The sequence below is a fragment of the Rhodoferax sp. genome (assembly GCF_044236835.1).
Classification (GTDB): Bacteria; Pseudomonadota; Gammaproteobacteria; order Burkholderiales; family Burkholderiaceae_C; genus Allorhodoferax.
This window is the reverse complement of sequence record NZ_JBIIGC010000002.1, coordinates 167,325-281,163: the sequence shown is the minus strand read 5'-3', so window position 1 is coordinate 281,163 and position 113,839 is coordinate 167,325. Positions and strand designations below refer to the sequence as shown.

105 protein-coding genes and 1 other RNA gene (2 of these 106 only partly in view) are annotated in these 113,839 nt (G+C 62.5%); 63 read left to right on the top strand and 43 right to left on the bottom strand.

From position 1 onward, the window contains the following. Together ACILRC_RS02925 and lgt are read right to left on the bottom strand one after the other, a co-directional pair. Positions 1–782, bottom strand: the 5' portion of a protein-coding gene (locus tag ACILRC_RS02925) for a Bug family tripartite tricarboxylate transporter substrate binding protein (protein WP_395667843.1). Its footprint begins 247 nt before the window's first position; only the first 782 of its 1,029 coding nucleotides appear in the window; the start codon lies at positions 780–782; its stop codon lies beyond the left edge, outside the window. A 51-nt stretch (positions 783–833) separates the two neighbouring features. Beyond that, entirely contained in the window at positions 834–1,640 is an 807-nt protein-coding gene (lgt, locus tag ACILRC_RS02920; RefSeq protein ID WP_395667842.1) for a prolipoprotein diacylglyceryl transferase, read from the bottom strand. Positions 1,641–1,759: 119 nt separating this feature from the next. Here lgt and ilvD point away from each other — a divergent pair, with 119 nt between their 5' ends. Together ilvD and ACILRC_RS02910 are read left to right on the top strand one after the other, a co-directional pair. After that, on the top strand, positions 1,760–3,454 hold the full coding sequence (ilvD, locus tag ACILRC_RS02915; protein ID WP_395667841.1) for a dihydroxy-acid dehydratase: 1,695 nt from the start codon (positions 1,760–1,762) through the stop codon (positions 3,452–3,454). Between the two features lie 30 nt (positions 3,455–3,484). Then, positions 3,485–3,796 carry a c-type cytochrome gene (locus ACILRC_RS02910; protein WP_395667840.1) on the top strand — a complete coding sequence of 104 codons (312 nt, stop codon included), beginning with the start codon at positions 3,485–3,487 and terminating at the stop codon, positions 3,794–3,796. A 66-nt stretch (positions 3,797–3,862) separates the two neighbouring features. Here the strand turns inward: ACILRC_RS02910 and acs are convergent, their stop codons facing one another. Then, a complete protein-coding gene (gene acs, locus ACILRC_RS02905) occupies positions 3,863–5,764 on the bottom strand; it encodes an acetate--CoA ligase (RefSeq protein WP_395667863.1) in 1,902 nt (633 codons plus the stop codon). A 237-nt stretch (positions 5,765–6,001) separates the two neighbouring features. Between acs and ACILRC_RS02900 the strand changes: the two genes are divergently transcribed. Then, complete coding sequence (locus ACILRC_RS02900) at positions 6,002–7,555, top strand: fumarate hydratase (RefSeq protein ID WP_395667839.1); 1,554 nt, start codon at positions 6,002–6,004, stop codon at positions 7,553–7,555. 4 nt (positions 7,556–7,559) lie between these two features. Beyond that, positions 7,560–8,459 (top strand): glutamate racemase, encoded by a 900-nt coding sequence (murI, locus tag ACILRC_RS02895; RefSeq protein WP_395667838.1) that lies wholly within the window; start codon positions 7,560–7,562, stop codon positions 8,457–8,459. A gap of 552 nt (positions 8,460–9,011) precedes the next feature. Here the strand turns inward: murI and ACILRC_RS02890 are convergent. The 4 genes from ACILRC_RS02890 to ACILRC_RS02875 all read right to left on the bottom strand — a co-directional run bounded on the left by ACILRC_RS02890 (position 9,012) and on the right by ACILRC_RS02875 (position 11,694). Beyond that, positions 9,012–9,320, bottom strand: a complete 309-nt coding sequence (locus ACILRC_RS02890; protein ID WP_395667837.1) for a hypothetical protein — start codon at positions 9,318–9,320, stop codon at positions 9,012–9,014. Positions 9,321–9,441: 121 nt separating this feature from the next. Beyond that, positions 9,442–10,119, bottom strand: coding sequence for a hypothetical protein (locus ACILRC_RS02885; RefSeq protein ID WP_395667836.1), 678 nt, complete (start codon positions 10,117–10,119; stop codon positions 9,442–9,444). A gap of 786 nt (positions 10,120–10,905) precedes the next feature. Next, positions 10,906–11,202 carry a hypothetical protein gene (locus tag ACILRC_RS02880; protein ID WP_395667835.1) on the bottom strand — a complete coding sequence of 99 codons (297 nt, stop codon included), beginning with the start codon at positions 11,200–11,202 and terminating at the stop codon, positions 10,906–10,908. Positions 11,203–11,301: 99 nt separating this feature from the next. Then, complete coding sequence (locus tag ACILRC_RS02875; RefSeq protein WP_395667834.1) at positions 11,302–11,694, bottom strand: tautomerase family protein; 393 nt, start codon at positions 11,692–11,694, stop codon at positions 11,302–11,304. A 902-nt stretch (positions 11,695–12,596) separates the two neighbouring features. On the opposite strand from ACILRC_RS02875, the gene ACILRC_RS02870 reads away from it, so the two are divergent. Then, positions 12,597–12,803 carry a hypothetical protein gene (locus ACILRC_RS02870; protein WP_395667833.1) on the top strand — a complete coding sequence of 69 codons (207 nt, stop codon included), beginning with the start codon at positions 12,597–12,599 and terminating at the stop codon, positions 12,801–12,803. A gap of 220 nt (positions 12,804–13,023) precedes the next feature. Here ACILRC_RS02870 and ssrA read toward each other — a convergent pair. The 4 genes from ssrA to ompA form a co-directional block, all read right to left on the bottom strand. Further along, positions 13,024–13,412, bottom strand: a transfer-messenger RNA (tmRNA) gene (ssrA, locus tag ACILRC_RS02865). Positions 13,413–13,424: 12 nt separating this feature from the next. Next, positions 13,425–14,096: a phosphoglycolate phosphatase gene (gene gph, locus ACILRC_RS02860; RefSeq protein WP_395667832.1), complete on the bottom strand. Its 672-nt coding sequence runs from the start codon at positions 14,094–14,096 to the stop codon at positions 13,425–13,427. A 1-nt stretch (position 14,097) separates the two neighbouring features. Next, complete coding sequence (ubiG, locus tag ACILRC_RS02855) at positions 14,098–14,811, bottom strand: bifunctional 2-polyprenyl-6-hydroxyphenol methylase/3-demethylubiquinol 3-O-methyltransferase UbiG (protein WP_395667831.1); 714 nt, start codon at positions 14,809–14,811, stop codon at positions 14,098–14,100. 70 nt (positions 14,812–14,881) lie between these two features. Then, a complete protein-coding gene (gene ompA / locus ACILRC_RS02850) occupies positions 14,882–15,550 on the bottom strand; it encodes an outer membrane protein OmpA (protein WP_395667830.1) in 669 nt (222 codons plus the stop codon). Between the two features lie 231 nt (positions 15,551–15,781). Here ompA and gyrA point away from each other — a divergent pair, with 231 nt between their 5' ends. The 15 genes from gyrA to ACILRC_RS02775 all read left to right on the top strand — a co-directional run bounded on the left by gyrA (position 15,782) and on the right by ACILRC_RS02775 (position 32,572). Beyond that, complete coding sequence (gene gyrA / locus ACILRC_RS02845; protein ID WP_395667829.1) at positions 15,782–18,430, top strand: DNA gyrase subunit A; 2,649 nt, start codon at positions 15,782–15,784, stop codon at positions 18,428–18,430. A gap of 10 nt (positions 18,431–18,440) precedes the next feature. Next, positions 18,441–19,562, top strand: coding sequence for a 3-phosphoserine/phosphohydroxythreonine transaminase (gene serC / locus ACILRC_RS02840; protein WP_395667828.1), 1,122 nt, complete (start codon positions 18,441–18,443; stop codon positions 19,560–19,562). A gap of 29 nt (positions 19,563–19,591) precedes the next feature. Next, the gene (pheA, locus tag ACILRC_RS02835) at positions 19,592–20,674 is read left to right on the top strand and encodes a prephenate dehydratase (RefSeq protein WP_395667827.1); all 1,083 of its coding nucleotides are present in this window, start codon (positions 19,592–19,594) and stop codon (positions 20,672–20,674) included. 18 nt (positions 20,675–20,692) lie between these two features. Beyond that, positions 20,693–21,571, top strand: coding sequence for a prephenate dehydrogenase (locus ACILRC_RS02830; protein ID WP_395667826.1), 879 nt, complete (start codon positions 20,693–20,695; stop codon positions 21,569–21,571). Further along, positions 21,568–23,574: a bifunctional 3-phosphoshikimate 1-carboxyvinyltransferase/cytidylate kinase gene (locus ACILRC_RS02825; RefSeq protein WP_395667825.1), complete on the top strand. Its 2,007-nt coding sequence runs from the start codon at positions 21,568–21,570 to the stop codon at positions 23,572–23,574. Before ACILRC_RS02830 ends, ACILRC_RS02825 begins: the two co-directional genes overlap by 4 nt. Before the next feature lie 180 nt (positions 23,575–23,754). Then, positions 23,755–25,434, top strand: coding sequence for a 30S ribosomal protein S1 (gene rpsA, locus ACILRC_RS02820; RefSeq protein WP_395667824.1), 1,680 nt, complete (start codon positions 23,755–23,757; stop codon positions 25,432–25,434). Positions 25,435–25,525: 91 nt separating this feature from the next. Then, positions 25,526–25,855, top strand: a complete 330-nt coding sequence (locus ACILRC_RS02815; RefSeq protein WP_395667823.1) for an integration host factor subunit beta — start codon at positions 25,526–25,528, stop codon at positions 25,853–25,855. A 25-nt stretch (positions 25,856–25,880) separates the two neighbouring features. Then, on the top strand, positions 25,881–26,192 hold the full coding sequence (locus tag ACILRC_RS02810) for a lipopolysaccharide assembly LapA domain-containing protein (protein ID WP_395667822.1): 312 nt from the start codon (positions 25,881–25,883) through the stop codon (positions 26,190–26,192). Continuing rightward, the gene (lapB, locus tag ACILRC_RS02805; RefSeq protein ID WP_395667821.1) at positions 26,182–27,339 is read left to right on the top strand and encodes a lipopolysaccharide assembly protein LapB; all 1,158 of its coding nucleotides are present in this window, start codon (positions 26,182–26,184) and stop codon (positions 27,337–27,339) included. The genes ACILRC_RS02810 and lapB overlap by 11 nt, the downstream gene beginning before the upstream one ends. A gap of 20 nt (positions 27,340–27,359) precedes the next feature. Continuing rightward, the gene (rfaE1, locus tag ACILRC_RS02800) at positions 27,360–28,289 is read left to right on the top strand and encodes a D-glycero-beta-D-manno-heptose-7-phosphate kinase (RefSeq protein ID WP_395667820.1); all 930 of its coding nucleotides are present in this window, start codon (positions 27,360–27,362) and stop codon (positions 28,287–28,289) included. Then, positions 28,286–29,305, top strand: a complete 1,020-nt coding sequence (gene rfaD / locus ACILRC_RS02795; RefSeq protein ID WP_395667819.1) for an ADP-glyceromanno-heptose 6-epimerase — start codon at positions 28,286–28,288, stop codon at positions 29,303–29,305. The genes rfaE1 and rfaD overlap by 4 nt, the downstream gene beginning before the upstream one ends. A gap of 4 nt (positions 29,306–29,309) precedes the next feature. Beyond that, positions 29,310–29,639 (top strand): ComEA family DNA-binding protein, encoded by a 330-nt coding sequence (locus tag ACILRC_RS02790; RefSeq protein ID WP_395667818.1) that lies wholly within the window; start codon positions 29,310–29,312, stop codon positions 29,637–29,639. Then, positions 29,639–30,037, top strand: coding sequence for a fluoride efflux transporter CrcB (gene crcB / locus ACILRC_RS02785; protein ID WP_395667817.1), 399 nt, complete (start codon positions 29,639–29,641; stop codon positions 30,035–30,037). The genes ACILRC_RS02790 and crcB overlap by 1 nt, the downstream gene beginning before the upstream one ends. A gap of 115 nt (positions 30,038–30,152) precedes the next feature. Beyond that, a complete protein-coding gene (locus ACILRC_RS02780) occupies positions 30,153–30,755 on the top strand; it encodes a TRAP transporter small permease subunit (RefSeq protein WP_395667816.1) in 603 nt (200 codons plus the stop codon). Then, positions 30,755–32,572, top strand: a complete 1,818-nt coding sequence (locus tag ACILRC_RS02775; RefSeq protein WP_395667815.1) for a TRAP transporter large permease subunit — start codon at positions 30,755–30,757, stop codon at positions 32,570–32,572. Before ACILRC_RS02780 ends, ACILRC_RS02775 begins: the two co-directional genes overlap by 1 nt. A gap of 106 nt (positions 32,573–32,678) precedes the next feature. On the opposite strand, the gene ACILRC_RS02770 is transcribed toward ACILRC_RS02775, so the two are convergent. Both ACILRC_RS02770 and ACILRC_RS02765 read right to left on the bottom strand, forming a co-directional pair. Further along, on the bottom strand, positions 32,679–33,761 hold the full coding sequence (locus ACILRC_RS02770) for a TRAP transporter substrate-binding protein (RefSeq protein ID WP_395667814.1): 1,083 nt from the start codon (positions 33,759–33,761) through the stop codon (positions 32,679–32,681). Positions 33,762–34,019: 258 nt separating this feature from the next. Further along, positions 34,020–35,426 carry a PLP-dependent aminotransferase family protein gene (locus ACILRC_RS02765; RefSeq protein WP_395667813.1) on the bottom strand — a complete coding sequence of 469 codons (1,407 nt, stop codon included), beginning with the start codon at positions 35,424–35,426 and terminating at the stop codon, positions 34,020–34,022. 112 nt (positions 35,427–35,538) lie between these two features. Between ACILRC_RS02765 and ACILRC_RS02760 the strand changes: the two genes are divergently transcribed. From ACILRC_RS02760 to ACILRC_RS02715, 10 genes are all read left to right on the top strand, one after another. Next, a complete protein-coding gene (locus tag ACILRC_RS02760) occupies positions 35,539–37,161 on the top strand; it encodes a GMC family oxidoreductase (RefSeq protein WP_395667812.1) in 1,623 nt (540 codons plus the stop codon). Between the two features lie 349 nt (positions 37,162–37,510). After that, positions 37,511–38,434 carry an NAD(P)-dependent oxidoreductase gene (locus ACILRC_RS02755; protein WP_395667811.1) on the top strand — a complete coding sequence of 308 codons (924 nt, stop codon included), beginning with the start codon at positions 37,511–37,513 and terminating at the stop codon, positions 38,432–38,434. Positions 38,435–38,536: 102 nt separating this feature from the next. Next, on the top strand, positions 38,537–39,958 hold the full coding sequence (locus tag ACILRC_RS02750; protein WP_395667810.1) for an aldehyde dehydrogenase family protein: 1,422 nt from the start codon (positions 38,537–38,539) through the stop codon (positions 39,956–39,958). Between the two features lie 116 nt (positions 39,959–40,074). Beyond that, positions 40,075–41,265 (top strand): mandelate racemase/muconate lactonizing enzyme family protein, encoded by a 1,191-nt coding sequence (locus tag ACILRC_RS02745; protein ID WP_395667809.1) that lies wholly within the window; start codon positions 40,075–40,077, stop codon positions 41,263–41,265. 94 nt (positions 41,266–41,359) lie between these two features. After that, entirely contained in the window at positions 41,360–43,369 is a 2,010-nt protein-coding gene (locus tag ACILRC_RS02740; protein WP_395667808.1) for a CocE/NonD family hydrolase, read from the top strand. Positions 43,370–43,742: 373 nt separating this feature from the next. Further along, positions 43,743–45,311 (top strand): ABC transporter substrate-binding protein, encoded by a 1,569-nt coding sequence (locus tag ACILRC_RS02735; protein WP_395667807.1) that lies wholly within the window; start codon positions 43,743–43,745, stop codon positions 45,309–45,311. Positions 45,312–45,455: 144 nt separating this feature from the next. Then, positions 45,456–46,403, top strand: coding sequence for an ABC transporter permease (locus ACILRC_RS02730; RefSeq protein ID WP_395667806.1), 948 nt, complete (start codon positions 45,456–45,458; stop codon positions 46,401–46,403). A 16-nt stretch (positions 46,404–46,419) separates the two neighbouring features. After that, positions 46,420–47,253: an ABC transporter permease gene (locus ACILRC_RS02725; RefSeq protein ID WP_395667805.1), complete on the top strand. Its 834-nt coding sequence runs from the start codon at positions 46,420–46,422 to the stop codon at positions 47,251–47,253. A gap of 15 nt (positions 47,254–47,268) precedes the next feature. Continuing rightward, positions 47,269–48,882, top strand: coding sequence for an ABC transporter ATP-binding protein (locus ACILRC_RS02720; protein ID WP_395667804.1), 1,614 nt, complete (start codon positions 47,269–47,271; stop codon positions 48,880–48,882). A 94-nt stretch (positions 48,883–48,976) separates the two neighbouring features. Further along, complete coding sequence (locus ACILRC_RS02715) at positions 48,977–49,879, top strand: DMT family transporter (RefSeq protein ID WP_395667803.1); 903 nt, start codon at positions 48,977–48,979, stop codon at positions 49,877–49,879. Here ACILRC_RS02715 and ACILRC_RS02710 read toward each other — a convergent pair. The 5 genes from ACILRC_RS02710 to hda are packed head-to-tail and all read right to left on the bottom strand — an operon-like array spanning position 49,809 to position 54,356. Continuing rightward, positions 49,809–50,729 carry a LysR substrate-binding domain-containing protein gene (locus ACILRC_RS02710; protein ID WP_395667802.1) on the bottom strand — a complete coding sequence of 307 codons (921 nt, stop codon included), beginning with the start codon at positions 50,727–50,729 and terminating at the stop codon, positions 49,809–49,811. The two genes, ACILRC_RS02715 and ACILRC_RS02710, sit on opposite strands and share 71 nt — an antisense overlap. A 7-nt stretch (positions 50,730–50,736) precedes the next feature. Further along, positions 50,737–51,219, bottom strand: coding sequence for a 2-amino-4-hydroxy-6-hydroxymethyldihydropteridine diphosphokinase (folK, locus tag ACILRC_RS02705; RefSeq protein ID WP_395667801.1), 483 nt, complete (start codon positions 51,217–51,219; stop codon positions 50,737–50,739). Positions 51,220–51,223: 4 nt separating this feature from the next. Then, positions 51,224–52,915 (bottom strand): polynucleotide adenylyltransferase PcnB, encoded by a 1,692-nt coding sequence (gene pcnB, locus ACILRC_RS02700; RefSeq protein ID WP_395667800.1) that lies wholly within the window; start codon positions 52,913–52,915, stop codon positions 51,224–51,226. A 50-nt stretch (positions 52,916–52,965) separates the two neighbouring features. After that, positions 52,966–53,670, bottom strand: a complete 705-nt coding sequence (locus ACILRC_RS02695; protein ID WP_395667799.1) for an HAD family hydrolase — start codon at positions 53,668–53,670, stop codon at positions 52,966–52,968. Beyond that, a complete protein-coding gene (hda, locus tag ACILRC_RS02690; RefSeq protein ID WP_395667798.1) occupies positions 53,670–54,356 on the bottom strand; it encodes a DnaA regulatory inactivator Hda in 687 nt (228 codons plus the stop codon). Before hda ends, ACILRC_RS02695 begins: the two co-directional genes overlap by 1 nt. A 206-nt stretch (positions 54,357–54,562) precedes the next feature. Here hda and purM point away from each other — a divergent pair, with 206 nt between their 5' ends. Next, complete coding sequence (gene purM, locus ACILRC_RS02685; RefSeq protein ID WP_395667797.1) at positions 54,563–55,633, top strand: phosphoribosylformylglycinamidine cyclo-ligase; 1,071 nt, start codon at positions 54,563–54,565, stop codon at positions 55,631–55,633. A 40-nt stretch (positions 55,634–55,673) separates the two neighbouring features. Here purM and ACILRC_RS02680 read toward each other — a convergent pair whose 3' ends face one another. Together ACILRC_RS02680 and murJ are read right to left on the bottom strand one after the other, a co-directional pair. Then, the gene (locus tag ACILRC_RS02680) at positions 55,674–56,519 is read right to left on the bottom strand and encodes a SirB1 family protein (protein ID WP_395667796.1); all 846 of its coding nucleotides are present in this window, start codon (positions 56,517–56,519) and stop codon (positions 55,674–55,676) included. 18 nt (positions 56,520–56,537) lie between these two features. Then, the gene (gene murJ, locus ACILRC_RS02675) at positions 56,538–58,103 is read right to left on the bottom strand and encodes a murein biosynthesis integral membrane protein MurJ (RefSeq protein WP_395667795.1); all 1,566 of its coding nucleotides are present in this window, start codon (positions 58,101–58,103) and stop codon (positions 56,538–56,540) included. 127 nt (positions 58,104–58,230) lie between these two features. Between murJ and rpsT the strand changes: the two genes are divergently transcribed. Both rpsT and ACILRC_RS02665 read left to right on the top strand, forming a co-directional pair. Continuing rightward, the gene (rpsT, locus tag ACILRC_RS02670) at positions 58,231–58,530 is read left to right on the top strand and encodes a 30S ribosomal protein S20 (protein ID WP_395667794.1); all 300 of its coding nucleotides are present in this window, start codon (positions 58,231–58,233) and stop codon (positions 58,528–58,530) included. Positions 58,531–58,716: 186 nt separating this feature from the next. Then, positions 58,717–59,190, top strand: a complete 474-nt coding sequence (locus ACILRC_RS02665) for a pyridoxamine 5'-phosphate oxidase family protein (protein WP_395667793.1) — start codon at positions 58,717–58,719, stop codon at positions 59,188–59,190. Between the two features lie 66 nt (positions 59,191–59,256). Here ACILRC_RS02665 and ACILRC_RS02660 read toward each other — a convergent pair whose 3' ends face one another. Next, on the bottom strand, positions 59,257–59,568 hold the full coding sequence (locus ACILRC_RS02660; protein ID WP_395667792.1) for a DUF3579 domain-containing protein: 312 nt from the start codon (positions 59,566–59,568) through the stop codon (positions 59,257–59,259). Positions 59,569–59,810: 242 nt separating this feature from the next. Between ACILRC_RS02660 and ACILRC_RS02655 the strand changes: the two genes are divergently transcribed. From ACILRC_RS02655 to ACILRC_RS02630, 6 genes are all read left to right on the top strand, one after another. Further along, positions 59,811–61,031 (top strand): aspartate aminotransferase family protein, encoded by a 1,221-nt coding sequence (locus ACILRC_RS02655; RefSeq protein ID WP_395667791.1) that lies wholly within the window; start codon positions 59,811–59,813, stop codon positions 61,029–61,031. Further along, entirely contained in the window at positions 61,028–61,999 is a 972-nt protein-coding gene (gene argF, locus ACILRC_RS02650) for an ornithine carbamoyltransferase (protein WP_395667790.1), read from the top strand. The genes ACILRC_RS02655 and argF overlap by 4 nt, the downstream gene beginning before the upstream one ends. Before the next feature lie 7 nt (positions 62,000–62,006). Beyond that, entirely contained in the window at positions 62,007–62,312 is a 306-nt protein-coding gene (locus ACILRC_RS02645) for a YkgJ family cysteine cluster protein (RefSeq protein WP_395667789.1), read from the top strand. A 43-nt stretch (positions 62,313–62,355) separates the two neighbouring features. Continuing rightward, entirely contained in the window at positions 62,356–63,729 is a 1,374-nt protein-coding gene (locus tag ACILRC_RS02640; protein WP_395667788.1) for an FAD-dependent oxidoreductase, read from the top strand. Positions 63,730–63,834: 105 nt separating this feature from the next. Continuing rightward, a complete protein-coding gene (gene kynU, locus ACILRC_RS02635) occupies positions 63,835–65,187 on the top strand; it encodes a kynureninase (protein ID WP_395667787.1) in 1,353 nt (450 codons plus the stop codon). A 91-nt stretch (positions 65,188–65,278) separates the two neighbouring features. Further along, entirely contained in the window at positions 65,279–66,325 is a 1,047-nt protein-coding gene (locus tag ACILRC_RS02630; protein ID WP_395667786.1) for an NAD(P)H-binding protein, read from the top strand. On the opposite strand, the gene ACILRC_RS02625 is transcribed toward ACILRC_RS02630, so the two are convergent. The 7 genes from ACILRC_RS02625 to hutU all read right to left on the bottom strand — a co-directional run bounded on the left by ACILRC_RS02625 (position 66,322) and on the right by hutU (position 75,497). Then, the gene (locus tag ACILRC_RS02625) at positions 66,322–68,709 is read right to left on the bottom strand and encodes a fimbria/pilus outer membrane usher protein (RefSeq protein ID WP_395667785.1); all 2,388 of its coding nucleotides are present in this window, start codon (positions 68,707–68,709) and stop codon (positions 66,322–66,324) included. The two genes, ACILRC_RS02630 and ACILRC_RS02625, sit on opposite strands and share 4 nt — an antisense overlap. After that, positions 68,687–69,430 carry a molecular chaperone gene (locus ACILRC_RS02620; protein ID WP_395667784.1) on the bottom strand — a complete coding sequence of 248 codons (744 nt, stop codon included), beginning with the start codon at positions 69,428–69,430 and terminating at the stop codon, positions 68,687–68,689. Before ACILRC_RS02620 ends, ACILRC_RS02625 begins: the two co-directional genes overlap by 23 nt. Then, positions 69,411–69,935 carry a spore coat U domain-containing protein gene (locus ACILRC_RS02615; protein WP_395667783.1) on the bottom strand — a complete coding sequence of 175 codons (525 nt, stop codon included), beginning with the start codon at positions 69,933–69,935 and terminating at the stop codon, positions 69,411–69,413. Before ACILRC_RS02615 ends, ACILRC_RS02620 begins: the two co-directional genes overlap by 20 nt. 238 nt (positions 69,936–70,173) lie before the next feature. Next, on the bottom strand, positions 70,174–71,280 hold the full coding sequence (locus tag ACILRC_RS02610; RefSeq protein WP_395667782.1) for an SGNH/GDSL hydrolase family protein: 1,107 nt from the start codon (positions 71,278–71,280) through the stop codon (positions 70,174–70,176). A 79-nt stretch (positions 71,281–71,359) separates the two neighbouring features. Next, entirely contained in the window at positions 71,360–72,181 is an 822-nt protein-coding gene (locus tag ACILRC_RS02605; protein WP_395667781.1) for a phytanoyl-CoA dioxygenase family protein, read from the bottom strand. Positions 72,182–72,215: 34 nt separating this feature from the next. Beyond that, the gene (hutH, locus tag ACILRC_RS02600) at positions 72,216–73,781 is read right to left on the bottom strand and encodes a histidine ammonia-lyase (RefSeq protein ID WP_395667862.1); all 1,566 of its coding nucleotides are present in this window, start codon (positions 73,779–73,781) and stop codon (positions 72,216–72,218) included. 12 nt (positions 73,782–73,793) lie between these two features. After that, the gene (gene hutU / locus ACILRC_RS02595) at positions 73,794–75,497 is read right to left on the bottom strand and encodes a urocanate hydratase (RefSeq protein ID WP_395667780.1); all 1,704 of its coding nucleotides are present in this window, start codon (positions 75,495–75,497) and stop codon (positions 73,794–73,796) included. 97 nt (positions 75,498–75,594) lie between these two features. On the opposite strand from hutU, the gene hutC reads away from it, so the two are divergent. The 6 genes from hutC to ACILRC_RS02565 are packed head-to-tail and all read left to right on the top strand — an operon-like array spanning position 75,595 to position 81,048. Continuing rightward, a complete protein-coding gene (gene hutC, locus ACILRC_RS02590) occupies positions 75,595–76,353 on the top strand; it encodes a histidine utilization repressor (protein WP_395667779.1) in 759 nt (252 codons plus the stop codon). Continuing rightward, positions 76,350–76,970, top strand: a complete 621-nt coding sequence (locus ACILRC_RS02585) for a HutD family protein (RefSeq protein ID WP_395667778.1) — start codon at positions 76,350–76,352, stop codon at positions 76,968–76,970. Before hutC ends, ACILRC_RS02585 begins: the two co-directional genes overlap by 4 nt. After that, the gene (hutI, locus tag ACILRC_RS02580) at positions 76,967–78,187 is read left to right on the top strand and encodes an imidazolonepropionase (RefSeq protein WP_395667777.1); all 1,221 of its coding nucleotides are present in this window, start codon (positions 76,967–76,969) and stop codon (positions 78,185–78,187) included. The genes ACILRC_RS02585 and hutI overlap by 4 nt, the downstream gene beginning before the upstream one ends. After that, positions 78,180–78,974, top strand: a complete 795-nt coding sequence (gene hutG, locus ACILRC_RS02575; protein ID WP_395667776.1) for an N-formylglutamate deformylase — start codon at positions 78,180–78,182, stop codon at positions 78,972–78,974. The genes hutI and hutG overlap by 8 nt, the downstream gene beginning before the upstream one ends. After that, positions 78,974–80,428 (top strand): formimidoylglutamate deiminase, encoded by a 1,455-nt coding sequence (locus ACILRC_RS02570; protein WP_395667775.1) that lies wholly within the window; start codon positions 78,974–78,976, stop codon positions 80,426–80,428. The genes hutG and ACILRC_RS02570 overlap by 1 nt, the downstream gene beginning before the upstream one ends. Then, positions 80,425–81,048 carry a YitT family protein gene (locus ACILRC_RS02565; RefSeq protein ID WP_395667774.1) on the top strand — a complete coding sequence of 208 codons (624 nt, stop codon included), beginning with the start codon at positions 80,425–80,427 and terminating at the stop codon, positions 81,046–81,048. The genes ACILRC_RS02570 and ACILRC_RS02565 overlap by 4 nt, the downstream gene beginning before the upstream one ends. Positions 81,049–81,089: 41 nt before the next feature. Here ACILRC_RS02565 and ACILRC_RS02560 read toward each other — a convergent pair whose 3' ends face one another. The 4 genes from ACILRC_RS02560 to ACILRC_RS02545 all read right to left on the bottom strand — a co-directional run bounded on the left by ACILRC_RS02560 (position 81,090) and on the right by ACILRC_RS02545 (position 87,264). Continuing rightward, on the bottom strand, positions 81,090–81,566 hold the full coding sequence (locus ACILRC_RS02560; RefSeq protein ID WP_395667773.1) for a tetratricopeptide repeat protein: 477 nt from the start codon (positions 81,564–81,566) through the stop codon (positions 81,090–81,092). Between the two features lie 49 nt (positions 81,567–81,615). Beyond that, entirely contained in the window at positions 81,616–82,794 is a 1,179-nt protein-coding gene (locus ACILRC_RS02555) for an FAD-dependent monooxygenase (RefSeq protein WP_395667772.1), read from the bottom strand. 8 nt (positions 82,795–82,802) lie between these two features. Beyond that, complete coding sequence (gene parC, locus ACILRC_RS02550) at positions 82,803–85,178, bottom strand: DNA topoisomerase IV subunit A (protein WP_395667771.1); 2,376 nt, start codon at positions 85,176–85,178, stop codon at positions 82,803–82,805. A 106-nt stretch (positions 85,179–85,284) separates the two neighbouring features. Continuing rightward, on the bottom strand, positions 85,285–87,264 hold the full coding sequence (locus tag ACILRC_RS02545; RefSeq protein ID WP_395667770.1) for a DNA topoisomerase IV subunit B: 1,980 nt from the start codon (positions 87,262–87,264) through the stop codon (positions 85,285–85,287). Between the two features lie 120 nt (positions 87,265–87,384). Between ACILRC_RS02545 and ACILRC_RS02540 the strand changes: the two genes are divergently transcribed. From ACILRC_RS02540 to bamC, 5 genes are read left to right on the top strand one after another with little or no spacing between them, the layout of a single operon-like run. Then, complete coding sequence (locus ACILRC_RS02540; protein ID WP_395667769.1) at positions 87,385–88,620, top strand: MFS transporter; 1,236 nt, start codon at positions 87,385–87,387, stop codon at positions 88,618–88,620. 4 nt (positions 88,621–88,624) lie between these two features. Continuing rightward, on the top strand, positions 88,625–88,765 hold the full coding sequence (locus ACILRC_RS02535; protein ID WP_395667768.1) for a hypothetical protein: 141 nt from the start codon (positions 88,625–88,627) through the stop codon (positions 88,763–88,765). Positions 88,766–88,817: 52 nt separating this feature from the next. Beyond that, positions 88,818–89,393, top strand: coding sequence for a class I SAM-dependent methyltransferase (locus ACILRC_RS02530; RefSeq protein ID WP_395667767.1), 576 nt, complete (start codon positions 88,818–88,820; stop codon positions 89,391–89,393). A 25-nt stretch (positions 89,394–89,418) separates the two neighbouring features. After that, positions 89,419–90,312 carry a 4-hydroxy-tetrahydrodipicolinate synthase gene (dapA, locus tag ACILRC_RS02525; protein ID WP_395667766.1) on the top strand — a complete coding sequence of 298 codons (894 nt, stop codon included), beginning with the start codon at positions 89,419–89,421 and terminating at the stop codon, positions 90,310–90,312. Between the two features lie 25 nt (positions 90,313–90,337). After that, positions 90,338–91,417: an outer membrane protein assembly factor BamC gene (bamC, locus tag ACILRC_RS02520; RefSeq protein ID WP_395667765.1), complete on the top strand. Its 1,080-nt coding sequence runs from the start codon at positions 90,338–90,340 to the stop codon at positions 91,415–91,417. Between the two features lie 96 nt (positions 91,418–91,513). Here bamC and ACILRC_RS02515 read toward each other — a convergent pair whose 3' ends face one another. From ACILRC_RS02515 to ACILRC_RS02505, 3 genes are all read right to left on the bottom strand, one after another. Beyond that, entirely contained in the window at positions 91,514–91,693 is a 180-nt protein-coding gene (locus ACILRC_RS02515; protein WP_395667764.1) for a hypothetical protein, read from the bottom strand. 156 nt (positions 91,694–91,849) lie between these two features. Beyond that, on the bottom strand, positions 91,850–92,359 hold the full coding sequence (locus ACILRC_RS02510; protein WP_395667763.1) for a hypothetical protein: 510 nt from the start codon (positions 92,357–92,359) through the stop codon (positions 91,850–91,852). Beyond that, on the bottom strand, positions 92,346–93,464 hold the full coding sequence (locus ACILRC_RS02505) for a JmjC domain-containing protein (protein WP_395667861.1): 1,119 nt from the start codon (positions 93,462–93,464) through the stop codon (positions 92,346–92,348). Before ACILRC_RS02505 ends, ACILRC_RS02510 begins: the two co-directional genes overlap by 14 nt. Positions 93,465–93,477: 13 nt before the next feature. On the opposite strand from ACILRC_RS02505, the gene ACILRC_RS02500 reads away from it, so the two are divergent. Then, positions 93,478–93,984, top strand: coding sequence for a peptidylprolyl isomerase (locus ACILRC_RS02500; protein WP_395667762.1), 507 nt, complete (start codon positions 93,478–93,480; stop codon positions 93,982–93,984). A 241-nt stretch (positions 93,985–94,225) separates the two neighbouring features. Beyond that, a complete protein-coding gene (locus tag ACILRC_RS02495) occupies positions 94,226–95,032 on the top strand; it encodes an HDOD domain-containing protein (protein ID WP_395667761.1) in 807 nt (268 codons plus the stop codon). Between the two features lie 60 nt (positions 95,033–95,092). On the opposite strand, the gene dut is transcribed toward ACILRC_RS02495, so the two are convergent. Further along, a complete protein-coding gene (gene dut, locus ACILRC_RS02490) occupies positions 95,093–95,539 on the bottom strand; it encodes a dUTP diphosphatase (protein ID WP_395667760.1) in 447 nt (148 codons plus the stop codon). A gap of 9 nt (positions 95,540–95,548) precedes the next feature. After that, positions 95,549–96,769, bottom strand: coding sequence for a bifunctional phosphopantothenoylcysteine decarboxylase/phosphopantothenate--cysteine ligase CoaBC (gene coaBC / locus ACILRC_RS02485; protein WP_395667759.1), 1,221 nt, complete (start codon positions 96,767–96,769; stop codon positions 95,549–95,551). A gap of 138 nt (positions 96,770–96,907) precedes the next feature. On the opposite strand from coaBC, the gene ACILRC_RS02480 reads away from it, so the two are divergent. The 6 genes from ACILRC_RS02480 to ACILRC_RS02455 all read left to right on the top strand — a co-directional run bounded on the left by ACILRC_RS02480 (position 96,908) and on the right by ACILRC_RS02455 (position 103,429). Further along, positions 96,908–98,575 carry a CTP synthase gene (locus tag ACILRC_RS02480; protein WP_395667758.1) on the top strand — a complete coding sequence of 556 codons (1,668 nt, stop codon included), beginning with the start codon at positions 96,908–96,910 and terminating at the stop codon, positions 98,573–98,575. Between the two features lies 1 nt (position 98,576). Further along, positions 98,577–99,431 (top strand): 3-deoxy-8-phosphooctulonate synthase, encoded by an 855-nt coding sequence (gene kdsA / locus ACILRC_RS02475; RefSeq protein WP_395667757.1) that lies wholly within the window; start codon positions 98,577–98,579, stop codon positions 99,429–99,431. Between the two features lie 88 nt (positions 99,432–99,519). Further along, positions 99,520–101,085 (top strand): class I SAM-dependent methyltransferase, encoded by a 1,566-nt coding sequence (locus ACILRC_RS02470; protein ID WP_395667756.1) that lies wholly within the window; start codon positions 99,520–99,522, stop codon positions 101,083–101,085. A gap of 114 nt (positions 101,086–101,199) precedes the next feature. Further along, complete coding sequence (gene eno, locus ACILRC_RS02465; RefSeq protein WP_395667755.1) at positions 101,200–102,483, top strand: phosphopyruvate hydratase; 1,284 nt, start codon at positions 101,200–101,202, stop codon at positions 102,481–102,483. 15 nt (positions 102,484–102,498) lie between these two features. After that, complete coding sequence (locus ACILRC_RS02460) at positions 102,499–102,774, top strand: septum formation initiator family protein (RefSeq protein ID WP_395667754.1); 276 nt, start codon at positions 102,499–102,501, stop codon at positions 102,772–102,774. Between the two features lie 22 nt (positions 102,775–102,796). Continuing rightward, positions 102,797–103,429 (top strand): AAA family ATPase, encoded by a 633-nt coding sequence (locus tag ACILRC_RS02455; RefSeq protein ID WP_395667753.1) that lies wholly within the window; start codon positions 102,797–102,799, stop codon positions 103,427–103,429. A gap of 24 nt (positions 103,430–103,453) precedes the next feature. On the opposite strand, the gene ACILRC_RS02450 is transcribed toward ACILRC_RS02455, so the two are convergent. Next, positions 103,454–104,443 (bottom strand): Hsp33 family molecular chaperone HslO, encoded by a 990-nt coding sequence (locus tag ACILRC_RS02450; RefSeq protein ID WP_395667752.1) that lies wholly within the window; start codon positions 104,441–104,443, stop codon positions 103,454–103,456. A gap of 1 nt (position 104,444) precedes the next feature. Continuing rightward, entirely contained in the window at positions 104,445–104,972 is a 528-nt protein-coding gene (locus tag ACILRC_RS02445; RefSeq protein ID WP_395667751.1) for a gamma carbonic anhydrase family protein, read from the bottom strand. A gap of 153 nt (positions 104,973–105,125) precedes the next feature. On the opposite strand from ACILRC_RS02445, the gene ACILRC_RS02440 reads away from it, so the two are divergent. Next, positions 105,126–106,382, top strand: a complete 1,257-nt coding sequence (locus ACILRC_RS02440; RefSeq protein WP_395667750.1) for an EAL and HDOD domain-containing protein — start codon at positions 105,126–105,128, stop codon at positions 106,380–106,382. Between the two features lie 46 nt (positions 106,383–106,428). On the opposite strand, the gene xerD is transcribed toward ACILRC_RS02440, so the two are convergent. Further along, positions 106,429–107,343, bottom strand: a complete 915-nt coding sequence (gene xerD / locus ACILRC_RS02435; protein WP_395667749.1) for a site-specific tyrosine recombinase XerD — start codon at positions 107,341–107,343, stop codon at positions 106,429–106,431. Positions 107,344–107,461: 118 nt separating this feature from the next. On the opposite strand from xerD, the gene ACILRC_RS02430 reads away from it, so the two are divergent. Then, positions 107,462–108,373, top strand: coding sequence for an AEC family transporter (locus ACILRC_RS02430; RefSeq protein WP_395667748.1), 912 nt, complete (start codon positions 107,462–107,464; stop codon positions 108,371–108,373). Here the strand turns inward: ACILRC_RS02430 and ACILRC_RS02425 are convergent. Both ACILRC_RS02425 and queG read right to left on the bottom strand, forming a co-directional pair. After that, positions 108,359–109,165: a cysteine hydrolase gene (locus ACILRC_RS02425; RefSeq protein WP_395667747.1), complete on the bottom strand. Its 807-nt coding sequence runs from the start codon at positions 109,163–109,165 to the stop codon at positions 108,359–108,361. The genes ACILRC_RS02430 and ACILRC_RS02425 overlap by 15 nt on opposite strands. A 16-nt stretch (positions 109,166–109,181) precedes the next feature. Next, on the bottom strand, positions 109,182–110,285 hold the full coding sequence (gene queG, locus ACILRC_RS02420) for a tRNA epoxyqueuosine(34) reductase QueG (RefSeq protein ID WP_395667746.1): 1,104 nt from the start codon (positions 110,283–110,285) through the stop codon (positions 109,182–109,184). On the opposite strand from queG, the gene tsaE reads away from it, so the two are divergent. Together tsaE and ACILRC_RS02410 are read left to right on the top strand one after the other, a co-directional pair. Beyond that, positions 110,274–110,816 carry a tRNA (adenosine(37)-N6)-threonylcarbamoyltransferase complex ATPase subunit type 1 TsaE gene (tsaE, locus tag ACILRC_RS02415; protein WP_395667745.1) on the top strand — a complete coding sequence of 181 codons (543 nt, stop codon included), beginning with the start codon at positions 110,274–110,276 and terminating at the stop codon, positions 110,814–110,816. The genes queG and tsaE overlap by 12 nt on opposite strands. Next, positions 110,813–112,351: an N-acetylmuramoyl-L-alanine amidase gene (locus tag ACILRC_RS02410; protein ID WP_395667744.1), complete on the top strand. Its 1,539-nt coding sequence runs from the start codon at positions 110,813–110,815 to the stop codon at positions 112,349–112,351. The genes tsaE and ACILRC_RS02410 overlap by 4 nt, the downstream gene beginning before the upstream one ends. A gap of 58 nt (positions 112,352–112,409) precedes the next feature. On the opposite strand, the gene ACILRC_RS02405 is transcribed toward ACILRC_RS02410, so the two are convergent. After that, positions 112,410–113,057: a VTT domain-containing protein gene (locus ACILRC_RS02405; RefSeq protein ID WP_395667743.1), complete on the bottom strand. Its 648-nt coding sequence runs from the start codon at positions 113,055–113,057 to the stop codon at positions 112,410–112,412. Between the two features lie 173 nt (positions 113,058–113,230). Between ACILRC_RS02405 and mutL the strand changes: the two genes are divergently transcribed. Continuing rightward, positions 113,231–113,839, top strand: the 5' portion of a protein-coding gene (gene mutL, locus ACILRC_RS02400) for a DNA mismatch repair endonuclease MutL (RefSeq protein ID WP_395667742.1). Its footprint extends 1,491 nt past the window's final position; 609 of the gene's 2,100 nt are visible here — the first part of the coding sequence; its start codon is at positions 113,231–113,233; its stop codon lies off the right edge, out of view.

The window sequence follows — 113,839 nt, the reverse complement described above, 5'->3', positions numbered from 1 at the left end:
CCCAACTCTGCGGCGCACGGCACGTCCGGGAAGGCCGGGTTGCGCTTGGCGCCCGAGACCATCAAGGCCTTGATGCGACCGCCCTTGATGTGGGCGGCCGAGGAACCCAAACCATCAAACATCATGTCGATCTGGCCACCCACCAAGTCGCGCAGCGCCGGTCCAGCCCCTGTGTAAGGGATGTGGGTGATAAAGGTTTTGGTTTGCAACTTGAACAACTCGCCAGCCAAATGGTGTGAGGTGCCCGTGCCCGCCGATCCGTAGTTGAGCCGGCCCGGGTTGGCCCTGACCTGTGCCAAAAAGGCCTTGTAGTCACCCGGCACGTTCTTGGGGTTGACCACCAGCACCTGCGGCACATTGGCCAACAAGGCTAACGGGATGAAATCCTTCTCGATGTCGTAGTCCAGCTTGGGGTACATGCTGGGTGCGATAGCGTGGTGCACCGCGCCCATAAAGAAGTTGTACCCGTCAGGCGCAGCGCGCGCGGCCAGGCCCGCACCCAAAGTTCCTCCAGCGCCGCCCTTGTTATCAATTACCAGCTGGGTGCCAGTGGCTTTGGAGAAGTACGCCGACCACGGACGGGCAAACGCGTCGGTACCGCCTCCCGCCGGGAAGGGCACCACCAAGTTGACGGGTTTGGCGGGCCAGCGGGCCAGCGCCTGCGCCTGCGCCTGCGCACGCCACGGCGCTGCCGCCAAAGCCACCCCGGCAGCCACTGCGCTCAGCACCTGGCGACGACGCAACGCGGTCACACCAGATCCAAAACTTGTCTCTTCTTGCATATCTGTCTCCTACTTTATTGCTATACAAAAACCACTGACACATCGCACCAACTACCCACTGCGACGGCCTGCCCAGAGCCAGACCGCCAGACCCAATGCCACCATCGGCACACATAACCACTGACCCATGCTCAGGCCCAGTGAGAGCAAACCGAGGTAGGCATCGGGCTCACGAAAATACTCAGCGATAAACCGCAGTACACCGTAGCCCACCAAAAACGCAGCGGCCACCTGCCCCCGTTTCGGTCCGGTGCGAGCATAGAGCCACAGCACTAGAAACAACAAAATCCCTTCAAGGAGGAATTGGTACACCTGCGACGGGTGGCGCGGCATGGGCCCGGCTGCCGCAAACACCATGCCCCACGGCAGCGTGGGGTCCGCAACCCGTCCCCACAACTCGCCGTTAATGAAGTTACCCACCCGCCCCGAGGCCAGTCCAGTGGGAACACAGGGCGCAACAAAATCCGCAACTTGCAAAAACGGCTTCTTGCGCGAGTAGGCAAACCACAGCATCGCCACCACCACGCCGAGCAGTCCGCCGTGAAAACTCATGCCACCCTGCCAGACCGCAAAAATCTCCAGGGGGTGCGCCGCGTAGTACGCCGGCTTGTAAAAGAGGCAGTAGCCTAGGCGGCCACCCAGCACCACGCCAAGCACCCCGAGAAAGAGAATGTCTTCAACGTCTTTGAAGCGCCAGGCAGCAGCACCAGAGAGTCCTGCGTAGGGAGCATGCCGCAAACGGCGGTATCCCAAATACATGAACAAGCCAAACGCAACCAGGTAGGTCAGTCCGTACCAATGCACGGTCAGTGGACCCAATTGAATGGCTACGGGATCGATGTGCGGGTGTATCAGCATGCCAGGCATTGTGCCCGCAAGCAGCCAAGTCCCAAGCCTGTCCGGGGCGATGCGGGTCATGTAAAAATAGCCTGCACCCGGTGGCACCAGCCCCCATAGACATACCAAGAGACAACACCATGGACACCAAGCCTGTCATCCTCAACCCCCGCAGCAAAAACATCACCGAGGGAAAGTCCCGCGCACCGAACCGGTCCATGTACTACGGCATGGGCTACGCAGAGAGCGACTTCAAAAAACCCATGGTGGGCGTTGCCAATGGCCACAGCACGATCACACCGTGCAACAGCGGCTTGCAGCGGCTGGCAGATGCGGCGATTGAAGGTATCAAGGAAGCCGGTGGCAATGCGCAGGTTTTTGGAACACCCACAATTTCCGATGGCATGGCCATGGGCACCGAAGGCATGAAGTACTCCTTGGTCAGCCGCGAGGTGATATCGGACTGCATCGAAACCTGCGTGCAAGGCCAGTGGATGGACGGCGTGCTGGTGGTGGGCGGCTGCGACAAGAACATGCCAGGCGGCCTGATGGGCATGCTGCGCGCCAACGTGCCGGCTATCTATGTATATGGCGGCACCATCTTGCCGGGCCACTACAAGGGCAAAGACCTCAACATCGTCAGCGTGTTCGAGGCCGTGGGCGAAAACGCCGCCGGACGCTTGAGCGACGAAGACCTGCACCAGATCGAACTGCGCGCCATTCCCGGCACCGGCTCCTGCGGCGGCATGTACACCGCCAACACCATGAGCTCTGCCTTCGAGGCGCTGGGCATTTCGCTGATGTACTCCAGCACGATGGCGAATCCGCACGACGAGAAGATGAACTCCGCCAAGGAGTCGGCCAAGGTGCTGATCGAAGCCATCAAAAAAGACATCAAGCCGCGCGACATCGTGACCCGCAAGTCGATTGAAAACGCAGTGGCCGTCATCATGGCCACCGGCGGCTCGACCAATGCGGTGCTCCACTTTTTGGCCATCGCCCATACGGCAGGGGTGGAATGGTCCATCGACGACTTCGAGCGCGTACGCAAGAAAACGCCGGTACTGTGCGACCTCAAACCCAGTGGCAAGTACCTAGCCGTAGATCTGCACCGCGCCGGCGGCATTCCGCAAGTGATGAAGACCCTGCTTGCCGCTGGCTTGCTGCATGGCGACTGCCTGACCATCACTGGCCAGACGGTTGCCGAGGTGCTCAAAGACATTCCGGAGGTGCCCCGCGCCGACCAGGATGTGATCCGGCCGATCAACAACCCGATGTACGCCCAGGGCCACTTGGCCATCCTCAAGGGCAACCTGTCGCCTGAGGGCGCGGTGGCCAAGATTACCGGCCTGAAGAACCCCGTCATGACTGGTCCGGCGCGCGTGTTTGATGACGAGCAGTCCGCACTGGCTGCGATCCTTGACGGCAAAATCGTCGCTGGCGATGTGATGGTGCTGCGCTACCTGGGCCCCAAGGGTGGGCCTGGCATGCCGGAAATGCTGGCACCTACCGGCGCCTTGATTGGCGCTGGCCTGGGCGAAAGCGTGGGGCTGATTACCGATGGCCGCTTTTCGGGTGGCACCTGGGGCATGGTGGTGGGCCACGTGGCGCCAGAGGCAGCTGCGGGCGGCACCATAGCGTTCGTGCAAGACGGCGACCGCATCACCATTGATTCGCGCGCCCTGCTGCTGGAGCTGCACGTGTCAGACTCCGAGATCGCTGCACGCCGCGCCGCCTGGACCGCACCCAAGCCGCGCTACACCCGCGGCGTGCAGGCCAAGTTTGCCTTCAATGCGTCCACCGCCAGCAAAGGCGCGGTGCTGGACAACTTCTAAACGTTGGGTCGAGCGATGGGAGAGATAAACATGCAATCCAAGTGGCTGACTACCTTGTCGCTTTGCGCTCTGATGTTTGTTGCCCTGCCAGCTCGCGCAGACCGCGCGCTGGCCACTGCAAAAAACTGCATGAGCTGCCATGCAATGGAGCGCAAGTTGGTGGGACCCGCGTTCAAGGACGTCGCGGCCAAGTACCGCGGAGACAAGGCAGCCTCCGACCGCTTGACCCAAAAAATCATGGAAGGCGGCGTCGGCGCCTGGGGCAAAGTACCCATGCCCTCCAACCCCCAAGTGAGCGAGGCGGAAGCCAAACGCTTGGCGGCATGGGTGCTGAGCCAGTAGCCTACGCCGCTTGGCTGCGGCGCCCCAGACCATTTTGGCCAGGGTCGCAGCCTCAGAGTAGCAGCCTTAGTAGGCCTGGCCAAGCTGGCTGAGAATGGCTGGGTTCTCCAAGGTGGAGGTGTCTTGGGTGATGCTTTCGCCCTTCGCAATCGAGCGCAGAAGGCGGCGCATGATCTTGCCGGAACGGGTTTTTGGCAGGTTCTCGCCAAAGCGGATGTCTTTGGGCTTGGCGATCGGTCCAATCTCTTTGCCCACATGGTCGCGCAACTGCTTGGCAATGGCCTTGGCTTCATCGCCCACCGGTAGCGGGCGCTTGAGCACCACGAAGGCACACACAGCCTCGCCGGTGGTGTCGTCCGGGCGTCCCACTACGGCGGCCTCGGCCACCAACTCGGTGCAGCTCACCAAGGCCGACTCAATCTCCATGGTCCCCATGCGGTGGCCCGACACGTTGAGCACGTCGTCGATGCGGCCGGTGATGGTGAAGTAGCCGGTCTTGGCGTCGCGGATCGCACCGTCGCCTGCCAGGTAGTACTTGCCCTTGAAGTCGTCGGGGTAGTAGCTTTTCTTGAACCGCTCCGGGTCGCCCCAGATGGTGCGGATCATGGACGGCCAAGGCTTCTTGACCACCAAAATGCCGCCCTGCCCGTTGGGCACGTCTTTGCCGGTTTCGTCCACGATCGCTGCCTGGATGCCGGGGAAGGGCAGCGTGCAGGAACCCGGCACCATGGGCGTGGCACCCGGCAGCGGCGTGATCATGTGGCCGCCGGTTTCGGTTTGCCAGAAGGTGTCCACGATGGGGCACTTGCTGCCGCCCACATGCTTGTAGTACCACTCCCAGGCGGCAGGGTTGATGGGCTCGCCCACCGAACCGAGCAGGCGCAAACTGGAGAGGTTGTAGCTCTTGGGGTGCACAGCGTCGTTGGCTTCGGCTGCTTTGATCAGCGAGCGAATAGCGGTGGGCGCGGTGTAGAACACGGTGCACTTGTGGTCTTGGATCATCTTCCAAAAGCGCCCTGCGTCCGGGTAGGTGGGCACGCCCTCGAACACGATTTCGGTGCCGCCCAAGGCCAAGGGGCCGTAGGCAATGTAGGTGTGGCCAGTGACCCAGCCGATGTCGGCAGTGCACCAAAACACATCGTCGGCTTTGAGGTCAAAGGTCCACTTTGTGGTGAGCGCCGCGTGCAGCAAGTAGCCACCGGTGGAATGTTGCACGCCCTTGGGCTTGCCGGTGGAGCCCGAGGTGTAGAGCAAAAACAGCGGGTGCTCGGCCTCAACCCATTCGGGTTCACACACGCTGGACTGACCAGCCACCAGATCGTCCATCCATATGTCGCGCCCGGCAGTCATGGCAATGGCGGCGCCACTGCGCTTGACCACCACCACGTTCTTGATGGAGTCGCAGCCACCCAGACCCAGGGCCTCGTCCACGATGGACTTGAGCGGCAACTGCTTGCCGCCGCGCACCTGGTGGTCGGCAGTGATCACTGCCACCGCGCCGGTGTCTTCAATGCGGTCGCGCAGGCTTTGGGCTGAGAAGCCACCGAACACCACCGAGTGGGTTGCGCCAATGCGGGCGCACGCCTGCATGGCGGCCACGCCGTCGATGGACATGGAGATGTAGATCACCACGCGGTCACCTTTTTTGACGCCGATGGAGCGCAGGCCGTTGGCGATTTGGCTGGTCCGTGCCAGCAGGTCTTGGTAATTGATCTTGGTAACTTCGCCGCCGTCAGCCTCGAAAATGATGGCGGTCTTTTGGCCTAGGCCTTTTTCGACGTTGCGGTCCAGGCAGTTGTAGGAAACGTTGAGCTTGCCGTCCGCAAACCACTTGAAGAACGGCGCATTGCTCTCGTCCAGAACCTGGGTGAAAGGCACCTTCCAGGTAACAAACTCCTTGGCCAAGCGGCCCCAAAAGCCTTGGTAATCGGCATCGGCTTCTTCGCACAACGCTTGGTAGGCGGCCATGCTGGGGATGGCCGCATTCTTGGCAAACTCAGCACTGGGAAGATAGACCACGCTGTCGGTGTCGCCTGTTGTATTCATAGGGTGTCTCCTCGGTTAATTCAAACTGGGCGCATGGTGGTGCCACCCACTTACAACTCACTGACTTGAGAGCCGCAGCGGACCGTCAGCGCGCAGTTGGGCAGATTGGCTAAACTCGTGTGAATGCCCCTAGACATCCTACCGCCAAGACACTGACCCATGACAATATCCATTCGACAAGTAGACCTGATTGAGTCCATTGCAGCGGCCTTGCAATACATCAGCTACTACCACCCCGCCGACTACATCGCGCACTTGGCGCGCGCTTACGAGCGCGAGCAAAGCCCGGCAGCCAAAGATGCCATCGCGCAGATCTTGACCAACAGCAAGATGAGCGCCACCGGCCACCGCCCGATCTGCCAAGACACCGGCATCGTCAATGTGTTTTTGAAAGTGGGCATGGATGTGCGCTGGGAAGGCTTTACCGGCAGCCTGGACGACGCCGTCAACGAAGGCGTGCGCCGCGGCTACAACCACCCCGACAACACTTTGCGCGCCAGCGTGGTGGCCGACCCCGAGTTCTTGCGCAAGAACACCAAGGACAACACGCCCGCGGTCATCTTCACCGAGATCGTGCCAGGCAACACGGTGGAGGTGACGGTTGCTGCCAAGGGCGGCGGCTCGGAGAACAAAAGCAAGATGATCATGCTCAACCCCGGCGACTCGGTGGTTGACTGGGTGCTCAAAACCGTGCCCACCATGGGCGCGGGCTGGTGCCCGCCGGGCATGCTGGGCATCGGTATTGGCGGCACCGCAGAGAAGGCGGTGCTGATGGCCAAGGAAAGCCTGATGGACGACATCGACATGTACGCGCTGCAGCACAAGTCCAGCAGCGGTGCCGCCCTCAGTCCAGTAGAGAACATGCGGCTGGAGTTGTACGAGAAGGTCAACGCCCTGGGCATCGGCGCCCAAGGCCTGGGCGGCCTGACCACGGTGCTTGATGTCAAGATCAAGATGTACCCCACCCACGCCGCCAGCAAGCCGGTGGCCATGATCCCCAACTGCGCAGCCACCCGCCACGCCCACTTTGTGATGGATGGCAGCGGCCCGGTGTACCTAGACCCACCTTCGCTGGACCTGTGGCCCGACGTGCATTGGGCGCCCGACTACCAAAAAAGCAAGCGGGTAGACCTCAACACCCTGACCAAAGACGAAGTAGCCAGCTGGAAGCCTGGCCAAACCCTGCTGCTCAACGGCAAGATGCTGACCGGCCGCGACGCCGCCCACAAGCGCATCCAACAAATGCTGGCCAAGGGCGAAAAGTTGCCAGTGGACTTCACCAACCGCGTCATCTACTACGTGGGCCCGGTGGACCCGGTCGCAGGCGAAGCGGTTGGCCCCGCCGGCCCCACCACCGCCACCCGCATGGACGGCTTCACTGAAATGATGCTGGCGCAAACCGGCCTGATCTCCATGGTGGGCAAGGCCGAGCGCGGACCGGTGGCTATCGAAGCCATCAAGAAGCACAAGAGCGCCTACCTGATGGCCGTGGGCGGCGCGGCCTACCTGGTCAGCAAGGCCATCAAGCACGCCGAGGTGGTGGGCTTTGCCGACCTGGGCATGGAAGCCATTTACGAGTTTGATGTGGTGGACATGCCCGTCACTGTGGCGGTAGATGCCGGCGGCACCAGCGCCCACACGACCGGCCCGGCAGAGTGGCAAAAGAAGATTGCCACCGGCGAATTCAAAAACATCAACATCCAGTCGGTCTGATCCCTTGGCCGCTCGCGAAGTAGAGCACCGCCCCATCGGCGTGTTTGACAGCGGCGTGGGCGGCCTGAGCGTGCTGCAGGCGCTGCAAGCCGAGCTGCCGCATGAACGCTTTGTGTATGTGGGCGACCAAGGGCACGCACCCTACGGCGAGCGCGACGATGCGCACGTCTTGGCGCGCTCCCGCGCCATCACCGATTACCTGCTGCTACACCACAGCATCAAGGCCTTGGTAGTGGCCTGCAACACCGCTACCGCCGCCGCCATTTGGCACCTGCGCGCGGCCTACCCCACCTTGCCCATGGTGGGCGTGGAGCCGGCACTCAAACCCGCAGCAACGCAAACCCGCACTGGCGTGGTGGCCGTCATGGCCACGCGCGGCACGCTGCAAAGCGACAAGTTCAAAGGCCTTTTGTCCGGACTAGCGGGTACGACGCAATTCCGGCTGCAGGCATGTGACGGTTTGGCCGACGCCATCGAGCGCAACGACGTCGAGCGCATCCAGGCGCTGTGCGTCACCTACACCCAGGCATTGGGCCCGTTTGGCACCGCAGACGGCCAGGCCGACGTACTGGTGCTGGGCTGCACCCACTACCCCTGGATAGACCCGCTGCTGGAGTCGCTGGTGGGCGCGGCCATCCCCCGCATCGACGCGGGCGCACCCGTGGCCAAACAAACCCGCCGGGTGCTGCAGGACCATGGGCTGTCGGCAAGCACCGACACACACGCTAGCCCGTTGTTCACCCCCTTAGCGAGCAAGTCTGTCGGCGTGCACGATGCAAGTCCTGCCACCATGACGACCTGCGCGTCGACGCTGTTCTGCTCCACTGGCGACCCATCAGCGCTGCAAAACGCTGTAAAGCGCTGGCTTCACTGCAATGTGGAAGTGACACCGATCAGCGTTTGAGCGGCGCGGTAGGAAGATAGGCTGGGCGCGGGGCACCGCTTGGACAGTTCATGGATGTGCGGAGCAATCGATGCACAAGGTAGTTCCTCAACGTCCGCGCCAATTGTTCCCCACTGATTCCCCCACTTTGCGCCAGCGCAGGTCAGCAGGCCCGCAGCAACCACAAAAAGGCGGCGTGTGCGTTGGCCAATAAACTGGCGCGCATTTGCTACGCCACGCTCAGGGACAAGAAGCCGTTTGGCGAGCAGACAGTGCGCCTGAGCAAGAAGATCAACAGGGAGAGTTTGAGACCATCATGGCCGACCGGGTTCGCCCCATACCGACAGACGCCAATAACTCTTGTGGCAGCTTGCCTGCCGTTTGTAACGACTGGCGCATCGGTAACGCAGATTCCATGTCGGCACGGACCACACCAGAGTCCACTTTAGATGCCGGATATACGACTGCAGGCGCATCCCCAACAGCCAAACTATCGGTCAGTTTCTTGCGCTTGTGGGGGAGTCCATATATGAAAGGTTAGGCCTCAGCGATTGGCAGACCCTTGAGAATGCTTCAAGGGAGTTGCCAAAGTGCTTGATAGTTAATGATCGGCCTCTCGAACTCAGCGCCGAGTGCGATGAACTCTTTGGCGAGTTCTCCCATCTCCGGCAAGGTTGCCATAGCTTGTGCATGTTCAAGCGTATCCCAGACGCTGACATTGATCATGGTCAACGATGACTCGTCGGTGGCAGCGTAGTAGTTCAAACAACCAGGGAGTCTCTTGATTGCAGGAATGAGTGTCCTTCCTGCATCAGCCATTCGCTTTGTGAATTCATCGTGTGACACGGCCGGGTAACTTCCTTTGGAGATGCGAACGTACATTTGGGTATTCCTTCTTGGCGTAACGGCTCGAAAAGGCGTGAATCTTGAGGCCTAACGTAGAAGTCACCGGCGCTGCGCGGCTTTATCGCGCAGCGTCCGTGTGGACTGCCGGGTTGGGCACTTAGCGCGGATAGAGACGTTTTTCAATTTCGACCTCAAACCACTCAACGAAGCGCTCTGCCTCAGCCAGTGCCACCAACAACTTTTCAGCGGTAACGTGCAGCGTAGGTGGCATGAGCCATGACTTTTCACATTCGTCGGAATCTGCGAGCAGAACAGCTTCCCGTTCATCAACAAAGAATGGGTGATGGATTTTTTCAAGGTCTGCATCAGCGTACTGGGCGCGACGACTAATTATTGAGGCCGGATGCTCGATACGGTTTCGCGCTAGAACAACCTCGCTAAGCATTTGAAGATTGGCTGGCACGACATCGAAGTCGATGGACAGGCGACTGGAAAAATGAACTATGTAGCCTCTTAGCCAGCCGTTTTTCTTGAATTCCGACTTCTTGAGTGACTCGTCGACAGGGTGGCCACTTTCCCGTTCCCAAGCTTTCAAATAGAGGTGTAGGGATGCAGCAAGCATCGAGATGCACGAATACGCGAGTACATGTAAAGACTCATCGGCTTCCAGCCATTCCTCGAGAAAGGGAGGCTCGCCATCTTCACTGTATGGCGACATAAAGGGATCTTCGCCAGTCTCAATTTTCTGTTTGCGCTCAACGTATGGTGCCGAAGCAACCGCATATAGCTGGCGAATGAACGCGATTCGCTGGGTCAAGAAAAAACGCACGTCCACTCGCCCGCTCCTGATGGGCTTCTAGCGCCTGCGAATACAAACGCCGTCAATAGCACCGCGGTCTTTCAAACACTTCGACCCCGGACCGCAATCGGTGTCAAACGAGCATGTATTTCCGTATGTGCGGTTTGGATCAAGGGGAGCGGAAACAGGCTCCCGGTCGTTCTTGTTGCCAGGGGAAATTCCTCCGGCGCAGATACCATAAATATCCCCACGGCCTTTGAGGCACTTACTGCCGGGGCTGCAGTCCGTATCAAATGAGCAAGCAAGTGAGATTGCAGGTGCAAAAAATACAACTGTGAAAAGTGCCTTGATGAGTTTCATGCTGCCTCCTCATAAAGTGCCCAACGTGAAGGTGAGCTGACGCCGTAGGCGGTCCGCTCGAATGACATGTTATGCAGAGCCGCAACGGATGCGACCGTTTGGTGCATAGCGAGCTCGTTCACCATCCGATCTCTCCGTCGCTCACCTCGTGACCAGCTTCCACAACCGGCAAGCCTCCACCGCCGTCAGGCGCTGGCTCGACCTTCGACGTTAGAAACACCTCAGTAATTCGCCGACGGCTGAACGAATGCGAGAGATGGTCCCCCCAGATTTGCGCGCTGGCCTCCGTTGTCGCAACCACCACGAAGCACGCGGGCCATTCAAAGTCCTGGTCTTCAGGTAACGCACAGGTATCGCGGAACCAAGCGGTGTAGAGATAGCGAGCAGTTTCAGAGCGCTGCATAACGTTTGAATTCAGCCGACCAGCCAGCGAAGCTGGCGCAGGTCGGCTGCAATGAGAGGTTATGCCGCTTGACGCAGCCAGTCATTGAACCACTCCGTGGGGATCAGCACTTGCTCGAAGTCTCCGGCCCGCAGTTCATCAATTGAATATGTGTTGGCCAAGTAGAGGTCCCACTGAGTTTCAACATCAGTGAGGATTGGAAGCAACTTCTCAATTTCAGGTTCGGGGTCAATTTCAAGATATTGACACCAGAACCTGTCGCACCACTCTGCGATTGCCTTGTGAGAGTACGGAGATGACTCAGGTACCGCCCCCCACTTGAGCATCTGAATCGCAGCTTCGCGGGTGAAAGGCATGTCCGCTGGCTTACTCAACTGCACTTCGCGCTCCTCCTACTCATGCGGCATAACGTCGCCGCTCAGCCGACGCCGAAGGCGGTCGGATGGAGCGGCCTGTTAGGCTTTTGAGTGATAGTCAGCATAAGCAACTCCATGACCGAGCGACCAATCCATGCGTGAATTTTCAACCAGTGCAACCATGATGTCGTCTGCTCGAAAGCCAGCTTGCACTGCTCTGTCAGCAATGTGACGGAATAGTGCTCGTTTCTGATCATCTGTGCGCCCGGTCAAAAAAACTATTTCAGCGATGCAAGCATCGTTGGAGCGGTTTACACCTCCGAAATGAGGGTCAAGAACAATTTCTTCGGCTTCAAAGCGAGAAATTAGTTGAAAAAGATCGTTCGGCGGAACATTGCAAGTCTTCACTAGCCCATCTTGAACCGCCTCGGCAAGGGCTTTTACCTTGCTTATTGAGAGGTGCTTTGGGGCTGATATTTTGGTGAGTGGCATATAGACAGTGAATTTAACCCTTCTGCGACAGCAATGTCACGCCGAGCGAATGGAGCCCGGGCATCGGCTCATCTTCAAGGTTGTAGGCAAGGCTCAAGAAAGAAAACCATCACCGAATCTACTTGACGAAAGGGGAAGTCCCACTAGAGGGGTTAGGCGTCACTTCATGACTCGTCCCAAAGTGGCTCAGTCGCACTTCAATGCCTGTAGAAATGGCTCGGCAGCGAAGCCACCATAAACGGTCAGCACTTCCGTCGAGTGATTGTCAGCCAAGAGACCGCTGCTTTCGATTTGCCTAACCACTTCCGCGTATTCATGAGACGCTTCGGCTGCGAGTATTGCCTCCTCCGACATCCAAGCGGTAATGGTCACACACTGGGTATCTGTCCTTGTAAACATGACGCCGACACATCCGGGGCGAGCTCGCAACATTGACAGTGATTTCGTGTTGGCGAAGACCTCAAGTTCTTGGCCTTTCCCAGGGGTAAGGCCAACTGTCCATATTCGAATGAGCATGATTGAACGTCAGTAGTAAAGGGGGTTGTTTAGGTCGAGCTGGTGGTGCGGTCGCGTTTGTGAAGCCTAACTTTGATATATCCCGCAATTTTGCGGGATAACAAGGGAGGCAGTCAGATAACGTGGTTCGTTGTTCATCAAAAAACCTCTTGTTTTCATGGACTTACAGCACTATACTGTATTTAAGTACAGTTATATTGAATCCGACAAAGTCGCCGCTCCCGTTGTGCGCTCAGTTCGGGTGCTTGACCAACTTAGAGAGCGCATTCGGTACCTTCACTATAGCCTTCAAATCGAAAAAGCCTACTTGTACTGGGCACGGTTTTTCATCTGTTGGCACGGACGCAACGGCTCCATGCGCCACCCATCGACAGGCCCTCAAATGGATGAATTCCATTGGCCGTCCGCCAGAGCGCAAGCGTGTGCCTGTCGTACTCACGGTGCCACAGGTGCAATCGGTGTTGGGCTTGATGGACGGGGTTGAAGGCACCCTGGCCAAGCTTCTGTATGGCACAGTAATGCGCTTGGCTGTCATGCCGCATGCTTTGGAAGCCAAGTACCCGCGGGCCGGACAGTCGTGGGCTTGGCATTGAGCGATTCTCCGCTTTGGGTCCTGTCTAGCTTGAGGGAAGCACATGCTGACTTGAGCCGAGGGCTAGGGGGTGAACACCATCCGACTGGTCAGCGATTCCCGGAATAGGTGGTCAAGCAAACCGGAATACGCACGACAGACTGCCTTGTTTCGTAAGTTATTGATTCACATAAGAAAAATGCCGCTTGTTGGACAACAACAAGCGGCATTGGACAAGCGTTTGGTGGAGCTGGGGGGATTTGAACCCCCGTCCGCAAACCTTCTTCGAGCAGTTCTACATGTGTAGCCGTCTGGTTTGGATCTCGCTCTTCACATCGCGCAGCGGCACGCTATGCAAATTACCAGCAACCTATTGTCTCGGTCCGCCCTAAGTTACCCAAGGCGGGCCCAGCCGAATGAAATTACCCCACAGCCTGGACGACCTGACCTTGCGGTCTGACCACCCTTGCCCAGCCTATCGGCTTGCTGTTGTGAGGCTCACGCGCAATTAAGCGGCGAGTGCGAAACGTTCGTCGTTTGCAGTTAGTTTGTTTGAATCTGTTTTACGAGCGCACTCAGCTCGACATGCCCTGCTGCGCGTCCGAATCCACGTCGAAACCAGTGCAGCCCCAAGCGGCCTATTTTAGGCCGGGGCCAGCCATTGCAACAGGCCCAGTGGAGATTTAATCTCGGCGTGCGCGCCCCAGCTGCGGGTGTCTGCGTTGCTCCCCAAATACCCGTAGGTGGCCGCAACCGAACCCATGCCAGCGGCCAAGCCCGCCACCATGTCGCGCTCGTCGTCGCCTACGTACAGGCATTGCGCAGGCGTCAGGTCCAGGCGGCGCGCAGCTTCGAACAAGGGCTCGGGGTGGGGTTTGGAAAATGCGGTGGTGTCGCCACAGACCAAGGCCGCACAGGAAGAAAACAGTGCCATTTGCTGCGTCAGCGGCACGGCGAACCGCTCCGACTTGTTGGTAACCACGCCCCAGCGCAATCCGCGCTGCTGCAACTGCGCCAGAAGCTCGGCCACCTCAGGGAATGGCCGCGTTTGCTGGGTCATGCACGCTGCGTAGTTGCAGAAAAACTCCTCGCGGTACGCGGGAAACTGCGGGTCGTCCGGGCCCATGCCAAAGGCCACCGCCATCATGCCGCGCGCACCCGCTCCCGTCATCGGGCGGTACTGCTCAAACGGTAAGGAGGGCATACCACGGGCCACCCGCATCTGGTCGGCTGCAGCGGCCAGATCGGGCGCGCTGTCGATCAAGGTGCCGTCCAAATCGAACAGCACCGCGCGAACACCGGTGAATGCGCTCACCTTATTGCGCCGCCTTCTGTGTGGCCAGCAGGTAATTCACGCTGGTGTCCGCGCTGAGCCAATAGCGCTGGGTCAAGGGGTTGTATTCCATGCCCTTGGACTCGCGCAAGTCCAGCCCGCTGCGCCGGCAATGGGACAGCAGTTCCGATGGGCGAATGAACTTGGCGTATTCATGGGTGCCGCGGGGCAGGAGCTTGAGTACGTACTCGGCGCCCACAATGGCGAACAAAAAGGACTTGGGATTGCGATTGAGCGTGGAGAAAAACACCCAGCCGCCCGGCTTAACCAGCGTGGCGCAGGCCTGCACCACGGAGCCGGGGTCAGGAACGTGCTCTAGCATTTCCATGCAGGTGACCACATCAAACTGGCCCGGCATTTCGGCGGCCAAGGCCTCGGCGCTTACCTCGCGGTAGGTGGTGTTGGGGGTCGCAGCCTCCAGCGCATGCAACTGTGCCACCTTGAGCGCCTTGGTGGACAGGTCGATCCCGGTAGCGATGGCCCCTTTGCGGGCCATGGCGTCGGTCAAAATCCCCCCGCCACAACCCACATCGAGCACCCGCAGGCCGGACACCGGGCACAACTGGTCGATCCAGTCGAGCCGCAAGGGGTTGATTTGGTGCAGCGGGCGAAACTCGCTGTCTTGGTCCCACCAGCGGTGCGCTAGTTCTGAAAACTTGGCCAGTTCGGCGGGATCTGCGTTGGTTTTTATGTCCATAGCGCGATTATGTTGGGGCCAACAAAAAACCCGCCGTGGCGGGTTTTTTGAGCGGGGGTCGCCTTACTTATTACTTGACAGCGCGGGTACCCACCACTTCGATTTCAACGCGGCGGTTCTTGGAGCGCCCGTCTGCGGTCTTGTTGTCCGCTGCAGGTTGCTTCTCGCCCTTGCCTTCGGTGTACACACGGTTCTTCTCGATACCCTTGGACACCAAGTACGCCTTCACAGCCTCGGCGCGTGCCACCGACAGCTTCTGGTTGTAAGCGTCGCTACCAACGGAGTCGGTGTGTCCAACCGCAATGATCACTTCGAGGTTGATGTTCTTCACCTTGGCAATCAGATCGTCCAGCTTGGCTTTGCCTTCGGCCTTGATGACGTGGCGGTCAAAGTCGAAAAATGCGTCGGCTGCATAAGTGACCTTGGTTGCCACAGGCGCTGCTGCCACGGGTGCGGGAGCCGGTGCGGCAGGTGCGGGAGCTGGTGCAGCGACAGGAGCCGGTGCGGGCGCTGGGGCGGGGGCTGGGGCAGGAGCCGGTGCGGGCGCTGCAATCGCACCGTCGCAACCCTTGGCCGCCGTCGCAGGGGTCCAAGAAGAATTGCGCCAGCACAGCGAGCCGTCGCCGTTCTTCACCACATCGCCGGCGGAACTGCGCCAGTTGTCGACGGTTTGTGCACCGGCTGCAGACGCGAGCGCTCCTGCAGCGATCAAAACGGCCAGTTTGTTCATTGCTTTCATAGATGTCCTTTGTGCGAGGCAAACAGCAGCTGCGCTGCGATTAGTAAAAGTCGTAACACCAGCAAAGCGGGCTTCGGATGTGTGCGCGGATTGTGCCACAGCGTTCTTTGCCCGCTGGCGCTATATGGCGTTGGCAGCGGGGCGACGTCGCATAGACACAACTGTTTTGGCCAGGAGCGACAAATAGCCAGACGTAGAATCTTAGGTTGTCCAAGCCTTGCGTCCCCCCCAATGACCCAGTTCGCCAAAGAAACCCTGCCCATCAGCCTCGAAGAGGAAATGCGTCGCAGTTACCTGGATTACGCGATGAGTGTGATCGTCGGCCGTGCCTTACCCGACGCGCGCGACGGGCTCAAGCCGGTGCACCGGCGGGTGCTTTTTGCGATGCACGAGCTCAACAACGACTGGAATCGGGCCTATAAGAAGTCCGCCCGCATCGTCGGCGACGTGATTGGTAAGTACCACCCCCACGGCGACCAATCGGTGTACGACACCATCGTGCGCATGGCGCAAGATTTTTCCATGCGCCATATGTTGGTCGATGGCCAGGGCAACTTTGGCTCCGTGGACGGCGACAACGCGGCGGCCATGCGCTACACCGAAATCCGCCTTGCCAAGATCGCACACGAGCTGCTGGCCGACTTGGACAAGGAAACCGTGGATTTCGGTCCCAATTACGACGGCTCTGAAAAAGAGCCACTGGTGCTGCCGACCCGCATTCCAAACTTGCTGGTCAATGGCTCGGGCGGCATCGCTGTGGGTATGGCCACCAACATCCCGCCACACAACCTCAACGAAGTGGTGGACGCCTGCCTGCACCTGCTGCGCCATCCCGAGGCCTCCATCGATGAATTGATGGAGATCATCCCGGCTCCCGACTTCCCTACCGCCGGCATCATTTACGGCATCAATGGCGTCAAGGACGGCTACCGCACCGGGCGCGGCAAGGTGGTGATGCGTGCCAAGTGCCACTTCGAGGACATCGACAAAGGCCAGCGCCAGGCCATCATCGTCGACGAGCTGCCGTACCAGGTGAACAAAAAGACGCTGCAAGAGCGCATGGCAGAGCTGGTCCACGAGAAAAAGATCGAGGGCATCAGCCACATCCAGGACGAATCGGACAAGTCCGGCATGCGTCTGGTGATCGAGCTCAAGCGCGGCGAAGTGCCCGAAGTGGTGCTCAATAACCTGTACAAGCAAACCCAGCTGCAGGACACCTTTGGCATCAACATGGTCGCCTTGGTCAACGGCCAACCCAAGCTGTGCAACCTCAAAGACCTGATCGAAGTGTTTTTAGACCACCGCCGGGAGGTGGTGACCCGGCGCACCGTGTTCAATCTTCGCAAGGCGCGCGAACGCGGCCATGTGCTCGAAGGCCTTGCTGTGGCACTGGCCAACATCGACGAGTTCATCTCCATCATCCGCAACGCACCGACGCCGCCAGTGGCCAAGACGGAACTGATGCAACGCCGCTGGGACAGCAAGCTGGTGCGCGAGATGCTGACCCGAAGCCGTGCCGACGGTGGTGTGGTCAACGCCGACGACTACCGCCCGGATGGTCTGGAAAAAGAATTTGGCATGGGCGCAGACGGCCTGTACCGGCTGTCGGAAACGCAGGCGCAAGAAATTTTGCAAATGCGCCTGCAGCGCCTGACTGGCCTAGAGCAAGACAAGATCGTGGCCGAGTACAAAGAGGTGATGGCCGAGATCGAAGACCTGCTGGATATCCTGGCCAAGCCCGAACGCGTATCCGTCATCATCGGTGACGAGCTGGGACATGTACGGCAAGAGTTTGGCCAAACCAAGATGGGCGCGCGCCGCAGCTTGGTGGAGCACTCGTCCTTTGATTTGTCCACCGAGGACCTGATTACACCCACCGACATGGTGGTAACCATGAGCCACAGCGGCTATATCAAGAGCCAGCCGCTCGGTGAGTACCGGGCACAGAAACGGGGCGGGCGCGGCAAGCAAGCCACGGCCACCAAAGAGGACGACTGGGTCGACCAGCTTTTTGTGGCCAACACCCACGACTACATCCTGTGCTTCTCCGACCGCGGCCGGCTTTACTGGCTCAAGGTGTGGGAGGTTCCCCAAGGTTCACGCGGCTCGCGTGGCCGACCCATCGTGAACATGTTTCCCCTGCAAGACGGTGAAAAAATCACTGTAGTGCTGGCGCTCACCGGCGAAAAGCGCACTTTTCCAGCCGACCAGTATGTGTTCATGGCCACCAGCATGGGCACCGTGAAGAAGACCGCGCTCGACGAGTTCAGCAACCCGCGCAAGGGCGGCATCATTGCGGTCAACCTAGACGAAGGCGACTACCTGATTGGCGCCGCACTGACCGACGGCAAGCATGATGTGATGCTTTTTAGCGACGGCGGCAAGGCAGTGCGGTTTGACGAAGACGATGTGCGCCCCCTGGGCCGCAACGCCCGTGGCGTTCGCGGCATGTCGCTGGAGCCCGGCCAAAGTGTGATCGCCATGCTGGTCGCTGAGGACGAACAGCAAAGCGTACTCACTGCCACCGCCAACGGCTTCGGCAAACGCACCAGCATCATCGAGTACACCCGCCATGGGCGCGGCACCAAGGGCATGATCGCCATCCAACAATCCGAGCGCAACGGCAAAGTGGTAGCAGCCACGCTGGTGCATGCGGAAGATGAAATCATGCTGATCACTGACAAGGGCGTGCTGGTGCGCACCCGCGTCTCCGAAATCCGGGAATTGGGTCGCGCGACGCAAGGCGTCACTTTGATTGGCCTGGACGAGGGCTCCAAACTCAGCGGCTTGCAACGCATTGTCGAGAACGACGCCAATCCGTCGACCCCCGAAGACGACAACGAAACTGGCGCAGCCGACGGTACCGGCGAGACCGCCTGACGCCAGCCTGATGCAGCGCCCCTACAACTTTTCTGCCGGCCCGGCCATGATGCCGATCGCCGTGCTGGCCCAAGCGGCCGAAGAAATGTTGGATTGGCCCGACGCGAATGGCGTGCGTTGCGGCATGGGCGTGATGGAAATGAGCCACCGCGGCAGCCAGTTCATCACCATTTACGAGCAAGCTGTAAGCGACCTGCGTGAGTTGCTGGCGGTGCCCGCTGACTTCAAGATTTTGTTCATGCAAGGCGGCGGGCTCGCGGAAAACGCGATCGTCCCGCTGAACCTGTCGGCACTGCGCGCCAACGCCCCCGCAGCCGCCGATTTCGTAGTCACCGGCAGTTGGAGCGAAAAGTCTGCACTCGAGGCCCAGAAGTACTGCTCGGCGCAGGTTGTCGCCAGCGGTGCCGCCGAACAGTTCATTCGCATTCCAGAGGTGGCCAGTTGGCGATTGCGAGAGCACGCAAGCTATGTACACATATGCAGCAATGAGACCATCCATGGAGTCGAATTCCACAGCCTTCCCGATCTCAAAGCGCTAGGCAGCAGCACGGAGTTGGTGGTGGATTTTTCGTCCCAGATTGCCTCGCGCACCGTGGACTGGTCGCGCGTCGGTTTAGGCTTTGGCGGCGCGCAGAAGAACCTCGGGCCGGCCGGGCTGACGCTGGTCGTGGTACGCGAAGACCTGTTGGGCCGCGCCCTGCCGATTTGCCCTAGCGCGTTCGACTACCAGAAGGTGGCAGATCACCATTCCATGTACAACACGCCGCCCACTTACGCGATCTACATGGCCGGTTTAGTGTTCAAGTGGCTCAAGCAACAAGGCGGCATCGCTGCCATCGAGCGCGCCAACGTCGCAAAGGCCGAGTTGCTCTACCGCACCATCGATGCATCCTCCCTGTACTTCAACCCGGTGCATCCAGACTGCCGCTCGCGCATGAATGTGCCCTTTTTCTTGCGCGAAGAACGTCTCAACGACGCCTTCCTTGAGGGCGCCAAGGCTGCCTGCCTGTTGCAACTCAAGGGCCACAAGTCGGTCGGCGGCATGCGCGCAAGCTTGTACAACGCGATGCCGCTGGCCGGCGTGCAGGCGCTGGCTGACTTCATGACCGACTTCGAGCGCAAGCGCGCTTAGACACATCGCACCACCTAACGCACCAGACCATGGCACGCACACTTTCCGAACTGCGCACGCAGATTGACGCCATCGACCAAGACATCCTGCGCGCACTCAACCAGCGCGCCGCGCTGGCCAACGAGGTGGGAGACATCAAGCGCTTGGAGGGCTCCGCGGTGTTCCGACCGGAGCGCGAAGCGCAGGTCATCGACAACCTGCAGCGCGCCAACCCCGGACCACTCAAAAACGAAAGCATTGCCCAGGTATGGCGCGAGATCATGTCCGCCTGCCGGGCCTTGGAGGCGCCACAGCGTGTGGCCTACCTGGGACCCAAGGGCACGTTCAGCGAAGAAGCGGCCTTGCGTTTTTTTGGCTCCAGCATCGAGCACGTACCCTGCAACAGCTTTGATGATGTGTTCCATGCGGCCACCTCTGGCGCCGCCCAGTTTGGCGTGGTGCCGGTCGAAAACAGCACTGAAGGCGTGGTGACCCGTTCGTTAGATTTGCTGCTGCACACGCCGTTGCATATCGTGGGCGAGATCAGCCTGCTGGTGCGCCACCATATGCTGCGCAAGTCCGAGGGCCTGCAGGGCATTGAAGTCGTGCTCGCCCACCCCCAGGCCTTGGCGCAGTGCCAACAGTGGCTTAGCAAGAACCTGCCTCAGGCCGAACGCCGCGCAGTGGCCAGCAATGCCGAAGGGGCCCGGCTGGCGGGTCAAAACCCCGCTTGGGCGGGCATCGCCAGCGAGCGCGCGGGCTCCCAGTTCGGGCTGCACACTGTGGCCCATGCAATCCAGGATGAGGCTTTCAACCGCACCCGGTTTTGCGTGGTATGCCTCCCCTCGGTGTTGCCAGCCCCCCAGGCCAGCGGCCGGGATTGCACCAGCCTGGTGGTGTCAGTGCCCAATCGGCCCGGCGCGGTGCACGACCTGTTAACACCGCTCAAAACCCATGGTGTGTCCATGACGCGCCTGGAGTCCCGGCCGGCCAAGTCGGGGCAATGGGAGTACTTCTTCTACATTGATCTACAGGGCCACTCAAGCCAGGCGCATGTACAAGCCGCGTTGGCCGACCTGCAGCGCTTGTGTGCTTTTTACAAGGTGCTGGGCACCTACGCGCTGGCCGACTGAGCGGACGCGGAAATCACTATGTTCAATCAGCTTGGCTTGGTGGGTTGTGGCTTGATGGGCGGCTCCTTTGCGCTTGCGCTACGCCGCGCTGGGCTGGTCCAGCGCGTTGTGGGCTACAGCAAATCGCCGCGCACTACCGAACGGGCCCGCCAGCTTGGCATTATCGACACCGAAGCAGCGTCGGCTTTGGCAGCGGCTTCGGGGTCAGACCTGGTACTTGTTGCCGTACCAGTGGCATCCACTGAAGCCACCCTGAAGGCGATCCGGCACGCACTGGCGCCGCATACCCTGGTCATGGACGTAGGCTCCACCAAGCGCGATGTGGTGGACGCTGCGCGCCGCGCTTTGCAGGGGCAGTTTGGGATGCTGGTGCCCGCCCACCCCATCGCCGGCAAAGAAGTTTCTGGCATTGAACATGCAGATGCCGACCTGTACCGAGGCCGCCAGGTGATCTTGACGCCCACCGAAAAAACACTGAGCGACCAGCTGCAACGAGCAACTGCGCTATGGACCGCGCTGGGCTGCAAGGTACTGCACATGTCGCCCGAACAGCATGATGCGGCCTTCGCGGCCGTCAGCCATCTGCCGCATTTGCTGGCGTTTGCAGCGGTGAATGCGTTGTGCCAGCAACCCGAAGGCCAACACTACCTCGGGCTGGCCGGCTCGGGATTTCGGGATTTCAGCCGCATCGCCGCCAGCGAGCCCACCATGTGGCGCGACATCTTGCTAGCCAACCGCGAGGAAGTGCTGCTGCAAAGCAGCGCCTTCAGGCGCCAACTCGAAGCACTTGAGCAACGCATCGCCGCTGGCGACGCCGAGGCCTTGGAGGCGCTGATTGCGCAAGCCAGCCAGGCCCGCGCCCAATGGACCATGGCATCCCATTCCAACCCAACATGATCAGCTCCGAATTCCTTGATCTGCCACACTTGGCGTCCGTTGCGGGCAGCATTACTTTGCCAGGCTCCAAGAGCATCTCTAACCGCGTTCTGCTCCTGGCGGCGCTGTGCGACGGTGACACCACCATCTGCGACCTGCTCGATAGCGACGACACCCGCGTCATGCTCGATGCCCTCACCGCACTCGGCTGCCAGTGGAGCCGCCAAGGGTCCGAGCTGCAGGTACGTGGTCTGGGGGGGGTGCTCGCGCAGACGCAAGCGAGCCTGTTTCTTGGCAACGCCGGAACCGCCATGCGCCCACTCACGGCCGCACTGGCCGTGTTGGGCGGCGACTTCGAGTTGTCAGGCGTGGCACGCATGCACGAGCGGCCCATCGGCGACCTGGTGGATGCGCTGCGCCAAATTGGCTGCGCGGTGGACTACCTCGGTAACGCTGGTTACCCGCCACTGCGCATTGGCAGGCCCACACTGCAATTGAGTGCGCCTATTCGGGTGCGCGGAGACGTTTCCAGCCAGTTTTTGACCGCTCTGCTGATGGCCCTGCCCCTGGTGGCCGACAAGGACATCACGATGGAAGTCGAGGGCGAACTCATCTCGCGCCCGTACATCGATATCACTTTGCAACTGCTGGCGCGCTTTGGCGTCATCGTTCGACGTGATGGCTGGCAGCGCTTCACCATCCCCGCTGGTGCCACGCTGCGATCGCCCGGTACGGTGCATGTGGAAGCCGACGCCTCTAGCGCGAGCTACTTTGTGGCATTGGGAGCGATTGCGGGCTCCTACCAAGGTGGCGCTGGGGTGACGGTGCGCGGTGTCGGCGCCGATTCGATCCAGGGTGACATCCGGTTTATTGACGCTGCCAAGGCCATGGGCGCGCGCATCACAAGCGGTGCCAACTGGCTACACATCGAGCGCGGTGCCTGGCCGCTCAAGGCGGTGGACCTCGACTGCAACCACATCCCCGACGCCGCCATGACCTTGGCCGTCATGGCGCTGTACGCGCAGGGCACCACGGTGCTGCGCAACATCGCCAGCTGGCGCGTCAAAGAGACCGACCGCATCGCCGCCATGGCCGCCGAACTACGCAAGCTGGGCGCGACGGTCGAAGAAGGCGCCGACTTCATCCGCATCACGCCACCCGACGGTTTGCAGGGCTGGAAGCCTGCGCGCATCCACACCTACGACGACCACCGCATTGCGATGTGTTTTTCCCTGGCCGCCTTCAACCCCGCGGGTTTAGGGGTGCGCATTGAAGACCCGAAGTGCGTTGCAAAAACTTTTCCCGACTACTTTGAAGCGCTGTTCTCCCTGGCACACACACCGCAGGAAAAAATCCCTGTGCTGTGCATGGACGGCCCCACCGCCTCAGGCAAAGGCACCTTGGCCGCCGAAGTAGCAAGGCGGCTGGGTTACCACTTTCTCGACTCGGGCTCGCTCTACCGCATCACCGCGCTGGCGGCCACCCACTTGGGACTGCCCTTGCACCTGGACCAGCAGCAACGCATTGCAGAACTGCTGCGCACGCTGCCGATTCGGTTCGAGTGCGCGCGCATCTTTTTGGGTGACGCCGACGTGAGCGAAGCCATCCGCACCGAGGAGGCGGGTATGAACGCATCTAAAGTGTCGGCCTTCCCCATGGTGAGAGAGGCACTGGTGGCGTTCCAGCGCAGTTTTCGCAAGCTCCCCGGATTGGTCGCCGATGGACGTGATATGGGCACCCTGATTTTTCCGGACGCAGCACTCAAAGTGTTCTTAACCGCGAGCGCTGAGTGCCGGGCCGAAAGACGCCATAAGCAGTTGATTTCAAAAGGAATTGCGGCTACACTCCCGCCTCTTCTTGCGGACCTGCAAGCGCGCGACCTGCGGGACTCCACCCGCGCTGTAGCGCCTCTCAAGCCCGCAGTCGACGCCCTGCTGCTAGACAACTCGGACCTGACGGTGGACCAAACCGTCGAGACCGTGATGGCATGGTGGCAAGGCAGACAGCCTTTCGGGTCCACCTGAAGGGCTGGTGATAGAGACTCAAAGTCCCTGTGGCTTTGAAATTGGCACAGAGCCTTACGGTTTTGTGATGAATGCAAAGCCCTATGGGCTCTGCACGGCCCCCAAGACTCCTTTCGCGCGCCAGCGCACCGGTTTTGGGGTGTTACAACCTAAACCCCGCGGTACTTTGCCGCACACCACATGTCTGAATCTTTCGCAGCCCTATTTGAAGAATCCCTGCAACGCTCTGAAATGCGCGCAGGTGAAGTGATCACCGCAGAAGTCGTTCGTATTGAGCACAGCTTCGTCGTTGTCAACGCCGGACTGAAGTCCGAAGCCTATGTGCCCATCGAGGAATTCAAGAGTGACAAGGGCGAGCTCGAAGTCCAAGTTGGCGACTTCGTTTCTGTGGCCATCGACTCCGTCGAAAACGGCTATGGCGACACCATTCTGTCGCGCGACAAAGCCAAGCGCCTCGCATCCTGGATGAGCTTGGAGAAGGCACTGGAATCCGGCGAATTCGTGACCGGCACCACCTCCGGCAAGGTCAAGGGCGGCCTGACCGTATTGGTCAACGGCATCCGCGCCTTCCTGCCCGGCTCCTTGGTGGACACACGCCCCACCAAAGACCTGTCCCCGTATGAAAACAAGACCATGGAGTTCAAGGTCATCAAGCTCGACCGCAAGCGCAACAACGTGGTGCTGAGCCGCCGCGCCGTGGTAGAAGCCTCCATGGGCGAAGAGCGCGCCAAGCTGATGCACACCCTCAAAGAAGGTTCTGTGGTGCAAGGCGTGGTCAAGAACATCACTGAATACGGTGCGTTCGTGGACCTGGGCGGCATCGACGGCCTGCTGCACATCACCGACATGGCATGGCGCCGTGTCCGTCACCCGTCTGAAGTGGTGCAAGCCGGTCAGGAAATCACTGCCAAGATTCTCAAGTTCGACACCGAAAAGAACCGCGTGTCCCTGGGTCTGAAGCAAATGGGCGACGACCCCTGGATGGGCGTCAACCGCCGTTACCCGCAAGGCACCCGCATGTTCGGCAAGATCACCAACATCGCCGACTACGGCGCGTTCGTGGAGCTCGAACCCGGCATCGAAGGTCTTGTGCACGTCTCCGAAATGGACTGGACCAATAAGAACGTGGCCCCCAGCAAGATCGTTGCCCTGGGCGACGAAGTCGAAGTCATGGTTCTGGAAATCGACGAAGACAAACGCCGCATCTCCCTGGGCATGAAGCAGTGCAAGGCCAACCCATGGCAAGAGTTTGCGCAAAACACCAAGCGCGGCGACCGCGTGAAGGGCCCGATCAAGTCCATCACTGACTTCGGCGTGTTTGTGGGCCTGGCTGCCGGAATTGACGGCCTGGTTCATTTGTCCGACCTGTCTTGGAACGAGTCTGGTGAAACGGCAGTGCGCGAGTACAAAAAGGGCCAAGAAGTCGAGGCTTTGGTGCTTGCGGTCGATGTGGACCGCGAGCGCATCAGCTTGGGTATCAAGCAGCTCGACTCCGACCCCTTCACCACCTTTGTATCGATCAACGACAAGGGCCAAACCGTCACCGGCAAAGTCAAGACTGTGGACGCCAAAGGCGCCGAAGTTGACCTCGGCGAAGACGTCATTGGCTACCTGCGCGCCTCGGAGATCAGCCGCGACCGCGTGGAAGATGCGCGCAACGTGCTCAAGGAAGGTGATGAAGTCACAGCCGTGGTGGTGAACGTGGACCGCAAGACCCGCAACATCCAGCTGTCAATTAAGGCCAAGGACGCCGCAGACCAGAACGAAGCCATGCAGACCCTGAGCCAGCAATCGGCCCGCGAAAGTGCTGGCACGACCAGCCTGGGCGCGCTGCTACGCGCCAAGTTGGACAACAACTAGTTCTGCATCGTTTAGGCAAGGTTACCAAGCCTCAACAACGACCGGCCACGCATGTGGTCGGTCGTTTTTTTACCCCAATTACCGGCTGCAGATGACCCGTTCCGACTTGGTTGAAGAACTTGCCAACCGCTTTGGTCAATTGACCCAGCGGGACGCTGAGTTCGCGGTCAAAGCCATTCTGGATGCCATGAACAATGCGCTTGTGCGCGGTCACCGCATCGAGATACGCGGGTTCGGCAGTTTCTCCATTAACCGCCGCCCGCCCCGGATGGGCCGCAACCCGCGCAGCGGCGAGAGTGTCGCCATACCGGAGCGACGCGTTCCGCACTTCAAACCCGGTAAAGCGCTGCGCGAAGCGGTAGATGCGCGCACGGCTGAGATGTCCTCCAGACCCAAGGGCAAATCAAACCCGCCCGATTAGAATCACCTCGACAACGAGGAAACCGATGAACAGCATTGCATGGCTCTTTAAGTGGACACTTAAAGTGGCCATTTTTTTTACCCTCTTTGCGTTCGCCTTGAACAACCAAGGAGATGCAACAGTGCGTTTTTTCTTTGGCCACCAATGGAGCGCGCCCATGGTCTTGGTGGTACTGGTTGCGTTTACCGCTGGGGTCGTCATTGGCGTGTTAGCGATGGTCCCACGGTGGTGGCGCCATCGTAAGGACAGCGCAACCCCACCCAACGTTGCACTGGCTACTGCCGCAGCCGGCGCGCCAAGTGCTCCAGGCAATACCATGCCGCCCCATGGAATTTGATCTTAGTCTTTTGCTGCTGGCGCTACCAGCGGTGTTCATCCTGGGTTGGGTCGCATCGCGGCTCGATTTGCGGCAACTGCGCTTGGCGCGGCGCCAAGACCCCAAGGCGTACTTCAAAGGCCTGAACTTTCTGCTCAATGAACAGCAAGACCAAGCGATTGACGCATTCATCGAAGCAGTACAAAACGACCCCGACACCTCAGAGCTGCACTTTGCGCTGGGCAACCTGTTTCGCCGGCGAGGCGAGTACGAACGGGCGGTGCGGGTCCATCAGCATCTGCTCTCGCGCGCCGACCTCTCTAATGACGACCGGCACCGCGCCCAACACGCACTGGCGCTGGACTACCTCAAGGCCGGCCTTTTGGACCGCGCCGAGGACGCGCTGCTCAAGTTGGAGAACACGCCGTTTGAAGCGCAAGCCCGACTGGCTTTGCTGTCCAACTACGAGCGGTCGCGGGACTGGGAGCATGCCGCGGGTGTAGCCCGCAAACTCGAGTCCAGCGGTCAAGGCAGTTTCAAGGGGCGTCTGGCGCATTACCTGTGCGAACAGGCGCATGCGCATGTGGAACAGCAACAAAGTGGGCAAGCCCACGCGCTACTGGACCAAGCAATCGTGATCGCCCCCGAATCACCCCGACCGCGCATCGACAAGGCCGCCTTGCTGCAAAGCGCGGGCGACCACCTAGGTGCTTACCAGACCCTGCGGGAGGCCGCTCTTGTCGCACCCGCAGCGATGGCGCTGATTGCACCCTTGCTGGCCACCCAGGCGCTTGCCAGTGGCCACGGCACGCAGGCCACCGCGGAGCTCAAGGTGGCATATGCGCAGGACCACTCGCTGGATGTGCTTGACGCCATCGTCACGCTGGAAGCCGCCAGCGGACTGCCGGCCTTGAGCGCGCGCCAGTGGTACGCCAACCACCTGGAGAAAGAGCCCTCGTTGGTTGCGGCTGCCAAGTGGATTGCCGGCGAAAAGTTGGAACACGAGCAGTTTCATCCACAGGTGCAACGCGCACTCGACCATGCAGTCAAACCCCTGACCCGTTATCGGTGTGCAGCATGCGGCTTCGAAGCCAAGCGGCATTTCTGGCAATGTCCTGGCTGCCAAGCATGGGACAGTTACCCAGCCCGCCGTGTTGAAGAGTTGTAACCCCCTGCCCTGCACTTCTTATGAATATCAGCAAAGAACAGATTGCACGCTCCAGCGTCCTGGTGGTGGGCGACGTGATGCTTGACCGCTATTGGTACGGCTCGGTCGATCGCATCAGCCCCGAAGCACCAGTACCTGTGGTGCGCATCACCCGTGAGGAAGAGCGCAATGGCGGCGCGGCCAATGTGGCCTACAACGTTTTGACCCTGGGCGCGCAGGCCAGCTTGCTCACTGTGGTGGGCGACGACGAAGCCAGCCACAAGCTCGAGGCGCTGGTGGCAAAAACCGGCATCCGCACCCACTTTGGCCGTGACGCTGACCTCAAGACCACCGTCAAGCTGCGCGTCATCGGACGTCAGCAACAGCTCATCCGTCTGGACTTCGAAAACACCCCAAAGAACGAATTACTGGCGAGCCAAACCACGGTGTTTGAAAGCCTGCTGCCAGCGCACGATGCGGTGCTTTTCTCGGATTACGGCAAAGGCGGTCTGGCCCATGTGAGCGACATGATCGCCAAGGCACGCGCCCAGAGCAAGCCCATCTTGATCGACCCCAAAGGCAGCGACTATTCGCGCTACCAGCACGCCACCGCCATCACCCCAAATCGGGCCGAAATGCAACAAGTGATAGGGCCCTGGAGTACCGAAGAGGAGTTGCGTGCCAAGGCGCACCAGTTGCGCCAGCAGCTTCACTTAGAAGCGGTCGTTCTGACACGCAGCGAAGAGGGCATGACGCTGTTCGATGCCCACGGTGAACTGCATGTCAGCGCCCAAGCGCGCGAGGTCTTTGATGTCACTGGCGCTGGAGATACCGTCATTGCCACCCTGGCCACCTTGGTGGCAGCGGGTGCCAGCTTGCGCGAAGCCATGCCACTGGCCAACCGGGCTGGAGGCATTGTGGTGGGCAAGTTTGGTACGGCAACGGTGTCGTATGAGGAGCTATTTGCATGACACGTATCGTGGTCACCGGCGCGGCCGGTTTCATTGGCAGCAACATCATCGCCGGGCTCAACGCCCGCGGAATCGACGACATCATTGCGGTGGACGACCTCAAGCAAGGCGACAAGTTTCGCAACTTGGCCGACCTCAAAATCGCCGACTACCAAGACGCCGACACCTTCTACGACGGCTTCGCCAGCGGCCAGTATGGGCAGATTGAAGCGGTGTTCCACGAGGGCGCCTGCAGCGACACCATGGAGCCTGATGGTAAGTACATGATGGCCAACAACTACAGCGTGTCCTGCCACCTGTTCCAGGCTTGCCAGAAGCGCGGGGCACGGCTGCTGTACGCCTCGTCTGCGGCAACCTACGGTGGCTCCAGTGTGTTCCGGGAAGACCCGGCCTACGAGTTGCCGCTCAATGTCTACGGGTACTCGAAACTGCTGTTTGACCAGCGCATGCGCCGCGAGTGCGGCGCTCACTTTGAGCGAACGCAAGCGGGTCGCACGCACCAGGTGGTGGGCCTGCGCTACTTCAATGTTTACGGGCCGCGCGAGCAGCACAAGGGGCGCATGGCCAGCGTGGCATTTCACCAGTTCAACCAGTTCAAAACCGAGGGCAAGGTCAAACTGTTTGGCGAATACGGTGGCTACGCGGCGGGCGGCCAAATGCGCGACTTTGTGTACATCGACGACGTGGTTGCGGTGAACCTTTGGTTCTTTGACCACCCCGGCGCCAGCGGCATCTTCAACCTCGGTTCAGGCCGGGCCCAGCCGTTCAACGATGTAGCCAGCGCTTTGGTCAATGCCATGCGCGGCTTGGAATCCAAACACGCGCTGCCGCTAGAGACCATCACTGCGCAAGGCCTGGTGGAATACGTCGCATTTCCCGATGCTTTGCGCGGCAAGTACCAGTGCTTCACCCAGGCCGACCTCGCCGCCCTGCGCAGCGCCGGTTGCAACCACCAGTTTGTGGATGTGCAAACCGGTGTGGAAAAGTACGTGCAGTGGCTGACCCGGCAAGCGTGATGCGATGAAGTACCTAGTTGGACTGCTGCTGTCGTTCTGCGCTGCGTGGGCGCTAGCCGCGGTAGAGATCAATACCGCCAACGAAGCCGAACTTGATAGCGTCAATGGCTTGGGGCCTGCCAGCACCGCGCGTATTCTTGCGGCACGTAGCCAAGGCCCATTTGTGGATTGGCCGGACCTGATGCGCCGGGTCAGCGGCATACGGCCCGCCACGGCGCGCAGGCTGTCGCGCAACGGGCTCACAGTCAATGGCGTGCCATGGGAGCCGGCCACCACCAACGGCGCAGCCAGCACCGCTATCGGTTCGGACGTCACGCCGGGCAAGGCACCCTGATGCAATCCGTGCTGGCGATTTGCATCGGCGCCAGCGCGGGGGCACTGCTGCGTTGGCAACTCGGCTTGTGGTTGAACACGGCAGCTGCTGCCAGCGCCTTGTCCGTGGCCTGGGGTACGTTGGCTGCCAACTGGATTGGGGGCTACCTGGTTGGACTGTGTATTGCAGTGTTTCAGGCCATGCCCCATCTAGACCCGGCTTGGCGGCTCGCATGGGTGACTGGCTTTTTGGGTGCGCTCACCACCTTCTCCAGCTTCTCAGCCGAAGTGGTGGCCATGCTCACACAACAGCGCTACGCGCTCGCGCTGGCCACCTCCGGCCTGCACTTGGTGGGCTCTTTGGTACTGACGGTGGCCGGCATGCGCAGTGCCGCATTGCTGTTGGGCCTGCGCGCCTGAACCTCAGGGTTTCTCCAGCCAAATCTGGGCTTGCAAGGCATTAGACTCTGGAGCTGGCAAAAGCACTTGCCGTTTGCAGCACCCGAGTTAGAAAAATGCCTTAGGCACCCCCACCATGACCGCTCTACTTTCACTCTCCCGCTGGATCGACCAGCTCAGTTCCTGGGTCGGCAAGGCCACCATGTGGCTCATTTTGGCGACCACACTGATCAGTGCAGGCAACGCGCTGGTCCGCAAGGCCTTCAACAGCAGCTCCAACGGCCTGCTGGAAATTCAGTGGTACCTGTTTGCCGCCGTTTTCTTGCTGGGCGCAGGCTACGGACTGCTCAAGAACTCCCACGTGCGAATTGACTTCATCTCTACCCGGTTGAGCGACCGGGCGCGCAACTGGATTGATGTGGTGGGCATTTTGTTGGTGCTGTTTCCGTTTTGCATTATCACCATCGCGCTGGGCTGGCCGTTCTTCATGCAGGCCTACACCAGCGGCGAGATGTCGCAGAACGCAGGCGGCCTGATCCGTTGGCCCGCTTACGCCCTGATTCCTGCGGGCTTTGCGCTGCTTATGCTGCAAGGCGTCTCCGAGCTGATCAAACGTTTGGCTTTCTTGACCGGTAAGGGTCCCGATGTGCTGAGCAGCGAAGAAGCCAAATCCGACGAACAAAAGCACCTTGAGGCCCTGGAAGCCAAGGCTGCCCAAATGCTGGCTGGAGACAAATAATGCAAACCACTTTCCTGGCACAACAATTTGTGCCGCTGATGTTCATCGGCTTGTTCGTGCTGCTGCTGACCGGCTTTCCGGTGGCCTTTGGACTGGCTGCTACCGGTCTGGCGTTTGGCTTTATCGGCATTGAGGCGGGAATCTTTCCGGCTGCCATGTTCCAAGCTCTGCCCCTGCGGATCTTCGGCATCATGCAAAACGACACCTTGCTGGCCATTCCCTTCTTCACCTTCATGGGGATCATCCTGGAACGCTCTGGCATGGCCGAAGACCTGCTGGAAACCGTGGGCCAGGTGTTTGGCCCGGTGCGCGGTGGTGTGGCCATTGCGGTGATTTTGGTCGGTGCGCTACTCGCAGCCACCACCGGCGTGGTTGCCGCAGCGGTGATTTCCATGGGTCTGATTTCCCTGCCTGTGATGTTGCGCTACGGCTACAGCCGCACCATTGCCACCGGCACGATTACCGCGTCGGGCACTTTGGCGCAGGCCATTCCGCCGTCCTTGGTGCTCATCGTGTTGGCTGACCAGTTGGGCCGCTCGGTGGGTGACATGTACGCGGGCGCACTGATACCGGGATTGTTGTTGGTAGCCCTGTACATCGCTTTCATCGTGGCTGTCGCGATTATCAAACCCGCCATGGTGCCTGCACTGCCACCCGAGGCCTTGCTCTTCAAGGAAGACAACGGCGCCTCCGGGCACCGCTCGCTCTTGGTGCTGGTACTGCTCTGCGCTGGAGTGGGCTACGCTTGGGCGCAAGTGCACGATGGTCTGTTGACCCAATGGCTGGAGCGCGCCACACCTTCAGCGGGTGATGAAATCGTCATCCTTTCGCTCACGCTGGCATCGCTGACCGGCTTGGCGCTGGCCATCATCAACAAAGTCACTGGCCTCAAGCTGCTGTCGCGCTTGGCTGAGCAAGTCACCTTTGTGCTGATGCCGCCGCTGATTCTGATTTTTCTGGTGCTAGGCACCATCTTTTTGGGTGTGGCAACACCCACCGAAGGCGGTGCCATGGGCGCCTTGGGTGCGCTGATTCTTGCCACCGGCAAGCGCCGCTTGAGCATGCCGCTGTTGAAGCAGGCGCTGGAGAACACCGCCAAGCTGGCCTCGTTCGTGCTGTTCATCCTGATCGGCTCGACCGTGTTCAGCTTCACCTTCAATGCGGCTGACGGCCACATCTGGGTGGAACACCTGTTCGACAAGATTCCGGGCGGCGCTTGGGGCTTCTTGGTCGTGGTGAACATCTTGGTGTTCATCTTGGGCTGCTTCATCGACTTCTTCGAAATTGCCTTCATCGTGGTGCCTTTGCTGGCACCGGTGGCGGAGAAAATTTTGCCCGGCTTGGTGCCAGGTATGACACCCGACCAGGCCATGATTTGGTTTGGCGTGATCATCGCCATGAACCTGCAGACCTCATTCCTGACGCCACCTTTTGGCTTCGCGCTCTTCTACTTGCGCAGCGTCGCCGCCAAGTTCGACTACAAAGACCGGGTCACCGGCAAGCTGATTCCTTCGGTCAAGACCATCGAGATTTACAAGGGCTCCATTGCCTTCATCGTCCTGCAACTGATCATGGTGGTGGCGGTAATCGTCTTCCCCACATTGGTAACGGGTGGCATTGAAAAGCAGGAAACCCTCAACGCCGAGCAAATCATGCAACAGCTTGAGATGCCCGCCGCCGATGAGCCAGCCGATCCCGCTTCTGATGCCGATCCTGCCAAGGAGGGTGAGGCTGCCAAAGACGGCGACCAAGCCGCTGAGGACGACCCCATGAAGGCTTTGCTGGAAGACGCGGCAAAGCAAGAGAAAAAGAAATAGCAAGCACGGGCCCAAGAGGCCTGTGCACCCCAACAAAAAAGCCCCGCATTGCGGGGCTTTTTTGTTGGCTGCCGGCATCTGCAAGACACCGGCACCAGGGAGGCGTTTACAAGCTCTTTTGCGCTTGCATAAAGCTGTCGAAACGCGCCTCAGTGAAGCGGAACCACAGGTTGGAGTCCTTGCGGAACTGGGCGTAGTCGTCGTACACCTTTTTCCAATTGGGGTTCTTTGCGCTGATGTCTGCGTACAGAGCCATCGATTCCTTGAACGCCAGGTCCATTACGTCCTTGGGGAACGGCAGCACCTTCACCTTTTGGCCAACGATCTGGCGCAAGGCGGCTGGGTTCTTGGCATCGTACTTGGCCTGCATTTCGGTGTGCGCGTACGCGGCAGCTGCTTCCACGATGGCCTTGTTTTCGGGCGACAGGCTGGCGAAAGCCTTGTCATTGACGTACAAGTCGAGCTGCGGGCCGCCTTCCCACCAACCGGGGTAGTAGTAGAAGGGCGCAACTTTGGCGAAGCCCAACTTCAGGTCATCGTACGGACCGACCCACTCAGCCGCGTCGATCGTGCCTTTTTCCAAGGCGGTATAGATTTCACCACCGGGAATGTTCTGGGGCACACCACCCATGCGCTCAATCACTTTGCCGGCGAAGCCGCCGACGCGGAACTTGAGGCCTTTGATGTCCTTGGCCGACTTGATTTCCTTGCGGTACCAGCCACCCATCTGCGCACCGGTGTTGCCCATCGGGAAGTTGATGATGTTGTATTTGGCGTAGAACTCGCGCATCAGCTTGCCGCCGTTGCCTTCATACATCCAAGCCGTCATTTGGCGGCTGTTAAGGCCAAAGGGAATTGCGCAGCCCAATGAAAACGTTTCATCCTTGCCGAAGAAGTAGTACGGCGCGGTGTGGGCCATTTCGACCGTACCGTTTTGCACGCCGTCAACCACACCGAAAGCGGGCATCAGCTCGCCGCCTGCGTGGGTGGTGATAACGAACTTTCCGCCCGACATTTCGCCAACCTTTTTGGCGAAGGTGTCCGCAGCACCGAAAATGGTATCCAAGGCCTTGGGGAAGCTGGAAGCGAGGCGCCAGCGCAGCGCAGTTTGGGCGTGGACTGCGGGCGCAGCGCCCGCAGCCAACACGCCGGCGATACCAGCGTTTTTAAGTATTGAACGACGATCCATTCTGGGTACTCCAATGTATGAAATGAAAACGAACTCACAACCTCGGGATCACCAAGGCGCAAGCGCTGCAGTTAAGCAGGCGCCATTGTAGAAAGCCGCTGTGCCGCTCCCGTGGGGGTTTTCCCTCTAAAAACCCCTAGTCGCGCAGATGGATCGCCAGCGTGATTTGCCTTGCCGACCATGCTCAAACCACGCCAACGGGCACTGCAACCAACTGGTTTGCTGGCTAGGTGCGGTAGCGGTCGTCGGCCACGCCCATCACGGATCCATCTGCGCGACCGGCGCACTTTGCAGTACCCCCACCAAAGTCTCCAAGCCGGTGCGTATCTCAGCCACCGAGCGCGCAGCATTGAGGCTGATGCGTACCGCGTGGGGTGCACTGGAGCGGCCCACGGCAAAGTGGTCAGCGCTGCGCACCAGCACGCCGACCTGGCGCAGCGCTGCAACGAACTGGCCGGCGCGCCAGGGCTCGGGCAGTGGAAGCCACACCAGGGGCGACTCGGGGTCGCAGCGCATATCCAACCCCGGCAGGCCCGCTTCCAGCACACTGCGAGCACATTGCAAGCGCTCGGCCAGTGCGGCGCGCTGGGCAACGATCAGTTGGTCGGCCACGTCGCTATCAATCCAGCGACTGGCAATCTCGGGCATCAACGGGGCGACCATCCAGCAGTCGGCCCGCATACCGGCGGCAAACTTGCTCAGCCACTGGGGCGCCGCTTCGATGTAGCCCACCCGCAGGCCCGGCCCCATCACCTTGGAAAAGCTCGACAGCAAGAACGAGTGCTCCGGCAACCAAGTGCACAGGGCGGGCAGCGGTGCGGCCTGGGCTGCGGCATGCACGCAGTCTTCCACTACCAGCAGGTTGTGTTTGCGCGCCAGCGCGGCGATGGCCTGGCGCCGTGCTATCGGCATGGTGCTGTTGGTGGGGTTGTGCAGGCTGGGGGCGCAGTACAGCAGCTTGGCGTCAATATGGCGCGCCGCGTGCTCCAGCGACTGAGGCAGCATGCCGTGGGCGTCGGTTTCTATGCCCACCAGTTGCAGGCGCATCATGCGCGCCAGCGCCTGCAAGCCGGGGTAGCTCAGGCTCTCGGTCAGCACCGCATCGCCGGGACGTGCCAATGTGCGCAGCACGCAGGCCAGACCATGTTGGGCACCGTGGGTGACCATGACGCGTCGCCAGTCGCCCTCGGTGCCAAAGCGGCGCAGCCAGCGCGCGCCCGCTTCGCGATGGCGCTGCAGTCCATTCTCGGGCTGGTAACTGAGCACATCGCGCAGCACCTCTGGGTTGGCGGCGACTGCCTGCATCGCGCTGGCCAGGGCTTGCGCATCGTCGGTCGCGATGGCCACGTTGTGGGCCAGGTCGATGGGCGCATGCGATGTCAGCTGCGGGTCGGGCCCACGCGCCGGCTCGGGTGCGCGCACATAGGTGCCATCGCCCACCCGAGCCATGGCCATGCCGCGCTGCTCCAAAATGGCATAGGCGCGGCTAATGGTTCCGGCGGTGACGTCCAGGTGCTGGGCCAACTTGCGCTGCGCAGGCAAGCGCTCGCCGGTGGGCAACTGGCCACTGCGGATGCGCTGACCCAGCTCGTCGGCAATTGACAGGTAGCGCGGCTTGCCGCTGCCGCGCAGGCTGGCTTTGGAAATCAGGCCCTCAACCGACACGGCACAGCGCCCCAAAAAATATGCAATTACTCAAGATGGCTGTATTGATGGCATGCATTAGCGGGCATAGTATGCGCAATTGCATCCTTGCAACCCCCAGGTTGGCCTTTGCATGACCGAATTTGATTTCATCGTTGTGGGCGCCGGTTCTGCCGGCTGTGTATTGGCCAACCGCCTCAGCGCAGGTGGCAACTACACGGTGTTGCTGCTGGAAGCCGGCGGCTCGGACCGCAGCCCGCTGATCCAGGTGCCGCTGGGCTACGGCCTGACCTTCGCCGACCCCAAATACAACTGGGGCTACCACACCGAACCCGACGCCGCGCTCAACGGCCGCAGCTCCTACTGGCCGCGCGGCAAGGTGCTGGGCGGCAGCAGCTCACTCAATGCCATGGTGTACATCCGCGGCCAGCAGGGCGACTACGACGACTGGGCCGCTGCGGGGAACCCCGGCTGGGCCTGGGAGAATGTGCTGCCCTACTTCAAAAAGTCCGAAGACCATGTGTGGGGTGCATCCGAGCACCACGGCGCAGGCGGCGAGATGCGCGTAAGCGACTTTGCCGACCAGGTACACCCCTTGTGCGAGCGCTTTCTGCAAGCCGGTGCTGCACTGGGATTCCCGCGCACCCCAGACTTCAATGGCCAGACCAAAGAGGGCTTCGGGCTGTGGCAAATGACCATTCGCGACGGCGTGCGCGAGTCTGCGTCCAACGCCTTTTTGCGGCCCGCCCTGGGGCGCAGCAACCTGACCCTCAAGACCCACGCCCATGTCTGTCGCGTGCTGCTGGACGGCAAAAAGGCGGTGGGTGTGGAGTGCCTGGTGCACGGCGCAGCGCATACCTTCAAGGCGCGCAAAGAGGTGATTCTTTCAGGCGGCGCCATCAACTCGCCGCAACTGCTGCAGCTCAGCGGCATTGGCGACAGCGCTTTGTTGGCGCAGCATGGCGTAGCGCTGGTGCACCACCTGCCACGCGTGGGCCAAGGCCTGCAGGACCACCTGTGTGTGTCGTACTTCTTCAAGTCCAAAGTACCCACCCTCAACGATACGCTGGGCACTTGGTGGGGCAAGCTGTGGGCGGGGGTGCGCTATGCGTTCACCCGCCAAGGCCCCTTGGGCATGAGCGTCAACCAAGCCGGTGCGTTTGTGCGCAGCCGCCCTGGTCTTGCGCGGCCCAACCTGCACCTGTATTTCAACCCCATCAGCTACAGTGCGGCCACCGTGCGGATCGGCCGCTTCAAGCTGATGAACCCCGACCCGTTTTCGGCGTTTTTGATTTCCTTCAACACCTGCGTCCCTACCAGCCGAGGCAGCGTCACCATCGCGTCCAACAACCCGCTGGACAAGCCCACCATCACCACCAACTTCTTGACCACCGAGCACGACCTGCAAGACATCGTCGAGGGCTCGCGTATGGTGCGCCGCATTGCCAACACCGCTCCTTTGGTCGATGTGCTGGAAAGCGAGCACCTGCCCGGCGCGCACGCGCAAAGTGACGAGGCCATACTGCAAGACTTTCGGACCCGCAGTGGCTCGGTCTACCATGCCTCCTGCACCTGCGCGATGGGGCCGGACCCAGCCACTTCGGTGGTCGATGCGCGTCTGCGGGTGCATGGCATTGCGGGGCTGCGGGTCATAGACGCGTCCATCTTTCCTTCGGTCACCTCGGGCAATACCAATGGTCCGGTGATCATGGTGGCGGAGAAGGGCGCGGAGATGGTTTTGGAGGACAACGCTTGAATTGGTTGGTTGCTTCCCCGCTTCCCCCCCGCCCCTTCACCCCGGGCGGGGTGAAGGGGAGCCTGAACAGCCGATTTGGTGGTGGCGCGCCGGTTACGGATTTCGGCTCGGGGGGTTGCGGTGCGGGTTGGTGGGCTGAGATGCGTTTGCGCTGCGGTCGTAGTGAAGCGCTGGCGCACCTACACACCACGTCGCCCCCCACGGCTCGCCTTTCTTTTGTTTACTTTTCTTTGGCGAAGCAAAAAAAAGTGAGTCGGCCGCCGGGCCGAAACCCCGGCAACCCCGGCAACCCCGGCAATCCCGGCCAGTCAACCATCAAGATCCACACCCACAACACAAAGGACCTCCAATGAGCAAGCTAAAAATCGGATTCATCGGCCTGGGCAGCCTGGGCGAAGGCCTGTGCAACAGCCTGGTGCAAGCGGGCTTTCCCGTCACCGTCAACGACCTCAACAAAGACCTCGCCAAACGCCTGCTCGCTGGTGGCGCCCAGTGGTCGGACGATGTGGCGGGCACCTGCCGCGATGCCGATGTGGTGATCACCGTGCTGCCCTCGCCTGCCGTCTCGCGCAAAGTAGTGGAGGGCCCAGGCGGCGTGTTCGAGAACCTCAAGGCCGGTGGCACCTGGATTGAGATGAGCACCACCGACATGGAAGACCTGCTGCGCCTCTCGGCCGTGGCGACCAGCAAGGGCATCACCGTACTGGAGTGCCCGGTCACCGGCGGCGTGCACCTGGCCAACTCGGGCGAAATCACAGTGCTGGTGGGTGGCGAAGAAAGCACCTTCCAGCGGGTGCAAAGCATCCTGTCCACCATGGGTGGCGAGATCATTTACATGGGCAAGATGGGCAACGCCTCGGTCGTCAAAGTGGTGACCAATATGCTGGCTTTCATCCACCTGATTGCCGCCGGCGAGGCCATGATGCTGCCGGCCAAGTACGGTGTGGACCCGGACGCCACCTACCGCGCCATCCGCGCGAGCTCGGGCAACAGCTTTGTGCATGAGACCGAGTCCAAGCTGGTGCTCTCGGGCAGCTACAACGTGAAGTTCACCATGGACCTGGCGTGCAAGGACCTGGGCCTGGTCAACGGCATCGCCGAAAAGTTGGGGGTACCCCTGGAACTGGGGAGCATGGCGCAGCAAATTTTCCGCCGTGCGCGCGGCCTCTACGGCAGCCAGGCGCAGTCGCCCGAAGTGGTGCGCATGATCGAATCGGCCTGCGGCTTAGAGCTGCGCGCCGACGGATACCCCACCGAATTGGTGGCCGAGTGAACACAAGGTACTCCACCGGCTCACTGCTTGCGCTTGACAACATGGCACAGGCTTGGCCCTGGCAAACGATCCCACTGTCGGCCTGAAACCTCCGGAGCCCCCATGACACATTGCAACTTTTACATCGGCGGCCAGTGGGTCGAAGCGCTGGAGCCTGGCACGCCCCACCCCATCGTCAATCCGGCCACCGAGGGCGTGGTGGGCGAAGTGGTGATGGGTGGCGTACGCGATGCCGACCGCGCCGTACAAGCGGCACGCGCTGCGTTCGACGCCTACAGCCAGACCACACTCGAGCACCGCACCGCCCTGCTGCAAAAACTGCAGTCGGTGTTTGAGCGCCGCTACACCGAAATGGCACAGGCCATCAGCACCGAAATGGGCGCGCCATGGGACTTGGCCTACGACTCGCAGGCGGAGTGTGGCCCCGGCCACATCCAAGCCACGCTGGAGGCGGCCAAGACCTTTGCGTTTGAAGCGCCCAGCGGCAAAGGCCTGCTGCGCTGCGAGCCGGTGGGCGTGTGCGTGCTGATCACGCCTTGGAACTGGCCCATGAACCAGGTGGTGGCCAAGCTGGCGCCCGCGCTACTGACCGGCTGCACCGTGGTGCTCAAGCCCAGCGAGTTCGCACCGCTTTCAGCCAAGCTGGTCGCCGAGTACGTGCACGAGGCCGGCTACCCCGAAGGCGTGTTCAATATGGTGTTTGGCGACGGCCCGTTGGTGGGCAGCGCGCTGTGCGCGCACCCCGAGGTGGACATGGTGTCGTTCACTGGCTCCACGGGCGCGGGCATCTCGGTGGCCAAGGCGGCGGCCGATACCGTCAAGCGGGTGGTGCAAGAGCTGGGCGGCAAGTCGCCCAACCTGATTTTTGCCGACTGCGACCTCGAAGAGGCTGTGTCGCGCGGCGTGCGCAAGTGCTTCAACAACACCGGCCAGTCGTGCAACGCGCCCACCCGCATGCTGGTGGAACGCAGCGTGTATGCGCAGGCCGTAGAGATTGCCAAGCGGGTGGGCGCAAGCGTCAAGGTGGCGCAACCCACCGAGCGCGGCGATGTGATCGGCCCCTTGGCCATGCGCCGCCAGTTCGACACAGTCAACCGTTTCATCCAACTCGGTATGGACAGCCGTGCGCGCGCCATCGTGGGCGGTCCCGGACGGCCCGAGGGGTTCGAGAAGGGCTACTTCGTGCGCCCCACCATCTTTGCCGATGTGCACAACGACATGGCGATTGCGCGGCAGGAAATTTTTGGCCCGGTGCTGTGCATCATCCCCTTCGACACCGAAGAAGACGCCATCCGCATCGCCAACGACACGCCCTATGGCCTGGCCGCCTACCTCAGCACCGGCAATGCAGAGCGCGCCCGCCGCGTAGCCAAGCGCCTGCGCGCGGGCAATGTGTCGGTCAACGCCTCGGGCAACGAGTACTGCAACCCCTTTGGCGGCTACAAGCAAAGCGGCAACGGCCGCGAGTGGGGCCGCTTTGGGTTGCACGACTTTATTGAGTACAAGATCATCAACGGCCTATGAACATGGCCCCCACGCTTGCCACTCCGTGTGCTGCGCTGCCCCCCGAGGGGGTGCGTTTCGCCTTGGGGCGGCCCGGCGGCGAAACCTTTTTGCGCTTACCTTGAGGAAATCACTCCATGAAAATCAAAGACGTTAAAACTTTCGTCGTCGGCAACCCGCCTCCGGGCTTCGGCGGGCGCTACTTTGTGTTTATCAAGCTCATCACCGACAACGGCATCGAGGGCCTGGGCGAGGTGTACAACTTGCCCTTCCATCCCGATGTGGTGGCGCAGATGGTCAAGGACGTGGTGGAGCGCTATGTGGTGGGCAAAGAGCCGTTTGACATCGAAAAAATCTGGCGCAGCGTCTACGGCGGTGGCTTCATCCACCGGCCGGACACCACCATGATGGGCATCCTCAGCGCCATCGAGATGGCCTGTTGGGACATCGTGGGCAAAGACCTCAACAAGCCAGTCTACAAACTGCTGGGCGGCCAGGTGCACGAAGCGCTGCGCAGCTACACCTACATCTACCCCAAGCCCGGTGACAAGACCGACGTGTACGCCGACCCGGTGCTGGCCGCCGAGCGCGCGCAGGAGTACATCGCCATGGGCTTCACCGCGGTGAAGTTCGACCCGGCCGGGCCTTATACGGTGTACGACGGGCGCCAGCTGTCGCTGACCGAACTCGACCGCTCGGAGCGCTTTTGCAAGCTGCTACGCGAGGCCGTAGGCAGCAAGGCTGACCTGCTGTTTGGCACCCATGGCCAGATGACGGCAGCCGGTGCCATCCGGCTGGCCAAGCGACTGGAAAAGTACGACCCGTTGTGGCTCGAAGAGCCAATCCCACCGGACAACCAGAAAGAGATGGGCAAGGTGGCACGCGGCACCTCGATCCCCGTGGCGGCAGGCGAGCGTTTGACAACCAAGTGGGAATTTTTGCGGGTGCTCGAAGAAGGCGCCGCCGCCATTTTGCAAATGAACCTGGGCCGCGTGGGCGGCATCTTGGAAGGCAAAAAAATCGCGTCCATGGCCGAGGCCTACCACGTGCAAATCGCGCCGCACCTCTACTGCGGCCCGGTGGTGGGCGCAGCCAATGTGCAACTGGCCACCTGCAGCCCGAACTTCCTGATTCAAGAAAGCATTCTGGACTGGAAGGGTTTCCATTCGGAAATTCTCACCAAGGGAATCGAATGGCAAGACGGCTACATCATCCCGCCCACCGCACCCGGTTTGGGCGTGGAACTGAACGAGGCCGTGGCCCTGGCCAACCCCTACGTGGGCAACGCGCTGCACCTGGACATGACGCATACGCCGGCGCGGGTGTAAGGAAACGAAGACGCGCGGGACTGCGCTGGGCATGGGGATTTCAGCAGAATCACCGAACAAACTTCAACGCCACGGGTTGCAAAAGGAGCCAACGATGAAAACGGTCAAAAAATTTCCGCGCAAAGTCCGCGAAATCGACAACACCTTCATCACCCTGCCCGACGGCACCCGCCTGGCCGCACGCATCTGGCTCCCCGCTGACGCAGACCAACACCCCGTCCCCGCCATCCTCGAGTACCTGCCGTACCGCAAACGCGATGGCACCCATGTGCGCGACGCGCTCACCCATCCGTACCTGGCCGGCCACGGCTATGCCTGCGTGCGCGTCGACATGCGCGGCAATGGCGACTCCGAGGGCTTGCTGTTTGACGAGTACACCCAGCGCGAACTCGACGACGCCTGTGATGTGATTGCCTGGTTGCGTCAGCAAAGCTGGTGCAGCGGCAACGTCGGCATGATGGGCATTTCCTGGGGCGGCTTCAACAGCCTGCAGGTCGCCGCCATGCGCCCCGAGGGGCTCAAGGCCATCATCACCCTGTGCTCCACAGACGACCGCTACACCGACGACATCCACTACAAAGGCGGCTGCCTGCTCAACGAAAACCTGGGTTGGTCGGCCACTATGTTTGCGTACTCCTCGCGCCCGGCCGACCCGGCCATCGTGGGTGAAGGCTGGCGCGCGGACTGGTTAAATCGTCTAAAGCACCAGCCTCTGCTGGCGATTGAGTGGCTCAAGCACCCGCACCGCGACGACTACTGGAAGCACGGCTCGGTCAACGAGGACTTCAGTGCCATCCAAGCTGCGGTGCTGGCCGTGGGCGGTTGGAACGATGCCTACACCAACGCGGTGCCTAGGCTGGTGGGTAACTTGAAGTCACCGGCCAAAGGCATCATCGGCCCCTGGGCGCACAAGTACCCGCACTTTGCAGTGCCCGAGCCGCGCATTGGCTTTTTGCAAGAGGCGCTGCGTTGGTGGGACCGCTGGCTCAAAGGCGTGGACACGCGGGTGGAAAAGGACCCGGCGTTTCGCACCTACATCATGGCGCTGGGGCGCCCCGGTGGCTCGGTGGCGCACATCGATGGACGCTGGGTGAGCGACTCGCAATGGCCGTTTGACAAGGGCGAAGTGCAGCGCTGGTACCTCAATGCCAACGGCCTCGCGCGCGACAAAGGCCGTGCCACCCAGCAACCCCACCAATCCCCGCAGAACGTGGGTGGTGATGGCGGCGAGTACTGCATCATCTGGCTCGGGCCCGAATTTGCAGGCGACCAGCGCAACGACGACGCCGGTTCGCTCACCTTTGACAGCGAGCCCCTGGCCCAGCCCATCGACTTGGTGGGTGCGCCCGAACTCACCCTGAAATTCAGCGCCGACAAGCCGGTGGCCAACGTAGCGGTGCGCCTCAACGCGGTGTGGCCGGACGGCGCGGTATCGCGTCTGAGCTACGCCGTGTTCAACCTGTGCCACCGCGACGGCCACGAACACCCGCAAGCCTTGGAGCCGGGCAAGGTTTACACCGTCAAAATCCAACTCGACGACGTCGCCTGCAACGTGCCCAAGGGCCACAAACTGCGGGTGTCTTTGTCCACCAGCTACTGGCCCATGGTCTGGCCCGCGCCCGAGCCGGTGACCCTGCAGGTGCACACCGCTGCCACTTGCATCGATCTGCCGGTGCGTGCCAAGCGCCGTGAGACCGCGCCCACTTTTGCCGCGCCCGAGGCAGCGGCGCCGGTGAAGCAGGTGACCCACAGCAAGGCCTTCAACCGGCGCGAGCTCACCCGCGACCAAGCCACTGGCGAGACGCGCCTGACCATCGTGGATGACTTTGGCCGCAACACCATCGCCGACCTGGACTTGACCACCTGGGCTTGCGGGCGCGAGAGCTACAGCATCCTGCCCGGCGATCCGCTGTCGGCCAAGCAGTCCTGCCATTGGACCGAAGAGCGCAGCCGCGGCGACTGGAAAGTGCGCTCCGAAACCTATAGCGCAATGACCGCCAGCAAAACGCACTGGCACATCACCGGTCGGCTCGAAGCCTATGAGAACGACGTATTGGTCTTCAGCCGCGATTGGGACACGCGCGTCAAACGCAATCTCAACTGAGGCCGCTGCACCGGCGTACGCCAAATGGCGCAGACCGCGCCGGACCCGGCTGGATCGCGTGCGGAAAAGCACCGAACAGCTAGCACAGTTCGGTGCAAATTCTTAGCCATTCGCGACGTCTTGCACCGGCTTTGCGACGCACTTTTCGCCATGCGCGCGGCGCACTTTTTTGGACTGCGCAGCACCCCAAAAAGTGGCCCCCAAAACTAAGGGAATATGCGGATGCTTTCTTGTCGAGAACCGCAAACTATTGCTTTACTATGCGCCTTGAGAGCAAAGCCGCTTGCCCTCGGGCTACCAGGTTCACACTGCCTCGGCGGTCAGCGAATCAGGAACTGTTACATCAATCTGTTTGGACTGGAGATCTCTACACATGGCTAACGTCGAAACCACAACCGAATCGGGCATCGTCCTCGACCGTCGTCAACTGATTCTGGGTGCATCCGCAATCGGTCTCTCGGCCACCTTCGGTGCCATGCCCGCCATGGCGCAGGGCACACCCAAGAAGGGCGGCACTTTGCGCCTGGGCATGGAAGGCGGCTCGCCCTCCGACAGCCTGGATCCCCGCACCTACGCAGACTCCATCCCGATTGCCATGAGCCTGATGCTGTGGAACAACCTGGTTGAAGTGGCTGACAACGGCGACGCCACCGGCGAGCTGTTCGAAAGCTGGGACGTCAAGCCCGGCGCCACCGACTGGACCTTCAATGTCCGCAAGGGCATCACCTTCACCTCGGGCAAGACGCTAGATGCCGATGACGTCATCTACTCGCTCAATATGCACCGCGGCGAAACCAAATCGCCCGCCAAGGCGCTGCTGGCCGACATCAAGGAAATCAAAAAGCTGTCGCCCACCCAGGTGCAAATCACCATGACCAACGGCAATGTGGACTTGCCGTTCAACCTGAGCGACTACCACATCATCGTGGTGCCCAACGGCTACACCGATTTCTCCAAGCCCGATGGCACCGGCGCCTTCACCCTCGAAGAGTTCCAGCCCGGCGTGCGCGCGACCTTCAAGCGCAAGGCAGGCAACTACTGGAAGCCCAACCGCGGCAACTTTGACCGCGTCGAACTGCGCTACATCGGCGACGCCGCTGCACGCACCCAGGCGCTGGTCACCGGCCAAGTGGACGCTATCAACCGCGTCGACCCCAAGACCGCCCGCCTGCTGGAGCGCAACAACGCACTGCGCCTGAGCCGCACCCCCGGCATGGGCAACCGCTTCGCCTTCGTCGCCCACACCGACAAAGATCCCTACAACAAGCCCGACCTGATGATGGCGCTCAAGCACGGAATCGACCGCAAGAAGATTGTGGACAACGTGTTTTCGGGCTATGCCTCCATCGGCAACGACCACACCGTGGGCACGAAGATGAAGTTCTTCGACGCCAAGCAAAAGCTCAACACCTACGACCCAGACAAGGCCAAGTTCCACTTCGCCAAGGCTGGCGTGACCTCGCCCATCGAACTGCAAGTGTCCGAAGGCGCCTTCTCCGGTGCGACTGACTCGGGCGTGATCTTCCAAGAATCGCTCTCCAAGGCTGGCATCAAGCTCGACCTCAAGCGCGTCTCTGGCGACGGCTACTGGGACAACGTCTGGCTCAAGGCGCCGTTCTGCGCGGTGTACTGGGGCAACCGTCCCACCATCGACAACCAGCTCACCAGCACCTTCAAGGCCAATACCACCTGGAACGACACCCGCTTCAACAACGCCGAATTCGAGCGTCTGCTGGTGGGCGCCCGCGTGGAGCTGGACCAAGCCAAGCGCGCTGCCATGTATGCACGCTGCCAAGAACTCATCAGCCAGAACTCCGGCATGGTGTGCTTCGCAGTGCAAGACTACCTGGACGCCTGCAGCACCAAGCTGCAAGGCCTGACCATCTCGGGCCGCTACGACCTGGGTGACCAGCGCATTGCCGAAAAGGGCTGGTTCGCTTAAGTTGCGCACTGCCGTCTGAGAAGCGGGGCCGGGCTTGTACCCGCCCCGCTTTTTGGTTTTTGGCGCTGGCACCTTAAGAGTGGCGCGGTTCTTGCGCGCAATCTGCGGTGTCCGCCTAGAACAAACCCAACAAGTGAATACGCCATGCTCAAGCTGATACGCAACCGTCTGCTGCTAGGGGTGCTGACCCTGTTTGCAGTGTCGATCCTGATCTTCGTGTGCACCGAAATCCTGCCTGGCGACGTCGCCTCGGCGGTGCTCGGCCAAGGCGCCACACCCGAAGCGTTGGTCATTTTTCGCAAGGAGCTGGGGCTGGATCTGCCAGCCTACCTGCGCTACTGGAACTGGTTGGTGGGTGCCTTGCAAGGCGACCTGGGCGTTGCGCTGACCAACAAGCGCGTCATCGTCGACGAAATCATGCCGCGACTGGCCAACACCCTGTTTCTGGCGGGTTACGCGGCGCTGATCGCCATTCCGCTGGCCGTGGGCCTGGGGGTTTACTCCGCCATCAACGAGGGCAAGCTCTCCGACAAGCTCTCCAACATCAGCACCTTGGTGGCCATCTCGCTGCCTGAGTTCTTCGTGGCCTACCTGCTGATCATTTTCATGGCGGTCAAGTTCACCTGGTTCCCGTCGCTGTCCACCGTGTTTCCGGACATGCCCCTGTCGGACCGGATCTACCAGACCACGCTGCCGGCTATCACGCTCACATTGCTGGTAGCCGCCCACATGCTGCGCATGACCCGCAGCTCGGTACTCGCGGTCATGTCCACGCCCTATATCGAGATGGCCTTCCTCAAAGGCGCGCGCCGCCAGCGCGTCATCACCCGCCACGCGCTGCCGAATGCGGCCGCGCCCATCATCACCGTGGTGGCGCTCAACCTGGCCTACCTGGTGGTGGGTGTGGTGGTGATTGAGGCAGTGTTTGTCTACCCTGGCCTGGGGCAGCTCATGGTGGATGCGGTGGCCAAGCGCGACTTCCCCGTCATTCAGGCCTGCGGCCTGGTGTTTGCCACGGTGTTCGTGCTACTCAACACCTTGGCCGACATCTTGGTCATCCTGGTCAACCCCCGGCTGCGGCACAAGCGGTAAATCAAGGACCTGCACCATGAAACTTCTGGGACACAAACTCACGCCCTCGGCCCTGTTCGGCTTGGTGGTGATCGGCATTTTTCTGTTCATCGCGCTGTTCACCCCCTGGATCGCGCCCTACCCCGAATCGGCCAACATCGGCGGCACCTGGGACGAGCCCTCCAAAGCCATGTGGCTGGGTGCCGACCAGATTGGGCGGGACATGCTCACCCGCATCATGTACGGCTCGCGCATGACGATTGGCGTGGCACTGACCATTACCCTGGTGTCGTTTGCCATTGGCATCGTTATCGGCTTTATCAGTGCGGTGTTGGGTGGCTGGGTGGACACGTTTTTCACCCGCTTGGTAGATACGATGTTGTCCATACCCGGGCTGATCTTCGCGCTCATTATTCTGGGCGCTGCAGGCTCCAGCATCCCGGTGCTCATACTCACCATCGCGGTGCTGGACTCCACGCGCGTGTTCCGCCTGGCACGCGCGTTGGGCATGAACCTGTCGGTGATGGAATACGTGGAGGCCGCCCGTTTGCGTGGCGAGGGCCTGTGGTGGGTGATCAGCCGCGAGATTTTGCCCAACGCCTGGGCACCGCTGGTCTCCGAGTTTGGCCTGCGCTTTTGCTTCAACTTCCTGTTCATTGCCGGCCTGTCGTTCCTGGGCCTGGGCATTCAGCCGCCGTACGCCGATCTCGGTGGCATGGTGCGTGAGAACGCTGCAGCCATCAACTTCGGCATGATGGCCCCGATCTACCCCGCGACCGCAATTGCCCTCTTGACCGTATCGGTCAACCTGGTGGTGGACTGGATGCTGTCCATCGACGCCCGCCCCTCTGGCGCACAGGCCGAACTTTAAGAAAGCACCGCTGGCATGAACGACTCCCTCATTCTGCAAATCAAGGGCCTGCGGCTCGAAAGCATTGCGGGCAACACCATCGTGGACAACGTGGACCTGCAGCTCAAAAAAGGCGAGGTGCTGGGCCTGATTGGCGAGAGCGGCGCGGGAAAGTCCACCATTGGCCTGGCCAGCATGGGCTACGCCCGCGCCGGTGTGCACATTGCCGCCGGACAAATCGTGCTGGGCGGTACCGACATCCGCACCTTGGATGCCGACGGCCGCCGCCAGATGCGCGGCAAACGCATCGCCTACATCGCGCAGTCGGCCACGGCAGCCTTCAACCCCTCGCACACGCTGATGGACCAGGTCTGCGAAGCGCCACTCATCCACAAGCTGATGACCCGCACCGAGGCCGAAGCCTGGGCGCGCGAGCTGTTCACCTCGCTGGATTTACCCGACCCGCAAAACTTCGGCGCACGCTACCCGCACCAAGCCTCGGGAGGCCAGTTGCAGCGCGCCATGGCGGCCATGGCCATGTCCTGCCGGCCCGACGTGCTGGTGCTGGACGAACCCACCACCGCGCTGGATGTGACCACGCAAATCGAAGTGCTCATCCTGCTCAAGTCGCTGATCCGCGAGTACAACACCGCAGCGCTTTACATCACCCACGACCTGGCCGTGGTAGCCCAGGTGGCCGACCGCATCAAAGTGCTGCGCCACGGCAAAGAGGTGGAAGAAGGCGCCACCGACCAAATCCTGCACCACGCTACCAAGGACTACACCGCCCGACTGGTGGCCGTGCGCGGCGCTGCGGCCAGCGAGCGCGCCTCGCCCGCCACCGTGCAAGCCGATACCTCGGTGCTGTCCATCCAGGACTGCCACGCCTACTACGGCGACTTCCATGTGGTACGCGGCGTGTCGCTGGATGTGAAGCTGGGAGAAACCGTGGCGGTGGTGGGCGAGTCCGGCTCGGGCAAGTCGACGCTGGCGCGGGTGGTCACCGGCTTGCTGCCGCCCAAGAGTGGCTCCATCGTGTTCCAGGGCAAGGCGCTGCCCGGCGCGCTCAAGGCCCGCAGCAAGGAACTGAAGCGCCGCATCCAATTGGTCTACCAAATTCCGGACGTGGCCATCAACCCACGCCAAAGCCTGCTCGATATCGTGGGCCGGCCAGTGCAGTTTTACTTCGGTCTGGGTCGCAAAGAAGTGCTGGCGCGTGCCAAAGAACTGATGGCGCTGGTGGAGTTGCCAGTGGACTTTTTGGAGCGCCGCCCGGGCCAGTTGTCTGGCGGCCAAAAGCAGCGTGTCTGCATTGCACGGGCGCTGGCGGCCAAACCGGACTTGATCATCCTCGACGAACCCACCTCGGCCCTGGACCCGCTGGTGGCCGAAGAGATCTTGACGCTGCTGCGCAAGTTGCAGCGCGAACTCGGCCTGTCGTACGTGCTCATCACCCACGACCTGGACGTGGTGCACCGCATCGCCCACCGCACTGCGGTCATGCTGCAGGGCCAATTCGTGGCCTTCGATCACACCGACAAAATCTTCGACAACCCCGAGCACGCCTACACCCAAAAGCTGATCACTGCCGTGCCCGAAATGCGAGTGGACTGGCTTGACGAAGTGCTGGCGACGCGGGCCGCTGCCTGAGCGCTTGCAGCACCTGTGTTCCCCCGGCGGCCCCATGGGTCTGGGTTCGCAACAAAGCGCGCTGCAGGGTGCGCGATAGCGTATGCAGGCACCCATGACTGACCGGACCGAACGCGGCGCACTGGTTCAGGGCATTGTTCTGACCGCCTTGGCCGCACTCTCTTGGAGTACCGCGGGGCTGTTTCCCCGGCTTGTCAGCACCGATGTATTCACCACCTTATTCTGGCGCTCAGCGCTTGGCGGCTTGTCGGTGCTGGCGTTTCAACTGGTCCTGAACCACGGCAAGCCCGTTGCGTCACTGTGGCAACTCACGCCAGCCGAGTGGGGCATGTCGGCCATGAGTGCTGCGGCCATGGTCACATTCATTGCCGCTTTCTACTTCGCGCCGATTGCCGATGTCGTCTTTGTCTACGGTGCATTTCCTACCGTGACAGTGCTGCTGTCAGCGCTGCTGCTGCGCACCCGCATCCAGCGTGCGGATGTTCTGTGCTCGGCCTTGGTGGCCGTGGGTGTCGGCATTATTCTGTGGGGACAGGCGTCGTTGCAAAGCATTGTGGGAACCCTGATGAGTTTTTCCGCCACTTTGCTGTTTGGTCTGATGACTGTGGGCATCAAGCGCTTTCCCGATGCGCGGATGGTCAAGGTCACTTACATGGGCGCTTTTTTGTCTGCATTGGCCATGGCGCCGTTTGCCAGTTTCATGCAGACCAGCATGCATGATTTGGGTTGGCTTTGGCTGTACGGTTTCTTGAATATTGGCGTGGGCTTTGGCTTCTATCTGCTGGGGGTACGCCGCATCAAGCCCGTGCTGGCCTCCGTGCTGTGCATGATCGAAATTCCGCTGGCGCCGCTGTGGGCGTATCTGCTGCTTGGTGAGCAAGTGGGTTGGCAAAGCCTGGTCGGGGGCGCCGTGGTCTTGTTGGCAGTCAGCGCGAGTCTGGTGTGGGCAGGCTGGCGCGCTGCGCCTGACGCGCCTGCTCCATCAGCCAGGTCTTGAACTGCGCCACCTGCGCCGTGGCCGAGGTCCGCCCGGGTGCCTCCAAAAACCAGTAGCCATGGGGACCGGCAACCTCAAGACTGTTGTGGCGCAACAATTCACCCGATTTCAACTCGCGCACGATCATCGCCGCGTCCACCACCACCACGCCCGCTCCGGTGATGGCTGCGTTGATGGCTTGGTCGAGGGTGCTGAAATTCAAACCTGGGCGGGCATCGAGTTCGCGTGGGCCATGCAGGGCGATCCACTGTTCCCACACCGGAATGCGCTGATCTCCATCCAGCACATGCAGCAAGGTGGCCTGCGTTAGCGATGGCGGCTCACCTTGCACCCAAAGCTTGGGGCTGCTGACCATGATGTGGCGCTCTTGCATCACTGCCTCGCAGGCAAGCTGTGTCCATGCCTCCTGGCCAAAAACAACCAGGCAATCGAGCGCACGTGTTTCTCGCACGCTCTGCACACGGTCGGTGGTAATGGACAGATCAATGTGCGGAAATTGCGCCCGAAAATTTGACAAACGCGGCGCCAACCAGCGCGTTGCAAAGGTGGGCGGCGCATTGAGCTTGAGCATTTTTCGCTGGCTGCCAACGGCCGCGCGCTGCACCGCCAGCTCCATCTCATGAAACAGGCGCCCCAACGTGGAGGCAAGCGCACGCCCGGCTTCAGTGAGTTCGACTTTCTGGTGCTTGCGCACAAACAGCGCCACGCCAATGTCAGACTCCAACTGCTTGACCTGGCGACTGATGGCGCCTTGGGTCACATGCAGTGTCTGACCAGCCAGGGTGAAACTACCCTCCTGCGCTGCGGCTGCGAAGGCTCGCAAGGCGTTAAGTGAAGGCAGGCGCTTCATCGGGCATTCAAGGCCGTGGATCCAGCGACCAAACCGACTGGTGGGCAACCGCGTCCAACTGCGATTGGGGCACCCGCCCGGGCGCAATGTCGGCAAGTGGGCGCAGTACGAAGGCCCGCTGCGCCATGCGCGGGTGCGGCACCGTCAATTCCTCGGTCTGGATGCGCTGGTCGCCGTAGAGCAACAAGTCGAGGTCGAGGGTGCGCGGCGCGTTGCGAAATGGGCGCTCACGCCCCGCCTGGGCTTCGATTTCGCGCAATGCATGCAAAAGCGTCAACGCCGGCAAGCGGGTCTGCACCCGCACCACCGCGTTGACGTAATCGCCACCACCGGCATCCACCGGCGCGCTGCCGTACAGCGGGGACTGGCCAAGGAGGCGCACACCGTCCAGCGCTCCGATGGCCGCTACCGCGGCGCACACGGCCTCTTGCGCATTACCCAGGTTGGCACCCAGGCCCACAAAGGCGTCGACCCACGTGCCAGCCGACATGGGATCAGTCAGCGGACCCGGGACCATCGACCGAGGGGCCACCATCGGTCCCTGCGCCATCGCCCCGGTGGGCACCGGAGCGGCGACGTCGGCGGCGCTTGCGTGCCGGAGCTGTACCGTCCGACGGGGCGCTGGAATCGGCCTCTTGGTCTGCAGGGCCACCGCCTTGGCTGGGCGCGCCGTTGCGACCGGCCACAGGGAGGTCGCGCCCCGCTTTCGGGTCGCCACGCTCTAGCGAGTGGCCACGGTGCTCGTCGGCCAGGTTGCCTGGCCCGGGGGTGGCAGCCGAGACCGGGCGCGGGGCGCGCTGCACGCGGGGGCGCTTTTGCTGCTCGGCGCGCACTTGGTCCACCAGGTCTTGGCGTTGGGCGTCGTCGGCGGTGCTGAACTCCTGCCACCAGTCGGCCAGCAGCTCGTCAACCTCACCCACGTCGGCACGCAAGCGCATGAAGTCAAACGATGCGCGAAAGCGCGGCTGCTCGACCAAACCAAACGGCGTGCTGCCGATGCGCTTCTCAAAGCGCGGCTGCATCAGCCAGATCTCGCGCATGTCGCCGGCCAGCTTGCCGCGCCCGGAAACGTCGCCGATGCGGGCGTTGAACACATCTTCGATCGCGTCCTGCAGCGCTGGGTGGCTGGGCTGGCGCGCCTGCACGCGGCTGGCCCAGCCGTCGCGCACATCGGCCCACAGCACACAGGCCAGCAAGAAGCTGGGCGCCACCGGCTTGCCTTCGCTGACGCGGCGGTCGGTGTCTTTGAGGGCGGCGCCGACAAACGGTTGCTCAGCGCGCTCTACCACCACATCGAGCAGAGGGTAGATGCCGCGGGCCATGCCCAGCGCTTGGAGCTGCGCAATCGAGGCCAGTGCATGGCCGGTTTGCAAGAGCTTGAGCATCTCGTCAAACAGGCGGCTTTGCGGCACCTCGGCCAACAGCGCTTTGGACTTGACCAGGGGCGCGGCGGTCTTGGCTTCGAGCTTGAAGCCCAGACCGCTGAGCTTTGCGGCGAAACGCACCGCCCGGATGGTGCGCACCGGGTCTTCGCGGTAGCGCGCCGCCGGGTCGCCGATCATGCGAAGCAGCCGGGCTTTCGCGTCTTTGAGGCCATTGTGGTAGTCCACCACGACTTCGGTTTGCGGGTCGTAGTACATCGCATTGATGGTGAAGTCGCGGCGGGTGGCGTCCTCGTCTTGCGGGCCCCAGACGTTGTCGCGCAGCACCCGGCCGGTGGAGTCGACCGCGTGCTTCATTCCGGCCAACTCGCTTTTGCTGGTTTTTTCGTTGCCCGCCACCTGCTCGGCAGCGGCGTTGTCCAGGTAGGCGCGGAAGGTGGAGACCTCAATCACCTCGTGCTCGCGACCGCGTCCGTACACCACGTGGACGATGCGAAAGCGCCGCCCGATGATGAAGGCCCGGCGAAAAAGGCCCTTGACCTGCTCGGGCGTGGCGTTGGTGGCCACGTCGAAATCTTTGGGACGCAAACCCAGCAGCAGGTCACGCACCGCGCCACCCACGATGAAGGCCTCGTACCCGGCCTGCTGCAGGGTGCTCACCACATTGATAGCGCGCTCGTCGACCAGGCTGCGGTCGATACCATGCACGCTTGCGGGGATGTCTGCGCGTTTGCCGAAAGCGGGTTTGCTGGCACGGCCTGCACCGGCGCTGCCAAGCAGTTTTTCAATGAATTTCTTAATCAAATCAAGGTCCTTGGGCAGTCTGCAGGGTACTGGGCAGGGGCTGGCGCACCTCAGGCAAAAAGGTCGAGTATGCGCCAACCACGCTGGGTGGCCAGCGCGCGCAGAGGCCCATCAGGGTTAGTAGCCACCGGCACGTCGGCGCGCTCCAGGAGCGGCACATCGTTGATGGAGTCGGAGTAGAAGGTGGTGTGGACTGCGCTCCAGTCCAGGCCGCGCGCGGCCATCCACTCTTCCATGCGTCGCACCTTGCCTTCTCGAAACGAGGGGACGCCAGCAATCTCGCCGGTGTACCAGCCGGTACCGCCTGGCGCATCGTCACGCGCCAAGGCAACGCCCAATAACTCAGACACGCCAAAAGCCTGCGCGATCGGTCGGGTCACAAACTCGTTGGTGGCGGTGATGATGACTACCGTGTCGCCGGCCGCCTGGTGTGACTGCACCAGCGCCAGCGCCTGGGGGAGTAAACCCTTTTTGACGACCTCCTCCATGTAGCGGGCATGCGCCGCCACTGATGCGGCCTCGCCTTGGCGCACGATGGCGGCAGTGGCAAATCGGCAGTAGGCATGGATGTCGAGCGTGCCGGCCTTGTAGTCGGCGTAAAACGCGTCGTTCTGGCGCTTGAAGGCCTCCGGGTCGTTCCAGCCCAGACGGCTAGTGAACTCGCCCCAGGAGTAGTCGGAGTCGAACGGAATCAGGGTGTGGTCGAGGTCAAAAAGTGCCAGTCGTGGTCGCGCTGTGGTGTGTGTGTTTTGCATCAGGAGTTATCCATCATGGATTTGATCAGAGGGACGGTGATCGCCCGTTGGGTTTGCAGGCTGTAGCCGTCCAGAAGTTCGAGCAGCTCCATCAAGCTGCCCAGGTCGCGCGCGAAGCGGGTGAGCATGAAATCCATCACCTCGTCGCCCAAAAACACGCCGCGCGCATCGGCTGCCTGGCGCAACACGGCACGGCGTTCGGGCTCATTGAGCAGCTGCAGGCCCAATACATGGCCCCAACCCAGCCGGGTCCGCAAATCGTCGCGCAAGGGCAGGTCCACCGGGGCGGTGGCACCGGCGGCCAGCACCGGCCGCTGCACGGTCTGTGCCCGCACAAACCAGTTGAAAGCGGTGTGCTGCTGCGCAGACGTGTAGCGGTCCACATCGTCCATCAGCACCGCAGCCCACCGCTCGTCGAACTCGGGCGCGTCGAGCACACCCGAATCGAGCCAGCCCACCCGCGCCCCCTGGGCCCGCAGGCCCTCGCGCACTGCCCGCAGCAAATGGGATTTGCCACTGCCCTGTGGGCCCCACAGGTAAGTCGGCACAGGCTGGCTGCTGTTGCCAGTGGCCTGGGCGTTCAGCCACTGGGCTAGATGCGCAAGCACTGCGCTGTTGGGGCCGATGAAAAAATTGGCTAGGCTGGGGCCAACCGAGAGACCGATGTCCAGCGCAATCTGCTTCATCGGTTCACGCCATCGCGCAATGGCTGGGCGCTGCGTCTGCAATGCCATCCGCGCAGTTGCCTGCACCGCTGCGTGGGTACGCCGTGCGCACTTCCGTGACGTTGGCAGGCGCAAGCAGATGGCGTACAGGCATGGCGAAGTCGAACCCTTAAAATCAGCGCAAATTCTATTCGGGTCCGCACCTGGGCCCACCACCCCACCCTCCCATGACGCAAGCCCCCAAACCCACCCCCCTGTCGTACAAAGACGCCGGTGTCGACATCGACGCTGGAGACGCGTTGGTCGAGCGCATCAAGCCCCTGGCGAAAAAGACCTTGCGCGAAGGGGTATTGGCGGGGATTGGCGGCTTTGGCGCCCTGTTTGAAGTGCCCAAGCGCTACCAAGAGCCGGTGCTGGTTAGCGGCACCGATGGCGTGGGCACCAAGCTCAAACTGGCCTTCGAATGGAACATGCACGATACGGTCGGCATTGACCTGGTCGCCATGAGCGTCAACGATGTGCTGGTCCAAGGCGCCGAGCCGCTGTTTTTTCTGGACTATTTCGCCTGCGGCAAGCTCGACGTGGACACCGCCGCCGCGGTGGTGGGCGGCATTGCCAAGGGCTGCGAGCTCTCGGGTTGCGCGCTCATCGGCGGGGAGACCGCTGAAATGCCCGGGATGTACCCCAGCGGCGAGTACGACCTGGCGGGGTTTGCGGTGGGTGTGGTGGAGAAATCGAAAATCCTCACCGGCGCGCGGGTGCAACCCGGCGATGTGGTGCTGGGCTTGGCCAGCAGCGGCGTGCACTCCAACGGCTTTAGCCTGGTGCGCAAATGCATTGAGCGCGCGGGTGCAGCAGCACCGGCGACCCTCGATGGCAAACCGTTTCGCCAAGCCCTAATGGAACCCACTCGGCTGTATGTCCAAAGCGTGTTGGCCGCGCTGGCAGCCTACCCCTGCAGCGCCCAGCCGGGTCAGGGGGGCATCAAGGCGCTGGCGCACATCACCGGCGGCGGCTTGCTGGAAAACATTCCACGCGTGCTGCCGGCAGGTACTGCTGCCCACCTGCAGCACGCCAGCTGGCCGCAAAGCGAGCTGTTCGCCTGGCTGCAGGGCACTGCGGGTATCGACGCGCACGAGATGAACCGCACCTTCAACAACGGCATCGGCATGGTGTTGGTGGTCGATGCCGCCCAGGCCGCAGCCTGCGCCGACACCCTGCGCGGGCAGGGCGAGACGGTCTACCAGATTGGCAGCATTGCCGCGCGCGGTGATGGTGCAGCGGTACAAATCGGCTGAGCGCAGCTGCTGGAAGTCGCAGCGCCTTGTGTGGGTGTGCTCAGGGCTTCGCGCGGCGTAGGGCCTGCACCCGCTGGGCGATGGCGCGGCCGTCGGCCAAGTCTGCGGCGCTGCCTAGGTATCGATCAAGGTCCGCAAGGGCTTTTTCTGACTGCCCCAATTCGGCAAGTACCAGACCCCGGTCACGGTACTCCGAGGCTACGTCAGGCAGCAGCACGATCAGGCGGTTGATGGTGGCCAGCGTCCGGGTCCAATCCTCCTGGGTTTGGTAGATTTCTTTGAGGTTGCGCATCATGCGCGCAAGGATGTCGCGCGGCGTAGCGCCCTGCAGGTAGGTGTCCAAGGTGGCGTCGCTGGGCCTGCTGGTGGCGCCCTGGAATGCTGCGAGCTTCTCGGACAAATCCTCACGGCCCAGCGAACGTCCCGACACCGGATCCATCACGGCCATGCCCATAGGCAAACCGACCTTGACCAGGAAGTGACCGGGGAAACACAAACCCTGCACCGACAAGCCCACGCCCTGGGCCAGTTCCATCCACAGCACCGCCAACGATACCGGGATGCCACGGCGGGTTTGCAGCACCATGTGCAAAAAGCTGTTGTCGGGCTCGTAGTAGTCGTTGATATTGCAGGCAAAGCCGAGCTCACCAAAAAAGTAGTGGTTCAGGATGCGCAGCCTTTGCAGCGGTGCCGCGTCGCGGGGTAGCCGGCGCTGAACGCGCACTTGAATTCGGTCCACCTCGCACAACACGGACTGGATGTCGAGATCGGGGTACTCGTCTTGCGCCAGGCAGGTGACCGCTTCCAGTAAGGCGAAGTCGCCGTTGTTTTGCACCAAGGACGCAAAGTACTGCAGCGGGGTCAATTGGGCGAAGGTGATGGACATGGCTGAAAACGCGCCTTCTTAGCGACGCAGAAACTGGCGCGGATTGAGTCCTGCCGCCCAGACCGCGCCCAGGTACACCAGTACCGCGCCGCCAACCAGGCCGGCCAACAGTCCGATACGCTTAAAGCTGTCTGCACGCAAAGCAATCCAGTCAAACCCCTGCACAACCCACAACAGGTACACCACCAGCAAGGCGCTGCCGGCCAGCACCTGCAAGCCAAAGCGCCCCCAGCCCGGCGCGGGACGGTAGGAGCCACGGCGCACCAGGCCCACCAGCAACCACAGGGCGTTGACCAGCGCACCCACGCCAATCGACAGCGATAAACCGGCGTGCTGCAACAGCGGCACAAACGCGAGGTTGAGCAACTGGGTCAGCACCAGCACCACCAGCGCAATGCGCACCGGGGTTTTGATGTCTTGTTTGGCGTAGTAGCCCGGCGCCAGCACCTTGATAGCCACCAAGCCCACCAAGCCCGCGCCCCAGCCCATCAAGGCCAGCGAGGTTTGCTGCACATCGTGGGCCGTGAAGGCGCCGTAGTGGTACAGCCCCGCCACCAACGGCTTGGCAAACAGCAGCAGACCAACGGCACTGGGCACCGCCAACAGCACCACCAAGCGCAGCCCCCAGTCCAGCAAGGCGGAATAGCGATCCGCATCGCCCACCGCCCGGGCCGACGCCAGCTGCGGCATCAGCACCACGCCCAAGGCCACACCCAGCATGGCGGTGGGAAACTCCATCAAACGGTCGGCATAGGTCAGCCAGCTCACGCTGCCGGTGGGCAAATGGGAGGCGATTTGGGTGTTGATGAGCAAGGACACCTGCGCCACGCTCACCCCCAAAAGGGCTGGCAACATCAAGCCGCCAATGCGCCGCGTGGCCGGGTCTTGCCAAGCGCTCTTGAGGCCGGATGCACCCACTGCGATACGCGGCAGCAACCCCAATCGCAGCAGCGCTGGAACCTGGATCGCCAGCTGCAGCAGACCGCCGACCATCACCCCCACCGCCATCGCAAAAATCGGCTCGATCCCGCGACCCTTGAACCAAGGCACCAGCAGCCAAGCGGCCAGAATCATTGCCATATTGAGTAGCACCGGCGTAGCAGCAGCCACAGCGAACCGGCGCCACGTGTTGAGAATGCCTGAGGACAGCGCCACCAAGGACATGAAGCCGATGTAGGGAAACATGTAGCGCGTCAGCGCCACCGCCGCGTCATACCCGGCAGGGTTTTTCTGCAGGCCGCTGGCCATGGCCCACACCAAAAGAGGGGCAGCCACCACACCGAGCGTGCAAGTCAGCACCAAGATCCAGGTGAGCAACGTGGCCACGTGGTCGATCAGCTGCTTGGTAACCGCGTCGCCGTGCTGCGCTTTGCTCGCCGCCAGCACCGGCACAAACGCCTGGCTGAAAGCGCCCTCGGCAAACAGGCGCCGAAACAGATTCGGAATGCGAAACGCCACATTGAACGCGTCGGTCATGGCGCTGGCGCCAAAGGTTGACGCCATCAACAACTCTCTGACCAGACCCGTGATGCGGGAGACCAGCGTCAGCAAGGAGACCGTGGAGGCGGATTGGATGAGGCTCACGCGCACAGTGTAGCCCGCCCCACCCCGCCGGGCCGTCGCTTGGCGGGGCCGCCACAGACGCGTTGGAGCGCGCTGCTACAATCGCGGGCTTTGCTGGCAACATCCTCAAACACAAGGAAACATATTCATGGCATCTGGAAAACCCAAGAAAAAGAACCCGCGCCTGGCGTCGGGCCGCAAGCGCGTCCGCCAGGACGTCAAGATCAACGCCGCGAACACCTCGCTGCGCTCCAAGTACCGCACTGCGGTCAAGAACGTAGAAAAAGCCGTGGTCGCTGGCGACAAAGCCAAGGCCACCGAGCTGTTTGCCAAGATGCAAGCCGTGGTGGACACCGTGGCCGACAAAGGCATCTTCCACAAGAACAAAGCCTCCCGCGACAAGAGCCGTTTGGCCACCAAGGTGAAAGCCTTGGCCCTCGCCGCTTAAATCTTTTAAGCACCGCACAGACCAACCCGGTCTGCCGTTTATAGGGTGCGCTGCCAGCAAAGCAAAAAGCCGTCTTAGGACGGCTTTTTTGTGGGCGCTTGCGGCTCAGAGGTGGCAGGCGCAGTGCATCACGGCATCCATTGCGATCGGTATCCTTGGGGCCCTCGATGCCTTTTGGACTTTTGCATGCTCTCACCAGATATCCAAGAAGCTGCCAGGCGCAGCGTCCTTTGCTGGTTGGCCACGGTAGACAGCGTGGGCCAACCCAATGTCTCGCCAAAAGAGATTTTTGCGGTGTTGGACGTGAACCACCTTGTCATTGCAAACATCGCCTCGCCCACCAGCGTGCGCAATATGGTCGCCAACCCCTTGGTCTGCGTCAGCTTTATCGATGTGTGGGTTCAAAAGGGCTACAAGGTTGTGGGCCGCGCCCGCAATGTGCGTGCACAGGACCCGGACTTTGCGACCTGGGCATCGCCCTTGCTAGCCCAAGCGGGGCCGCGGTTTCCCATCCACTCGGTTGTTGTTGTCGAAGCCACGGCGGTAGAGCCCATCATCGCCCCCAGCTACCGCCTGTACCCCGACGACACGACCGAGGCAGCGCAAGTGGAGTCGGCGCTGCGCACCTACGGCGTGCGCTTAGCCAAGCCGGGTGCTTAGCGGGGCCTGCCACAAAAATCCGCGAGCGGGTAGGCAAAGAACGGGACCGGCCCCTACCCTCGCCCGCTACGGCCCTGCAACCTCCGGCCGGGTCTCGCTGACCTGCAAGTCGTTGTCTTTGGCGAAGTTCATGCAAAAGTCCCAGGCCATGACGTCGTAGTCGCGCAGATCGCTGTGGACTATCACGCATTTGACGTGACCTATCGACGTGGGAACGCACCAGGGTGAATAGCCAAGGTGGCTGCCGGGCTGGGGGCCACCGGGACGAAACTGGCTCATCACCCCTGCCAAACGCTCAGCCCAATCGCTAGGACGAAACGCCTTACCCTGCAGCGTCAATCCGAGGATGAAAGTTTCTTTGGCGCGGTGAGAGACCATCGGTAGGTAGGAGTCGCGGAGGCGGGGTGTTCGACAGCAAGAAAAGGTGCTGCGCCGCACAAGAATTCTAACCGCGATGCACCCCTGGCCCGGCGGCTGGGCGGGCATGGTCTGGAGCGCGAATGCGCTGCCGCGCGAGCCGCTGCAGGGCGGGCAGCCGGGCCTAGAATCGCGGCTCAACGGCCCCGCTTGCGTTGGGCCGATTTGTTTTCAATGCCCGCTTGGCACTCCGGAGTAATTGCATGACCACCGCGCCGCCCACCGCCGCCCCCAGTTCACCCCACGTGATGCCCACCTACGGCCGCCTGCCCATCGCCCTGAGCCACGGCGAGGGTTGCCGGGTGTGGGACACCCAGGGGCGCAGCTACCTGGATGCACTGGGCGGCATTGCAGTCAACACGTTGGGGCACAAGCACCCCAAGCTGGTGGCGGCGTTGCAAGACCAGGTGACCAAGCTGATCCACTGCTCCAACTATTACCACGTGCCTGACCAGGATTTGCTGGCCCAGCTGCTGGTGGAGCGCTCGGGGATGACCAATGTGTTTTTCTGCTCAACCGGCCTGGAGGCCAACGAAGCCGCCCTCAAGCTGGCGCGCAAGTTCGGCCACAACAAAGGCATTGAGCGGCCCGAAATCGTGGTCTATGAGAAGGCTTTCCACGGCCGCTCCATCGCGACCTTGAGTGCCACCGGCAACCCCAAGGTGCAAGCCGGGTTTGGTCCCTTGGTGGAGGGCTTTATCCGCGTGCCGGTGAACAACATCGACGCGCTGAAAGCGGCAACCGAAGGTAACCCCAACGTGGTGGCGGTGTTTTTCGAGGCCATTCAGGGCGAAGGCGGCGTCAACCCGATGCACATGGACTACCTGCAGGAGGTGCGCGCACTGTGCGATGCGCGCGACTGGTTACTGATGATTGACGAGGTGCAGTGCGGCATGGGCCGCACCGGCAAGTGGTTTGCCCACCAATGGGCAGGCATCGTGCCCGACGTGATGCCGCTGGCCAAAGGCCTGGGCTCGGGCGTTCCGGTGGGCGCGGTGGTAGCCGGGCCTAAAGCGGCGCAGATCTTTCAGCCGGGCAACCACGGCAGCACCTTCGGCGGCAACCCGCTGGCCATGCGCGCGGGCGTGGAGACCATTCGCATCATGGAAGCCGAAGGCCTGTTGGCCAATGCCGCCACGGTGGGCGCGCACCTCAGGGCAGCACTTGCAACGGGGCTTGCCGCAGAGTTAGCCAGTGGCGGCGTGAAAGAAATCCGTGGGCAAGGACTGATGTTGGGCATCGACCTCTCGCGGCCCTGCGGCGCCTTGGTGCAGCGCGCAGCAGACGCCGGTTTGCTCATCAGCGTCACGGCCGACAGCGTGGTGCGCCTGGTGCCGCCCTTGATTTTGACCACCGCCGAGGCCGATGAAATTGCAGCCTTGCTGTGCCCGCTGATTGCGGCGCTGCTCAAGGAGCCGGCATGAGCCCCTTGCAAAACGGCATTCCCAGCACCCTGCCCAAGGGCGCACCGCCGGTACGGCATTTTCTGCAGTTTGCCGACTTCAGCACCGAAGAGCATGTGTATGTGCTGGAGCGCGCTGCACTGATCAAAAAGAAGTTCAAGAACTTCGAGCGCCACCACTCGCTGGTGGACCGCACTCTGGCCATGATTTTCGAGAAGGCGTCCACCCGCACCCGCGTGAGCTTTGAGGCCGGCATGTACCAGCTTGGCGGCAGCGTGGTGCACCTGACTACCGGCGACAGCCAACTGGGCCGCGCCGAGCCGATTGAAGACAGCGCCAAAGTCATCAGCCGCATGACCGACATCGTGATGATCCGCACCTATGAGCAAACCAAGCTGGAGCGCTTTGCCGCGCATTCGCGGGTGCCGGTGATCAACGGACTGACCAACGAGTTCCACCCCTGCCAAATCCTGGCCGACATCTTCACCTTCATCGAGCACCGTGGCCCCATCCAGGGCAAAACCGTGGCCTGGGTGGGCGACGGCAACAACATGGCCAACACCTGGCTGCAGGCAGCGGCCTTGCTGGGCTTTCATTTGCGGGTGAGCACACCGAGCGGCTACGAAGTCAACGAAGCCACCGCCGCTGCAGGCAGCATGGGCAGCGGCAGCTACCAAACCTTCAGCGATCCGATGCAGGCCTGCGCCGGTGCCGATCTGGTCACCACCGACGTCTGGACCAGCATGGGCTTCGAGGCCGAAAACGAAGTGCGCCGCAAAGCCTTTGCCGCCTGGTGCGTCGACCGCAAGATGATGGCCCAGGCCGCGCCCGATGCCCTGTTCATGCACTGCCTGCCCGCCCACCGTGGCGAGGAGGTGGAGGCCGAAGTGATTGACGGACCGCAAAGCGTGGTCTGGGACGAGGCCGAGAACCGCATGCACGTGCAAAAGGCACTCATGGAATACCTGCTGCTAGGCCGCCTGGCCTGACACCACCATGGGCGCCTGCACCAGCTGTGGCGCCTGCTGCGCCTGCTTTCGGGTGGACTTCGCGGTCTACGAGCTTGACGACATGGGCGGGCGCGTACCCGCGGGGCTGGCGGAGCCGGTCAATGGCAGCACGGTGCGCATGCGTGGCACCGACCACGTACCCATCCGCTGCGCCGCACTGACCGGCCAGGTCGGCCAACAAGTCGCCTGCGGCATTTACGAATGGCGCCCCTCGCCGTGCCGCGAGTTTGCCGAGGGCAGCGACGCATGCGCACGCGCCCGCAGCAAGCACGGCCTGCCTGCGCTCAATTAGTTTCCACTACCCACCATCCGCGACCCACAACCCAGGATCCACCATGACTTCAGCACCCACCAAAATCGTCGAACCCGCGCGCGAAATCGACGTGATCCACCACACCGACGTTTTGGTGGTCGGCTCCGGCCCCGGTGGGCTGGCCGCAGCGCTGGCGGCGGCGCGCTGCGGCGTCAGCGTCACCTTGGTGGAGCGCTTTGGCTGCTTTGGGGGCAACCTCACCGTGGTGGGCGTGGAAGGCCTGGCCTGGTACCGCCACGAGCAAACCGTAGAGGCCGATGGAATCAGCCGCGAGTTTGAAGAGCGCGCCAAGGCCATGGGCGCTGCAGTGCAGGAGTCGCAGTCCTTGTCGTACGAGATCGACTCCGAGGGCTTCAAGGTCGTGGCCGATGTGCTGGTGCAAGAGGCTGGCATCCACCCGATGTTGCACCGCCTGTTTGTGGCCCCGCTCATGGACGGCGACACCATCACCGGCATCGTGGTCGAATCCAAAGCCGGGCGCGAAGCGCTGCTGGCCAAGCGCGTGATTGACGCCACGGGCGACGCCGACATTGCCCACCGCGCAGGTGCACCCACCGCCACCACGCCGGTCGAGGCGATGCAGGCCGCGTCGGTCATGTTCCACCTGGCCGGGGTCGACAAAAAGGCCTTTCTGGCTGGTGTGCGCGCCGACCCGCAAACCTACAAAGACTGGGCCACCGGTGAATGGGAAATTGAAACCTCGGGCAAAGAAGACAGCATGTTTTCGCCCTTCCTGGCCAAGCCCTTTGCGCAGGCGATTCGCGACGGCGTGATCCCAGCGCACCTCAACACCATTGCCGGCACTTGGGGCGCGGTGCACGACACCGGTGAGCTGACTTACATGAACCTGATCCACCTGGCCGGCTGCGATGGCACCGACCCCAACAGCATGACCCGCTTCGAGATCGAAGGCCGACGCCAGTCGATGCTGGCCATTGAGGCGCTGCGGCGCTACACGCCTGGCTGCGCAGGCGTGCGCTTGCGCAACTTCGGCATGACGATTGGCATCCGCGACACCCGCAAGATCGACGCGGCTTACAACATGACCGAGTCCGATGTGCGCAACCAGGCGCGCTTCGAGGATTCGGTGGGCATTTACCCCGAATTCATCGACGGCTACGGCATCTTGATCTTGCCCACCACCGGGCGCTACATGCACATCCCCTACCGCAGCATGCTGCCCCAGCGCGTGAAAAACCTGCTGGTGGCCGGGCGCGCCATCGGCGGCGACCGCATCTCGCATGCAGCCACCCGCAACATGGCCTGCTGCGCGGTGGCGGGCCAGGGTGCGGGCATTGCCGCGGCGCTGTCGATCAAGTCGGGCAAGGCGTTGGAAGACGTGAGCATCGCCGCACTGCAAACCGAGCTGCGCCGCCAGGGCGTGCGCTACCAGTAAAAAGCAGGAGATGCAATCCCACGGCCCTTTTCGTCCTTCCCGCCCCTGCAGCCGGTTCGCACCTGTTCCCTGTTCGCCACCCGCGCTCTCAACCCTTCTACCGCCATGACCACCTTGCAAGACTGCCAGCACCTTGACGCCACCGACCCGCTGCGGCCGCTGCGCGATCTGTTTGCCATTCCCGAGGGCCTGATTTACCTCGATGGCAATTCGCTCGGGGTGCAGCCCAAAAGCGCTGCGGCCTGTGCTGCGCGGGTGGTAGAGCAAGAGTGGGGGCAGGGGCTGATTCGCTCGTGGAACAGCGCGGGCTGGTTTGATTTGCCAGAGCGCTTGGGCAACCGCATTGCGCCGCTCATCGGCGCGGGCCCCGACCAGGTGGTGGCCACCGACAGCACCTCAATCAACCTGTTCAAGGTCTTGTCTGCCGCCCTGACCATGGCCGCGCACGACAGCGGCATGCGCCGCACCGTGGTGAGCGAGCGCAGCAACTTTCCCACCGACCTCTACATTGCACAGGCGCTGTGCCAAGAGCGCGGTTTCACCCTCAGGCTGGTCGAGCCCGAGGAGCTGCCCGCCGCCCTGGACGACGGACTTGCGGTGCTGATGCTCACCCACGTGAACTACCGCACCGGCGCGATGCACGACATGGCCACCCTGACTGCCGCTGCCCGGCGTGCGGGCGCCTTGGTGGTGTGGGACCTCGCCCACAGCGCAGGCGCAGTGCCGGTCGACCTGCTGGGCGCTGGGGCAGACTTTGCGGTGGGCTGTGGCTACAAGTACTTAAACGGTGGACCCGGCGCGCCCGCCTTTGTGTGGGTCCACCCACAGCATGCCGAGCGCTTTTGGCAGCCCTTGGCCGGGTGGTGGGGCCACGCCACGCCATTCGCCTTCACGCCCGATTACCAACCTGCACCCGGCATCAAACGCTACCTCTGCGGCACCCAGCCCATCGTCAGCCTGTCGCTCTTGGGCTGCGGTCTGGGTGCTTTTGAAGCCGCGCAGCCGCTGGGCGGCATGGCCGCGCTGCGCGCCAAATCGCTGGCGCTGACCGATTTGTTCATCGCACTGGTGGAGGCGCGCTGCCAGGGCTTTGGGCTGGGCCTGGCCACACCACGCGAGCACGCACAGCGCGGCTCGCAGGTGTGTTTGACGCGTGCGCATGCCGCCACTGACGCGCAAGGGTCTGGCGGCACGCCTGAACCGGGCGCAAACTCAGGCGCAAACTCAGACACAGATTCCGGCGCTTTTGCCATCGTGCAGGCCCTGATCGCGCGCGGTGTGGTCGGTGACTTCCGCGCGGGCGACGGCGGCGCGCACCCGGACATCCTGCGCTTTGGCTTCACCCCGCTGTACACCAGCTTTTGCGACGTGTGGCACGCGGTCGAGCACCTGCGCCAGGTGCTCGAAGGCGGTGAGTGGATGCGCCCTGAGTTCACGCGCAAAAGCACGGTCACTTAGGGGCAACATGCAGCCGCACAGCAGCGCCGAACCGACGCCTACGCCTACGCCCTCGCCCTCTCTGGCGCCCAGCGCACCAAGGCGGCGAGTATTGGTCCTTGGCGCGACCGGCACCATCGGACAGGCTGCGGTGCGCTCGCTGGTGCGCCACGGGCACGAGGTGGTGTGCCTGGTGCGCCAGCGCAACTGTGCACACAGTCCGCAAGGAAGCTCCGACGGCACCCACCCTCGCGCACCAGGCAAGTCGCCGGACCTGCGTGGCATCGGCGCGGACGTCAATGCGGTAGGCACCGTCCAAGCGCCGTCCGGCGCCACCGTGCGCATGGCCGATGTGACCGACCCTGTCTCGTTGGAGCGAGACGGCATCGCGGGGGAGCACTTTGAGGTGCTGCTGTCGTGCCTGGCCTCGCGCACAGGCGAGCCACGCGATGCGTGGGCCATCGACCACCAAGCCCACCTGCACGCGCTGCACGCAGCACAGCAGGCTGGGGTCACGCAGGTGGTGTTGCTCTCGGCGCTGTGCGTGCAGAAGCCCCGGCTCGCGTTTCAGCATGCCAAGCTGGCGTTTGAGCAGGCGCTGGTGGCATCAGGAGTCACCTACTCCATCGTGCGACCCACTGCGTTTTTTAAGTCGCTCTCCGGGCAAATTGAGCGGGTGCGCAAGGGCAAGCCGTTTTTGGTGTTTGGCAATGGCCAGCTCACCGCCTGTAAACCCATCAGCGACGACGACCTGGGCGACTACCTGGCCACTTGTATCGACAACCCCAGCCGCCACAACCGCATCCTGCCCATCGGCGGGCCGGGCGACGCCATCACGCCCTTGCAGCAAGGCGACGTGCTGCACCAGTTGCTGGGCCGCCCACCCCGCTTCACCCACGTTCCGGTACGGCTGCTCGATGCGATCGTGGCGGTGCTCACCCTGGCAGGCAAGGTGGTCCCGGTACTGGCCGCCAAGGCCGAGCTGGCCCGCATAGGCCGCTACTACGCCACCGAGTCCATGCTGGTGTGGGACGCACACCACCAGCGCTACGACGCCGACGCAACGCCCTCTTACGGCAGCCACACGCTGCAAGACCATTACCGCGATGTGCTGCGAGGCAAAACCCACCATTGCCCCGGAGACCATGCGGTGTTTTAAGGCGGTAAACACACGGCGTGCTCAGCCATCCGTGCCACATGGTCCACCACCAGGTCAAACTGGCAGACGGCATGCCCTTGCGGCGCCACACGCATGCGGTAGCTGCCCGGCTTGGGAAACTCCAGGTACACATCCCCACGCCCGCCCACCACAAAAATCCGCTCCAGACCCAACACCTGTACTTCGGACCAAGCTGGTGGCGCGCTCCCGTCGGGGTACAGCACGCTGACAGTGCCGCCAATCACTTGCGCCACCCCAAAGTCGGCGCGCACGCCGCCCAACCAACGGGGCCGCACCGTCAGATGGGTGGTGTTGAGGAGGTGGTCCATCGGAATCGTGAGGGGATCGATGCTCAGCAAATTGTTCTGGTAGGCGCGCAGGTTGCCGACCAGCGCGCTGCCATCGGCGCCAGTGCGTGCCGCCAGCTGCCCCTCGAGGTACACCGGCACGCCTGGCTCGCCGACATGCACCACGGCAAAGCTCTGGGGCAGGCCGCGGGTCCAGTGCACTTGGCGGCCCAACACAGCCACGCCGCCACTGGCACCCAGACGGGTGCTCGGACCTGCCTCCTGTTCCACCAACTGGGCGCTCCAACGGCCTCTGGGGTGCTTGAGCGAGAGGTCGACTTGCTGCGTCCCAAGGCCATCGACCCGTGCTGCGGCCAGTCGGTAGTCCAGCCCGTCGGTACCCGGTGCGACTTGTGCGTAGTCGACGTACACGCTATCGGACTGCGGTGCACGCTGGGCGCTGACCGTAGAAATATGCTTCGAGTCCCACACTGCGGTGATGCCCGCCAGCAGCGACACACCGGCCAGCGCGTTGGTAGACAGCAGCGACACCTGCGCCGTCACGCGCGCATGCAATTGCCACGCGTAGTTCATGTGCAGCACCTTCACATCGCCCTGCTCGCGGTTGTGGCTTGCGCGGCTGAGGTAGTTGGTGATGAGGGTGCCCGACCCCATGGGCAGCGCAGCCTGCAGGGTCCACTGGCGGCTTGGCGCGTTCTGTACGTCGCCTCCTACTTGGCGAAAATCTGCCGAGCTGCCGGTGACACGCGCACCCAGCGATACCCGGTTACCGGTGAAGCTGTACAGCAAGCCGTAGGCGCCGCCAACCTGCTCTGCGCTGCTGGCAACCATGGTGGCCTCCGCCACACTGCTCCATGCGGGGAACAACAAGGCGTGCGAGAGGCCCACTGTGCGTGCATCACGCTGCACTTCCGCACGCAGCTCAGCGGTCCACCGTGGGCGCATGCCGCGACGCAAGGTCATGCTGGCAAAGGGGTCGCCGTAGTCGTCGCTTTGCGTGCCATAGTTGCGGCGCAAAGCGCCCAACTCGTAAGACTCTTGCAGCAAGCCCGGACGCAGCAAGGTGGCGCTGGCCAGAAAGGGCTGGGTTACCACCTGCTCGCGGCCCAACACATCACGCACCACCATGCGGATCTCGCCTTTGCCGTTCACCAGCGGCAGGTTATTGATGACAAACGGACCCGCCTCCACGTTCTGGCGCGAGCGCAGCACGTTGTCCACATACACGTCGACGGTGGAGGGCAACACCGCATCGCCTGCCACGCTCGGAATGGACTGCACGACGAACTCTGGCCGCACCGCAAAATTGGTTTCGTACTGCAGGCCGCCAAACAGCGCTCCAATGCCCCAAGCGCCGGTGCTGGTGATGGCGTCGCCCAGGCGCAGCGTCTTGATCGTGTGGGGTGAATCGATCTGCACGCTGCTCATCAGCCGCACGCTGTGCGCCTGGCGCAAGGCCAGCGAATGGGTCATCAGCGCTGGACCTGCGAAACCACCCACACCGAGCAAGCCGTCGTAGCTTAGCTCCTGCGGGGTTTGGGTGCGCCCCAGCTCGTAGTTGAAAAATCCACCCGGCGAGTAACTGGGAGCCTGCAGGTTTTCGGCAGCCAGCGCGTCCAGCACCTGGGACTCGAATGCGCTGGCGCGCGCCACCAGTATCACGCGGGCGCTGGCGGTATCGCGCTGCACCTGCACACCCGGCAGGGCATAAAGGTCGAAATGCGGCACCCCGGCCACACCGCGCATGGCCCGCGCATCCGGACGCAGTTGCAGGCGCTGCAGCAAGTCAGCGCCAACCAGCAGCCCTTGGGTGGGCGTCTCTACAAACGGCTCACCCTCGCTGACGTCGATGCCATTGAGAACCAGCCCCAGCACCAGCACTTGCGATCGCGCCGGCACTTGCGTCAGCGCCGGCACTTGCGCCTGCGCTTGCGGCGCTGGCAGGGGCGCAGCCTGCACCGCTTGCGTCCATCCCGGCGGCGCAGCCAGCAGGGCCGTCCACAACGCTACAGACCAAGCCGCCGCCGCCGACACCCGGGCCCGCGACAAGCCGCTAGCGGGGGCATGCGAGCTCAACATCTACTACCAGCGTCCCCGCGTCGGTGTCTACCGTGGCGGTGTGGAGCCGCTGTGCCGAATCGGGGCCGAATGGTGTGACATCCCAGCCGGTCTCCTGGGTTGGTAAGAGGTAATGCAGCTTGTTCCAGTCCCCCACGGTCTGCGCGGTGGCAGCTTGCTTCAACTGCATGCGCAGCACCTTGAGGTGGCGGTTACCCAGGTTGCGCAAGCGAAGCGATGCACCTTGAGGCTGGCAATCTACTGCAAAGGCAATCAGGTCTCGGGGTGCGGTCTGCGCCTCGACGAACACAGGCAAATCGTGGCGCACCACCAGCCGCATGCGGGTGCTGTCTTGCGCTTGCGGCAGCGGTACTTCTTCAATCACCATACGGTAGGCCTCTTCGACCTGCATGGGTGCGCCCGAGCGCAACCCGACGCGTACGATCTGGACCGCCTCTGGCGCGAGCCGAAAGGTGGTTGGTGTGACCAGCAACTGGTCTGTTGGCTCCACCCCAGCGGGCAAATCGGTGGCCGTCCACGGGTAGGCGCTGACCTGTACCAAGGCCACTTCATCTCCCCGGTTGTAGACCCGAAGCACGCCAACGCGAACCTGAGCCGACAAGTTCACCCGCACCGGCGAGACCTCGATCGCTCCGGCCCAGCCTGCGCCTGCTGCACTTGCGATGCAGCAGGCCAGCACGGTGCTGCGAATGCAGCACTTAGTACTGAACGGTGACATTCACCACATCCGCGTAGTTGGCTGCGGTCGCGATCTGGCCCTGGAAGATGCGGCCGTAAGCGAAGATCGACTGGCTCAACCCGGTGCCTACGCCCACCATGGTGCCGGACCCTGACGTGCCATCACCCCACACCGTGGTCCGCGCCGCTGTGGTGTAGATCGAATAGCCAAGCCACTGGTTGGCGCCGGCACTCATCTTGCGGTTGGCCAAAGTACTGCCAGCACCGCTACCGGTATTGAGCAGCACGGTGTAGCCGGAACCGGCGGTGCAGTTAACCGAGATGTTGCCCACCGCATCCACGTTGCCCGCCGAAATCACGGCGCTGGTCACGCTAGGAAAAGCCAAGGTAGACGCACCCACCACACACGACCCGGTGACCGATGCAGAGACCGACATCGCCCCCGAAGCAGTAGCCGCATTGGCAGCCGGAACCAGACCCAAAAAGGCCGCGCAAATCGCTGCAATCCGGATGGAGTGCGCACGGCTTGAATTGAATGTTTTCATAAGGACTCCTAAACGCTGTGGCGTCGCACCGAAGGGTGCGAAACACCTGGCAGCGGGTCCTATGTTCAACATCAAAGGGGCGCTAGTCTGTACGCTAGCGTGCAAAGCCGGGGCAGGTGGAGGACAGGTGGTTGTCCAAGCCTATGGCACCGTCCAAGGCCTACCGTTCAAGCGCTCGCTAAGCGGAGCCTCTCAACGCAGGCGGTTGAGAGGCTCCGGCGCCCGAAAACCTCTTCGACTAGAAGGTCCAGCCCTTGGCGTTGATTGCGCTACGGATCGACTGCGCCATCAACTGGTTACCGAACGGCGTGGCGTGCAACGAGTCCGCAAACAGATGGGTACTCCAATCGGCCGGCCCGCTGCCGTTCAACAGGCTGTCGGTACACACCGCGATGTTGGTGGTGCCGCACGCCTTGTCGGTCACGTTGGTCAAAGCAGTGGCACCGATGGTTGCCGAGCTGGGGTTTGCGACAAAACTATTGAGGGTCGAATAGAAGTCGAAGATCACCACCCTGGCGCTGTCGGCGCTGAGTTGGGCGCTAAGCGTTGCGTTGAACGCCTGAGCCCAGCCGTTCACGATGGCGGCGGCCTGGGGGCCCGCTGTGTTCAGCGCCGGTGCCTTGGACAGGTCAGGCAGGTTCACCACAACAACCCGTCCTGCCCCCTTGGCAAGCACGTTGGTCTTGACCGCATTGGCCAGCATGATCGCAGTCTGCTGCATGTAGGCAGCACCGAGGTTGGCCAAACCGGTGGAGTCCGTGTTGAGAACCGCATCCACGGTCGCAGCGGGCAACAGGTCCTTGAGCATGGTTCGGTAAGCTGCCAAGGCCTGCGCTGCGAAGGGGTTGCCAAGGGTCAGGCCTTCAAGCAGGGCTTGCGACAAAGCGCCCACGTCGTTACCGCCACCATCTACCATGATCAGGTCGTAGTGGGCGAAGTTGCGGCCACTGCCCATGTCTTGGAGTTGCTTGACGATGGACTCCGGCGTGGCATCACTGTCCACCGTGGCACCCGTCACCAAGCCGCTGGTCAAAGTGAGGGTCACTGGGTTGATCTGAGCTCCGCCGACCGCGTAGCCGGTGCAGCCAGCAACAGGTGCGAGTGTGCCGTTGTAGGCGGCGCACAAGGTATTGAGCCGGTAGCCATTGGAGATGTGTTCAGGCCAAACCAGGTAAGGGTTTGAAGGGTTGGAACTTTGCACCGTGAACCGAATCCCAAACACACCCACGTCGTTCAGGCTGTCGCCTGCCACGTAAGCTTTGGGTGGCTCGGACGTGCCACCGCCGCATCCCACCAAGACAATCGCAGCGCCAATCAGGGCTGCCCGCAGCTTCGAAAGAATCATCAGAGTCTCCTAAATAGAACGGTCGTTCGTTTACCGGAATTGTTCCCTCAGCATGGTGACAGCGGTAGCGGGTAAACGCCTATAAGCGGCTGGCCGCCACCAAGGGAAACAAGGCGTCCTCCATCACCGCCCCATCGCCCAGCCGCTCGGCCAAACCGGTAAATGGTGGCGAGGTGCGCCAGGGGCGCAGGGCGTGGCGGGCGTCATCGCCCAGGTAGCGCGCCGAGAACACGCGCCTGCGCGCTGCGGGCCCCACACCACTGCTGGCGTGCAGCGTGAGCATGTGGAAGGCCACGGCATCGCCTGGCTCCAAGGCCCAGGCGAGTTGGCGGTGGTGCTGGGGACGGGCGTCGATGTCGGGCAGCTCGGCCAGGGTGCCGGGGGCGAACCAATTGGCCTGCTGGTCACGGAAACTTCGCGGCATGTACCAGGTGCCCGTGTGGGAACCGGCGACAAAGCGCAAGGTGCTTTGCAGCGACACCGGGTCGACCGGGATCCAAAAACTCACGTTTTGGCGGCCAGTGACGTTGTAGTAAGGCTGGTCCTGGTGCCAGGGCGTGGACTGGCGGGTGCCGGGCTCCTTGACGAGCAGATGGTCGTGGTAGATGCGCACGGTCTGGCTTTGCATCAGTTGCGCGGCCAGCGCAGGCAGGGCCGAATGGCGCATCACCTGTTCGTACTGCGGGTTGCTTTGCCAGGTGCAAAAGTCTTCGACGAAGCGGCCGGGATCGTCCGGGTTGCTGGCCACTTGGGCCAGGGGGCTCAGATGGGCGAGGTTGTGTTCGATGCCCTGTTCCAGGGTTTGCACCTCGTCGCGGCTTAAGGCGCCGCGCAGCACCACCGCACCATCGCGGATGAAGTTTTCAATCGTTGGGGCGCTGAGGGTGAGGCTGGGCTGCATAGCTGGGTCCGGGTGCTGCAGGGCGACCCGCTTTTTACTTGGCAACCCAGAGTGTAGGCAGGTGGTCCAGGCCACGCAGAATGCGCCCAAGCGCGCCCTGACGCACCAAGGCAGTGGCGTGCTCAATGTCGGGCGCCAGGTAGCGGTCCACGTGGTGCGCGGCAATGTCCCTGCGCAAAAGCGCATGCACCTGCTCCAGTGCCTCGGAGCTTCTGAGGGGCCGCAAAAACTCAATGCCCTGCGCAGCCGCCAGGAGCTCAATGCCCAGAATGTGCGCGGTGTTGGCAATCATGGGCTGCAATCGGCGGGCAGCGAAGGTGGCCATGCTCACATGGTCTTCCTGGTTGGCGCTGGTGGGCAGGCTGTCCACACTCGCCGGGTGCGCCAGCGACTTGTTCTCCGAGGCTAAGGCTGCGGCAGTGACGTGCGCAATCATGAATCCACTGTTGAGGCCAGCGTCTGCAGTCAAAAACGGCGGCAGGCGCGACACGCCGCTGTCAATCAGCATGGCAATGCGCCGCTCGGCAATTGCGCCCACTTCGGCGATGGCCAAGGCCATGCCGTCGGCAGCCAGAGCCACCGGCTCGGCGTGGAAATTCCCGCCAGAAACCATCGCGTTGTCCTGTGCAAACACCAATGGGTTGTCGGTCACGGCGTTGGCCTCGCGCACCAGCACCAGCGCGCCGTGGCGCAGTTGGTCCAGGCAGGCGCCCACCACTTGCGGTTGGCAACGCAGGCTGTAGGGGTCTTGTACCCGGTCGTCGCCTTCGGTGTGGGAGGCGCGGATCTCGCTGCCCTGAAGCAGCGCGCGGTAGTACTGCGCCACATCGATCTGACCCGGCTGGCCGCGCAGCGCGTGGATGCGTGGATCAAACGGGCCATCGCTGCCGCGCGCCGCGTCCACCGTGAGTGCACCAATCACCAGCGCGGCTTCCAGCACCGGCTCAAAACTCAGCAGCGCATGCAAAGCCAAAGCAGTGGAGGTTTGGGTGCCGTTGATCAGCGCCAGACCCTCTTTGGCGCCGAGTTGCAGCGGCGTGATGCCTGCGCTTTTCAGCGCCTGTGCGGCAGGTACGCGCTGTCCGTTGAGCAGCATGTCGCCCTCGCCCAGCAGGGCCAGCGTCATGTGGGAAAGCGGCGCCAAATCGCCCGACGCGCCCACCGACCCTTGCGACGGCACATAGGGCACCAAGCCCGCGTTGTGCACCGCCAGCAGCGTATCGACCACCACCGCGCGCACACCCGAGTGACCACGCGCCAGGCTGGCGGCTTTGGTCACCATCATCAAACGCATGATTTCTGGCGCCAAGGGCTCGCCCACACCCACGCTGTGCGAGCGGATCAGGTTGAGCTGCAGCGTGGCCAGCTGGTCTTTGCTTATGCGCTGGTTGGCCAGCTTGCCAAAGCCGGTGTTGACGCCATACACCGGCGCGTCGCCGTCGGCCGCGTCTTGCACCACACGCTGGCTGGCGTCGATGGCCGCGTAGGCACTGGGCGGGAAGGCCACCTGCTGCACACCCGCGTGGATGGTTTGCAACTGGTCTAGTGTGAGGTGGCCGGGTTCGATCAGAAAGGTGTCAGGCATGGGACGGTCTCCTATCTTGGATGCGCGTTAACGATCGAGCATGGGCAGGTTCAAGGCCTTGTCCTTGGCGCAGGCCACCGCAATGTCGTAACCCGCGTCCGCATGGCGCATCACGCCGGTGGCGGGGTCGTTCCAGAGGACGCGCGCAATACGTTGGTCGGCCGCCTCGGTGCCGTCGCACACGATGACCACGCCGCTGTGCTGCGAGTAGCCCATGCCCACGCCGCCGCCGTGGTGCAGGCTGACCCAGGTGGCGCCACCTGCGGTATTGAGCAAGGCGTTGAGCAAAGGCCAGTCGCTTACGGCGTCCGAGCCATCTTGCATGGCTTCGGTTTCGCGGTTGGGCGAGGCCACCGAGCCGCTGTCGAGGTGGTCGCGGCCAATGACGATAGGCGCCTTGAGCTCGCCGCTTTTCACCATGGCGTTGAAGGCCAGACCGGCGCGGTCACGGTCGCCCAGACCGATCCAGCATATGCGTGCGGGCAGACCCTGGAAAGCGATGCGCTCACCGGCCATGTCGAGCCAGCGGTGCAGGCCGGCGTCATGGGGGAACAGCTCCTTCATCTTGGCGTCGGTTTTGCGGATGTCTTCGGGGTCGCCGCTGAGCGCCACCCAGCGAAACGGCCCTTTACCTTGGCAAAACAGTGGCCGCACATACGCCGGCACAAAGCCGGGAAAGTCGAAGGCGTTGTTGACACCTTGGTCGAACGCCACCTGGCGGATGTTGTTGCCGTAGTCCACCGTAGGAATGCCCATGGCCTGGAAGTCCAGCATGGCCCGCACATGCGCCGCGCAGCCCTGGGCTGCAGCCTGGCGCAAAACCGCATGTTGCGTGTCGTCCGCTTGCGCCGCGTGCCACTGCGCCACCGTCCAGCCCGAAGGCAGGTAGCCGTTGACCAGGTCGTGGGCAGAAGTTTGGTCGGTCACGATGTCGGGACGGAGGCCACCGGCGCGGGCCCGCCGCACCATCTCGGGCAAGATATCTGCGGCATTGCCCAAGAGCGCAATCGACACCGCTTTTTTCTCGGCGGTGTAGCGGGTCAGCCGTGCCAAGGCGTCGTCCAGGTCTTGCGCTTGCTCGTCCACGTAGCGGGTCTTGAGGCGAAAGTCGATGCGGCTTTGTTGGCACTCGATGGTCAAGGACGAAGCACCCGCAAAGCTGGCCGCCAAAGGCTGCGCGCCACCCATGCCACCCAAACCGGCAGTGAGTATCCAGCGCCCCGCCAGACTGCCCCCAAAGTGCTGGCGCCCGGCCTCCACAAAGGTCTCGTAAGTGCCTTGCACAATGCCTTGGCTGCCGATGTAAATCCAGCTTCCAGCGGTCATTTGGCCGTACATCATCAGGCCTTTTTTGTCGAGCTCGTGGAAGTGCTCCCAAGTGGCCCACTTGGGCACCAGGTTGGAGTTGGCAATCAAAACCCGAGGTGCATCCACATGGGTGCGAAACACCCCCACCGGTTTGCCGCTTTGCACCAGCAGGGTTTCGTCTTCGTGAAGGCCTTGCAGCGCCTTCAGCATGGCCTCAAAGCAATCCCAGTTACGCGCCGCTTTGCCAATGCCGCCGTACACCACCAGCGCGTCCGGGTTCTCGGCCACCTCGGGGTCGAGGTTGTTTTGAAGCATGCGGTAGGCGGCTTCGATTAGCCAGTTCTTGCAGGTGATGGCGCTACCGCGCGGGGCACGCACCACACGGGCTTGGGCCGGCTTTTGGATGGCAGACAGGTCGGACATGGCAACTCCTGGGAGAAACGTTAGGGGCTAAAAAAAGCAGAAAAATTCGTTGCGCAGTGTACTTGTCTAGACATGTCTATGCAAATACAATTTGACGATGCCGCGCCGCACCGCTCTCCCACCCACACCCACACCCGCACGCTCTGACGCTCAGCCAGCGCAAGCGCCGTACCTGCGGGTCAAAGCCTTTCTCAAGGCTGGCTTGGCGAACGGCCAGTGGGCGCCGGGCGCGCAGATGCCGTCCGAGTCCGAATTGGTAGCGCAGTTCGCGGTGAGCCGCATGACGGTGGGGCGCGCCATCCGCGAGTTGCAAGCCGAGGGGCTGGTCACCCGTGTGCAGGGCGTGGGCACCTTTGCGGCCCACCTTTCGCGCGTGTCGTCCACCCTCACCATCCGAGACTTGCACGAAGAAATCGTGGCACGCGGCCACACCCACCATGTGCAGGTGGTGCTAGCGCGCGCCGAGCGCGCACAAAGCGCCCTGGCCCAGCAACTGGGACTGGACCGTGGCAGCGCGGTGTTCCACACCTTGATCGTGCATTTTGAAAACGGCGTGCCGCTGCAGTGCGAAGACCGCTACGTCAACCCCGCCAGCGCCCCGGACTACCTGGCGCAAGACTTTAACCAGACCACGCCCACCCAGTACCTGCTGCAAGTCGCGCCCTTGTGGGAGGCGCAGTACTCCATCGAGGCCGGCCCACCCACTGCGCAAGAGGCGCGGCTGCTGGGTATCGATGTGCACGACCCATGCCTGATCGTGGTGCGACGCACAGTCAACCGCGACATCCCCATCACGCTGGCCCGGCTGGTGCACCCCGGCGCACGCTACCAAATTCACGGGCAGTTCAAACCATGAGCATCGTCACCATCGCCGCCGACAGCGTGGCGCCGCAGGCGTGGCGCAATGGCGGCGGGCAAACCCGCGAGCTGCTGGCGTGGCCCACGCCCAGCGACTGGGCGCTGCGCATCAGCCGCGCCGACATTGGCGCCGACGGTCCCTTCTCGGAATTTGCCGGGGTGCAGCGCTGGTTTGCTGTGCTGCACGGCGCGGGCGTGCGGCTGCGCTTTGCGCATACGGTAACCACGCTGCAGGCGGGCGACGCGCCCTTGCAGTTTGACGGCGCCAGCGCGCCCTTGTGCGAGTTGGTCGGTGGCCCCACGCAAGACCTGAACCTAATGGTGCGCGGTGGGCGCGGTGTCATGCAGGCGGTGCAGGAAGCAGCGCCCTGGCATGCGCACTGTTCCATGCGCGGTATGTATGCGGTCGCCGCAGGCGTTTGGAGCGACGGCGAGCAGACGCAAGCGCTCCCAGCCCACACCCTGCTGTGGTGCGAAACACCGGCTGACCGACCCTGGACGTTTTCCCCCCGTGCTGCGCAGACAGCTCCGACCGCGAATGACGCTGCACACTCTGGCGCGTACGCGCCCGCCATCGCCTTCTGGCTGGGCTTCACCCCGGAGACCCCACCATGAGCACCCTGCATCTCTGGCGCAACGCGCGCGTCACCACCTTGGCCGGCGACAGTCCTTGGGGCCTGATCGAGGACGGCGCGCTGCTGACCCGCGACGACACACTGCTGTGGGTGGGCCAGGCCACTGCTCTCCCCCATGAACACCGGGCGCACATTGCGCAGGAAACCGACCTGGGCGGCGCGCTGGTTACACCGGGTCTGATCGACTGCCACACCCATCTGGTCTACGGCGGCCAGCGCGCCAATGAGTTTGAGCTTCGGTTGCAGGGCGCCAGCTACGAAGACATTGCCCGCGCGGGTGGCGGCATACGCTCCACGGTCGCCGCCACCCGCGCGGCGTCGGATGCCAGCTTGCTCTCCAGCGCCACGCGGCGCGCCAAGGTGCTGATGGCCGATGGCGTGACCACGCTCGAGGTCAAGTCCGGTTACGGCTTGAGCGAGCTGCACGAGGGCCGCTGCCTGGCGATTGCCCGCGCCTTGGGCGCTTCGCTTCCCTTGACGGTGCGCACCACCTACCTGGCGGCGCACGCGCTGCCCCAGGAGTTCTCTGGCCGTGCGGACGACTACATCGACGCCGCCTGCGAATGGCTCCCACGCCTGCATGCGCAAGGTCTGGTCGACGCGGTGGACGCGTTTTGCGACACCATCGGCTTCACCCCGGCGCAGACCCGCAGGGTGTTTGACACCGCCAAAGCGCTGGGCCTTCCCGTCAAGCTGCATGCCGAGCAACTGAGCAACCAAGGCGGCGCGGCGCTGGCAGCAAGTTATGGCGCGTTGTCGTGCGACCACCTGGAGTTTTTGGATGTCTCGGGGGTGCAGGCCATGTCGCAGGCGGGCACGGTGGCGGTGCTCTTGCCCGGCGCCTACTACTTTTTGCGCGATACCCATCTCCCGCCGATTGCGCAGTTGCGCGAACACGGCGTGGCTATGGCGCTGGCCACCGACCACAACCCCGGCTCGTCGCCGGGCCTGTCGCTGCTGCTCATGCTCAACATGGCTTGCACCCTGTTTCGGCTCACGCCCGAAGAGGCACTGCGCGGGGTCACGGTGCACGCCGCGCGCGCGCTCGGCCTGGCAGACCGTGGCCAATTGGTGGGTGGGCAACGGGCCGATTTTTGCGTCTGGAACCTGGACCACCCCAACGAACTGGCCTACTGGTTTGGCCACAACCCCTGCATGCGCGTGGTCGTAGCGGGGAAGGAGCGCACCCATGGCTGAGCCCGTTTTTTCCCTGCACCAAGGCAGCACGCCGCTGCTGATCAGCCTGCCGCATGTCGGCACCCAAATCCCGTCGGAGCAGACGCGGCATTACACCGAACGCGCCCTCCGGGTCGAAGACACTGACTGGCACCTGGAGGCGCTCTACGCCTTTGCCAAAGACTTGGGCGCCAGCATGATCGTGCCGCGATACTCGCGCTACCTGATCGACCTCAACCGCCCCAGCGACAACACGCCAATGTACGCGGGCGCCAACAACACCGAGCTGTGCCCCACCCGCTTCTTCACCGGCGAGCCGCTGTACCAAAACGGCATGGCACCCGATGCCACTGAAATTGCCCGGCGCACCACCACCTACTGGCAGCCCTACCGCAGCGCCATCGACGCGGAGCTGACGCGCATCCAGGCAGCGCACGGCCACGCCGTTCTGTTCGACGGCCACAGCATCCAATCCGAACTGCCTTGGTTGTTTGAAGGCACCCTGCCCGACTTGAACCTGGGGACCGCTGAAGGCAAGAGCGCCGCCCCCAGCTTGTGCGCAGCGCTCACCGAGGTGCTGCAAAGCCAAAGCGACTTCACCCATGTGGTGGATGGCCGCTTCAAGGGTGGCCACATCACCCGCCACTACGGTCGTCCGGCTGCCGGATGGCACGCGGTGCAATTGGAGATGTGCTGGAAGTGCTACATGGCCGAGCAGCCGCCCTATGCCATCGACCCGGCGCGCGCGCAGCGCGTCACGCCGGTGTTGCGCGCACTGGTACACACCTTGATCGGATGGCGGCCGTGATGCAAAGCGCAGTTCCCCGCCCACCCACGGCGGCCAATCTGACTGGCCGCAACCCGCAGCTGCTGTGGGCACCGCGCGCATGGCTAGGTGGTGACGCAGCCGCCCACTGGGCAGAAGGTGTGTGCCTGGAGGTGGATGCCAGCGGCCACTGGAAGGCCATCACCCCCGGCGTGCACACGCCGCCCGCGCACGCCACGGTGCTGGCCGGGCCTGCACTTCCGGGCATGGTCGACGCCCACAGCCACGCGTTCCAGCGGGCGTTTGCCGGCTTGGCTGAGCGGCGCGCGTCGGACGCGGACGATTTTTGGTCCTGGCGCGACCGCATGTACGGCGTGGCGCTGCGCACCACACCGGCGCAGCTGCGCGCCATCGCCACCCAGCTCTACCTGGAGCTGCTGCAAGGTGGCTACACGCAGGTCTGCGAGTTCCATTACCTGCACCACCAGCCAGACGGCACGCACCACCCCGACCCCGCCACCATGGCCTGGGCGCTGGCGGACGCGGCCCAAGACGCGGGCATGGGCCTGACCTTGCTGCCGGTGCTGTATGAGCGCGCAGGCTTTGCGCAGCCCAGCTTGCGCGTGGACCAGCGCCGGTTTGCCACCACGCCGGGCTTTGTGGCTGATCTGCAGCGCAGCGTGCAGCGTAGCGGCCGCGCGTTACTGCATGCGGGTGTGGCCATCCACTCGCTGCGCGCGACGTCCTCGCAATCCATCGCCGCGCTACGGGCCGAGGTGGGCGACACCGACCTGCCGATCCACATCCACGTCGCCGAGCAAATCCAAGAGGTGCGCGAATGCTTGGTCGCGCACGGCCAGCGGCCCATTGCCTGGCTGGCTGCACAGGGCCTGCTGGATGCGCGCTGGCAACTGGTGCACGCCACCCACACCGAACCTACGGAGATCGACGCGGTGGCGCGCAGCGGCGCCGGCATTGTGATTTGCCCCAGTACCGAGGCCAACCTGGGCGACGGCTTGGCCGACATGCCGGGCTGGCTGCAAGCCCTGGTGCCCATGGCAATAGGCTCCGACAGCCAGGTCTGCCGCCAGTGGGCCGAAGAGCTGCGCTGGCTGGAGTACGGCCAGCGCTTGCAACTGCAACGCCGCAATGTGGCGGCTGCGCCCGCGCAAGGGCAAAGCGCTACAGCAGCGCGACTGTTCGATGCCGCCATCCGCGGCGGTGGACCAGCCGCTGGTTTCGCGCGCTGGGGCCTGCGAGTGGGTGCCCGGGCCGACGTGGTGGTATTGAACGACCACGCGCCCGGTCTGCTGGGCGTGCCCGCCAGCCACACGCTGGACGCCCTGGTGTTTGGCTGCGACACCCCAGTGGTGCGCGATGTGTTCGTGGCTGGGCAGGCGGTGATCCGCGAAGGCCAGCACGCCAAGCAAGCGCCGGTGGCAGCGCAGTTCGTAGCGGCCATGGACGCGCTCTGGCACGGCGCTGTGTTGGAATGAGCCCCATGGAACCCCAATCACCCGACACCACCAGCCACACCTGGCTGGACGATGCGGTGGCCTTGCTCACCGGCGCGCTGTTCATTGCGCTGGGCATCACCATGTTCGCCCACGCCGGGTTGTTGACTGGCGGCGTAGCGGGCATCGCGTTTTTGCTGAGTTACGCCACCGGCGCGAACCTGGCTTGGTGCTTCTTTTTGATCAACCTGCCGTTTTTTGTGATGGCGTGGTTCCGGCTGGGACCGGAGTTCACGCTCAAAAGTTTTGCGGCGGTGGCGCTGGTCTCGGTATTCACTGCGTGGGCACCGAAGGTGGTGCGCTTTGCGCTGCTCAACCCGTGGTTGGCGGCGGTGTTGGGCGGCTTCTCGGTGGGGGTGGGCTTGCTGGCATTGCTGCGCCACCGTGCCAGTGTGGGCGGCGTCGTGATCGTCGCCCAGTGGTTGCAACAAAGCCGCGGGATCAGCGTGGGCAAAGTGCAGATGGGCGTCGACCTGGTGGTGGTGCTGGCGGCTCTCACGCTGGTGAGCCCCATGAAACTGTTGGCCTCTGTCCTAGGGGCGGTGGCCATCGGGCTGGTGCTCGCCCTCAACCACAAGCCCGGACGCTACCTGGGCGTGTAACCGAACCGGAGCACGCAGCGAGTGCGCGCTCCAGCGCGGCATCACTTGATGGTGCGGTGCTTGAGGATGGCGGCTGCCAGATCCTGGTACTCCTCGCAGGTTTTATTGCCGCAGATTTTCTCCAAGGCCACCAACAGCTTCTCGGCCTCCAAGGGCTTTTTGTCCATCAGGTAGGCCTCGCCCAGGTACTCGTGCGCGCCTTTGTGCTTGGGGTTGAGCTTGAGCGCAGTGTTGTAGTGCTCAAAGGCTTTGGCCAGATCGGGCTCGGGTTTTTTGCGGTTGTAGTAACCCAAGAGGTTGTGCACATCCGCATTGTTCGGTTCTTCGCGCACCGCCACCGAGAGGGTATAGGAAGCGTCGCGCCAGTTGCCTTTGTCGATGGCTTTGCGGGCATCGGTGAGCCGTTCGGCCACGCTGGGCGAGGAGCTGCTGATGTCACCCGCCGCCACCGCCAAGGTGGCAACGACGGCGAACAACACGGGAGCCGCAAAGCGGCAAACACGGGAAATGAAACGCATACAAATCTCCTTGGTTAGGGGGTTGCGACGGTAGACGTCCCCTGCGACTTCAACGCACACCAATGTACAGCCAAGGGACATCGAGCAGGCGCGCACCGAGCAATGCCAGTGCAGCGTCCCGGCCCCAGCGCATGGGACCCATCAAGTGGAAGATGCGGCCGTTGCGGGCCGCGCGCGCCTGCACCCGCGCATTGCGCTGCCAGCGCAGGGCGGCATAGCGCTCCAACGCTTGCGGCACGCTAGCACTTGGTGCGGCCAGCGACTGCGCCAGCACATACGCGTCTTCGATGGCCATGCCAGCGCCCTGCGCCAAATACGGCAGCATGGGATGCGCTGCATCGCCCAGGAGCGCGACCCGGCCTTGCACCTGCTCCGCAGCACTGCCCATAGGCGGCCGGTCGTAAAGTGGCCACAGACGCCAGGTACCCACGACGGCCAGCAGCGCCCTGAGTTGTGGGCAGGCTGAATGCACCCGCTGCTGGAGGTCCTCAGCGACGGCGCTGTGGTCCCAGCCCCGCACATCGCCTGGGAGCTTGCCCTGCACGATCACCACCACATTGAGCCACTCGCCGCCCTTGACCGGGTACTGGACTGCGTGAAACCGGGGCCCCAACCAAGTGGTAACCACCTGCGAACGCAAGGCAGACGGCAAGTCTGACTGGCGCACCATGGCACGGTAGGCCACGTGCCCGGTGGCGCGGGCGCTGGCGCTGCCGAAAACCTGTTGTCGAACCCAACTCCACACGCCGTCTGCACCAACCAGTGCGTCAGCGCAAAAGCCGCCACCTTGCACGGTTTGCACCGTGACGCTGGCAGGCGTCGTATCGATCGCAGCGACCCGCTGCCCCAGGTGCAAGGCCACGGTGCTCTGCTGGCGCACCGCTTCCAGCAGCAAGGCGTGCAAGTCGGCCCGTGCCACCGTGGCGTAAGCTGCTCCGTACTTCTGAACTGCGCGCTGCCCCAGCGGCAGCACACCCAGCACCAGGCCACTGGGGGCGCTGCGCACTTGCAACTCTGCAGGGAATGCGGCCACGCGCGCCAGGGCTTGGCCCAGGCCCCATTGCTGAAGCAATCGCACCACATTGGGCCCAAGCTGCACGCCCGCGCCCACCTCACCAAAGGCGTCAGCCTGCTCCAGCAACTGCACGCTGCAACCGCTTTGGGCGCAGGCCAGCGCCGTAGCCAGTCCGCCGATGCCGCCGCCTGCCACCAAAAGCGAAGTTGCCATGCAACGCCCTATTCCACTCGCAGCACCGTATGCGGCTTGAAGCCGAGGTCTGCCGCTTTGCCTTTGCGGCCGCGTGCCGCGCGGGCGTTGTTGAGGCTGCGAATCTCCAAGGTTTCTTCACGCGGTTTGCCACCGCGGCCGATGCCCTCGATGCGCACGCTGCGGCCGTAGGCTGCGGCTCCGGCCAAGGTATCTTTTGGCTCGAGGTCGATCAGCATCAGACCGCGCCCGCCATGGGCCATCGTTTTGAGTTCGGCCACCTCGAAGGTCAAGATTCGCCCACCGGTGGAGGCGCACGCGACATGCGTAGCCGGCGCCACCAAGGCCGCAGGCGTGCCAGGCAACACAACGCGCCCGGGCGCGCCCGCCACCAAGGAGGGGCGGCACAGTGTCTCGCCCGGGTTGCAAGTGACAAACGACTTACCAGCCTTTTGGCGCGACACCATGTTCTCCACCGACGCGATGAACCCGTAGCCGCCGCTGCCACTGAGCAAGAGCGTGGCCGCGGCCGGGCCGGCAAAGTAGTGCAGGATTTGGGTGCCGCTCTCCAGCTCGATCAGCGTGGTCACCGGCTGGCCGTCGCCGCGTCCGCCCGGAAGCAGCGCGACCGCCACCGAGTAAACGCGGCCGTTAGAGCCAAACACGAGCAAGGTATCTAAGCTGCGGCACTCGAAGGTGCCGTACAGCGCATCGCCCGACTTGAACGCAAAACTGGTCGCCTCGTGACCGTGGCCGCTGCGGGCGCGCACCCAGCCCTTTTCGCTGACCACCACCGTCACCGGCTCGTCGACCAGTTTGATTTCGGCCACCGCCTTTTTCTCGGCTTGGATGAGCGTGCGGCGCGGGTCGGCAAACTGCTTGGCGTCGGTTTCAATTTCCTTGACCATCAGGCGCTTGAGTGCGGCTGGGCTGCCCAAAATTTCTTCCAGGCGGGCTTGTTCATCGCGCAGTTCTTTGAGCTCTTGCTCGATCTTGATGGCCTCCAGCCGGGCCAACTGGCGCAGGCGGATCTCCAGGATGTCTTCGGCTTGGCGGTCGCTCAACACAAACCGCTCCATCAGAGCCGCCTTGGGTTCGTCCGACTGGCGGATGATGGCAATCACCTCGTCGATGTTGAGCAGCACCAACTGGCGCCCCTCCAAGATGTGGATGCGGTCTTGCACCTTGCCCAGCCGATGGCGCGAGCGCCGCTCGATGGTGGTTTGGCGAAACGCGATCCACTCCAGCAACATCTGCCGCAAGGACTTTTGCGTGGGCCGACCGTCCAAGCCCACCATGGTCAGGTTGATAGGCGAGGAGGTCTCCAAGCTGGTGTGCGCCAGCAGCGCAGTGATGAGTTCTTGCTGCTGGGTCTTGCTGGTCTTGGGCTCGAACACCAAGCGCACCGCATGCTCCTTGCCCGACTCGTCGCGCACCACATCAAGCACCGACAGCATGCTCGCCTTGAGCAGCTGCTGGTCCTGCGACAAAGCCTTTTTGCCCGCTTTGACCTTGGGGTTGGTCAACTCCTCGATCTCTTCCAACACGCGCTGACTGCTCACACCCGGCGGCAACTCGTTGACCACCAACTGCCATTGGCCGCGCGCCAGGTCTTCGATGGTCCAGCGCGCGCGGCACTTGAGGGAACCGCGACCCGTGCGGTAGGCCTCGGCGATGTCCGCCGCGGGGCTGATGATTTGCCCGCCGCCTGGAAAGTCGGGGCCCGGCAGGATGGTCAACAAAGCCCCGTCGGACAAAGCAGGCGTCTTGATCAGGGCCACGCAGGCGTCGGCGATTTCGCGCAGGTTGTGGCTGGGGATTTCGGTGGCCAATCCCACTGCAATGCCGCTAGCGCCGTTGAGCAGTGTGAAGGGCAAGCGTGCGGGCAACTGGCGCGGCTCCTCGGTGGAGCCGTCGTAATTGGGAACAAAGTCGACCGTGCCTTGGTCGATTTCGTCGAGCAGCAAGGTGGTGATTTTGGCCAAACGCGCCTCGGTGTAACGCATGGCGGCAGCGCCGTCGCCGTCGCGCGACCCAAAGTTGCCCTGGCCGTCAATCAGGGGGTAGCGCTGCGAAAAGTCCTGCGCCATGCGTACCAGCGCATCGTAGGCGGCCTGGTCGCCGTGGGGGTGGAAACGGCCCAGCACATCGCCCACGACCCGCGCGCTCTTGACCGGCTTGGCCGCAGTGTTGTTGCTGGGCCCGCCGTAAGAGAGGCCCATGCGGGACATGGCGTACAGAATGCGCCGCTGCACCGGTTTTTGGCCATCGCAGACGTCGGGCAATGCGCGGCCTTTGACGACGCTGAGCGCGTACTCTAGGTAGGCACGCTGGGCGTAGGTGGCCAGGTTGAACTGGTCATCACCTTCGGTGGGGGGGAGGTCTAAGGTGGCTTGGTCGGTCATGGGGGCTGGCTGGCTTCTGCTCTACTGTGGTCAACGTAGGGGTGCGCTGGGGTGGTTCGGGTGAAGTTGCTTCGGGCGCTACGGGCTACAGGGTGTGGACTCAAACTCACACATCAATCTCAACCGAGTCCCCGTGGATCTCCATGAGCTCACGCCGGGCAGCCGCTTCGCCTTTGCCCATCAGCTTGGCGACCAAGGCCTCGGTTTGCCCGAAATCCATCGAACCCAGGACCACCGGCAACAAGCGACGGGTGTCCGGGTTCAAGGTTGTGTCCCACAGCTGCTCGGCGTTCATCTCACCCAGGCCCTTGAAGCGGCTGATGGTCCAGGCGCCCTCGCGCACACCCTCTTTGCGCAGCTTGTCCAAAATCGCCACCAGCTCACCCTCGTCGAGCGCATAGGCCTTGGACGCAGGCTTTTTGCCGCGCGCCGGGGCATCCACCCTGAACAAAGGCGGGCGCGCCACGAACACGTGGCCCGCATCGATGAGCTTGGGAAAGTGGCGGAAAAACAGGGTGAGCAGCAGCACCTGGATGTGCGATCCGTCCACATCGGCGTCACTCAGAATGCAGACCTTGCCGTAGCGCAAATTGCCCAAATCGGGTGTGTCATTGGGGCCGTGCGGATCGACACCGATGGCCACCGAGATGTCGTGGATCTCGGTGTTGGCAAACAAGCGGTCGCGGTCGACTTCCCAGGTATTGAGCACCTTGCCACGCAGCGGCAAGATGGCCTGGGTTTCCTTGTCACGGCCCATCTTGGCGCTGCCACCGGCGGAGTCACCCTCCACCAAGAACACCTCGTTGTAGGCCAGGTCGCGGCTTTCGCAGTCGGTCAGCTTGCCGGGCAACACGGCCACGCCCGAGCTCTTGCGCTTCTCTACCTTTTGCCCCGCGCGCTGGCGCGTCTGCGCCGCGCGGATGGCCAGTTCGGCCAGCTTCTTTCCATAGTCCACATGCTGGTTGAGCCACAGCTCCAGCGCCGGGCGCACCAGGCCCGACACCAGGCGCACAGCGTCGCGCGAATTGAGCCGCTCTTTGATCTGCCCCTGGAACTGCGGGTCCAGCACCTTCGCCGAGAGCACGTAGCTGGAGCGCGCAAACACGTCCTCGGGCATGAGCTTGACGCCTTTGGGCAGCAGGCTGTGGAGTTCAATGAAACTCTTGACCGCAGTGAACAAGCCGTCGCGCAAGCCACTTTCGTGGGTGCCGCCGGCGCTGGTGGGAATCAGGTTGACGTAACTCTCGCGCACTGGCTGGCCTTCTTCGGTGAAGGCCACGCACCACTGCGCGCCCTCGCCTTCGGCAAAACTTTCGCTCTGGCTGTCGGCGTAGCCCTCGCCATCGAATAGTGGGATGACGGGGTCGGCGTTGAGGGTTTGCATTAAGTAGTCGCGCAGGCCGCCTTTGTACAGCCAGGTCTGCGCCTCCTTGGTCTTTTCGACCAGCAGCGTGACACCCACGCCGGGCATCAGCACCGCCTTGCTGCGTAACAGGTGGACCAGCTCGGCCATGGGCAACGCGGCGGACTCAAAGTACTTGGGGTCGGGCCAAACCCGCACCGTGGTGCCGGTTTTACGATCGCCCTCAACCGCCTTGCGGATGTGCAGGGCCTCTGCCACATCGCCTCCCTCGAACACGACTCGCGCCACCGAACCTTCTCGGTGGCTGGTGGCCTCCAGCCGCTTGCCCAGTGCGTTAGTCACGCTCACACCCACGCCGTGCAGACCACCCGAAAAACTGTAGGCACCACCTTTGCCCTTGTCGAACTTGCCCCCCGCATGCAAGCGGGTGAACACCAGCTCGATGACGGGCGCGTTTTCTTGCGGGTGCATTCCAAAAGGGATGCCACGGCCGTCGTCTTCGACCGACACCGAACCATCGGCATGCAGAGTGACTTTGATCTTCTTGCCAAAGCCCGCCAAGGCCTCGTCGGCGGCGTTGTCCAGCACCTCTTGGATCACATGCAGGGGGTTGTCGGTGCGGGTGTACATGCCGGGGCGCTGCTTCACAGGCTCCAGCCCTTTGAGTACCCGGATGGAGGACTCGGCGTACTCGGAGTGAGCGGTGTTGGGTTTGGCAGACATGGCGGGAATTGTAGACGCCCAATGTCAAAATGCTGTACGTATCAACAGCATCACCGCCGCATCCGCCCTTTGCCACTGTGGCTGGTGGAGGCTCAGCGAAGGATTGGCTACATTAGCCCCATGCAAAGCACCCCATCGCTCTCCACCAAGCCCCAGCTTTCCATGGTGCAACTGCTGCTGTGCGGCGCGGCCATCGTGACGCTGTCGATGGGCATTCGCCACGGCTTTGGCCTGTGGCTGCAACCCATCACCATGGAGCGCAACTGGAGCCGCGAAACCTTTGCGTTCGCGCTGGCGGTACAAAACCTCACCTGGGGCGTTGCCGGTGTTTTTGCAGGCATGGCCGCGGACCGGTTCGGCGCGTTTCGGGTGGTGGTCGTGGGTGCGGTCTTTTACGCGCTGGGCCTGGTAGGCATGGCCTATGCGCAGTCGCCCACCGTCTTCATGCTGGCAGCCGGCGTGTTAATTGGCGTGGCGCAGGCCGGAACAACCTACGCGGTGGTGTACGGCGTGCTCGGGCGCAATGTGCCAGCCGAGCGGCGATCTTGGGCCATGGGCATCACTGCGGCTGCGGGCTCGTTTGGCCAGTTTCTGATGGTGCCCACCGAAGGCTTTCTGATCAGCCACTTTGGCTGGCAACAGGCGCTCACACTCTTAGGACTGGCGGCGCTGCTGATGATGCCGCTGGCCTGGGGGTTGCGCGAGCCGTCCGTGGGCGGCGCGACGCCCGCGCAGCGGGAGCAAACCATCCTGCAGGCGGTAGCCGAGGCGTTCAAGTACCCCAGCTTTCAGTTGCTCATGGCGGGCTACTTTGTGTGCGGTTTCCAGGTGGTGTTCATCGGTGTACACATGCCGAGCTACCTCAAGGACAAGGGCCTGTCACCCCAAGTTGCCAGCTATGCGCTGGCGCTGATCGGACTCTTCAATGTGTTTGGCACCTACGCCGCTGGGGCGCTGGGCCAGCGCTTAGCCAAGCGCAAAATCCTGGCTTTCATTTACTTGGCACGCGCGCTGGCCATCAGCGTGTTTCTGCTGGTGCCGCTCTCTCCGTGGTCGGTCTACGTATTTGCCAGCGTGATGGGGTTGTTGTGGCTCTCCACCGTGCCACCGACCAACGCCACCGTGGCGCAGATTTTTGGCGTGGCGCACCTGTCCATGCTGAGCGGTTTCGTGTTTTTCAGCCACCAGTTGGGCTCGTTTTTGGGGGTGTGGCTCGGTGGCTTTTTGTACGACCGCACCGGCAGCTACGACGTGGTGTGGGGCATCGCGATCGCGCTCGGTGTGTTTGCTGCCCTGGTCAATCTACCCATCCAGGAGCGGGCCATCGCCCGCCCGGCACCGGCAAGCGCCGGCTGAAACCATGGTGCTTGCACGGCGTCATCTGCTACTGCGCGGCCTGGTCTGGACTGCGGCATTGGCGGTCCTGGGGCTGGTGTTCTTGCTCTATGCACAGCCGGGCCTGATGGTTCAACTGAGCAACCATTTCTGGGCGTGCTTTTGAACCAAAGAGGCAATTCCATGCGCGTGTCCCGGCACCGCTTCCCGGCGACGGAATGGCTCGGCAAACCCGCGCGGTGAGCACGATGGCACCGTCGGATTGGATCGTTCGCTGGTCGCACCTGCTGGCCAGTGGCTGCGATGTACTGGATGTGGCCTGTGGCGGCGGACGCCATTTGCACTGGTTTGCGCAGCGCAAGCACCCGGTACTCGGTGTGGATAAAGACACCTCGGCTTCAACTTGGGTGGCAGGCGCACAGCTGCTGCAGGCTGACATCGAAGGCAAGGACTGGCCGATATTGCACCAAGGTCAGCCACGGCAGTTTGGTGGTGTCGTGGTGACCAACTACCTGTGGCGCCCGCTGATGCCTACCTTGGCCCACAGCCTCGCGCCCAAGGGGGTGCTGCTGTACGAAACTTTTGCCGCTGGTAACGAAACAGTCGGACGGCCCGCGCGCGCCGATTTTCTGCTGCAGCCCGGGGAACTGCTCCAACACTTCGCAGACCTTCACGTGGTTGCCTACGAATGCGGCGTATTGGAGAACCCCATACGCTTTGTGCAGCGGATTGCGGCAGTGCGCCAGAGCGCCGACTCCACCCAGATCGCGGCATACTCTGTCTCGCTAAAATGATTCGCTTCTCTAACTCTGGCACGTTATGACACTCTCACACAGTCCGATCCGAGGCAGCATCGTCGCCCTGGTGACGCCCATGGACAACGACGGTTCGGTTGACTACGTGGCCTTGCGCCGACTGGTCGATTGGCATATCGCGCAAGGCACTGACTGCATTGGTGCAGTCGGTACCACGGGCGAGTCGCCCACCGTCACGGTAGACGAGCATTGCGAGATCATTCGCGTTTGCGTTGAGCAGGCTGCGGGGCGGGTGCCGGTAATGGCCGGCTGCGGCGCCAATTCCACCAAAGAAGCCATCGCGCTGGCGAAGTTCGCCAAGGGTGTGGGCGCCAACTGCCAGTTACAAGTCGTTCCCTACTACAACAAGCCGACCCAAGAAGGCCTGTACCAACACTTCAAAGCCATTGCCGAAGCGGTGGACCTGCCACTGGTTCTCTACAACGTGCCCGGCCGTTCGGTGGCCGATCTGGCCCATGACACCGTGCTGCGCTTAACGCAAGTGAGCGGCATCGTTGGTATCAAAGAAGCCACCGGCAACATCGAACGCGCACAGTGGCTGATCAAAGAGGCACCGCCAGAGTTTTCCATTTACTCCGGTGACGACCCCACCGCGGTCGCCTTGATGCTTTGTGGCGGGCATGGCAACGTCAGCGTGACGGCGAACATTGCCCCGGCCCAGATGCACGCGCTGTGTATGGCCGCCATCGCTGGCGACGCCAAGCGCGCAATGGAGATCCAACGCACACTGCTGCCGCTGCACAAGGTACTGTTCATCGAGTCCAACCCTATTCCGGTCAAATGGGCGGTGGCGCGCATGGGTCTAAGTAAGGCTGGCATCCGTTTGCCCCTGACGCCCCTGACACAACCCAGCCAGCAGGTGCTGGAGAGGGTCATGCAGCAGGCCGGGCTGCTGTAACACTTTGCATTTCCCAAGGAACCTTGTGAACACTATTCTCAAAGCCTTAGCACTCGTTGCCGTCCTGGTGCTCGGTGGCTGCTCCTCCCTGCAGCCTGACAAAGTCGACTACCGCAGCGCGGTGCGAAGCAGCGGCCTTGAGGTACCGCCGGACCTGACACAACTTTCTAAGGACACCCGCTACGCTATTGTTGAAGGTGCGGTGTCCGCGGCTGGTTCCAAGGTAGCCCAGTCGGCAGTAACCCCACCAGCGGTTGCTGCAAGCACCCTGGGGGATGTGCGCATTGAACGCTCTGGCAACCAGCGCTGGCTGGTGGTCAAACGCTCACCGGAACAGCTATGGCCAGGGGTGCGCGAATTTTGGAAAGACAACGGCTTTGTGCTGACGCTTGACCAAAGCAACATCGGAATCATGGAGACCGATTGGGCGGAGAACCGGGCCAAGATCCCGCAAGACTTCTTGCGAGCTACCCTGGGCAAGGTCCTAGACAACCTCTACTCCACAGCCGAACGGGACAAGTTTCGCACCCGTCTCGAGGCCACCACCGATGGCCATACAGAAATCTACATCAGCCACCGCGGTCTGCTTGAAGTCGATGCCAGCGGCCGGCCAGGTACCGTATGGCGGCCACGGGCCTCAGACCCGGAACTGGAAGCCGAGTTTTTGCGGCGCCTGATGGTGCGCCTAGGTGCGACGGCAGAGCAGGCCCAGGCGCAGGTGGCAGCCAGTCTGGCTAAGCCGACCTCGCAGATGGTCGTGGTGGGCGGCCAGTCAGTATTGCGAATCCCCGAAGGGTTTGACGCTGCATGGCGGCGAGTAGGCTTGACGCTAGACCGCACCGGGTTCACCGTGGAAGACCGTGACCGCAAACAAGGCGTTTACTTTGTGCGCTATGTCGCGGCCAACGTGGCCACCGAAGAGCCTGGGTTCTTGGGGCGCTTGTTCAGCAGCAAATCTAAGCAGTCTGATGCGGTGAAGTACCAAATCAGCGTGCGTAGCCAAGCAGACTCCAGCACCGTGACGGTTTTGGATGCGGCTGGTGGGCCGGTTAAGTCCGAAAGCGCGCAAAAAATCATGGAAGTCATTGCGCAAGATTTGCGCTAGATGCCCTTGGGCGAACGTCGGCGGCTTTGCGGGAACCTGAGCTCCGGCGTTCCAAAAAAAAAGCCACCCTCGGGTGGCTTTTTGGATTGCGGCCAATTACTTGGCGGCAGATGCGTCCGCAGCGGGAGCAGCAGCAGGTGCCGATGCATCAGCAGCAGGTGCAGGTGCGGGAGCAGCAGCGGGTGCGGGAGCAGGCGCAGGTGCTTCCTCTTTCTTACCACAGGCGGCCAGAGCGGCGGCAGCGATCACGGCTGCCAAAACGAGAGTTTTGTTCATTTTTAAAGGTCGAGTGAGTTAACGAAACAGTTTCCGGAAATTGCCCTGCGAGAGAACCCGCAGGCCCCTGACAACAAGCATTCGGTCTCTTTTTGTCAGAGGCGCAAATTATACAGGCCCCAAAGATGTCACTGCGGGAAAACCCTGTAACTGAAATCACAGTCCAAGCACTGAAGCGCTGAAGCCCACCGTACTTTGGCGCCTTCGCTCCGCTAAAGCCTCCTGCAGCGCGCGCCTGCGTGAAGGCTCGTAGCCCGCATTTCCTCTGCATCGCTCTGGGTCGGTGCGATGCAACACCCAGACGGGGCTCCATAAGGCGCTGGGCATCTGTGCATCGTCAATACTGCGGCAGACTCTGCAGTCCAACAAATGGTCCCAACGTTGGCGCCATGCGACGAACCGGGGGTGCAACTGCACCATGGCGTCATAACGCCGGGCTAGCAGGGTGAGTTTGCGGCCCCGTCGGGCCCATACATCAAGCGACTGCACCACTTGCTGCTCGCGCAACGGCCACTCCTCGAAACTGGGGTCGGACCAGACCATTTCGTTCCATCCCTCAACTGACGCTTGGCACAGTGCGTCGCGCACCAACTGTGCAAACTCCTGCGGACCCGCAAAGACGCCTTGCAACAAGGTGCCTGGTGCGGGCACTTCAGTCGGCGGCATGCACCCATCCAGCGTCACACCATTGCGACACCGCGGCCCGCGCACCTGCGCTAAGCCGCGTGACTTCTTCGGCGCTGAGGCCGCGCTGCGACGCGAGCTTGCGAACCAAACGCGCGTCGCGCCCGGAACAGCAAAAGCTCTCACCATTGATGTAGACATGCGCCTCGTCATAGAGCATGCGGGTGCGCCGGTCTAGCTGCAGCGCGCCAGCTCCCGGTTCGCTTGCGCCCTCAAACCAGACATTGGCTTTGGGCTCAGTGAGGTACTCACCCAGGGCACGCTGCACCAAAGACGGATCGGCCAGTGCAGCGTGCAAAGCATCCTGCGCAAACGCCTTGAGTGCCAAAGGAACCTCTGCACTGACTGCAACAGCGGGCTGACCCGGGTCCTTGTAAATGGACGCACGCAACGGCTCATCCACTTGGTCGGCTATGCGCTGCAACAGTTCACGGGCCAACTCCTGCTGGGCAGGAGCACGAAAGCCAACCGAATACGTCAGGCACTCACCCATCGCCACACCGTCGTGTGCAAAACGGGGCGGCAGGTACAACATGTCGCCAGGCTCAAGCACGAACTCCTGTTCAGGAACGAAGTTGGACAAAATTTTTAGCGGCACTCCCGGCTGCAAAGACATGTCGCGCTGCCGGCCGATTCGCCAGCGCCTGCGGCCATGGGCCTGCAACAAAAACACGTCGTAGCTATCAAAGTGCGGGCCCACACCACCACCATCGGTGGCATAGCTCATCATTAGGTCATCCAGCCGGGCATCGGGCACAAACCGAAACTGCTGCAGCAGCTCATGTGCGGCGTCGTTATGCAAGTCCACTCCCTGCACAAGCAAGGTCCAACACGGCTGCTTCAGCGGCGGCAACTGCCGCCGGGAAAACGGCCCATGGCGCAGGGTCCAAGCCTCCGCGCGCCGCACCACCAAGCGCGATTCCACACCCTCTTGCGCGGCGAGTTCCAGGAGTGCTCTGCGGTCCAAGATCGGGGCAAATTCTGTAATTGCACCGCGTATCAAGAGTGGCTTTCTTTGCCAGTGACGCCGCATGAAAGCCTCGGGCGAGAGGCCGCCCAACAGTTGGAGAGGTGCATCGATGTTCATGGGACAATTCTGCATGGAAATCACTCCGCATTGCGTCGTCGCCCTGACCTGGACCTTGACCGACACCCTGGGCGAAACACTCGACGTGCTAGACGAGCCGGTCGAATTTTTGGTGGGTGGCAACGATCTGCTGCCACCGCTCGAAGCCGCCTTGCAAGGCCATAGCGCCGGGGCCAAACTGAACTTGCAAATCGAACCTGAGCAGGCCTTTGGCGACTTCAACGACCAGCTGCTTTTCTTGGAGCCGCGCGCGTTATTTCCCGCCGATTTGCAAGAAGGGCTCACCCTGGAGGGCTATGCCCTGCCGGCGGGTTGCAACCCCAAGGCCCCCAAGGAAGCGCTCTACACTGTGACCGACATTTACCCTGAGCACGTGGTGCTAGACGGCAACCACCCCTTGGCCGGCATTGCGATTCGCGTTAGCCTGCAGGTGCAGTCGGTTCGCGAAGCCACCGAAGCCGAGATCGAAAGTGGCACCTTGGGTACCGGCTTCTTTCGGATCGACCCACACACGCACTGATGCCCGTGCTGTGCTGCCGCCCTGTACGACCGAATAGCGCCTGCAGCGAGGGCCTTGCGGATTGCATCCACGCTCACCAGCACCCACGCAGACGCCCAATCGCTTTACCAAACCACCTTCGCATCCAGTATCTAAGTTACCACCTTGCGCTGCCAGTCGCGTCCAAGGCGTAAGTTATGCTTACGCGTGTAGGTGCGTCGACCCAGCGCCACTGACACCATCACATTTCGCAAGCACGATCATGTCCAAGCTCGATTCGTTTTTCGCTACCGTCAAACTCCCCACCATGCCCGAAGTGGCACACGCCCTGATCCAAACCCTGAACGACGAGGACGTGCCGATCGCCAAAGTGCGGGACATCCTTGCCAAAGACCCGGCGCTCACCGCCAAGCTGCTGCGCATGGCCAACAGCGCGCAATTCGGTCTACGGCGCGGCGTGTCTAACTTGGACGACGCGATCAGCTTGGTGGGCATGGACAAGGTCAGGACCATGTCGCTGTGCGCCTGCATGAGTGAATCTTTTCCGGTGTTGCCCGGGCTGGACCGCCAGGAGTTTTGGCGCACCAGCATGCACTGTGCCGGCTACTCCCAATGGTTGGCAGGCGGTCTGGGCATGGATGGCCAGACCGCTTGGCTCACGGGCATGATGGTGCGACTGGGCGAACTTTTGATTGGGCAAGCCAGCCCCGAATCGCTGGCCGAAATTGAAGCTTTGCCGCACCTGCCTGGCGGACGCTGGGAGCGCGAGAAGCGGCTGCTAGGATTCTCCGAGGGCCAAGTCACTGCCGAGTTGGCGCGGCGCTGGAACTTCCCCGTGCCCATGGTCCAAGCCTTAGAGAGCGCCTCCGACCCGCTGACCAACGGGACATTTTCCAGATTGGGCGCGATCGTGCATTTGGCCGAACTGATGGCGGAAATGCCAAAACCTTCCGTCGACGTGGTGGACACCCTTCCATTGGATGTGGTTGCGGCGCTGCTGCTCGACTTGGATTGGATGCGGTCGCGTTTCCCCTCTACAGAATCCTTTGTCGACCTCACCGTGCATTGAGCAGCGTATTGCGCAGGGTGCTTTAGGCGCGCCCATCGGCGGACGCTGAGGCAGCAAACCTCAAGCCGTGCCGGTGGAGCCGTAGCCGCTCTCGCCGCGCTGCGACGGCGGGAACTGCGAAACCACACGGAACTGTGCTTGCACCACCGGCACGATCACCAGCTGGGCGATGCGCTCCATGGGCTCGATGGTGAAAGCACGGTCGCTGCGGTTCCAAGCACTGACCATCAGCTGGCCTTGGTAGTCGCTGTCAATCAAGCCCACCAAGTTACCCAAAACAATCCCATGTTTGTGGCCCAACCCTGAGCGCGGCAAAATGAGCGCGGCAAAAGCCGGGTTGTCCAAAAAAATAGCCAAACCTGTGGGCACCAGCTGCCAAGCGTTGGGCGCCAGGGTGAGCGGCGCATCCAAGCAGGCGCGCAGGTCCAAACCCGCACTGCCCGGTGTGGCGTACTGGGGCAGGTTGTCACTCAGACGGGGGTCGATCACTTTGATGTCGATTTGCATGCTGAACTCTCAGACGCTGTGGGAGCCAGTGCGCGCCGCGATTTCCGCCACCAGCCGTTGGGCCAGTACACGCTTGCTGTTGCGGGCAATTTCGGTGGCGCCGTGTGCGTCCACCAGCAGCAAGGCGTTGTCGTCTTGCCCGAAGGTGTCGGGGCCGATGTTGCCCACCAGCAAAGGGACGCCCTTGCGCTGGCGCTTGGCGGTCGCGTGGGCCAGCAAGTCGTGGCTTTCTGCTGCGAAACCGACACAGTAAAGCGCACCTTGTCGCGCGCGCGGGCTTTGGGCTACGGACGCCAAGATGTCGGTGTTTTCCACAAACCCCAAGGTCGGCGGCGCAATCTCGCCCTGCTTCTTGATCTTTTGGTCCGAGGGCGCTGCGGGGCGCCAATCGGCCACCGCGGCGGCGGCCACAAAAATCGTGGCCTGCTCCATGTGGCGCTGTACTTCGCGCCACATGCCATCTGCGCTGACAACATCAATGCGGCGCACACCGCGTGGTGTGGCAAGTCCTACTGGGCCTGCCACTAGCGTGACATCCGCACCGGCCTCACAAGCGGCGCGGGCAATCGCAAAGCCCATCTTGCCGCTGCTGCGGTTGGTAATGCCCCGCACCGGATCCAAGGCCTCATAGGTCGGACCCGCGGTGACCAGTACGCGGTGACCGGCAAGCGCCTTGGGCTGAAAAAAAGCAACCAGTTCTTGCAGCAACTCCAGGGCTTCCAACATGCGGCCATCGCCGGTTTCGCCACAAGCCTGTTCGCCGTTACCGACACCTAGGACCGTTGCGCCATCAGCACGCAGCTGCGCCACATTGCGCTGGGTCGCGGGGTGCGCCCACATCTCGCGGTTCATGGCAGGTGCCAACAACAGCGGCACGGTGGCGAGCGGACGGGCCAAGCACATCAGGCTCAGCAAGTCGTCAGCGCGGCCGTGTACTAACTTGGCCATGAAGTCGGCGCTGCAAGGCGCAATCAAGATCGCATCGGCCTCGCGGCCCAGGTTGATGTGGGCCATGTTGTTGGCCTCGCGCGCATCCCACTGCGAGTGGTACACCGGGCGCCCGCTGAGCGCTTGCATCGTGACCGGCGTGATGAACTCGGCAGCAGCTTGGGTCATCACCACCTGCACGGTCGCGCCTTCTTTGACCAGGGCTCGGCACAGGTCAGCCGCCTTGTAGCAGGCGATGCCGCCGGTCAGTCCCAAAACAATGTGTTTGCCGTTCAAGTCCATGAAAAAACGTGTGCTGCAACGTCGGCCACCAGTGGCGCGGCGTGGGCGCAATGTAGCAGAGCGCCCTGCCAATGGCCCTGCGCACGCCACCTATAATCCGGCTTTCCCACTGCGTCGAACCGAATGGTTCGCCCTGACATGACCAAATTTGTCTTCGTCACCGGCGGTGTGGTGTCCTCCCTGGGCAAGGGAATCGCCTCAGCCTCACTCGCTGCGATCCTCGAGTCGCGCGGCCTCAAAGTCACCCTGATCAAGCTCGACCCCTACCTCAACGTCGACCCCGGCACCATGTCACCGCTGCAGCACGGTGAGGTGTTTGTCACCGACGACGGCGCAGAAACCGACCTTGACTTGGGCCACTACGAGCGCTTCATCGAGACGCGCATGCGCAAGTCCAACAACTTCACCACCGGCCAGATCTACCAAAGCGTGCTCGATAAAGAGCGCCGCGGCGATTACCTCGGCAAGACCGTGCAGGTCATCCCGCATGTGACCAACGAGATCCAGGAGTTTGTCAAGCGCGGCGCCCGTATGGGGGAACCCGACGCGGTGGACGTAGCGATTGTGGAAATTGGCGGTACCGTGGGCGACATCGAGTCCCTGCCTTTTCTGGAAGCAGTGCGCCAGATGAGCCTCAAGCTGGGCCCCAACAACAGCGCCTTTGTGCACCTGAGCTACGTGCCCTGGATCGCCGCCGCTGGCGAGCTCAAGACCAAGCCCACCCAGCACACGGCCAAGCAATTGCGCGAAATCGGGATCCAGGCCGACGCACTGATTTGCCGCGCCGACCGGCCCATCCCTGACGAAGAGCGCGCCAAGATTTCCCTGTTTTCCAACGTGCCCGAGTGGGGCGTTATTTCCATGTGGGATGTGGACACCATTTACAAAGTGCCACGGGTGCTGCACGAGCAAGGGCTTGACGGTCTGATCTGCGACAAACTGCGCCTGAACACGCCCCCTGCAAACCTCAAACGCTGGGACGCGCTGGTGTACGAGACCGAGCACCCGCAAGGCGAGGTGTCGATCGCTATGGTGGGGAAGTATGTCGACCTCTCGGACAGCTACAAGTCGCTCAACGAAGCGCTGCGCCACGCTGGCATGAAAAACCATGTGAAGGTGCAAATTGACTACATCGACTCGGAAACCATTACCGGTGACAACGTGTCGCAGCTGGCCAAGTTCGACGCGGTCTTAGTGCCCGGTGGGTTTGGCAAGCGCGGCATCGAAGGCAAGATCAACGCGGCTCGCTTTGCCCGCGAGAACAAGGTGCCTTACCTCGGCATTTGCCTGGGCATGCAGGTAGCCACCATCGAGTTCGCACGCAATGTCGCAGGACTGCAAAATGCCAACAGTACCGAGTTCGATCCCGACGGCCCCAACCCAGTCATCGCCTTGATCACCGAATGGAAGGACGCCGATGGCACCATCAAAACCCGCAACAAAAACTCCGACCTAGGCGGCACCATGCGCCTGGGCGCGCAAAGCTCGGACGTCGCCAGCGACACCCTGGCCAGCAAAATCTACGGCAACTTGGTCACCGAGCGCCACCGCCACCGCTACGAAGCCAATGTCAATTACTTAGACCGCCTGCGCGCTGCCGGCTTGGTCATCTCCGCACTCACCCAGCGCGAGCAACTAACCGAAATCATCGAGCTGCCCCAAACGGTGCACCCGTGGTTTGTGGGCGTGCAGTTTCACCCGGAGTTCAAGTCCACCCCGTGGGATGGCCACCCGCTGTTCAACGCGTTTATCAAAGCAGCATTGGAGCACCAGTCCTTGGGCAAAACCTTGAAAGTGGTGGCCTGATATGCGGCTGTGTGGATTCGATGTCGGTCTTGAACACCGCATCTTTTTGATTGCCGGGCCCTGCGTCATCGAGTCAGAGCAGTTGCAGATGGACACCGCAGGCACGCTCAAGGAAATCACCAACGCGCTGGGTATTCCCTTCATTTTCAAGAGCAGCTTTGACAAGGCCAACCGCTCCAGCGGCAGCAGCTTTCGCGGACCTGGCATCGACAAGGGACTAGAGATCCTCGCCAAGGTCAAAAGTACCCTGCAGATTCCGGTGTTAACCGATGTGCACTCCGAGGACCACATCCAACAGGTCGCCTCCGTAGTCGACGTATTGCAAACCCCCGCGTTTTTGTGCCGCCAAACCGACTTCATCAGTGCGGTGGCGCAAAGCGGCAAACCGGTGAACATCAAAAAAGGGCAGTTCCTGGCGCCAGCCGACATGAAAAATGTCATCGACAAAGCGCGCGCCGCCGCCCGAGCGGTCGGCTTGCCCGAAGACAACTTCATGGCCTGCGAACGCGGCGCCAGCTTTGGTTACAACAACCTGGTCAGCGACATGCGCTCCCTGGCCATCATGCGCGAAACCGGTGCGCCGGTGGTGTTTGACGCAACGCATTCGGTGCAGCTGCCCGGCGGCCAAGGCACCAGCAGCGGCGGCCAGCGCGAGATGGTGCCTGTGCTGGCGCGTGCCGCGGTCGCCGTCGGCGTCGCGGGCCTGTTTATGGAGACGCACCCCGACCCATCCAAAGCCTTGAGCGACGGCCCCAACGCGGTGCCCTTGCGCCATATGCGCGCGCTGCTCGAGGTTCTGGTGGAGCTCGACATAGTGGCCAAGAGGCGGCCCTTTGCCGAGTTGAACTTCCAATGATGGGCGCGCTCTGCACTTGCGAAGCTGCTGCGTGCAGCACCATGCACGCAACGCGCTGCACCCAATCAAGCCAAATGCTGGGTCTTGCATGGAACCCACGACGGAGAACGCGATGACCGACTGGACTGCTGGCTACGTAGCAGATATTGGATACACCTTCGGCTACTACCAAGAGCTCAACCCGCTGCGCCTAAAGCTCGCGTTTCTCAACGCTGGCCTGGCGTTCCCTGACGTGGGTTGTGCCTGTGAACTGGGCTTTGGGCAGGGCGTGAGCACCAATTTGCACGCTGCTGCCTCGGTCACCCAATGGCACGGCACCGACTTCAACCCCGGCCACGCCAGCTTCGCACGCGAGCTGGCCCATGTCAGCGGGTCTGACGCCCACCTGCGCGATGACGCATTTGCCGACTTCTGCAACCGCACCGACCTGCCAGAGTTCGACTTCATCGGCCTGCACGGCATCTGGAGTTGGATCAGCGACGCCAACCGAGTCACGCTGGTGGACTTCATCCGGCGTAAGCTGAAAACAGGCGGCGTGGTTTACATCAGCTACAACACTTTGCCGGGCTGGTCGGGCTTTGCCCCGGTACGCCATCTGATGACGCAGCATGCGGCAAGCTTGGGCGCTGAAGGCTCGGGCATCGTTAGCAGGATCGACGCGGCCATCGACTTCACCGAGTCGTTGCTCGCCACCAAGCCGGTGTATGCCCGGGCCAACCCCTCAGTGCGCGACCAGTTAACCAAGGTAAAGGGGCAAAACCGTCACTATGTGGCGCACGAGTACTTCAACGCCGACTGGGACCCGATGTACTTCTCCGACGTGGCCAAGCGCCTGGCACCGGCCAAGCTCAGCTTTGCCTGCTCGGCTAATCTGCATGACCAGGTCGACGCAGTCAACCTGACGCGCGAGCAACAGGAGCTGATCATGAAAGTGCCCGATGCCGATTTGCGAGAGACGGTGCGCGACTTCATGGTCAACCAGCGCTTTCGCAAGGACTATTGGGTCAAGGGACCGCGCAGACTCTCCGCGCTGGCGCAAGTGGAAGCGTTACGCCAGTTGCGGGTGGTGCTGGTCTCGCCGCGGGACAAAATTGAGCTGACAGTCAAAGGGGCCACGGGCGAAGCGCAGCTCAGCGAGCCGGTGTACCGCCCGGTGCTCGACGCACTGGTCAAGCACCTGCCCCGCACCCTGGCCGAGTTGGAGCAGTCCGTCAAGGCGCAAGGCGTGAACTTCGCCATGCTGCGCCAGGCCATCGTGGTGATGGCCGGCGCTGGGCACGTGGCACTAGCGCAAAACGAGGCGGCGGTGCGCCAGTCGCGCACCCACACTGACAAGCTCAACGCCTACCTGCTGCGCAAGGCACGCGGCGACGCCGACGTGCCTTACCTGGCCAGCCCGGTCACAGGTGGTGGTGTATTGGTGGGGCGCTTCTCGCAATTGTTTTTGTTGGCGCGCAACACGCAGCCCAAAGGCGGGGATCCGGCGCAGTGGGCCCAAGCGGCCTGGGCGGTGCTGGCTTCGCAAGGGCACCGGCTTCGCAAAGACGGTTTGGCGCTGGAATCTGCTGAAGACAACCTAGCGCTGATGCGCACTTATGCAGACACCTTTGCCCAAAAACAGCTTCCGATCCTGCAAGCTTTGCAAATCGCATGAGGGTGTTATGGGGGCCAGCGCTGCACCGACTTTGCTGGGGGTTTCGAATAACATCCCAGCGCGTGGTGCGCTGGCACAGCGTTTTGATTTTTTATTGAACCTGAAAGACAAGTAATGAGCGCAATTGTTGATATCGTCGGCCGCGAAATTCTGGACTCCCGGGGCAACCCCACCGTGGAGTGCGATGTGCTGCTGGAGTCGGGCACCATGGGCCGCGCTGCGGTACCCAGCGGCGCATCGACCGGCTCACGCGAGGCCATCGAACTGCGTGACGGCGACAAAAGCCGCTACCTCGGCAAAGGCGTCCTCAACGCCGTCGAGCACATCAACACCGAGATCTCCGAGGCCGTGCTGGGGCTGGACGCCTCCGAACAGGCATTCCTGGACAAAACTCTGATCGACCTGGACGGCACCGACAACAAGAGCCGCCTGGGCGCCAACGCGATGCTGGCGGTGTCCATGGCCGTGGCGCGTGCCGCCGCCGAAGAATCTGGCCTGCCTTTGTACCGCTACTTCGGCGGCATGTCGGCGGTGCAAATGCCGGTGCCCATGATGAACGTCATCAACGGTGGCGAGCACGCCAACAACAACCTCGATTTGCAAGAGCTGATGATCATCCCTGTGGGTGCGCCCAGTTTTCGCGAGGCCCTGCGCTACGGCGCCGAAGTGTTCCACGCGCTCAAAAAAATCTTGCACGACAAGGGCATCAGCACTGCCGTGGGCGATGAAGGCGGATTTGCCCCCAACGTGGCCAACCATGAAGCCGCCATCCAGATGATTCTGGAAGCCATTGACAAGGCGGGCTATGTCGCTGGCGAGCAAATCGCGTTGGGCCTGGACTGCGCCGCTTCGGAGTTTTACAAAGATGGCCAGTACCACTTGGAGGGCGAAGGCCTGGTGCTCGACGCCCAAGCCTGGACCGACATGCTGGCCACGTGGGTGGACAAGTACCCCATCATCAGCATCGAAGACGGCATGGCCGAGGGCGACTGGGACGGCTGGAAGCTGCTCACCGACCGCCTGGGCAAAAAAGTGCAAATCGTGGGCGACGACCTGTTTGTCACCAACACCAAAATCTTGAAAGAAGGCATCGACAAAGGCATTGCCAATTCGATCCTCATCAAGATCAACCAAATTGGCACCCTGACCGAGACCTTTGCCGCCATCGAAATGGCCAAGCGCGCTGGTTACACCGCCGTCATCAGCCACCGCTCGGGTGAGACCGAAGACTCCACCATCTCCGACATTGCGGTGGGCACCAACGCCGGCCAAATCAAGACGGGTTCCTTGAGCCGCTCCGACCGCATGGCCAAGTACAACCAGCTGCTGCGAATCGAAGAAGACCTGGGCGATGTGGCCGTCTACCCAGGCCGCGCAGCGTTTTACAACCTGCGCTGATTCGGCTTCGCGGCCATGGCACAGCGCTTGGTTACCTGGTTGCTGATCACGCTGCTGGTGGTCGTGCACGGGCAGCTTTGGTTGGGCCGTGGCAGCGTGTCCGAAGTCTCCCGCTTGAAGACCCAAGTCGAGGACAAGCGCCAAAGCAACGCCCAGGCCAGTGTTGCCAACGCCAGGCTGGAGGCCGAGATCCGCGATCTGCGCGAGGGGCTGGAGATCGTGGAAGAAAAGGCTCGGCTCGAACTGGGCATGGTGAAAAACGACGAGATTTTGGTGCACATTGCGCAATGACACCAGCGCACCGGCATCCGGCATGAGGGTGGCCATTTTGGGCGCCGAGTGCACCGGCAAGACCCATCTAGCAAGCGCTTTGGCCCAACAATTACAAGCCCGCATCCCCGGTGCAACCTGGGTCGGAGAGTACCTGCGAGAGTGGTGTGATAGGCAAGGCCGCACCCCGCATGTCCACGAGCAGCGCGGAATTGCCCAGGAACAAATCCAACGCGTGTTGGCCCAGCCCAATGCAAGCCTGCTGATCTCGGACACCGCACCCTTGCTGACCGCGGTGTACAGCGAGGTTCTTTTCGGTGACACCTCGCTGTACGGCTACGCCATCGCGCAACACCGCCAGTTCCAGCTCACCTTGGTGACCGGCCTGGACCTGCCTTGGGTGGCCGACAGCTTTCAGCGCGACGGCCCCGCGCTGCGGGCTCAAGTCGACCGGCGCCTGCGTGCGGTGCTGCTGCACGAGCGGATTGACTTTTCCACGGTGTACGGTCACGGCGGGGGCCGAACCCAAAATGCACTACTCGCCGTCGAGCATGCGCTTCGCTCTACCCACGCCGCTACGACACCAAGTCGCGACGCAAGCTGGGCCTGGCTCTGCGAGAGCTGCTCAGACGCCGACTGCGAGCACCGACTTTTTCGCGCGATCCTGGCGCGCTAGGCACCGGCCCGCGGCCTAAGCACCTCAGTGCGGCTGCGCGCCACCCAGGCCCATTGGCACCGGCCCGATGAACAAGGCCGCCGCATCGACCGGGTCGAACCGGTATTGCAAGCCACAAAACTCGCAGGCCACCTCAATGTCGGCCCGCTCAGACAGAATGCCCTGTACCTCTTGCTGACCCAAGCTCACAATCATGCGACCCACCCGCTCACGGCTGCAGCTGCAGGCGAATCGAGGCGCAGACGTCCCCACCAAAGGCTCAAATTGCCGAATCGACTCCTCCCAAAACAGGCGGCGCAACAGGGTTTGTGCGTCCAGCTCCAGCAGCTCTTCGGGCTTGAGCGTGGAGGCGAGCAAGGCGATGCGGTTGTAGTGCTCATTGAGCCCAATCTCATCCTCGTTGCGCTGCGACACCATGCTCCCCGCAAGGTTACCCGCGCCCTCTAGCGGCAGGCGCTGGATCAGCAGGCCTGCGGCCACCGTCTCATTGGCCGCCAACACCAGTTTGGTATCGAGCTGCTCGCTTTGGAGCATGTAGTGCTCCAGCACCGCGCTGATTTGGTCGATGGGCTGCCCCTTGTCATCGAACAGAGGCACCACGCCCTGGTAGGGTTGCTGGCCGGGGAACTTGGTTTTGGGGTCCAGCGTGATTGCGCAGCGGCCCTGGTTGGAGACATTGACCATCTCGGACAAGGACGCTTCCCCGAGCACCTCCCCACCCACCGTGGCAGTGGCGCGCAGCGACAAGTCGGATTGCACTTCTGCAACGGCAACTTTGACCGGCCCGTCGCCAAAGATTTGCAATACCAGCGCGCCGTCGAACTTGATGTTCGCCTGCATCAAGGTGGCCGCTGCGGCCATTTGCCCCAACATACTAGCCACGGCTGCTGGGTACGGACCGGTGCTTGAGTTAGATGCGCGGCGCTGCAGCACTGGCGTCCAGGCATCGGTCAGGCGCACCAGCACGCCACGCACCGGCAGGCCTTCAAACAAAAACCTATGCAACTCGGACATGCTAGCCACTGACCTTGCGCAGTCCGGTGCGAAATCGCTGTGCGTTTTGCACATAGTGATCGGCGCTGCGCAGCAAATCCGCCTGCTGCTCGGGGGTGAGCATGCGCACCAGCTTGGCTGGGCTGCCGAGCACCATGGCGCCGTCGGGGAACTCCTTGCCTTCGGTCACCAAGGCCCCTGCGCCCACGATGCTGCCCTTGCCAATCTTGGCGCCGTTGAGTACCACCGCGCCAATTCCAATCAGCGAACCATCGCCCACTGTGCAGCCGTGCAACATGGCCTGGTGACCCACGGTGACCTGCTTGCCAATAAGCAACGGCATACCATGGTCTGCATGCAGCACACTGCCGTCCTGTATGTTGCTGCCGCTGCCTACCGCAATCAGCTCGGTGTCACCACGCAATGTCGCACCAAACCACACACTTGCGCCCGGCGCCAACTCCACATTTCCAATCACCTGCGCGCTCTCGGCTACCCAGGCGGTTTCGGCGATGCGGGGCGCCAAACCTTCAAGCTCGTAAATTGCCATAAAGCCTTCCGCAGTTCAATGCGGGCATTGTAGGGAGGGGCGCCACGAGGCAGGCGGCAAGCTGGGACGCCTCACGGTGCTGACGAAATAGAGCGTGCAGTCTGGGGGCTTGTTCGCATCGGGCTTAGAATGATTTTTGATTTTGAACTGCTTATGCTCGACACCCTGGCCCCCCCTGAGAAGCCCGCCAAGTCGCCCGAACCTGGGCGCGCCATCGCACGCCAGGCCATCGTCGACGCCAGCCGGTCGGTGTTTGGTTATGAGCTTTTTGACCGCTCTTTGGCAACCCAACCGCACACCGCGTCCACCGATGCCCAGCTGCTGTTCAACGTGCTCTCTTTGGCAGAAAACGATTCCTTAGCTGCCAGCAAGACCCTGTTTGTCAATTGCACCCACGACACCCTAGCCGGTGGGCACTTGGACTTGGTAGCTCCGCAGCGCCTGGTCCTGGAGGTGCCACCCCTAGCGCGCGCACAAGCCGATCAGATTGGTGACCGGCTGCCAGCGCTGCAAGTTATCCACCGTCGCGGGTTTCGTATGGCGTTTGACTACACGGCGCTGACCAAGGACTATGAACGCTGGTTGCCACTTGCGTCTTTCATCAAGCTAGACCTCTCTGTGCTGTCGCCATCGGTGCTGGGCCGCTTGGTCAAGTTCGCCAGAAGCCATTCAGACGCCAAACTGGTCGCCGAGAAGGTGGAGTCGCATGCTCAGTATGAGATGGCTGCAGAACTTGGCATTGGCCTGTACCAGGGCTACTGGTTTGCCAAGCCGGTGGTGGTGTCGGGCCAGACCATCCGGCCAGCGCAGGCCAATGTTCTGTTGCTCATTAACCTGGTGCGCCAACAAGCCAGCACCAGCGAGATCGAGGCGGTTTTGAAGCACGATCCCAGCCTGTCCTACAACCTGCTTCGATTTATCAACTCTGCCGGCTTTGGCCTGCAGGCAGAAATCACCTCGTTCAAACATGCCGTCATGCTGCTGGGCCTGAACCGCCTGTTCAAGTGGGCGGTGCTTCTGATGACGACCTCGCAGCGGGTGGACGCGCCTTCGGCCATTGGTAGTACCGCAGTGGTCCGTGGCCGCCTGATGGAGCTGCTGGCCACTGAACTGCTGCCGCCCCAGGAATGCGATAACGCCTTTGTGGTTGGTGTGTTTTCGCTGCTCAACGCCATGTTAGGCATGCCAATGCAGCCGGCGCTGGCCAACGTTGCTTTGCCTACCCAGGTCACTGACGCCTTGCTCCACCGCACTGGCGTGCTGGCGCCCTTTCTGGAACTCACGGAAGCTTGCGAAACTGGGGATGACGCGGCCTTCGCGCGCGCTGCCACCACCTTGGGACTGACCAGCCAACAAATCAACTGGGCCCACCTTCAGGCCCTCAGCTGGGCAGAAACCATAGGCAACTGATCCCAGGCCACTGGGTGCGAGCGCAACTCAGCGGTGCTGCGATTCGCTAGCCGCGCGGGTGGTGCGCTGCATGTAACTGTGCCAACCGCTCCCGGGCGACATGGGTGTAAATCGTGGTGGTTGATATATCCGCATGGCCCAGCAACATTTGCACCGCCCGCAAATCGGCACCGTGGTTGAGCAGGTGGGTGGCAAACGCGTGGCGCAAGGTATGCGGCGACATTGGGCTGTGGATGCCGGCGGCCCGTGCGTACTTTTTCACCACCATCCAGAACATCACGCGCGACATGGCGGATCCCGCCTTTTGGCCCCGCGCCGTCACAAACACATCGTCGCTAGCTTTCCCCGCCAACAGCTGGGAGCGTGCTGACTGCAAATAGCGCTGCAAGTACTCGCTGGCCACCTGGCCAAAGGGCACCAGCCGCTCCTTGGCACCCTTACCCAATACGCGCAGCACATGGTCGTTCATGCCCAGCGCAAAGGTCTTGAGCGTAACCAGCTCGCTCACCCGAAGGCCACTGGCGTACATCAGTTCCAGCATGGCCCGGTCGCGCAGGCCGATGGCGGTGGCGGTGTCGGGCGCGGCCAGCAAGTCTTCGACCTGCGCCTCGGTCAAGGTCTTGGGCACGCGCAGGGCTTGCTTGGCCGACTCCAGTTTGAGCGTGGGGTCGGCGGTGGTGCGTCCCTCGCGCAAAGCCCAGCGAAAGTAGCGCTTGAACACGCTCAGGCGCCGGTTGGCGCTGGTGGCTTTGCTGTCGGCATGGCGGCTCGAAAAATAGCCTTGCAGGTGGTGCTCCTGCGATGCATCCAATGACAACTGGCGCGCCTGCAACCAAGCGCTGTACAGCGCCAAGTCACGTCGGTAGGCCGAAAGGGTGTTGCGCGACAAGCCCTCCTCCAACCAGAGCGCGTCGATAAAGGCGTCTATCGCCTGCGCGTCGGTTTCTTGGGGTGTTTGCATGGTGGGTTCGGGTCGCGAGTTAGCGTAGGTAGTCGTTCAACCGCTGTTTCAGAAAAAGTCGGCTGGATCGCCAGTGCCTGCAGCGGACACCGCTGTCGCGGCTGGTATTCTCACCGCGGTGAATTACGCCCAACTGCTGTTTCCCGATTTTTTGTTGATCCTGTGTGGATTTCTGGTGTGCCGCTACACCGCACTCAACCGCACGGTCTGGGAGCAGGTGGACTCGCTGGTGTACTACTTTTTGTTTCCGGTGCTGCTGTTCCATTCGATCGTGCGCAGCCCGCTGGACTTTCGAGCAGCCTCTAGCCTGATGGCCGCCGGATGGACCCTGGGCCTGCTGTGCGTCGCCCTGTCTTACGCCCTGCCCCACATACCGGGTCTGCGCCATCATCTGGACCGGCGCTTGCATGCGGCCAGCGCGCAGGTGGCATTTCGCTTCAACTCATTTATCGGACTGGCCATTGCAGAGCGGCTGGCCGGCGCCGAAGGCTTGCTGCTGATTGCAGTGCTGATCGGTGTGTGCGTACCGCTGTTCAATGCCGCTGCCGTCTGGCCCATGGCACGCCATGCCGAGCGCGGCTTTGTGCGCGAGCTGGTGCGCAATCCGCTGGTGCTGGCAACCGCCTCGGGGCTGCTGGCCAACACGCTGGGCTTCGCGATGCCCTTGTGGCTCGAGCCAGCCGTTTCGCGGGTCGGTGCAGCCTCCCTGGCATTGGGCCTGATGGCCGCAGGCGCGGGCATGCAATTGCGGGCCTTGGCGCAGGCCAAGTTGCTGGGGGCCATGGTGCTGGGCATACGGCACCTGGTGGCTCCCGTGCTGGCAGTGGGGGTGGCGGCTATGTACGGCCTCAGTACGGTGCAAACCACAGTGCTGTTGGCGTTTTCGGCGCTGCCCACCGCGTCGAGCTCCTATGTACTGGCGGCACGCATGGGTTACGACGGCGCCTATGTGGGCGTCCTGGTGACGCTATCGACCCTCTTGGGGCTGCTGAGTTTGCCGTTTGCTCTGGGCGTGCTACGCGCCCTGTAGCGCAGCGATCGCCTGGGTGCGTACACCGCAGGCGCGGGCGGCCTCCAAAAACTGGACACCCATGGCTTCGAACCCTGGTACCGGGCTCATGCAATCGGTGAGCAAAACCGTTCGCTGCAGGCGCTCGGCATCCCACTGCCCTATCAGGTCCTGCACCGAGGCGGCAACGCAGTGGCTCAGGGCTTCACCAGCCACCAAGAGCGTTCCATTTGTGCGCTCTAGCGCCTCCAGCAAGGGCTGGTTCAGGGCGGTACGCGGGTCGTCGGCACGGGGGACCTCGGCGCGAAAGGCGCTGTACTGCTCGGTCAGTGGGTTGTGGCCCTTGAGCACCTTGTGCACCGTGTTGCCGCTGTGCAGCTCCCACGCAGCCAGGGCCTGCGACAACCCCTCGTGGATCAGATGGCCCCAGGTGCCCAACACGCAGTGCACCGGCCACACCACCAACTGCCGCTGGCCGCCTGCCTCCAACTGCTGCAAATAGCGCAGCACCTCCGGCAGACGCTGTGCATGGCGCGGCACAAACTGCCCGGCTTGTACCGCAGCCAAGGTCACGGTGGTGAAGGGCGCAAGTTCGCGACCCTGGGCATCCAGCCAAAACGTGGTGCGCTCAATACCCACACTGGCGTGCGAGTCCAGCGTCACGGTAACCGAGTCCACCGCATCGCCGTGGGCGCACAGCCACTGCGCCAAGCGGTCCATGTCGGCGTTGGCGCCGGGCACGGGCAAGGCGGCACCTGCGGTGTCGAGAAAGTCGTTTTGGGGGTCGATGATGAGCAGGTGGTAGCCGGGCATAAGGTTTTCTCCGCAGTCAGAGGGGATTTTGTGCCAGGGCCCACCGCACATGCTCGCGCACCAAGGCGTCCTCGTGCTCAGACTGGGCCTGTAAGGCAGCGCGCCACGGCGCTGTGCATCCGGGCTCACGGGTTTGGCGCAAGGCGTTGCCCAGGGCCACTGCCACGTTGCGCAGCCAGCGCACATGGCCGATGCGGCGGATGGCGCTGCCCTCGGTGCGGCGCAGGAACTCGGCCTCGCTCCAAGCCATGAGCACCGCCAAGTCCTCACCACCCAGGCCCTTGCGCGCATCAAAATCGGGCAAGGCGCTGCGCTTGGCGAACTTGTTCCAAGGGCAGACCAGCTGGCAGTCGTCGCAACCATAAATGCGGTTGCCCAGCAGCGGGCGCAGCTCCAAAGGTATCGGTCCGGCGTGCTCGATGGTCAAGTACGAGATGCAGCGCCGCGCATCCAAGCGGTAGGGTGCGACGATGGCCTGGGTGGGGCACACCGCCATGCAGGCCGTGCAACTGCCGCAGTGCGAAGCCACCGGCGCGCTGTGCGGCAGGACCACATCCACAAAGATCTCGCCTAAGAAGAACATCGAACCCGCTTCCCGGTCGAGCGCCAGCGTGTGTTTGCCACGCCAGCCCAGACCACTGCGAGAAGCCAGCTCGACTTCGAGCACGGGTGCCGAATCGGTAAACACCCGAAAACCCAGCGGCCCAATGTGCGCAGCCACCTGCTGCGCGAGTTGTTGCAAACGGCTACGCAGCACCTTGTGGTAGTCCCGCCCGCGCGCATACACCGACACCACGCCCTCGCCCGGGCGCTGCAGCCGCGCGAATTCAGCGTCCTGCCAGTCTGGCGCGGTATCCCGTGGCAGGTAGTCCATGCGCGCAGTAATGATGCTTACCACCTGCGGCACCAGCAGCTCCGGGTGCAGCCGCTGCGGCGCGTGCCGCTGCATGTAGTGCATTTCCCCATGGAAACCCTGTGCCAACCACTGCGTGAGCCCGGGCTCGGCAGAGGACAAGTCCACACCGGCCACGCCAATTTGGGAGAATCCCAGCTCCCGGGCCCAGGCCTGTACCTGCGAGACCAAGTGGTTGCCGTCAAAGTGCGTGCTGTGGATAGTCACCTGTCGATTGTAGAAAGCCTGCTCTGGCGCGATGAGCAGGCGACCTGCGACTTCGCTCAGGCGCTGTCGCGCCAAGCTGCGCTGTCTCACCTGTTCATTGCGCTGCACGGCGACCTGGGCAGCGGCAAGACCACGCTGGTGCGCCACCTGATGCGAGCGCTTGGTGTGGCGGGGCGCATCAAAAGCCCCACCTACGCGGTGGTCGAGACTTACGAGACCGCAGACTTCAATGTCTGGCACTTTGACTTTTACCGCTTAAGCGACCCGCAAGAGTGGGAAGACGCAGGGTTTCGCGACATCTTTGCAGGCCCCGGTCTGAAGCTGGCCGAGTGGCCGGACAAGGCGGCAGGGTTTTTGCCCCAAGCCGACCTCGACGTTTGGCTGCAAACCGACCCGCAGCACGAGGGCGCACGCCAGGTTCGTGTCAGCGCCCACACCGCAGCGGGTGCGCAGGTGCTGGCCGGTGTGGGCCAAGCGACACATCCGAGCACGACAGCGGGCACAACAACGGTCGCACGGAACGCCCCATGAAGCGGCGCCAGATTTTGCAATCGGGCAGCCTGGTGCTGGCACTGGGGCTGCCACACCTTGCGCGGGGCGCCACCATCGTCAATGTGCGGGTCTGGCCGGCGCCCGAATACTCGCGCGTAACCATCGAATCCGATGGTGCGCTCGCTGCCAAATCCACGTTTGTGCCCACACCACCGCGGCTGGCAGTCGATTTGGAAGGCATCGTCCTGAACCCGGCGCTCAAGGAGTTGGTCGCCAAAGTGCGCGCCGATGACCCTAATATTGCGGGCATCCGGGTAGGCCAATTCACGCCCAGCACGGTGCGCTTGGTGATCGACCTCAAGCAGCCCATCCGGCCCCAAGTATTTGCCTTGTCCCCGGTAGCTGCCTACCAACACCGGCTGGTGCTGGACCTCTACCCGGAGTACGAGGCCGACCCGTTGGCCGCCTTGATCCAAGACCGCACGGGCCCCAAAGGTAGCTCCCCCGCCGCCGCCCAATCCGCACCATCGACCGCAGCAGCTCCACCACCGGCAAGCACTTTGCGTGCGCCCGCAGGCAGCACAGCCGGGGCCAGCGCGGCGGCCAGCGGCGCAGACCCACTGGAAGAACTCATCGCTGCACAGTCCCAAAGGCAGCCTGCCCAGCAAAACGCAGGCAAGCAGACCCAAGCCCCAGCGGGCAACGTGGCGGGCACGAATGCGGGCACCGTGGCTGGCGCGGCCCAAGCCAACACAGCGCCCACCCAACCTGGCGCGAACCAACCCGGCAACACGGCCAACCTTCCCCCCAACAGCACCACCGAACCCAAACGCGCGCCAGCGACCACCGAGCGGTTGATCATCGTCGCGCTGGACCCAGGCCACGGCGGCGAAGACCCCGGTGCCATCGGGCCCGGCGGCACCCGGGAGAAAGACGTGGTGCTGCGGCTGGCGCATATGCTGCGCGACCGTATCAACCGCACCAGCGTGCGCGGCAACCCGATGCGCGCCTTTCTGACGCGTGACGGCGACTTTTTCGTGCCACTGGGGGTGCGGGTACAAAAGGCCCGGCGGGTGCAGGCGGACCTGTTCGTCAGCCTGCATGCGGACGCGTTTTTCACGCCCGACCCGCAAGGCGCCAGCGTGTTCGCACTCAGCCAAGGCGGCGCCACCAGCAGCGCCGCGCGCTGGATGGCCGCCCGAGAAAACAAGGCCGACCTGATTGGCGGCCTCAACGTCAGCACCAAGGACCGCGCGGTGCAGCATGCTTTACTGGATATGAGCACCACCGCCCAGATCAACGACAGCTTGCAGCTCGGCAGCAAGCTCTTGGGCGAAATCAAGCGGGTCGGCAAACTGCACAAGCCGCGGGTGGAACAGGCCGCATTCGCGGTACTCAAAGCGCCCGACATCCCCAGTGTGCTGGTAGAGGCCGCTTTCATCAGCAACCCCAGCGAAGAAGTCAAACTCAACAGCACTGAGTACTTGGAGCAACTTTCCGATGCACTGTTGCGCGGGATCGAGGCCTACTTCGCCAAGAACCCGCCGCTGGCCCGCAACCGCGCAAGCGGTTGAATCCATCGGGGTGAACGCAGCAGCGCAAAAACTCGCCGGGTCGGGTATCCGTGGCGGGTCAGGCCGCCTTGCTGGTGCGGCGGGCTTTGATGGCTCCAGCGATCACTACCAGCCCCGGCACCAAGATCATGGCCCAGATGATTTTGCTGAAATGGGTCTGCACCCAAGGCAGGTTGCCAAACAGGTAGCCGGCCGTCACGATGCCCCCCACCCACAGAAACGCGCCTAACACGTTGTAGGCGGTGAACTTGGAACGCGTCATCTGCGCCACGCCGCCGACAAAGGGCACAAAGGTGCGCAGAAATGGCATGAAACGCGCAACCACAATCGTGATGCCACCGTACTGTTCATAAAACGCGTGAGCCTGGTCGAAGGCGCGCTTGTTGAAAAAGCGCGACTGCTCCCACTGAAACACCTTGGGGCCAATGGCGCGCCCAATCGTGTAATTGGTCTGGTCGCCCAGCACCGCCGCAACAAACAAGAGCACCATCGCCAGCGGGTAGTTCATCAGCCCTGCGCCACACAGTGCCCCCACCACAAACAGCAGCGAGTCGCCCGGCAAAAAGGGCATGACCACCACGCCGGTCTCCACAAAAATGATGGCAAACAGCAGGGCATACACCCACACGCCGTAGTTCTGGACAAACACCGCCAGGTACTTGTCCACATGCAAAATGAAATCGACGAGTTGGGTGATGAGCTCCATGCGCCGATTATCACGAAGGTTCAGAGCGACCCTATCCTGCCTACCTCATTGCAAGTGATAGCGGCGACACCGGTCTTTCAGTTCGCCGCACCGGACAAGCCCAGAAAGTGATGTCAAGGGCACGCGGTCCTGCGCCCGCGTCAAAGCCTAGGTACGCAACCTAGAATCCTCGCGTGACCCCAACTTCCTCACTCCACCCGACCCCACCCCGGCGCCCCATCCGCGATCTGAGCGATGAACTGATCAGCCAAATCGCCGCCGGTGAGGTAGTGGAGCGCCCGGCCTCGGTGGTGCGCGAGCTGGTGGACAACGCGCTCGACGCGGGCGCCACCCAGGTAACGGTGCGGCTGCTCGCCGGTGGCGTGCGACTCATCAGCGTGGAAGACGACGGCATGGGCATCGTGCGCGAGGAGCTGCCGCTGGCGCTGCGCCGCCACGCCACCAGCAAGATTGGCAGCCTGCAGGACCTGGAATCGGTTGCCACCATGGGCTTTCGCGGCGAGGCACTGGCCGCCATCAATTCAGTGGCCGAATGCGCGCTCTTGTCGCGCGCAGTGGGCAGCAGCCAGGCCTTTTTGCTCGATGGCCGCACCGGCGAGTTGCGGCCAGTGGCCCGCAGCACCGGCACCACCGTCGAGGTAAAGGAACTGTTTTTCAGCACCCCGGCGCGGCGCAAATTCTTGAAGACCGACGCCACCGAGCTGGCCCATTGCATCGAAGCGGTGCGCCGCCACGCGCTGGCCCGCCCGGACGTGGGCTTTGCCATTTGGCACGAGGGCAAG

Coding starts and splice junctions, on each gene's coding strand:
- ilvD (WP_395667841.1), top strand. CDS start 1,760: ATGGACACCAAGCCTGTCATCCTCAACCCCCGCAGCAAAAACATCACC.
- ACILRC_RS02455 (WP_395667753.1), top strand. CDS start 102,797: ATGAGGGTGGCCATTTTGGGCGCCGAGTGCACCGGCAAGACCCATCTA.
- ACILRC_RS02750 (WP_395667810.1), top strand. CDS start 38,537: ATGACACATTGCAACTTTTACATCGGCGGCCAGTGGGTCGAAGCGCTG.
- rfaE1 (WP_395667820.1), top strand. CDS start 27,360: ATGAATATCAGCAAAGAACAGATTGCACGCTCCAGCGTCCTGGTGGTG.
- dapA (WP_395667766.1), top strand. CDS start 89,419: ATGACACTCTCACACAGTCCGATCCGAGGCAGCATCGTCGCCCTGGTG.
- ACILRC_RS02710 (WP_395667802.1), bottom strand. CDS start 50,729: ATGAAGCGCCTGCCTTCACTTAACGCCTTGCGAGCCTTCGCAGCCGCA.
- hutU (WP_395667780.1), bottom strand. CDS start 75,497: ATGTCCGACCTGTCTGCCATCCAAAAGCCGGCCCAAGCCCGTGTGGTG.
- ACILRC_RS02655 (WP_395667791.1), top strand. CDS start 59,811: ATGACCACCGCGCCGCCCACCGCCGCCCCCAGTTCACCCCACGTGATG.
- kynU (WP_395667787.1), top strand. CDS start 63,835: ATGACCACCTTGCAAGACTGCCAGCACCTTGACGCCACCGACCCGCTG.
- ACILRC_RS02615 (WP_395667783.1), bottom strand. CDS start 69,935: ATGAAAACATTCAATTCAAGCCGTGCGCACTCCATCCGGATTGCAGCG.
- ACILRC_RS02440 (WP_395667750.1), top strand. CDS start 105,126: ATGCTCGACACCCTGGCCCCCCCTGAGAAGCCCGCCAAGTCGCCCGAA.
- ACILRC_RS02680 (WP_395667796.1), bottom strand. CDS start 56,519: ATGTCCATCACCTTCGCCCAATTGACCCCGCTGCAGTACTTTGCGTCC.
- ACILRC_RS02585 (WP_395667778.1), top strand. CDS start 76,350: ATGAGCATCGTCACCATCGCCGCCGACAGCGTGGCGCCGCAGGCGTGG.
- hda (WP_395667798.1), bottom strand. CDS start 54,356: ATGAAGCAGATTGCGCTGGACATCGGTCTCTCGGTTGGCCCCAGCCTA.
- ACILRC_RS02735 (WP_395667807.1), top strand. CDS start 43,743: ATGGCTAACGTCGAAACCACAACCGAATCGGGCATCGTCCTCGACCGT.
- coaBC (WP_395667759.1), bottom strand. CDS start 96,769: ATGGACTTGAACGGCAAACACATTGTTTTGGGACTGACCGGCGGCATC.
- ACILRC_RS02610 (WP_395667782.1), bottom strand. CDS start 71,280: ATGATTCTTTCGAAGCTGCGGGCAGCCCTGATTGGCGCTGCGATTGTC.
- ACILRC_RS02830 (WP_395667826.1), top strand. CDS start 20,693: ATGTTCAATCAGCTTGGCTTGGTGGGTTGTGGCTTGATGGGCGGCTCC.
- ACILRC_RS02450 (WP_395667752.1), bottom strand. CDS start 104,443: ATGTCCGAGTTGCATAGGTTTTTGTTTGAAGGCCTGCCGGTGCGTGGC.
- lapB (WP_395667821.1), top strand. CDS start 26,182: ATGGAATTTGATCTTAGTCTTTTGCTGCTGGCGCTACCAGCGGTGTTC.
- ACILRC_RS02620 (WP_395667784.1), bottom strand. CDS start 69,430: ATGTCACCGTTCAGTACTAAGTGCTGCATTCGCAGCACCGTGCTGGCC.
- ACILRC_RS02825 (WP_395667825.1), top strand. CDS start 21,568: ATGATCAGCTCCGAATTCCTTGATCTGCCACACTTGGCGTCCGTTGCG.
- ACILRC_RS02740 (WP_395667808.1), top strand. CDS start 41,360: ATGAAAACGGTCAAAAAATTTCCGCGCAAAGTCCGCGAAATCGACAAC.
- lgt (WP_395667842.1), bottom strand. CDS start 1,640: ATGCTGATACACCCGCACATCGATCCCGTAGCCATTCAATTGGGTCCA.
- dut (WP_395667760.1), bottom strand. CDS start 95,539: ATGCAAATCGACATCAAAGTGATCGACCCCCGTCTGAGTGACAACCTG.
- acs (WP_395667863.1), bottom strand. CDS start 5,764: ATGGCCGCCTACCAAGCGTTGTGCGAAGAAGCCGATGCCGATTACCAA.
- ACILRC_RS02900 (WP_395667839.1), top strand. CDS start 6,002: ATGACAATATCCATTCGACAAGTAGACCTGATTGAGTCCATTGCAGCG.
- ACILRC_RS02745 (WP_395667809.1), top strand. CDS start 40,075: ATGAAAATCAAAGACGTTAAAACTTTCGTCGTCGGCAACCCGCCTCCG.
- parC (WP_395667771.1), bottom strand. CDS start 85,178: ATGACCGACCAAGCCACCTTAGACCTCCCCCCCACCGAAGGTGATGAC.
- crcB (WP_395667817.1), top strand. CDS start 29,639: ATGCAATCCGTGCTGGCGATTTGCATCGGCGCCAGCGCGGGGGCACTG.
- xerD (WP_395667749.1), bottom strand. CDS start 107,343: ATGCAAACACCCCAAGAAACCGACGCGCAGGCGATAGACGCCTTTATC.
- ACILRC_RS02815 (WP_395667823.1), top strand. CDS start 25,526: ATGACCCGTTCCGACTTGGTTGAAGAACTTGCCAACCGCTTTGGTCAA.
- gyrA (WP_395667829.1), top strand. CDS start 15,782: ATGACCCAGTTCGCCAAAGAAACCCTGCCCATCAGCCTCGAAGAGGAA.
- serC (WP_395667828.1), top strand. CDS start 18,441: ATGCAGCGCCCCTACAACTTTTCTGCCGGCCCGGCCATGATGCCGATC.
- hutI (WP_395667777.1), top strand. CDS start 76,967: ATGAGCACCCTGCATCTCTGGCGCAACGCGCGCGTCACCACCTTGGCC.
- ACILRC_RS02565 (WP_395667774.1), top strand. CDS start 80,425: ATGAGCCCCATGGAACCCCAATCACCCGACACCACCAGCCACACCTGG.
- pheA (WP_395667827.1), top strand. CDS start 19,592: ATGGCACGCACACTTTCCGAACTGCGCACGCAGATTGACGCCATCGAC.
- ACILRC_RS02495 (WP_395667761.1), top strand. CDS start 94,226: ATGTCCAAGCTCGATTCGTTTTTCGCTACCGTCAAACTCCCCACCATG.
- hutC (WP_395667779.1), top strand. CDS start 75,595: ATGCCGCGCCGCACCGCTCTCCCACCCACACCCACACCCGCACGCTCT.
- ACILRC_RS02665 (WP_395667793.1), top strand. CDS start 58,717: ATGCTCTCACCAGATATCCAAGAAGCTGCCAGGCGCAGCGTCCTTTGC.
- ACILRC_RS02510 (WP_395667763.1), bottom strand. CDS start 92,359: ATGCCGCCGACTGAAGTGCCCGCACCAGGCACCTTGTTGCAAGGCGTC.
- eno (WP_395667755.1), top strand. CDS start 101,200: ATGAGCGCAATTGTTGATATCGTCGGCCGCGAAATTCTGGACTCCCGG.
- ACILRC_RS02880 (WP_395667835.1), bottom strand. CDS start 11,202: ATGCCTTTCACCCGCGAAGCTGCGATTCAGATGCTCAAGTGGGGGGCG.
- ACILRC_RS02875 (WP_395667834.1), bottom strand. CDS start 11,694: ATGCCACTCACCAAAATATCAGCCCCAAAGCACCTCTCAATAAGCAAG.
- ACILRC_RS02460 (WP_395667754.1), top strand. CDS start 102,499: ATGGCACAGCGCTTGGTTACCTGGTTGCTGATCACGCTGCTGGTGGTC.
- ACILRC_RS02720 (WP_395667804.1), top strand. CDS start 47,269: ATGAACGACTCCCTCATTCTGCAAATCAAGGGCCTGCGGCTCGAAAGC.
- hutG (WP_395667776.1), top strand. CDS start 78,180: ATGGCTGAGCCCGTTTTTTCCCTGCACCAAGGCAGCACGCCGCTGCTG.
- kdsA (WP_395667757.1), top strand. CDS start 98,577: ATGCGGCTGTGTGGATTCGATGTCGGTCTTGAACACCGCATCTTTTTG.
- ACILRC_RS02660 (WP_395667792.1), bottom strand. CDS start 59,568: ATGGTCTCTCACCGCGCCAAAGAAACTTTCATCCTCGGATTGACGCTG.
- ACILRC_RS02645 (WP_395667789.1), top strand. CDS start 62,007: ATGGGCGCCTGCACCAGCTGTGGCGCCTGCTGCGCCTGCTTTCGGGTG.
- ACILRC_RS02870 (WP_395667833.1), top strand. CDS start 12,597: ATGAATTCCATTGGCCGTCCGCCAGAGCGCAAGCGTGTGCCTGTCGTA.
- ACILRC_RS02775 (WP_395667815.1), top strand. CDS start 30,755: ATGCAAACCACTTTCCTGGCACAACAATTTGTGCCGCTGATGTTCATC.
- ACILRC_RS02810 (WP_395667822.1), top strand. CDS start 25,881: ATGAACAGCATTGCATGGCTCTTTAAGTGGACACTTAAAGTGGCCATT.
- ACILRC_RS02560 (WP_395667773.1), bottom strand. CDS start 81,566: ATGCGTTTCATTTCCCGTGTTTGCCGCTTTGCGGCTCCCGTGTTGTTC.
- ACILRC_RS02695 (WP_395667799.1), bottom strand. CDS start 53,670: ATGCAAAACACACACACCACAGCGCGACCACGACTGGCACTTTTTGAC.
- ACILRC_RS02755 (WP_395667811.1), top strand. CDS start 37,511: ATGAGCAAGCTAAAAATCGGATTCATCGGCCTGGGCAGCCTGGGCGAA.
- ACILRC_RS02505 (WP_395667861.1), bottom strand. CDS start 93,464: ATGAACATCGATGCACCTCTCCAACTGTTGGGCGGCCTCTCGCCCGAG.
- ACILRC_RS02470 (WP_395667756.1), top strand. CDS start 99,520: ATGGAACCCACGACGGAGAACGCGATGACCGACTGGACTGCTGGCTAC.
- ACILRC_RS02640 (WP_395667788.1), top strand. CDS start 62,356: ATGACTTCAGCACCCACCAAAATCGTCGAACCCGCGCGCGAAATCGAC.
- ACILRC_RS02605 (WP_395667781.1), bottom strand. CDS start 72,181: ATGCAGCCCAGCCTCACCCTCAGCGCCCCAACGATTGAAAACTTCATC.
- ACILRC_RS02780 (WP_395667816.1), top strand. CDS start 30,153: ATGACCGCTCTACTTTCACTCTCCCGCTGGATCGACCAGCTCAGTTCC.
- ACILRC_RS02790 (WP_395667818.1), top strand. CDS start 29,310: ATGAAGTACCTAGTTGGACTGCTGCTGTCGTTCTGCGCTGCGTGGGCG.
- argF (WP_395667790.1), top strand. CDS start 61,028: ATGAGCCCCTTGCAAAACGGCATTCCCAGCACCCTGCCCAAGGGCGCA.
- ACILRC_RS02410 (WP_395667744.1), top strand. CDS start 110,813: ATGAAGCGGCGCCAGATTTTGCAATCGGGCAGCCTGGTGCTGGCACTG.
- ACILRC_RS02570 (WP_395667775.1), top strand. CDS start 78,974: ATGCAAAGCGCAGTTCCCCGCCCACCCACGGCGGCCAATCTGACTGGC.
- ACILRC_RS02555 (WP_395667772.1), bottom strand. CDS start 82,794: ATGGCAACTTCGCTTTTGGTGGCAGGCGGCGGCATCGGCGGACTGGCT.
- ACILRC_RS02535 (WP_395667768.1), top strand. CDS start 88,625: ATGGTGCTTGCACGGCGTCATCTGCTACTGCGCGGCCTGGTCTGGACT.
- rpsT (WP_395667794.1), top strand. CDS start 58,231: ATGGCATCTGGAAAACCCAAGAAAAAGAACCCGCGCCTGGCGTCGGGC.
- ACILRC_RS02715 (WP_395667803.1), top strand. CDS start 48,977: ATGACTGACCGGACCGAACGCGGCGCACTGGTTCAGGGCATTGTTCTG.
- ACILRC_RS02445 (WP_395667751.1), bottom strand. CDS start 104,972: ATGGCAATTTACGAGCTTGAAGGTTTGGCGCCCCGCATCGCCGAAACC.
- ACILRC_RS02530 (WP_395667767.1), top strand. CDS start 88,818: ATGGCTCGGCAAACCCGCGCGGTGAGCACGATGGCACCGTCGGATTGG.
- ACILRC_RS02425 (WP_395667747.1), bottom strand. CDS start 109,165: ATGCCCGGCTACCACCTGCTCATCATCGACCCCCAAAACGACTTTCTC.
- ACILRC_RS02540 (WP_395667769.1), top strand. CDS start 87,385: ATGCAAAGCACCCCATCGCTCTCCACCAAGCCCCAGCTTTCCATGGTG.
- ACILRC_RS02890 (WP_395667837.1), bottom strand. CDS start 9,320: ATGTACGTTCGCATCTCCAAAGGAAGTTACCCGGCCGTGTCACACGAT.
- ACILRC_RS02500 (WP_395667762.1), top strand. CDS start 93,478: ATGGAAATCACTCCGCATTGCGTCGTCGCCCTGACCTGGACCTTGACC.
- rpsA (WP_395667824.1), top strand. CDS start 23,755: ATGTCTGAATCTTTCGCAGCCCTATTTGAAGAATCCCTGCAACGCTCT.
- ACILRC_RS02910 (WP_395667840.1), top strand. CDS start 3,485: ATGCAATCCAAGTGGCTGACTACCTTGTCGCTTTGCGCTCTGATGTTT.
- ACILRC_RS02760 (WP_395667812.1), top strand. CDS start 35,539: ATGACCGAATTTGATTTCATCGTTGTGGGCGCCGGTTCTGCCGGCTGT.
- folK (WP_395667801.1), bottom strand. CDS start 51,219: ATGTCGGCTGGCACGTGGGTCGACGCCTTTGTGGGCCTGGGTGCCAAC.
- ACILRC_RS02545 (WP_395667770.1), bottom strand. CDS start 87,264: ATGTCTGCCAAACCCAACACCGCTCACTCCGAGTACGCCGAGTCCTCC.
- ACILRC_RS02725 (WP_395667805.1), top strand. CDS start 46,420: ATGAAACTTCTGGGACACAAACTCACGCCCTCGGCCCTGTTCGGCTTG.
- ACILRC_RS02770 (WP_395667814.1), bottom strand. CDS start 33,761: ATGGATCGTCGTTCAATACTTAAAAACGCTGGTATCGCCGGCGTGTTG.
- ubiG (WP_395667831.1), bottom strand. CDS start 14,811: ATGGACATAAAAACCAACGCAGATCCCGCCGAACTGGCCAAGTTTTCA.
- ACILRC_RS02730 (WP_395667806.1), top strand. CDS start 45,456: ATGCTCAAGCTGATACGCAACCGTCTGCTGCTAGGGGTGCTGACCCTG.
- ACILRC_RS02480 (WP_395667758.1), top strand. CDS start 96,908: ATGACCAAATTTGTCTTCGTCACCGGCGGTGTGGTGTCCTCCCTGGGC.
- ACILRC_RS02405 (WP_395667743.1), bottom strand. CDS start 113,057: ATGGAGCTCATCACCCAACTCGTCGATTTCATTTTGCATGTGGACAAG.
- ompA (WP_395667830.1), bottom strand. CDS start 15,550: ATGAAAGCAATGAACAAACTGGCCGTTTTGATCGCTGCAGGAGCGCTC.
- ACILRC_RS02515 (WP_395667764.1), bottom strand. CDS start 91,693: ATGAACAAAACTCTCGTTTTGGCAGCCGTGATCGCTGCCGCCGCTCTG.
- purM (WP_395667797.1), top strand. CDS start 54,563: ATGACGCAAGCCCCCAAACCCACCCCCCTGTCGTACAAAGACGCCGGT.
- rfaD (WP_395667819.1), top strand. CDS start 28,286: ATGACACGTATCGTGGTCACCGGCGCGGCCGGTTTCATTGGCAGCAAC.